The organism is Sphingomonas sp. SRI_018 (genome assembly GCF_057586275.1).
Genome location: NZ_JBYCZO010000001.1, coordinates 2,029,141 through 2,141,794, shown reverse-complemented (window position 1 = coordinate 2,141,794; position 112,654 = coordinate 2,029,141). Strand labels below are relative to the sequence as shown.

The 112,654-nt window shown below is 67.4% G+C and carries 101 protein-coding genes, 2 tRNA genes and 1 pseudogene (2 of these 104 running past the window's edge); 58 read left to right on the top strand and 46 right to left on the bottom strand.

Going from position 1 to position 112,654, the window contains the following annotated elements; translation table 11 throughout:
• From AC2YHA_RS09955 to AC2YHA_RS09940, 4 genes are all read left to right on the top strand, one after another.
• A protein-coding gene (locus AC2YHA_RS09955; RefSeq protein ID WP_487401367.1) for a YkvI family membrane protein crosses the window boundary here: on the top strand, nucleotides 1-315 show its 3' portion. Its footprint begins 819 nt before the window's first position; 315 of the gene's 1,134 nt are visible here — the last part of the coding sequence; the start codon falls outside the window, past its left edge; it ends in the stop codon at nucleotides 313-315.
• Nucleotides 312-1,892 (top strand): serine hydrolase, encoded by a 1,581-nt coding sequence (locus AC2YHA_RS09950; protein ID WP_487401366.1) that lies wholly within the window; start codon nucleotides 312-314, stop codon nucleotides 1,890-1,892. The genes AC2YHA_RS09955 and AC2YHA_RS09950 overlap by 4 nt, the downstream gene beginning before the upstream one ends.
• Nucleotides 1,889-3,067 carry a dipeptidase gene (locus AC2YHA_RS09945; protein WP_487401365.1) on the top strand — a complete coding sequence of 393 codons (1,179 nt, stop codon included), beginning with the start codon at nucleotides 1,889-1,891 and terminating at the stop codon, nucleotides 3,065-3,067. Before AC2YHA_RS09950 ends, AC2YHA_RS09945 begins: the two co-directional genes overlap by 4 nt.
• A gap of 267 nt (nucleotides 3,068-3,334) precedes the next feature.
• Complete coding sequence (locus AC2YHA_RS09940; protein WP_487401364.1) at nucleotides 3,335-3,523, top strand: hypothetical protein; 189 nt, start codon at nucleotides 3,335-3,337, stop codon at nucleotides 3,521-3,523.
• A gap of 158 nt (nucleotides 3,524-3,681) precedes the next feature.
• Here AC2YHA_RS09940 and AC2YHA_RS09935 read toward each other — a convergent pair whose 3' ends face one another.
• The 6 genes from AC2YHA_RS09935 to AC2YHA_RS09910 form a co-directional block, all read right to left on the bottom strand.
• Entirely contained in the window at nucleotides 3,682-4,107 is a 426-nt protein-coding gene (locus AC2YHA_RS09935; RefSeq protein WP_487401363.1) for a cupin domain-containing protein, read from the bottom strand.
• Entirely contained in the window at nucleotides 4,097-5,701 is a 1,605-nt protein-coding gene (locus tag AC2YHA_RS09930; RefSeq protein WP_487401362.1) for a pectate lyase, read from the bottom strand. Before AC2YHA_RS09930 ends, AC2YHA_RS09935 begins: the two co-directional genes overlap by 11 nt.
• Nucleotides 5,702-5,766: 65 nt before the next feature.
• A complete protein-coding gene (locus AC2YHA_RS09925) occupies nucleotides 5,767-8,673 on the bottom strand; it encodes a TonB-dependent receptor (RefSeq protein WP_487401361.1) in 2,907 nt (968 codons plus the stop codon).
• 51 nt (nucleotides 8,674-8,724) lie between these two features.
• Nucleotides 8,725-10,242, bottom strand: coding sequence for a DUF885 family protein (locus tag AC2YHA_RS09920; RefSeq protein WP_487401360.1), 1,518 nt, complete (start codon nucleotides 10,240-10,242; stop codon nucleotides 8,725-8,727).
• Complete coding sequence (locus AC2YHA_RS09915) at nucleotides 10,239-14,045, bottom strand: LamG-like jellyroll fold domain-containing protein (RefSeq protein ID WP_487401359.1); 3,807 nt, start codon at nucleotides 14,043-14,045, stop codon at nucleotides 10,239-10,241. The genes AC2YHA_RS09920 and AC2YHA_RS09915 overlap by 4 nt, the downstream gene beginning before the upstream one ends.
• A gap of 88 nt (nucleotides 14,046-14,133) precedes the next feature.
• Nucleotides 14,134-15,066, bottom strand: a complete 933-nt coding sequence (locus AC2YHA_RS09910) for a LysR substrate-binding domain-containing protein (protein WP_487401358.1) — start codon at nucleotides 15,064-15,066, stop codon at nucleotides 14,134-14,136.
• Nucleotides 15,067-15,159: 93 nt separating this feature from the next.
• Between AC2YHA_RS09910 and AC2YHA_RS09905 the strand changes: the two genes are divergently transcribed.
• On the top strand, nucleotides 15,160-16,251 hold the full coding sequence (locus AC2YHA_RS09905) for a hypothetical protein (RefSeq protein ID WP_487401357.1): 1,092 nt from the start codon (nucleotides 15,160-15,162) through the stop codon (nucleotides 16,249-16,251).
• A gap of 8 nt (nucleotides 16,252-16,259) precedes the next feature.
• Here AC2YHA_RS09905 and AC2YHA_RS09900 read toward each other — a convergent pair whose 3' ends face one another.
• Nucleotides 16,260-16,952, bottom strand: a complete 693-nt coding sequence (locus tag AC2YHA_RS09900) for a helix-turn-helix transcriptional regulator (RefSeq protein ID WP_487401356.1) — start codon at nucleotides 16,950-16,952, stop codon at nucleotides 16,260-16,262.
• 98 nt (nucleotides 16,953-17,050) lie between these two features.
• Here AC2YHA_RS09900 and AC2YHA_RS09895 point away from each other — a divergent pair, with 98 nt between their 5' ends.
• Entirely contained in the window at nucleotides 17,051-17,455 is a 405-nt protein-coding gene (locus AC2YHA_RS09895; RefSeq protein ID WP_487401355.1) for a GFA family protein, read from the top strand.
• 46 nt (nucleotides 17,456-17,501) lie between these two features.
• Here the strand turns inward: AC2YHA_RS09895 and AC2YHA_RS09890 are convergent, their stop codons facing one another.
• Genes AC2YHA_RS09890 through AC2YHA_RS09880 form a run of 3 tightly spaced genes read right to left on the bottom strand, consistent with a single transcriptional unit; the run spans nucleotide 17,502 to nucleotide 18,906 of the window.
• Nucleotides 17,502-18,446, bottom strand: a complete 945-nt coding sequence (locus AC2YHA_RS09890) for an aldo/keto reductase (RefSeq protein WP_487401354.1) — start codon at nucleotides 18,444-18,446, stop codon at nucleotides 17,502-17,504.
• A complete protein-coding gene (locus AC2YHA_RS09885; protein ID WP_487401353.1) occupies nucleotides 18,446-18,616 on the bottom strand; it encodes a hypothetical protein in 171 nt (56 codons plus the stop codon). The genes AC2YHA_RS09890 and AC2YHA_RS09885 overlap by 1 nt, the downstream gene beginning before the upstream one ends.
• Nucleotides 18,617-18,624: 8 nt before the next feature.
• Nucleotides 18,625-18,906, bottom strand: coding sequence for a hypothetical protein (locus tag AC2YHA_RS09880; protein ID WP_487401352.1), 282 nt, complete (start codon nucleotides 18,904-18,906; stop codon nucleotides 18,625-18,627).
• A gap of 127 nt (nucleotides 18,907-19,033) precedes the next feature.
• Between AC2YHA_RS09880 and AC2YHA_RS09875 the strand changes: the two genes are divergently transcribed.
• From AC2YHA_RS09875 to metH, 4 genes are all read left to right on the top strand, one after another.
• A complete protein-coding gene (locus tag AC2YHA_RS09875; RefSeq protein WP_487401351.1) occupies nucleotides 19,034-19,987 on the top strand; it encodes an ArsR/SmtB family transcription factor in 954 nt (317 codons plus the stop codon).
• On the top strand, nucleotides 19,984-20,913 hold the full coding sequence (gene metF, locus AC2YHA_RS09870; RefSeq protein ID WP_487401350.1) for a methylenetetrahydrofolate reductase: 930 nt from the start codon (nucleotides 19,984-19,986) through the stop codon (nucleotides 20,911-20,913). The genes AC2YHA_RS09875 and metF overlap by 4 nt, the downstream gene beginning before the upstream one ends.
• 151 nt (nucleotides 20,914-21,064) lie before the next feature.
• Complete coding sequence (locus AC2YHA_RS09865; RefSeq protein WP_487401349.1) at nucleotides 21,065-22,111, top strand: homocysteine S-methyltransferase family protein; 1,047 nt, start codon at nucleotides 21,065-21,067, stop codon at nucleotides 22,109-22,111.
• 86 nt (nucleotides 22,112-22,197) lie between these two features.
• Entirely contained in the window at nucleotides 22,198-24,852 is a 2,655-nt protein-coding gene (metH, locus tag AC2YHA_RS09860) for a methionine synthase (protein WP_487401348.1), read from the top strand.
• 110 nt (nucleotides 24,853-24,962) lie between these two features.
• On the opposite strand, the gene AC2YHA_RS09855 is transcribed toward metH, so the two are convergent.
• Together AC2YHA_RS09855 and AC2YHA_RS09850 are read right to left on the bottom strand one after the other, a co-directional pair.
• Nucleotides 24,963-25,529, bottom strand: a complete 567-nt coding sequence (locus AC2YHA_RS09855) for a hypothetical protein (protein ID WP_487401347.1) — start codon at nucleotides 25,527-25,529, stop codon at nucleotides 24,963-24,965.
• Nucleotides 25,530-25,886: 357 nt separating this feature from the next.
• Nucleotides 25,887-26,759 (bottom strand): SDR family oxidoreductase, encoded by an 873-nt coding sequence (locus tag AC2YHA_RS09850; RefSeq protein WP_487401346.1) that lies wholly within the window; start codon nucleotides 26,757-26,759, stop codon nucleotides 25,887-25,889.
• A gap of 103 nt (nucleotides 26,760-26,862) precedes the next feature.
• Between AC2YHA_RS09850 and AC2YHA_RS09845 the strand changes: the two genes are divergently transcribed.
• From AC2YHA_RS09845 to alr, 3 genes are all read left to right on the top strand, one after another.
• Nucleotides 26,863-27,255 carry a winged helix-turn-helix transcriptional regulator gene (locus tag AC2YHA_RS09845; protein WP_487401345.1) on the top strand — a complete coding sequence of 131 codons (393 nt, stop codon included), beginning with the start codon at nucleotides 26,863-26,865 and terminating at the stop codon, nucleotides 27,253-27,255.
• A 217-nt stretch (nucleotides 27,256-27,472) separates the two neighbouring features.
• Complete coding sequence (locus AC2YHA_RS09840; RefSeq protein WP_487401344.1) at nucleotides 27,473-29,074, top strand: MFS transporter; 1,602 nt, start codon at nucleotides 27,473-27,475, stop codon at nucleotides 29,072-29,074.
• A 32-nt stretch (nucleotides 29,075-29,106) separates the two neighbouring features.
• Nucleotides 29,107-30,138 carry an alanine racemase gene (gene alr / locus AC2YHA_RS09835; protein WP_487401343.1) on the top strand — a complete coding sequence of 344 codons (1,032 nt, stop codon included), beginning with the start codon at nucleotides 29,107-29,109 and terminating at the stop codon, nucleotides 30,136-30,138.
• A 110-nt stretch (nucleotides 30,139-30,248) separates the two neighbouring features.
• On the opposite strand, the gene AC2YHA_RS09830 is transcribed toward alr, so the two are convergent.
• Nucleotides 30,249-31,907: a thiamine pyrophosphate-binding protein gene (locus tag AC2YHA_RS09830; RefSeq protein WP_487401342.1), complete on the bottom strand. Its 1,659-nt coding sequence runs from the start codon at nucleotides 31,905-31,907 to the stop codon at nucleotides 30,249-30,251.
• A 122-nt stretch (nucleotides 31,908-32,029) separates the two neighbouring features.
• Between AC2YHA_RS09830 and AC2YHA_RS09825 the strand changes: the two genes are divergently transcribed.
• The 20 genes from AC2YHA_RS09825 to nadA all read left to right on the top strand — a co-directional run bounded on the left by AC2YHA_RS09825 (nucleotide 32,030) and on the right by nadA (nucleotide 49,929).
• Complete coding sequence (locus AC2YHA_RS09825) at nucleotides 32,030-32,737, top strand: CoA transferase subunit A (protein WP_233785576.1); 708 nt, start codon at nucleotides 32,030-32,032, stop codon at nucleotides 32,735-32,737.
• A complete protein-coding gene (locus tag AC2YHA_RS09820; protein WP_487401341.1) occupies nucleotides 32,734-33,804 on the top strand; it encodes an HAD family acid phosphatase in 1,071 nt (356 codons plus the stop codon). Before AC2YHA_RS09825 ends, AC2YHA_RS09820 begins: the two co-directional genes overlap by 4 nt.
• Entirely contained in the window at nucleotides 33,804-34,460 is a 657-nt protein-coding gene (locus tag AC2YHA_RS09815) for a CoA transferase subunit B (RefSeq protein ID WP_487401340.1), read from the top strand. Before AC2YHA_RS09820 ends, AC2YHA_RS09815 begins: the two co-directional genes overlap by 1 nt.
• The gene (locus AC2YHA_RS09810) at nucleotides 34,460-36,100 is read left to right on the top strand and encodes a SulP family inorganic anion transporter (protein ID WP_487401339.1); all 1,641 of its coding nucleotides are present in this window, start codon (nucleotides 34,460-34,462) and stop codon (nucleotides 36,098-36,100) included. Before AC2YHA_RS09815 ends, AC2YHA_RS09810 begins: the two co-directional genes overlap by 1 nt.
• A 45-nt stretch (nucleotides 36,101-36,145) precedes the next feature.
• On the top strand, nucleotides 36,146-36,829 hold the full coding sequence (locus AC2YHA_RS09805) for a ferritin-like domain-containing protein (RefSeq protein ID WP_487401338.1): 684 nt from the start codon (nucleotides 36,146-36,148) through the stop codon (nucleotides 36,827-36,829).
• A 7-nt stretch (nucleotides 36,830-36,836) separates the two neighbouring features.
• The gene (locus AC2YHA_RS09800) at nucleotides 36,837-37,799 is read left to right on the top strand and encodes an NAD-dependent epimerase/dehydratase family protein (RefSeq protein WP_487401337.1); all 963 of its coding nucleotides are present in this window, start codon (nucleotides 36,837-36,839) and stop codon (nucleotides 37,797-37,799) included.
• A 49-nt stretch (nucleotides 37,800-37,848) separates the two neighbouring features.
• The gene (locus tag AC2YHA_RS09795) at nucleotides 37,849-38,421 is read left to right on the top strand and encodes a cupin domain-containing protein (protein ID WP_487401336.1); all 573 of its coding nucleotides are present in this window, start codon (nucleotides 37,849-37,851) and stop codon (nucleotides 38,419-38,421) included.
• A gap of 60 nt (nucleotides 38,422-38,481) precedes the next feature.
• A complete protein-coding gene (gene leuC / locus AC2YHA_RS09790; RefSeq protein ID WP_487401335.1) occupies nucleotides 38,482-39,927 on the top strand; it encodes a 3-isopropylmalate dehydratase large subunit in 1,446 nt (481 codons plus the stop codon).
• Nucleotides 39,928-40,029: 102 nt separating this feature from the next.
• Nucleotides 40,030-40,662: a 3-isopropylmalate dehydratase small subunit gene (leuD, locus tag AC2YHA_RS09785; RefSeq protein WP_487401334.1), complete on the top strand. Its 633-nt coding sequence runs from the start codon at nucleotides 40,030-40,032 to the stop codon at nucleotides 40,660-40,662.
• Nucleotides 40,625-41,626 (top strand): NADPH:quinone oxidoreductase family protein, encoded by a 1,002-nt coding sequence (locus AC2YHA_RS09780; RefSeq protein WP_487401333.1) that lies wholly within the window; start codon nucleotides 40,625-40,627, stop codon nucleotides 41,624-41,626. Before leuD ends, AC2YHA_RS09780 begins: the two co-directional genes overlap by 38 nt.
• 70 nt (nucleotides 41,627-41,696) lie before the next feature.
• A complete protein-coding gene (locus tag AC2YHA_RS09775) occupies nucleotides 41,697-42,020 on the top strand; it encodes a DUF1476 domain-containing protein (protein WP_233785586.1) in 324 nt (107 codons plus the stop codon).
• Nucleotide 42,021: 1 nt separating this feature from the next.
• On the top strand, nucleotides 42,022-42,261 hold the full coding sequence (locus AC2YHA_RS09770) for a BolA/IbaG family iron-sulfur metabolism protein (protein ID WP_233785587.1): 240 nt from the start codon (nucleotides 42,022-42,024) through the stop codon (nucleotides 42,259-42,261).
• A gap of 5 nt (nucleotides 42,262-42,266) precedes the next feature.
• A complete protein-coding gene (gene grxD, locus AC2YHA_RS09765; protein WP_233785588.1) occupies nucleotides 42,267-42,596 on the top strand; it encodes a Grx4 family monothiol glutaredoxin in 330 nt (109 codons plus the stop codon).
• A 25-nt stretch (nucleotides 42,597-42,621) separates the two neighbouring features.
• Entirely contained in the window at nucleotides 42,622-43,923 is a 1,302-nt protein-coding gene (locus AC2YHA_RS09760) for a glycosyltransferase (protein ID WP_487401332.1), read from the top strand.
• 399 nt (nucleotides 43,924-44,322) lie between these two features.
• Complete coding sequence (locus AC2YHA_RS09755; protein ID WP_233785590.1) at nucleotides 44,323-44,691, top strand: BlaI/MecI/CopY family transcriptional regulator; 369 nt, start codon at nucleotides 44,323-44,325, stop codon at nucleotides 44,689-44,691.
• Nucleotides 44,688-46,331 carry a M56 family metallopeptidase gene (locus tag AC2YHA_RS09750; RefSeq protein WP_487401331.1) on the top strand — a complete coding sequence of 548 codons (1,644 nt, stop codon included), beginning with the start codon at nucleotides 44,688-44,690 and terminating at the stop codon, nucleotides 46,329-46,331. The genes AC2YHA_RS09755 and AC2YHA_RS09750 overlap by 4 nt, the downstream gene beginning before the upstream one ends.
• 110 nt (nucleotides 46,332-46,441) lie before the next feature.
• A complete protein-coding gene (locus AC2YHA_RS09745; protein WP_487401729.1) occupies nucleotides 46,442-47,302 on the top strand; it encodes an MBL fold metallo-hydrolase in 861 nt (286 codons plus the stop codon).
• Nucleotides 47,284-48,021 carry a DUF4230 domain-containing protein gene (locus AC2YHA_RS09740; RefSeq protein ID WP_487401330.1) on the top strand — a complete coding sequence of 246 codons (738 nt, stop codon included), beginning with the start codon at nucleotides 47,284-47,286 and terminating at the stop codon, nucleotides 48,019-48,021. Before AC2YHA_RS09745 ends, AC2YHA_RS09740 begins: the two co-directional genes overlap by 19 nt.
• A 62-nt stretch (nucleotides 48,022-48,083) precedes the next feature.
• The gene (locus AC2YHA_RS09735) at nucleotides 48,084-48,884 is read left to right on the top strand and encodes a DUF2306 domain-containing protein (RefSeq protein WP_487401329.1); all 801 of its coding nucleotides are present in this window, start codon (nucleotides 48,084-48,086) and stop codon (nucleotides 48,882-48,884) included.
• Nucleotides 48,885-48,918: 34 nt separating this feature from the next.
• The gene (nadA, locus tag AC2YHA_RS09730; protein ID WP_487401328.1) at nucleotides 48,919-49,929 is read left to right on the top strand and encodes a quinolinate synthase NadA; all 1,011 of its coding nucleotides are present in this window, start codon (nucleotides 48,919-48,921) and stop codon (nucleotides 49,927-49,929) included.
• Nucleotides 49,930-49,988: 59 nt separating this feature from the next.
• On the opposite strand, the gene AC2YHA_RS09725 is transcribed toward nadA, so the two are convergent.
• Both AC2YHA_RS09725 and ppk2 read right to left on the bottom strand, forming a co-directional pair.
• A complete protein-coding gene (locus tag AC2YHA_RS09725; RefSeq protein ID WP_487401327.1) occupies nucleotides 49,989-51,203 on the bottom strand; it encodes a DUF2853 family protein in 1,215 nt (404 codons plus the stop codon).
• A gap of 226 nt (nucleotides 51,204-51,429) precedes the next feature.
• Complete coding sequence (gene ppk2 / locus AC2YHA_RS09720; RefSeq protein ID WP_487401326.1) at nucleotides 51,430-52,194, bottom strand: polyphosphate kinase 2; 765 nt, start codon at nucleotides 52,192-52,194, stop codon at nucleotides 51,430-51,432.
• Between the two features lie 83 nt (nucleotides 52,195-52,277).
• On the opposite strand from ppk2, the gene nadC reads away from it, so the two are divergent.
• Genes nadC through AC2YHA_RS09705 form a run of 3 tightly spaced genes read left to right on the top strand, consistent with a single transcriptional unit; the run spans nucleotide 52,278 to nucleotide 54,318 of the window.
• Nucleotides 52,278-53,123, top strand: coding sequence for a carboxylating nicotinate-nucleotide diphosphorylase (gene nadC / locus AC2YHA_RS09715; protein ID WP_487401325.1), 846 nt, complete (start codon nucleotides 52,278-52,280; stop codon nucleotides 53,121-53,123).
• A 38-nt stretch (nucleotides 53,124-53,161) separates the two neighbouring features.
• Nucleotides 53,162-53,608: a hypothetical protein gene (locus AC2YHA_RS09710; RefSeq protein WP_233785597.1), complete on the top strand. Its 447-nt coding sequence runs from the start codon at nucleotides 53,162-53,164 to the stop codon at nucleotides 53,606-53,608.
• The gene (locus AC2YHA_RS09705) at nucleotides 53,605-54,318 is read left to right on the top strand and encodes a ribonuclease T2 family protein (RefSeq protein WP_487401324.1); all 714 of its coding nucleotides are present in this window, start codon (nucleotides 53,605-53,607) and stop codon (nucleotides 54,316-54,318) included. The genes AC2YHA_RS09710 and AC2YHA_RS09705 overlap by 4 nt, the downstream gene beginning before the upstream one ends.
• A 4-nt stretch (nucleotides 54,319-54,322) precedes the next feature.
• On the opposite strand, the gene AC2YHA_RS09700 is transcribed toward AC2YHA_RS09705, so the two are convergent.
• On the bottom strand, nucleotides 54,323-54,712 hold the full coding sequence (locus AC2YHA_RS09700) for a DUF4112 domain-containing protein (protein ID WP_487401323.1): 390 nt from the start codon (nucleotides 54,710-54,712) through the stop codon (nucleotides 54,323-54,325).
• Between the two features lie 23 nt (nucleotides 54,713-54,735).
• Nucleotides 54,736-56,232, bottom strand: a complete 1,497-nt coding sequence (locus tag AC2YHA_RS09695; protein ID WP_487401322.1) for an ABC transporter substrate-binding protein — start codon at nucleotides 56,230-56,232, stop codon at nucleotides 54,736-54,738.
• A gap of 136 nt (nucleotides 56,233-56,368) precedes the next feature.
• Here AC2YHA_RS09695 and AC2YHA_RS09690 point away from each other — a divergent pair, with 136 nt between their 5' ends.
• The gene (locus AC2YHA_RS09690) at nucleotides 56,369-57,745 is read left to right on the top strand and encodes an ATP-grasp domain-containing protein (protein WP_487401321.1); all 1,377 of its coding nucleotides are present in this window, start codon (nucleotides 56,369-56,371) and stop codon (nucleotides 57,743-57,745) included.
• Nucleotides 57,745-58,530 carry a sulfite exporter TauE/SafE family protein gene (locus AC2YHA_RS09685; protein ID WP_233785602.1) on the top strand — a complete coding sequence of 262 codons (786 nt, stop codon included), beginning with the start codon at nucleotides 57,745-57,747 and terminating at the stop codon, nucleotides 58,528-58,530. Before AC2YHA_RS09690 ends, AC2YHA_RS09685 begins: the two co-directional genes overlap by 1 nt.
• A 65-nt stretch (nucleotides 58,531-58,595) precedes the next feature.
• Here the strand turns inward: AC2YHA_RS09685 and AC2YHA_RS09680 are convergent, their stop codons facing one another.
• The 6 genes from AC2YHA_RS09680 to AC2YHA_RS09655 all read right to left on the bottom strand — a co-directional run bounded on the left by AC2YHA_RS09680 (nucleotide 58,596) and on the right by AC2YHA_RS09655 (nucleotide 65,328).
• Entirely contained in the window at nucleotides 58,596-59,648 is a 1,053-nt protein-coding gene (locus AC2YHA_RS09680) for an ABC transporter substrate-binding protein (protein WP_487401320.1), read from the bottom strand.
• A gap of 14 nt (nucleotides 59,649-59,662) precedes the next feature.
• Nucleotides 59,663-61,027, bottom strand: coding sequence for an LLM class flavin-dependent oxidoreductase (locus tag AC2YHA_RS09675; RefSeq protein WP_487401319.1), 1,365 nt, complete (start codon nucleotides 61,025-61,027; stop codon nucleotides 59,663-59,665).
• 5 nt (nucleotides 61,028-61,032) lie between these two features.
• The gene (locus AC2YHA_RS09670) at nucleotides 61,033-61,779 is read right to left on the bottom strand and encodes a class II aldolase/adducin family protein (protein ID WP_487401318.1); all 747 of its coding nucleotides are present in this window, start codon (nucleotides 61,777-61,779) and stop codon (nucleotides 61,033-61,035) included.
• An 11-nt stretch (nucleotides 61,780-61,790) separates the two neighbouring features.
• Nucleotides 61,791-62,888: an ABC transporter substrate-binding protein gene (locus AC2YHA_RS09665; protein ID WP_487401317.1), complete on the bottom strand. Its 1,098-nt coding sequence runs from the start codon at nucleotides 62,886-62,888 to the stop codon at nucleotides 61,791-61,793.
• 163 nt (nucleotides 62,889-63,051) lie between these two features.
• The gene (locus AC2YHA_RS09660; RefSeq protein WP_233785607.1) at nucleotides 63,052-64,182 is read right to left on the bottom strand and encodes a sigma-54 interaction domain-containing protein; all 1,131 of its coding nucleotides are present in this window, start codon (nucleotides 64,180-64,182) and stop codon (nucleotides 63,052-63,054) included.
• A gap of 78 nt (nucleotides 64,183-64,260) precedes the next feature.
• Complete coding sequence (locus AC2YHA_RS09655; protein ID WP_487401316.1) at nucleotides 64,261-65,328, bottom strand: ABC transporter substrate-binding protein; 1,068 nt, start codon at nucleotides 65,326-65,328, stop codon at nucleotides 64,261-64,263.
• A gap of 252 nt (nucleotides 65,329-65,580) precedes the next feature.
• On the opposite strand from AC2YHA_RS09655, the gene AC2YHA_RS09650 reads away from it, so the two are divergent.
• From AC2YHA_RS09650 to AC2YHA_RS09620, 7 genes are read left to right on the top strand one after another with little or no spacing between them, the layout of a single operon-like run.
• Nucleotides 65,581-66,693, top strand: a complete 1,113-nt coding sequence (locus AC2YHA_RS09650) for an ABC transporter substrate-binding protein (RefSeq protein ID WP_487401315.1) — start codon at nucleotides 65,581-65,583, stop codon at nucleotides 66,691-66,693.
• Nucleotides 66,690-67,433, top strand: a complete 744-nt coding sequence (locus tag AC2YHA_RS09645) for an ABC transporter permease (RefSeq protein WP_233785610.1) — start codon at nucleotides 66,690-66,692, stop codon at nucleotides 67,431-67,433. The genes AC2YHA_RS09650 and AC2YHA_RS09645 overlap by 4 nt, the downstream gene beginning before the upstream one ends.
• Nucleotides 67,430-68,209, top strand: a complete 780-nt coding sequence (locus AC2YHA_RS09640; RefSeq protein WP_487401314.1) for an ABC transporter permease — start codon at nucleotides 67,430-67,432, stop codon at nucleotides 68,207-68,209. The genes AC2YHA_RS09645 and AC2YHA_RS09640 overlap by 4 nt, the downstream gene beginning before the upstream one ends.
• 13 nt (nucleotides 68,210-68,222) lie before the next feature.
• Nucleotides 68,223-69,068, top strand: a complete 846-nt coding sequence (locus AC2YHA_RS09635) for an ABC transporter ATP-binding protein (RefSeq protein WP_487401313.1) — start codon at nucleotides 68,223-68,225, stop codon at nucleotides 69,066-69,068.
• Nucleotides 69,068-69,676, top strand: a complete 609-nt coding sequence (locus AC2YHA_RS09630) for a nitroreductase family protein (RefSeq protein WP_233785613.1) — start codon at nucleotides 69,068-69,070, stop codon at nucleotides 69,674-69,676. The genes AC2YHA_RS09635 and AC2YHA_RS09630 overlap by 1 nt, the downstream gene beginning before the upstream one ends.
• Complete coding sequence (locus tag AC2YHA_RS09625; RefSeq protein WP_487401312.1) at nucleotides 69,673-70,635, top strand: LLM class flavin-dependent oxidoreductase; 963 nt, start codon at nucleotides 69,673-69,675, stop codon at nucleotides 70,633-70,635. Before AC2YHA_RS09630 ends, AC2YHA_RS09625 begins: the two co-directional genes overlap by 4 nt.
• Before the next feature lie 8 nt (nucleotides 70,636-70,643).
• Nucleotides 70,644-71,801: an LLM class flavin-dependent oxidoreductase gene (locus AC2YHA_RS09620; RefSeq protein WP_487401311.1), complete on the top strand. Its 1,158-nt coding sequence runs from the start codon at nucleotides 70,644-70,646 to the stop codon at nucleotides 71,799-71,801.
• Between the two features lie 192 nt (nucleotides 71,802-71,993).
• On the opposite strand, the gene AC2YHA_RS09615 is transcribed toward AC2YHA_RS09620, so the two are convergent.
• The 8 genes from AC2YHA_RS09615 to aroA all read right to left on the bottom strand — a co-directional run bounded on the left by AC2YHA_RS09615 (nucleotide 71,994) and on the right by aroA (nucleotide 83,320).
• Nucleotides 71,994-74,384 carry a TonB-dependent receptor gene (locus AC2YHA_RS09615; protein ID WP_487401310.1) on the bottom strand — a complete coding sequence of 797 codons (2,391 nt, stop codon included), beginning with the start codon at nucleotides 74,382-74,384 and terminating at the stop codon, nucleotides 71,994-71,996.
• A gap of 245 nt (nucleotides 74,385-74,629) precedes the next feature.
• On the bottom strand, nucleotides 74,630-75,715 hold the full coding sequence (locus AC2YHA_RS09610) for a pyridoxal phosphate-dependent aminotransferase (RefSeq protein ID WP_487401309.1): 1,086 nt from the start codon (nucleotides 75,713-75,715) through the stop codon (nucleotides 74,630-74,632).
• Nucleotides 75,715-78,384, bottom strand: a complete 2,670-nt coding sequence (locus AC2YHA_RS09605) for a TonB-dependent receptor plug domain-containing protein (protein WP_487401308.1) — start codon at nucleotides 78,382-78,384, stop codon at nucleotides 75,715-75,717. The genes AC2YHA_RS09610 and AC2YHA_RS09605 overlap by 1 nt, the downstream gene beginning before the upstream one ends.
• Before the next feature lie 305 nt (nucleotides 78,385-78,689).
• Nucleotides 78,690-78,776: transfer RNA gene (locus tag AC2YHA_RS09600), tRNA-Leu, on the bottom strand.
• A 246-nt stretch (nucleotides 78,777-79,022) separates the two neighbouring features.
• The gene (locus AC2YHA_RS09595; RefSeq protein WP_487401307.1) at nucleotides 79,023-79,304 is read right to left on the bottom strand and encodes an integration host factor subunit beta; all 282 of its coding nucleotides are present in this window, start codon (nucleotides 79,302-79,304) and stop codon (nucleotides 79,023-79,025) included.
• A gap of 131 nt (nucleotides 79,305-79,435) precedes the next feature.
• Nucleotides 79,436-81,148, bottom strand: coding sequence for a 30S ribosomal protein S1 (gene rpsA, locus AC2YHA_RS09590; RefSeq protein WP_233785620.1), 1,713 nt, complete (start codon nucleotides 81,146-81,148; stop codon nucleotides 79,436-79,438).
• Nucleotides 81,149-81,338: 190 nt separating this feature from the next.
• Entirely contained in the window at nucleotides 81,339-81,989 is a 651-nt protein-coding gene (cmk, locus tag AC2YHA_RS09585) for a (d)CMP kinase (RefSeq protein ID WP_233785621.1), read from the bottom strand.
• On the bottom strand, nucleotides 81,986-83,320 hold the full coding sequence (gene aroA, locus AC2YHA_RS09580) for a 3-phosphoshikimate 1-carboxyvinyltransferase (RefSeq protein WP_487401306.1): 1,335 nt from the start codon (nucleotides 83,318-83,320) through the stop codon (nucleotides 81,986-81,988). Before aroA ends, cmk begins: the two co-directional genes overlap by 4 nt.
• Nucleotides 83,321-83,421: 101 nt before the next feature.
• On the opposite strand from aroA, the gene AC2YHA_RS09575 reads away from it, so the two are divergent.
• From AC2YHA_RS09575 to AC2YHA_RS09560, 4 genes are all read left to right on the top strand, one after another.
• Nucleotides 83,422-83,748 carry a TIGR02300 family protein gene (locus AC2YHA_RS09575; RefSeq protein WP_487401305.1) on the top strand — a complete coding sequence of 109 codons (327 nt, stop codon included), beginning with the start codon at nucleotides 83,422-83,424 and terminating at the stop codon, nucleotides 83,746-83,748.
• A gap of 84 nt (nucleotides 83,749-83,832) precedes the next feature.
• A tRNA-Ala gene (locus tag AC2YHA_RS09570) sits at nucleotides 83,833-83,908 on the top strand.
• A gap of 91 nt (nucleotides 83,909-83,999) precedes the next feature.
• Complete coding sequence (locus AC2YHA_RS09565) at nucleotides 84,000-85,526, top strand: DUF6538 domain-containing protein (RefSeq protein ID WP_487401304.1); 1,527 nt, start codon at nucleotides 84,000-84,002, stop codon at nucleotides 85,524-85,526.
• A 142-nt stretch (nucleotides 85,527-85,668) separates the two neighbouring features.
• Nucleotides 85,669-86,442, top strand: coding sequence for a hypothetical protein (locus AC2YHA_RS09560; protein WP_487401303.1), 774 nt, complete (start codon nucleotides 85,669-85,671; stop codon nucleotides 86,440-86,442).
• A 15-nt stretch (nucleotides 86,443-86,457) separates the two neighbouring features.
• On the opposite strand, the gene AC2YHA_RS09555 is transcribed toward AC2YHA_RS09560, so the two are convergent.
• The 8 genes from AC2YHA_RS09555 to AC2YHA_RS09520 form a co-directional block, all read right to left on the bottom strand.
• The gene (locus AC2YHA_RS09555; protein ID WP_487401302.1) at nucleotides 86,458-86,637 is read right to left on the bottom strand and encodes a helix-turn-helix domain-containing protein; all 180 of its coding nucleotides are present in this window, start codon (nucleotides 86,635-86,637) and stop codon (nucleotides 86,458-86,460) included.
• A gap of 58 nt (nucleotides 86,638-86,695) precedes the next feature.
• Entirely contained in the window at nucleotides 86,696-89,011 is a 2,316-nt protein-coding gene (locus AC2YHA_RS09550; RefSeq protein WP_487401301.1) for a hypothetical protein, read from the bottom strand.
• Nucleotides 89,012-89,074: 63 nt separating this feature from the next.
• Nucleotides 89,075-89,833 (bottom strand): hypothetical protein, encoded by a 759-nt coding sequence (locus tag AC2YHA_RS09545; protein WP_487401300.1) that lies wholly within the window; start codon nucleotides 89,831-89,833, stop codon nucleotides 89,075-89,077.
• A gap of 592 nt (nucleotides 89,834-90,425) precedes the next feature.
• Nucleotides 90,426-90,917, bottom strand: coding sequence for a hypothetical protein (locus AC2YHA_RS09540; protein ID WP_487401299.1), 492 nt, complete (start codon nucleotides 90,915-90,917; stop codon nucleotides 90,426-90,428).
• Between the two features lie 26 nt (nucleotides 90,918-90,943).
• On the bottom strand, nucleotides 90,944-91,285 hold the full coding sequence (locus AC2YHA_RS09535) for a hypothetical protein (RefSeq protein WP_487401298.1): 342 nt from the start codon (nucleotides 91,283-91,285) through the stop codon (nucleotides 90,944-90,946).
• A gap of 86 nt (nucleotides 91,286-91,371) precedes the next feature.
• The gene (locus AC2YHA_RS09530) at nucleotides 91,372-91,695 is read right to left on the bottom strand and encodes a hypothetical protein (RefSeq protein WP_487401297.1); all 324 of its coding nucleotides are present in this window, start codon (nucleotides 91,693-91,695) and stop codon (nucleotides 91,372-91,374) included.
• A gap of 977 nt (nucleotides 91,696-92,672) precedes the next feature.
• The gene (locus tag AC2YHA_RS09525) at nucleotides 92,673-93,293 is read right to left on the bottom strand and encodes a hypothetical protein (RefSeq protein ID WP_487401296.1); all 621 of its coding nucleotides are present in this window, start codon (nucleotides 93,291-93,293) and stop codon (nucleotides 92,673-92,675) included.
• 18 nt (nucleotides 93,294-93,311) lie between these two features.
• A complete protein-coding gene (locus tag AC2YHA_RS09520) occupies nucleotides 93,312-93,986 on the bottom strand; it encodes a recombinase family protein (RefSeq protein ID WP_487401295.1) in 675 nt (224 codons plus the stop codon).
• Between the two features lie 200 nt (nucleotides 93,987-94,186).
• On the opposite strand from AC2YHA_RS09520, the gene AC2YHA_RS09515 reads away from it, so the two are divergent.
• From AC2YHA_RS09515 to AC2YHA_RS09480, 8 genes and pseudogenes are all read left to right on the top strand, one after another.
• Entirely contained in the window at nucleotides 94,187-94,795 is a 609-nt protein-coding gene (locus AC2YHA_RS09515) for a hypothetical protein (RefSeq protein ID WP_487401294.1), read from the top strand.
• A gap of 57 nt (nucleotides 94,796-94,852) precedes the next feature.
• Complete coding sequence (locus tag AC2YHA_RS09510; protein ID WP_487401293.1) at nucleotides 94,853-95,557, top strand: GIY-YIG nuclease family protein; 705 nt, start codon at nucleotides 94,853-94,855, stop codon at nucleotides 95,555-95,557.
• Between the two features lie 360 nt (nucleotides 95,558-95,917).
• Complete coding sequence (locus tag AC2YHA_RS09505) at nucleotides 95,918-96,427, top strand: DUF6650 family protein (protein WP_487401292.1); 510 nt, start codon at nucleotides 95,918-95,920, stop codon at nucleotides 96,425-96,427.
• A gap of 9 nt (nucleotides 96,428-96,436) precedes the next feature.
• Entirely contained in the window at nucleotides 96,437-96,928 is a 492-nt protein-coding gene (locus tag AC2YHA_RS09500; protein ID WP_487401291.1) for a hypothetical protein, read from the top strand.
• Nucleotides 96,929-97,634: 706 nt separating this feature from the next.
• Nucleotides 97,635-97,994 (top strand): annotated as a pseudogene (locus tag AC2YHA_RS09495) (response regulator transcription factor); the annotation flags it as partial.
• A 13-nt stretch (nucleotides 97,995-98,007) separates the two neighbouring features.
• The gene (locus tag AC2YHA_RS09490; protein WP_487401290.1) at nucleotides 98,008-99,159 is read left to right on the top strand and encodes a YaiO family outer membrane beta-barrel protein; all 1,152 of its coding nucleotides are present in this window, start codon (nucleotides 98,008-98,010) and stop codon (nucleotides 99,157-99,159) included.
• Nucleotides 99,159-100,139 carry a HEAT repeat domain-containing protein gene (locus tag AC2YHA_RS09485; RefSeq protein ID WP_487401289.1) on the top strand — a complete coding sequence of 327 codons (981 nt, stop codon included), beginning with the start codon at nucleotides 99,159-99,161 and terminating at the stop codon, nucleotides 100,137-100,139. Before AC2YHA_RS09490 ends, AC2YHA_RS09485 begins: the two co-directional genes overlap by 1 nt.
• On the top strand, nucleotides 100,136-101,575 hold the full coding sequence (locus AC2YHA_RS09480; protein ID WP_487401288.1) for a glycosyltransferase family 2 protein: 1,440 nt from the start codon (nucleotides 100,136-100,138) through the stop codon (nucleotides 101,573-101,575). Before AC2YHA_RS09485 ends, AC2YHA_RS09480 begins: the two co-directional genes overlap by 4 nt.
• Here AC2YHA_RS09480 and AC2YHA_RS09475 read toward each other — a convergent pair.
• Nucleotides 101,562-105,161, bottom strand: a complete 3,600-nt coding sequence (locus tag AC2YHA_RS09475) for a PAS domain S-box protein (RefSeq protein ID WP_487401287.1) — start codon at nucleotides 105,159-105,161, stop codon at nucleotides 101,562-101,564. The two genes, AC2YHA_RS09480 and AC2YHA_RS09475, sit on opposite strands and share 14 nt — an antisense overlap.
• Nucleotides 105,162-105,432: 271 nt before the next feature.
• Between AC2YHA_RS09475 and AC2YHA_RS09470 the strand changes: the two genes are divergently transcribed.
• A complete protein-coding gene (locus tag AC2YHA_RS09470) occupies nucleotides 105,433-105,870 on the top strand; it encodes a hypothetical protein (RefSeq protein WP_487401286.1) in 438 nt (145 codons plus the stop codon).
• A 13-nt stretch (nucleotides 105,871-105,883) separates the two neighbouring features.
• On the opposite strand, the gene AC2YHA_RS09465 is transcribed toward AC2YHA_RS09470, so the two are convergent.
• The 6 genes from AC2YHA_RS09465 to AC2YHA_RS09440 all read right to left on the bottom strand — a co-directional run.
• Complete coding sequence (locus AC2YHA_RS09465) at nucleotides 105,884-106,840, bottom strand: hypothetical protein (protein WP_487401285.1); 957 nt, start codon at nucleotides 106,838-106,840, stop codon at nucleotides 105,884-105,886.
• Entirely contained in the window at nucleotides 106,837-109,287 is a 2,451-nt protein-coding gene (locus tag AC2YHA_RS09460) for a fimbria/pilus outer membrane usher protein (RefSeq protein ID WP_487401284.1), read from the bottom strand. The genes AC2YHA_RS09465 and AC2YHA_RS09460 overlap by 4 nt, the downstream gene beginning before the upstream one ends.
• 3 nt (nucleotides 109,288-109,290) lie before the next feature.
• Nucleotides 109,291-110,067, bottom strand: coding sequence for a fimbrial biogenesis chaperone (locus tag AC2YHA_RS09455; protein WP_487401283.1), 777 nt, complete (start codon nucleotides 110,065-110,067; stop codon nucleotides 109,291-109,293).
• A gap of 95 nt (nucleotides 110,068-110,162) precedes the next feature.
• Entirely contained in the window at nucleotides 110,163-110,774 is a 612-nt protein-coding gene (locus AC2YHA_RS09450) for a hypothetical protein (protein WP_233785633.1), read from the bottom strand.
• Nucleotides 110,775-110,917: 143 nt separating this feature from the next.
• Nucleotides 110,918-111,391, bottom strand: coding sequence for a hypothetical protein (locus AC2YHA_RS09445; protein ID WP_233785634.1), 474 nt, complete (start codon nucleotides 111,389-111,391; stop codon nucleotides 110,918-110,920).
• Between the two features lie 786 nt (nucleotides 111,392-112,177).
• On the bottom strand, nucleotides 112,178-112,654 hold the 3' portion of the coding sequence (locus tag AC2YHA_RS09440) for a YncE family protein (RefSeq protein ID WP_487401282.1). The gene runs 342 nt beyond the window's last position; the window shows 477 of its 819 coding nt (coding positions 343-819); its start codon lies off the right edge, out of view — the gene reads right to left on this strand; its stop codon occupies nucleotides 112,178-112,180.

Below are 112,654 nucleotides of genomic sequence, written 5' to 3'. Positions count from 1 at the left end.
ACGATGATCTTCCTGGCCCTGCTCGAGAGCGGGTCGGGCGCGGTGCACGCGATCAACGAGCGGATCGCGGGGGTGATGCGGGCGCAGCGAGGTCAGGAGCTGGGCGTGCGCGCCCGGGCAGTGATCGGTAGCGTCCTGCTGCTCCTCTGCATCTTCGTCGCCGACCGCATCGGGCTCGTCGCGCTGATCGCAGGGGGATACCGGCTGCTCGCCTATCTGATCCTGGCCGTCTTCGTCCTGCCGCTGATGACGATCGGGCTCGCGCGCCTCCTCGGCCGCGGGCCTGCACAACCCCGGGGAGAAGTCGCCGCATGAATCGCTTTCTCCCCACGCTGCCCGCGCTGCTGCTCGTGCTCGCCGCGCCCGCGCGCGCCGACGTGCCTCCCGGCTTCGACGCATGGGTGGAGGCGCTCCGCCAGAAGACCGGCGCGCCGGGCATCGCGGTGGCGGTCGTCGAGAAGGGCAGGACCACGCTGGCGCGCGGCTGGGGCGTGCGCAGGCTCGGCGATCCGGCCAAGGTCGATGCCGACACGATCTTCCAGACCGGATCGACCGGCAAGGCTTTCACCGCCGCGGCGCTGGCGATCCTGGTCGACCGGGGCGCGATCAAATGGGACGACCGGGTGATCGACCACATGCCCTGGTTCCGCATGTACGATCCCTGGGTCACGCGCGAGATGACGATCCGCGACCTGCTCGTCCACCACAGCGGCCTCGGGCTTGGCGCGGGGGACCTGCTGTTCGTGCCGCGCGGCAGCCTGTCGCGCAAGGAGACGGTGAGGCGGCTGGCCTTCATCAAGCCGGCGACCAGCTTCCGTTCCGGCTATGCCTACGACAATATCCTCTACACCGTCGCCGGCCAGCTGATCGAGGAGGTCACCGGTAAGACCTGGGAAGAGTTCATGACCCAGGAGGTGCTGAAGCGCGGCGGCATGAACACGGCGACCGCCACCTACGAGGCGCGCTGGTCGACGCCCGACCGCGCCTTCCCGCATGCCCGGATCGGCGGCGCAGTGCGCGGCGACGGGCCCAATTCGGTGCTCGACGAGCGCGAGGAGTTGGGCCGTGCCGGGATGCCTGCCGGCGGGCTGGCGCTCAGCGCCAACGATCTCGCGCAATGGCTCAAGATCCAGCTCGGCCATGGCGCCTTGCCCGGCGGCGGGCGGCTGTTCAGCGAGGCGCAGGCGGCCGAGATGTGGAAGGGTGTGACGATCCAGCCGATCGCGCCCTATCCCGGTGCGCTCGCGCCGCTCACGCCCAAGTTCAGCACCTATGCGCTGGGCTGGGAGGTCGAGGACTATCGCGGCGCGCGGATCATCTCGCACGGCGGCGGCGTGTTCGGATCGATCACGCACGTCATCCTGCTGCCCGAGCAGGACGTGGGAATCGCGGCGGTGGTCAATTCCGAGGACGTCGCCCTGCTGCGTGGCGTCGCGCACATGCTGGTCGACCATTATCTCGGCGTGCCCGACCAGGACTGGCCGTCGCGTTTCGCGGCGTTCATGGAACAGCGCGTCGCCGGCGGGAAGGCCGCGCTGGCGGCGGCCAAGGCCGCGCCGGCCAAGGTCGGCCCCTCGCTGCCGCTCGAGCGCTATGCGGGGACCTATCGCGATCCCTGGTACGGCGACGTGGCCGTCACCAGCGGTGCGGATGGCCTCCGCATCGACTTCAGGACCACGCCGCGCATGGCCGGCAGGCTGGTGCACTGGCAGTACGATACCTTCGTCACGCGCTTCGACGACAAGGCGATCGAGCCGGCCTATGTCACCTTCGCGCTCGACGTCGACGGCAAGATCGCGCGGGTATCAATGAAGGCGGAGAGCCCGATCGCCGACTTCAGCTACGACTATCAGGATCTCGACCTGCGTCCGGTGGCGGGGGCGGGCAAGTGAGGCGCGCCACCCTCGCGGCGCTGCTGCTGCTCGGCGCCTGCGCCACCACCCCGCGGCCGGGCACGGACCCGCTGGCGCTCCACAAAAGCTTCCTCGTGCTCGACACCCATCTCGACACGCCGATGCATTTCGCGCGGCCGGGCTGGAGCTTCGGCGAGCGCCACGATCCCGCGACCGATCTCGTGCAGGTCGATCTCAAGCGGATGGAGGACGGCGCGCTCGATGGCGGCTTCTTCGCCATCTATACCGACCAGGGGCCGCTCACCTCCGAAGGCTATGCCGCCGCGCTCGCCTTCGCGCGCGGACGGTCGGACCTGATCGACCGGACCATCGCCAGCTTCCCGGACCGCGTCGGCCCCGCGCTGACGGCCGCCGACGCGAGGCGGCTGAATCGCGAAGGCCGCAAGATCGCCTTCAAGAGCATGGAGAACAGCTACCCGCTGGGCGAGGACCTCTCGCTGCTCGCCGAGTTCCATCGCCGCGGCGTGCGGCTCGCCGGGCCGGTGCACGGCAAGAACAACCAGTTCGCCGATTCCGCCACCGATACCCCGCGATGGGGCGGCCTCAGCCCGCTCGGGCGGCGCTGGGTCGCGGAGATGAACCGGCTCGGCATGGTGATCGATGCGAGCCACGCCTCCGATGCCGCGTTCGACCAGATGCTTGAGCTGTCCAGGGCGCCGATCCTGCTCTCGCATTCCAGCGGCCGCTGGGCGTTCGACCATCCCCGCAACCTCGACGACGGCCGCATCCGCAAGCTGGCGGCCAAGGGCGGCGCGATCTGCGTCAGCACGATTTTCCTTTCCGACCTGAACCTCTCCGGCGAGCGTGGCGCGCTGTTCGCGCGCTACGAACAGATCGCCACGCTCAGTCCGGAGGAGCAGGTCGCGCTCGCCCGCCGCTGGCGCGAGCTCGACCGGACGGCGCCGCTGTGGAACGCTGATTTCGAGCGCTACATGGCGATGGTGCTGCACGTCATCGCGGTTGCCGGCGTCGACCATGTCTGCTTCGGCGCGGACTGGGACGGCGGCGGCGGCCTGCCGGGGATCGAGGACATCTCGGCCCTGCCGCGCGTCACGGAGCGGTTGAAGCGCGCCGGCTATTCGGACGCAGATCTCGCGAAGATGTGGGGCGGGAACGTCCTGCGCATCCTCGAGCAACAGGGCGGTCTGCCTTAGCCGGCGGTGACGCTCCGGATCGTCGCCTTGCCCCGGGCGAGATCGCGACACACCGCGGCCGTCCGCTCGTCGATGGGGAAGCAGCATTCTGAGATTACATCGCTGAGAGCGATGCTAGAGCGTTCCGCAGGGCGTGCCCCTTTAGGGGCTCTCTCACTTCGCAAGCGCCTAACTCGCCTAGAGGCCGAGCTAGGCGAGATTGAAGAGCGCCCTCAGCACGTAGCTAACGTTGCTCTTGTGTTCGATGGGGAGCCGGTAAGAGGTTCCTTGGCGATCGAAGCAGATTTCGCCGGAAAGGCATTGCAAGACTATCAAGAACTGATCGCCAAACATTTGGCCGCCGATAGCGGTCAAATGGCGGATCGTGGTCGGCTACCAGATCAAATTCACAAGCAAGCTCGCATGAATGTGACGGCGCTTGTGCACGGCTCTTTTGGTTCCGTTCTAGTGGTTTAGCCGCTCAGAGATCGGGGGCCAACCGCAACCCGATCAGCGCCACGACCGGGAATGCATCCGGTTTACCCCCCAGCCCCTCGGAAGTCGTGCTCCGCGCTGTTGAGGCCACGCCGGGGGCATAGCCGATCCGGAACTCTCTCCAATGCGAGAGGGATTTCCTACTTCACCCGCCCGACCAAGGGATAGCTGATGATCAGCACCAGCGGTTCGCTGCCCTGCTGGCGGATGCCCATCGTCTCGCCGGTGAAGAAATAGACCGCCTGCCCCGGCCCGACCTGCGCCTTGCGGTCGCCGGAGAAGGCTTCGCCGCGGCCGGAGACGACATAATAGACCTCGTCGTGGCTGAGCTTGTGCGCGCCGATCGCCGCGCCCGGATGCAGCGCGCGCTTGCGGAACTCCATGTTCCGGCCCGGCACCGCATCGCTGATCCGCCAGGCGGTGCTCATCCCGATACGCCCGTGCGGAGTCGGCTCGTCGCGCTTGACCGAGTTCTCGTCGATCACGGTCATTCCGCCGGCCGGTACCTCCTGTGCGGCGGCAGCGGCGGGAAGGAATCCCATCAGGAGAAGCAGGCTACCCCGCATGGCCGAGCTCCGCGATCAGCGTTTCCATGTTCTCGATGTAAGCGCCCGTCGAGATGCCGATCGCCGGGTGCGGATCGATGTACGGCGAGGTGTCGGTATCGTCGCCGACGCGGGTCGCGCCATAGTCGCCCGGCACCGGTGTCGGCGAGCCGTCATGGGTATAGGGATGGCTGGTGGTCTTGAGCTCGGTCGGCCACCAGCCCTCGGCATTGAGCGAGGCGACCAGCGCCTCCGCCGAGGGGCGCTTGCCGCCGAGGTTGCGATCCGAATTCTTGCCGAGGTCGACGAGGAAATAGCGCGGCAACGGTGCCTTGGCGCCGGCGCGGAGCGGCGAATCCTTGGCGACCGCGCTGCCGGGGATCGCCTTCAGCCGCTCATATTCGGCGCGCAGCTTCGGCACGTCGATGCTGCGGAAGGAGCTGTAGTGCTCGAGCGTGTGCTCGGGATTGCCGTCGACATAATATTCGCCGTTGACCACGTCGGAACCGCGGCGATGGACGAACAGCGGCTTGTTCGAGCCGATCTCGACGAAGGTCGGATAGGCCCTGCCGTTCTTGACGAGATTGTCGGGCAGCCGCACGGAATCGAGCCATGCCAGCGCCTCGGGCACACGCGCGAGGAATTTCGGATCGCCCGTCAGGCGGTAGAATTCGAACAGCTGCTCGATGTTCGCCGCGGTGGTGTGGGTGACGAGCGCGGTCGGTTCGTAGGTGCGCGCGCCGGTCGGCTTCATGTCGAGCGTATATTGCAGCCCCCAGCCGGCCTGCGGCGCCGGCTGCTGCGCGGCGACGAACACGTCCATCGCACGCCGGATCGCGTCTGGGATGCGCGGGTCGCCCAGCGTCTGCTGGTACATCAGCAGGAACTTGATGTTCTCCGCCGCGACGTCGTCGTTGAAGGTGATGAAGCCGGTATAGTCGGGCTTGCCGTGGTCGATGTAGGGGCTCTTGGTCGCCGGATAGCGTTGCGGCCAGCCGCCGTTCGGATACTGGCTCTCGAGGACGAAGCTCAGCGCCTTGTCGAGCGCCGGCTTGAGGTGCGGGTCGCGCTTCTCGAGGTAGAGCCTGAGCAGGAACTGCATCGACTCCGACGTTCCGGCGTCGTCGAAGGTGGCGTTGCCCCAGTCGTGCTGGAATTCCTCCAGCCGCCAGGCGTTCCTGCCGATCGTCGCGTACCAGCGCCTGGTCGAGTCCGGACCGCCATAGTCGATGAAATAATGCCAGCCGCCGCTCGGCAGCTGCCCTTCGATCAGCGCGTCCGCCGCCTTCACCGCCGCCTGATAATAATAATCGTCGCCGGTCGCGTGATAAACGTCGAGGAACAAATGCCCCATCGTCGCGGTGCCGGGCGGCTGCACCCACACCATCGTCGGATAGGCCTCCATCTCCCCCCAGCGGCGCGAGAAGTCGGGCAGATAGGCCCAGACATAGCCGCCGTGGACCGATGCCTTGTCGACCATGAAGCGCGTCGCCCGCTTCATCGTGTCGAGCAGCTGCGCGCGGGGCGGAGCGGCGGAGCCGGCGACGGCGGGCACGGCTGCCATTATCGACCAGACGGTGCCGAGGCCGAGGATCAAAGCTGTGGCACGCCGCATGCGATACTCCGAGACGGGAAAGGCCGGCGCAACCCTAGGGGATCGCGCCGGCAGGTGAGGAGACGTCAGTAGTTGAAGCGCACGCCGACCAGGAACTCGCGGCCGGTGTGGTGATAGACCGACAGCAGGTTGCGCGAGTCGACATACTGGTCCTGATACTGGTCGGTGAGGTTGACCCCCTCGAACGTCAGCTTGATCTGCTTGGTGACGTTGATCTGCACCGAGGCGTCGAGGTTGAACGTCTTGTTGGTGCCCTGGCTGTCGACGCCCTGGGTGCCGACCGCGTCGCTCATGTAGCCGCTGCGGTAGGCGCCGGAGACGCGGGCGCTGATCAGCTTGTCCTCGTAATAAAGGGTGGCGTTGGCCGAGTGGCGCGACAGGCCGGTCAGGTCGTCGATCTTCATCACCTGGCCCTGGGCGTTCAGATATTTGATGTTCGAGCTGACGTGCGTGTAGTTCAGCAGCACCCCGAAGTTGCCGAGGAAGCCCGGCAGGAAACGGAACGGCTGCTGGAAATTGATCTCATAGCCGCGCAGACGCCCGCCCGGCGTGTTGCGCGGCACGGAGAAGACCCAGTTGGTGAAGGCGGGATTGCAGGTCGCCGGATAGAGATTGCCGCACGCCGCGATCGCCAGGCTGTCGGGCAGGCCGAACGGGTTCTCGGAGAAGGCGCCCGACGACTGTACCGTCTGCACGAAGCTGTCGATGTCCTTCTGGAACAGCGCGACCGACAGCAGCGCCCCCGGCTGGTAATACCATTCGGCGGAGACGTCGTAGGTGGTGGCGCGGAACGGATCGAGGTTGGGGTTGCCCGCCGACACCGTCCTGTTGGCGCCCGAGACGCCCACCGACGCCGAGGGCGGCAGGCTGCCCAGGTCCGGCCGCGCCATCACCCGCGCCGCGGCGAAGCGGAGCAGGAAGTCGCGGCTCGGCTCGATCACCAGGTTCATCGAGGGCAGCCAGTCCTCATAGGTGCGCGACGAGGTGATCGGCGTCGCCTGGCCGCCGAGGAACGAATAGCCCTGCGCGCGCTGGAAGGTCTGGACATAGCGCACGCCGCCGTTGCCGCGCAGATTGAAGATGCCGAAGTCGTGGTTGAAGTTGAACTGGACGAAGCCGCCCTTGTCATGCTCCTCGACGCGGGTGTTGCCGGCGAGGCCCGGCTCGATGCCGAGGCGGAAGGCGCCGCCCCGCGCAGTCGGATCCTCCAGCCCGAAATAATCGCGCGCCGCGAAATAGTCGGGGGCGAAGAAGCTCTGGCCCTCGATCGACACGACATGGCCGAACTTGTCGAGCGTGTCGCCGGGCAGCGTGCAGCAGGTGAGGTTGGTGTCCTGCGCCGCGGTAGTGCCGTTGCTGCGGCGAAGGTCGATGCTGCGGAACTTATACTCCTTGTAGGAGGCGCCCGCATCGATCGAGAATTCGTCCGAGACCTTCCAGTTGAGGTTGAGCTGGGCGTTGTCGAACCGGTTCTTGACCCCCGCCGCGCGCAGGCGGAGCTGGCTCAGCACCCAGGCCTGCGGATTGTCGAGGTCGGCGGTGCCGAAGTCGAACACCGGATGCTTCCGGTCGGTGTAGTCGTAGCTGTAGCCGTCGACGTTGAACTGGTCGAAGGTGACGGTGTTCTGGACCGGATTGTCGTGGTCCGACTGCGAATGGCCGGCGAGGAGATTGATCGACAGATTTTCGCCGAGCTGCTGGTCGATCTTCACCGTGAGCTGCTTGAACTTGGTGTCGAGCCGGTCGAACCGGTTCTCGACGCGCAGGTCGACGTCGTTGAAGGTGCCGGCGATCAGCGCGCCGTTCTCGACGGTGGCGGCGGTGACGTCGACATCGGCGACGCCGCAATTGGTCGGCCGCGACGTCGCGGTGCAGGCGCCCGCCACCGAGAAGCCGTTCGCCTCGAGATAGCGTTCCTCGCGCGTGCCCTTGAACTGGGCATAGAGGCCGTCGATCGTGATCGTCGTGCTGTCGGTCGGTTTCCACTGCACCGAGGCGGTGGCGCCGATGCGCTCCTGATCGGTGATGAAATAGTCGTAGCGCGGGAAGCGCGGGTGGAAGAGGTTGTTCGCCTCGATGCACTGCGGCGTGGTCGAGGGGCCGCCGGCGGTCGGATAGGCGCAGGTTGTGCCGAGATAGCTCTGGAAGCCCGGCGCGACGCCCGCGGTGTTGGTCGTCCAGCGCACCGTCGAATAGCCGCTCTCGACGATCCGGCGCTTGGTATAGGCGACCGAGGCGAGCACGCCGAAGGTCTCGTCGGCATTGCGCCACGAGATCATGCCCGCGGCGCGCGGCGATACCTTCTCCGACAGGTCGTTGTATCCGGCCTGCGCGCCGCCGGCGATCGTCAGGCCCGCCTTGTAGTCGAACGGATGCGCGGTCTGCAGGTCGACGGTCGCGCCGAGCGAGCCCTCCTCGGTCACCGCATCGGCGGTCTTGCGGACGGTGATGCCGTTGAACAGGTCGGCGGCGAACACGTTGAAGTCGAACGCGCGGCCGCGATTGGTGCCGCCCGAGGCGTCCGAGCTGCCGGCGGTGGCCATCGCCTCCATGCCGTTGATGCGCACGCGCGTGAACTGCGCGCCGAGGCCACGGACAGAGATCTGCCGGCCCTCGCCGCCGTCGCGCGCCAGGGCGACGCCCGGGACGCGCTGGATCGACTCGGACAGGTTGAGGTCCGGGAACTTGCCGATATCCTCGGCGAGGATCGAGTCGATCGCCGCCGCCGACTGGCGCTTCTCGTCGAGCGCGCGGGCGAGGCTGCCGCGGAAACCGGTGACAATGATATCCTGGTTGGAGTCGGCGCTCTGATCCGGTGACGCCTGATCCTGCGGCACGGCGGTTGCTGCCGAAGTGTCGTTCGGTCCTGCCGCCTGGGCATGGGCTGCCGCCGAGAATGTCACCGCAAGCGCCAATGCCGCCACCGACGTGCCGCCGCGCATCCAATGCTTGAATTCAATCCCCTTGCTCATATCCCTCTCCCAGAATTTCGTTTGTTTTGTGTTATTTGGTTATTGCACGTCTCAGCCCGTGCCGAGCATGGACCTCCGTACCCGACCATGCGCCAGCACCGCCTGATGGAAGCGCCTGAGCGCTGTGCCGCCGCGTCCGGCACCGGTCTCGGCTAGGGCGAGCCACGCCGATGCCTCGCCCGCCCGCACGGCCGGCTCCAGGCAGACGCGATCGGCGTCCTGGTCGAACGTGGCGAAGAAAGCGGGTTCGCCTTGCATCATCCCCAGCTTCTGACGAGCTTCCGATGCTGACCATCGCTCACTATGGACACCGGTGTCAATGACCGCTCGCGCAATTCGGAACAACAGCCAGTGAATGTGTCCCAAAAGCATCAGATCATTGCCGGCATGGGCGCCATCCGCGGCCATGAGCTGCTCGGCATAGACCGCCCAGCCCTCGGCGAAGGCAGGGGCGTAGCGTAGCCGCAGCGGATGCGGCGCGGCGCGCGCTTCCATCGGGAGCTGGATCATGTGGCCGGGGATCAGCTCGTGATGGACGACGCTGCCGAGGCTCCAGGCGGGGCGGCGGCGGATGTCGCTCAGGTCGACGAAATAGCCGCCGGGCTTGCCGTCCGGCGTCGGCAGCTCGCGATAGCCGCTGCGGGCGGCGGCCTCGTCGGCCGGCGACATGCGGCGGACGGCGACGTCCAGGCACTCCGGCGGCACCGGGCCGATCAGCGCCGGTACCCGCGCCTTGGCGGAAGCAAGGAGGCGGTTCATGTCGGCGACCGCGCGGGTGCGCCCGGCATCGTCGTTGCCGTAGAGATGCGCGGGATCGCGGAAGGCGGCGACGATGCGCTCGCCGACCGTGCCGTCGCGGCGACCGAGGCGCCGGAGCACCGCGTCGGCGGCGCGGATCAGCTCCTCCGCCTTGGCGAGGAACAGCCGATGCGCCGCCGTGCCGCCGCCCCTGAAGCCGAACTGCCGGTCGAGCAACAGGTCGTAGTATTCGGCCCCGTTCGGCAGCCGCCACATGCCCGGCGCATCGCCTGCCCGAGGTGCCAGCGATGCGAGGAGCGCTGCCTGCTCGCGCAGTGCGGTCGCGGTGCTGCCCTGGGCTTGGCCGGCTGCCTTGGTCACGGCAGCGGCGGTGCGATCGAGCAGCGCGCGCGGGAGGATGATCCCCGCCGTCGCTTCGGCGCGAATCGCGCGGGTGTCGGCAGCGATGCGGTCGGCGGCATCGGCGCGGCCGGGATCGCGCCAGGCGCCGCTCGTCGGCGTGACGGTATAGGGCGAGCGGCCGGGCTGCCCGAACGGCATGACCTCGGCAATGCGCGCGTCGATCGCGAGGCCCTCGCGGATGCACTTCAGGTCGAGCGCCGCCGAAGGCGACAGCCGATCCCCCCGGAACGCCTCCAGTCGCGCCAGCCGCGCGGCAGGCGAGGGGAGGGCGTCGAGTCCGTCGAGCAAGGCCCGCAGCCGCTGGTCGTCGCTCTCCGCCGCCTCGCCGGGAACGGCGGCGGTCGCCAGCGCCGCTCCGGCGCCTGCCAGCAGCGCGCGCCGCGTCACCGGGAGGCCGGCGCCGCTCATTGGAGCGGCACCACATTGTTGAGCCGGGTCACCTCAGGCGCATCGCCGGGCAAGGTAACGCGGACCTTAAGACCCGTCGAGTTCACTCCGCCGGGGATCGTCAGGCGCACGGTCGCGGCCTTCGGCGTCAGGTCGAGCGGCGCGGCCAGCGTCGGCAGCGGCACGCTCGCCACCGGTTTGCCGGCTGCATCCTCCAGCATGGCCGTTCCGCCGGCCGCCTCGACCGCGCCGAGGCTGTGGACGGTGACGGAGACCGTCCGGCCCTGCCGCCGCACGTCGTCGGCGCCGATGCCGAGGTCCGCCCGTTTTTCCGGCGGCGTGCCGGGCGACTTGAGTGCGAACTCCAGCACGGTGGTGGTGCGTGGGGCGAAGGTCACCGCGACCGCGGCGCTGCGCTCCAGCGTCACCTCGGTCGCCGTGGTCGATCCGTCGGCGGTGTCGCCGTTGGCGGCGCTGGTTCCCGCCGTCATCGTCCAGCGGCCGGCGGCGACGTTCCACGCCGTCATCGTCGCCGGCTGGGCGACGTCGCTCATGTTGTAGGCGATCACCTTGAACCGCTCGCGCGTCGCCCCCGGCACCAGGATCGCGACCTGCTCGGCCGCGCCCAGATTGGCGAAGCGCCAACTCACCGCGTTGCCGGGATAGGTCTGGTTGCGCTTCAGCGCGATCCCGCCAAGCCGCTCGCGCTGGAGGAATTCATTGGGCTGGTCGACGCGGTCGGACCACCAATGCCCCTCGGTATACATATATTCGTGCTGCGTCTTGTCCTCGATCGCGTCGGCGTGGAGCGTCTCGAGCAGGCGCTTGTCGCCGGTCGCATCCCAGCCGGCGACGCGCGCGAAGTCGCCCGGCTGGCCCGCGAGCGCCTTGCCCCAGTCGTTCGTCCGTCCGAGCGCGGCGACGACGTTCTCGTTGAGATCGCCGAGCGATGCCGGCCCGCCCTTCGCCACGCGCGAGAGGATCGGCGCCAGATATCTGTCGTCCCCCGTGAAGCGCCACGCCGCCCATACGGACTGATAGGGCGTCGCCACTCCGCCGCCGTCGCCGGCGCGCTCGGCGTCGGTGCGCCAATTGATCTCGTTGGGGTAGCTCCAGGCCCCCTTGGCGTCCTGCTTCCCATGCGCCAGCCAGCCGTCGATCACGCCGGTGACGAGGCCCCGCGCGGTCGGGTTGCCGTTGTAGACGCCCATCAGGATCGGGGCGTGCATCACGACGAAGCTGTAGGGCTTCTGCCACTCCCACGGCCCTTCGCGATAAACCTTGGTGCCGCCGTACCAGTTGGAGGCGAAGTGCATGTGGCCGGCGGGATTGCGCTGGATGATGCCGGTCAGCGCCTTGGTCGTCGCCATCAGCCGCTCGACCGCTCTGGGCTCGCCCCAGTTGAGGTAGAGCCGCTCGGCGTCGCTGTTCATCCCCTCCTCATAGGCGTGAAGCTCGTCGGTGGTGATGGTGCCGAGCCCGCCCGTGTTCATGCCGTTCGCGTAGACGGCATCGGAGAGGGCACGCAGCGACGCGTTGATCTTGTCGGGCTCGACGCCCATCAGCGCCAGGCCCGGCCATTGCTGGGTCAGGTCGGTGTCGTCGGAGATGCCGCCGCCGAAATCGCCGTAGGGCACCTGCCGGTTGTCGATCCACCAGTCGACGAAGCGGCGCGTGAGCTTCAGGTCCTCGAGCTGCCGGAACGCCCACAGCGGCACGCCGGCGGGCGGCACCGGCTGGGTGAAGGGGGGCATTCCCGTCGCGCCGTAGCTGATGTCGGCCCAGTAGCGCCGGCCCTCGAGATTGTCGGGATCGACGCGGAGCAGGTCGGTGATGTCGGCCTTCACCCGGCGGTACATCGCCTCGCGGGCGGAGGCGGTATGCTCCTCCACCAGAAAGCCCCAATTGTCGCGGACCTGGTTGAAACGGTCGGCGACATGTTCGGCCTTGGCGGCGGCGCGGTCCTTGAACACCAGCCGGATCTTCATCCCGTCGATCGAAGCAGGACCGAAATCGGGCGCCGCGCTGGCGATGGCGAGATAGAGGCTGTCCTCGGTCAGGATGCGGTCGCGCAGGTCCAGCCACAAAGTGCGCGCCTCGCCCCGACGGACCGAGACCGAGACGTCGATCATGTCGCGCTCGGGCCAGATCGGGTCCTTGACGCGGATGTTGAGCGGGATGAGGCCGTCGCGGTTCGGCGTCACCTTGAGCGCCGGGATGTCGAGCGCGATGCCATCCAGCCCGTCATGCGCATTCGCCCAGGTATAGTTCCATGCGCGCGCCAGCGGCCGGTCGGGCGCGGCGGCGCTGAAGCCGGACGGGATCAGGATATGGACGAGCGGCGCCGCATCCTCGATGCGCCGCGCCTCGCCAGCTGCGGCCGCACTGCCTGCGCCGACCGCTGCCCCCCCTCGGCTCGCCGGCAGCGCCACCACCGTCGCCCGCTCCGCCGGCGGATAGCGGCCGGCGATGAAGGCATTGAGCCCGGCGAGCGCGGCGAAGCCCGGCGCGGCCTTGCTGTCGACGGTGTAGCTGAGCTTAACCGTACCCTCGGGCTCTGCGCCCGGTTGGACATCATAGGCCCAGATTTCCTGGATCGGCGTTTCCTGCGCGATATTGGTGAAGCGCAGCCGCCCGCCGGTGCGCTCGGAGAAGCTGTGGATCGATTTCTCGATCCCCTGCGGCCGCCGGGCCAGCGGCGCGTAGCGCTTCCCGTCCGCCGCATAGTCGAGGCCGCCATAGGCGGCGCCGCGGATATCGACGCGATTGACCGCCTCGCCGGGCGGGATCGTCAGCTCATAGGCCTTGCCGCCTTCGACATAGGTGTTCCAGTCGGGCAGGGTGAAATAGTCGTTGCGGCCGGGCAGGCGCGAGCGGTTGTAGACGCCGGGCCAGGTCGTCTCCGGGATTCCGTCGACGCCCTTCCACATCCATTGTTTGAGGTCCCTGGCGTCGGCGAACTCGACCTTGCGGATGCGCGTGCTGGCGGCGGTGAGCGCGGGCGGCGATTCCTTGTCGAAGCCATAGCGATGAAGAAAGGCGCGCCGCTCGCCCGCCGCGTCGAGCGGGGCCGCGCCTGACGGAGTGCCGCCGCCGGCGAGCGCGGCGATGTCCGCGGCCGGCAGCATCCGGTCGTAGACGCGGATGTCGTCCAGGTCCGAGCCGCGCATGAAATTGTAGCGGCTCTGCACCTGATGCGGCGCGATCACCCGCCCGGCGAGGCCGAACTGGTCGAGGCCGCTGTCGAGCACCGCCTGCCCGTCCTTTCGAGCCACTTCCTTGCCGTCGACGTAGAGCCGCACCCCGACCGCCTCGTCCCAGACGAAGGCGATGTGGTGCCAGGTGTCGGGTGCGGGCAGCGCATCCATCCGGAACGACACCCGCTCGCGCGCGAGGTTGGTGTCGGTGACGAAGGCGTCGAAGCCGTGGCCGTTCCAGTCGATCCGCAGGAACGCCATGTCCCAGCTCGAATGATCGGCGAAGCCGACGCGGAACAGCACGAACGGCGCTTCGCCGACCGGGTAGCGCGACCGCCAGAAGAAGGCGAGCGTGCCGCGCCGGGCCTGGATGTTGCCCGGCGCGTTCCAGGTGACGTAGCCGTCGTCCTCCCACTGGATCGCGCCTCCCGCCTTGCCGGTGGGGACGATCGCGACCTTGCTTGCGAAATTGGGGACGGCATCGCCACCGGCGCGGTCGGCGGTGAGGCTGATATCCGCCGAGACGTGGAAGATCAGTCCCGGCGCATCGTCGGCGCGTGCCGGACCGGCCGTCAGCAACGCCGCAGCGCCGATCGTGAGCAGCATCGACCCGTGACGGCGCACCATCCACCCCTCCCTTGCTGATCGCTGCGTGGCGATCGATTCTGGTGCCGGGTCATACCGGCTTATGACACCGGTAGCAATCGGCCCCTGACTAAGTAGCCGACGCCACACATTCCAGGAAGGCCGCCGCCTCGGCGCGTGCGCGCTCCGCCTCGGCGCACAGCCAGTCGCGTAACCGGACGATCTTCCGGCTGTGCTGGCGGGAGAGGGGGTAGGCGAGCCAGAAGGACCGCCCCGCCGCGGCGACTTTCGCGTGCGCCGGCACGAGCCGGCCGGAATCGATCTCACGGCTGAACAGGATCGGTGAGGCGATGACGACGCCATGCCCCGCGAGCGCCGCCGCGACGTCGAGATGCTCTGCCGAGAAGCTGGTGCCGAAGCGCGATGCCGGCGGCCCCTCCGCAAAGCCCAGCGACCGGTACCAACTCGCCCACCAGTCGGGCCGGCCGAGCAGCGGAACCTCGAGCGGGGCGCCGGGATCGCCGATGCCGGTGGCGGCATCCTTCAATCCGGGAACGCACAGCGGCATGAAGATGCTGGGAAACAGCTCGATCGTGCGCAGCCCCGGCCAGCGGCCGTCGCCGTTGCGGATCGCCGCATCGAAGCGGCCGGCGGAGAGGTCCTCGGCCGCCTCTGACACGTCGAGCTCTACCGATATGTCGGGATGCTGCGCCCGGAACAGGCCCAGCCGCGGCGTCAGCCAGCTCGTGCCGAAGGTCGGAAGCGTGGTGAGCGACAGCCGCGCCTCGTCCATGTCGGCCGCGCGCGCGAAGCTCGCCCGGAGCGCGGCGAAGGCATTGGTCGCTTCCGCGGCGATCATCGCACCGCCCTCGGTCAGCTCGACGCGATGCGGCCGGCGGCGGAACAGCGTGATCCCGATCTGCGCCTCGAGCTGTCGAACATGATAGCTGACCGAGGCCGAGGATGTGCCAAGCTCGCGTCCGGCCGCGGTGAAGCTCCCCAGCCGTGCCGCCGCCTCGAAGGCGCGGATCGCCGCAAGCGAGGGAAAGGGGCGGTCGAGCATAAGTGTGGCTTAGCCTCTCGGGCCAAGCTTCGCATAGCCAAAAGCGCATTGGCGATGTCATTCCCCCTGGAGAGGTAGTGCGGGAGATGCGCGGTGGGACAGGATATAGGCGGCGGAAAGGGGTTGCGGCGCAGGGACGTGATCGCCGGCGTCGCGTTGGCTGGCGGAATGCTTGGCCTCTTGGTGCCGACCCTTGCCCAAGGCCGCGACCTCGATCTCTCCGCGCGAGCGCACGACTGGGACTGGCTGGTCGGCAATTGGGACGTCTGGCACCGCCGCCTCAAGGAGCGGCTGGCCGGCAGCAACGACTGGCAGGAGTTCGCGGGCAAGAGCGCGCTGTGGCTGACGCTCGGCGGGCTCGGCACGATCGACGACAATATCGTCGACATCCCGAGCGGCACCTATCGCGGCCTCACCGTCCGCGCCTTCGATCCGGTGCAGGGGCAGTGGTCGATCTGGTGGATCGACGGCCGCAATCCGACGGTGATCGATGCGCCGGTCCGCGGGGGCTTCGACGGCGACACCGGCGTCTTCACCGGGCCCGACCTGTTCAAGGGGCGCCCGGTGATCGCGCGCTTCCGCTGGCTCGATATCCACAGCGCACGGCCGCATTGGGAACAGGCGCTCTCGACCGACGGCGGCAAGAGCTGGGAGATCAACTGGGAGAATTTCTTCACCCGCACCGCGCCGGTCGCGACGCCGTTGCCGCTGTTGGCGGAGAGGAGCCGCGACTTCGATTTCCTGCACGGGACCTGGTCGGTGCGACACCGTCGCCTGCGGCAGCGGCTTGCCGGGAGCAGGGACTGGGAGGAGTTCACCGGCACCCTGACCAACTGGCCGGTGCTCGGCGGTCACGGCAATGTCGGCGACAATCTTTTCGCGCGCGCCGACGGGGCTCATCGCGGGATCGGCCTCAGGACATTCGACCCAGCGCGCGGCGAATGGCTGAGCTGGTGGCTGGACGGGCGCAACCCCGCCGGTTTCGCCCCGCCGGTGCGGGGCCGATTCGCCGACGGCTTGGGAACCTTCACCGGCGAGGATCAGCTGAACGGCCGGCCCGTCCTGACGCGGACGCAATGGTCGTGGATCACATCCGGTTCGGCGCGGTGGGAGCAGGCGATGTCCGGCGACGGCGGCGCGACCTGGGAGGTCAACTGGGTCAGCGATTTCGTGCGAAGAGCTTGAGGAGGCGGCTACGCGCCCGGCGGCTGGTCCATCAGCGCGAGCCAGCGGGCGCGCAGCGCCGCAGGCCGGGCGGGATAACGCTCCCCAAGCGTCTCGCAGGCCACCATGCGATCGAGGCGGAAGCTGCGGAAATCCTGCCTCAGCTCGCACCAGGCGACGAGGATGCGCGCGGCGTCGAGATAGCCGATCAGCGCGGGCCAGACGGTGCGCTCGGTCGCCGCGCCCTTCTCGTCGCGATAGTCGAGGCGGACCTTGCGCCCCGCATGGATCGCCGCACGCAATGCGGTCACGTCGATCGTCTCGGGCGTGATCCGCCATCCGGGCGTGGTACGGGCGGCGGGGTCGTCGATCAGCGTGCGCATCTCCGGCGGAACGACCGCCGCGACCTTGGCGAGCAGGTCGCGCGCGGCGCGGGCGAGCGCGGGATCGGCATGACCCGCCACCCATTGCGCGCCGAGCACTGCGGCCTCCGCCTCGTCGGGCGTCAGCATCAGCGGCGGCAGGTCGAAGCCGGCATCGAGCACATAGCCGATCCCCGCCTCGCCGCGGATCGGCACGCGCTGGCCGATCAGCGCGGCGACGTCGCGATAGACCGAGCGCTTAGAGGTCTCGAGTTCTTCAGCAATGGCTTCCGCCGTCACCGGACGGTGCGAGCGGCGAAGGATCTGGACGATCTGGAACAGGCGGTCGGCGCGTCGCATGAGCTCGGTCGTAATGTCACTATGCTGACAGCATGGTGGCAGCAGCATGGCAGTAGGTGACACCAGCAATCAAGCCTCGGCAATCAAGGGAGATGACGATGCTCAAGACCTATCACGGCAGCTGCCACTGCGGCGCCGTCCGCTTCGAGGCGGACATCGACCTGGCGGCGGGGACGGGCAAGTGCAACTGCTCGATCTGCATGAAGCGGCGCAAATGGGGCGTGAACATCAAGCCCGAGCAGTTCCGGCTGCTGGCCGGTGCGGATGCGCTCACCGACTATCAGTTCGGCAACAAGCAGGGGCACCATTATTTCTGCAGCACCTGCGGCGCGGCACCGTTCGGCGACGGCTATGTCGAGGAGATCGGCGGCGATTTCGTCTCGATCAGCATCAACTGCATCGACAATGCGAGCGACGAGGAACTCGCCGCGGTGCCGGTGAATTTCTTCAACGGACGCGACAACGCCTGGTGGAACAGGCCCGAGGTGACGGCGCACCTGTGATGATCGTCAATTCCTCCCCGTGCCGGGGAGGATCTGAGTGTCGGAATCACGTCCCCGCAGCGGTCAGCCGGTCGAGCTGGTCGGTGGTGAGCGTCACGTCCCACGCGCCCACCAGCTCGCGGAGCTGATCGACGCTGGTCGCGCTGGCGATCGGGGCGGTGACGCCGGGCTGCGCCATCAGCCAGGCGAGCGCGATCTGGGCGAGGGTGGCGCCGGTCTCTTCCGCGACCTGATCCATTGCCGCCAGCACGCCGGCCTTTTCCTTGAGAAGCCCGGACATGCGGCCGCCGCGCGGGCTTTTGCCGAGGTCGGCCTCGCTGCGGTACTTGCCGGTGAGGAAGCCTGACGCGAGCCCGTAATAGGGCAGCACGCCGATATTGTGCTCGACGCAATAATCCTGGAGCTCGCCCTCGAAGCGATGGCGGCTGACGAGATTGTATTCGGGCTGGAGCACGCGGTAGCGCGGCAGGTCCTTCGCCGCCGCCGTCTCGTTCGCCGACTTGAGGCGGGCCGCGTGGAAGTTGGACGCGCCGAGCACATGGATCTTGCCGGCGTCGGCGAGCTTGCCGAACGCCTCCAGTACGTCCTCCTGCGGCACGCTCTCGTCGTCCTGGTGCGCATAATAGAGGTCGATGCGCTCGACCCCCAGCCGCTCGAGCGAAGCGTCGCAGGCGGCGGCAATGCGCGCGGGGGCGAGCTTCTCGCCGCCCTCGCCCGGGAGCATCCCGACCTTGGTCGCGATCTGGACCTTGCCGCGCTTGCCCGACGCCTTGAGCCAGGCGCCGATCATGCTTTCGGATTCGCCGCCGCGATGCCCCGGCACCCAGGCCGAGTAGACGTCGGCGGTGTCGATCATCGTGCCGCCCGCGTCGACGAAGGCGTCGAGCACGGCGAAGCTCGCCTTCTCGTCCGCGGTCCAGCCGAACACGTTGCCGCCCAGCACCAGCGGCGCGATGTCGAGGTCGGTGGCTCCCAGGCGGCGCGGCTGCATCAGTTCAGGTCCTCCGGCGCGACGTTGGCGGCGGCCGCCTGATTGGCATCGAGCGCGGCGGCGGCCTCGTTGAGCTCCTGCTCCTGGTCGGCGGTGAGCTGGCCGGGAGCCCTCTGGTCGTCTCCGCTGCCGCAGCCCACAAGCAGCAGCAGCGGAGCGACCGCGATCAATGGCCGGATCAGTGCGCGATCTCGTTGCCGGCGGCGTGGAGCGCGTTGCCGGCCGTATCGGCAGCATGGTCGGCCATGTTGGCGGCATGATCGGTCGCGTTCTCGGCCGCGCCGAACGCCTGGTCGGCGGCGGCATCGACGTCGTTGACGGCCTCGCTCATCGTGGCATTGGCGTCGGCGGCCACCGCATCGGCGGCGTTGCCGACCGCGGTCTGGCTGTTGTCCGAGCAGGCGGCGAGGCCGAGAGCGGTCGCGGCGATGGCGAGCGGCAGGATCAGTCGCTTGGTCATGTCTTTCTCCCCCGTGGATTGGGACGTGAACGCTAACCGAGCCCGATTGGTGCCGCAACCCGCCGCAATTCGATGCCGCAACGGCTGCGTTGACCTCATATAAAGATATCTTTATATCTATATAGCTATGACCATCGTCCTCGACATCTTCCGCGCGCTGGCGGACGGGACGCGGCTGCGCATCCTGGCGCTGCTGCGCACGATGGAACTGTCGGTCGGCGAGCTGGCGCAGGTGCTGGGCCAGAGCCAGCCGCGCGTCAGCCGCCATGTCAAGATCCTGTGTGACGCCGGCCTCGCCGAACGGCGCAAGGAAGGAAGCTGGGTGTTCGTCGCGCTCGGCCGCGCGGATCGGGTCGGGCCGGTGCTGACGGCGCTCGACGAATGGAACAGGGAGGCGCCCGACCATTGGGCGGTGGCGGACAGCGCGCGGCTGGCGGCGGTGCGCGCCGATCGCGCCGCGGCGGCGGCCGAGTGGTTCGAGGCGCATGCCGGTGAATGGGACGCGATCCGGTCGCTCCATGTCGCCGACAGCGAGGTCGAGGCGGCGATGGCCCGCGTGGTCGGGGACGCGCCGCTCGGCCGGCTGATCGACATCGGCACCGGCACCGGGCGGATGCTCGAGCTGTTCGCGCCCCGGGCGGAGACGGCGCTCGGCATCGATCGATCGTCGGAAATGCTGCGGCTGGCGCGCGCCAAGCTCGCCGGCGCCGCCAATACCGAGCTGCGCCAGGCCGACCTCTACGCGCTGCCGATGGTGGACGATGCGGCGGACCTCGCGATCATCCACCACGTTCTCCATTTCGCGCAGCAGCCAGGCGCGGCGATCGGCGAGGCGGCGCGGGTACTCGCGCCGGGCGGCCGGCTGCTGATCGCCGATTTCGCGCCGCACGACCGCGAAGAGCTGCGCAGCCGCGAGGGCCACACCCGGCTCGGCTTTTCGGACGAGCAGATGCTCGGCTGGTTCGAGGGCGCCGGGCTGGCGCCGGTGCAGGTCGAGACGCTGGAGGGCGGCGAGCTGACGGTGAAGCTCTGGCTGGCACGCAAGACAGGTACGGACACGAAGGAGGTGAAGGCGGCATGAGCGGAGACGAAGAGGCGCGCCGCGCGACGGCAGGGCCGCTCTATGCCGACCTTGCCGGCGATATCGGCGTGTCGTTCGAATTCTTCCCGCCCAAGACGGAGAAGATGGAGGAGACGCTGTGGGAGTCGATCAAGACGCTCGAGCCGCTCGGCCCCCGCTTCGTCTCGGTGACCTATGGCGCGGGCGGATCGACCCGCGAGCGCACCCACGCGACGGTGGCGCGGATCGAGCGCGAGACGTCGCTGGCGGCGGCGGCGCACCTCACCTGCGTCGAGGCGACGCGCGAGCAGATCGATGCGGTCGCGGAGGAATATTGGGCGGCGGGCGTGCGGCACATCGTCGCTTTGCGCGGCGATCCGCCGGTGGCCGGGGCCAAGTTCGTCTCGCCGACGGGCGGATACGAGAATGCCGCGGCGCTGGTCGCGGGCCTCAGGAAGCTGCACCCGTTCGAGATCTCGGTCGCGGCCTATCCCGAATGCCATCCGGACTCGCCCGATCCCGCGGCCGACCTCGACAACCTCAAGCGCAAGCTCGACGCCGGCGCAACGCGGGCGATCACGCAATTCTTCTTCGAGGCGGAGACATTCCTGCGCTACCGCGACGCCGTCGCGGCGGCGGGAATCGACGCGGAGATCGTGCCGGGGATCATGCCGGTCACCAACTTCGCCAGCATTCAGCGGATGTCGGGGATGTGCGGGACGGCGGTGCCCTCGTGGCTGGCGCGGCTGTTCGAAGGGCTCGACGACCATCCCGGCGCGCGCCAGCTCGTTGCGGCGACGGTGGCGGCGGAGCTGTGCCGCCGGCTCTATGCGGGCGGGGTACGCAACTTCCATTTCTACACGCTCAACCGCGCGGAGCTCAGCTACGCGATCTGCCACCTGCTGGGGCTCAGGCCGCAGGGCAAGGCGCGGGAGGCGGCGGCGTGAATCGTTCCTCCCCGTTTACGGGGAGGGGGACCAGCCGTAGGCTGGTGGAGGGGGCTCTCCGCCAGCGACATCGCGATTGGAGAGCCCCCTCCACCACCGCCTTCGGCGGCGGTCCCCCTCCCCGTAAACGGGGAGGAATGGGAGAAGGACGATGACCTCACGCGAAAAACTGCTCACCGAGGCGACGAAGCGCATCCTGATCACCGACGGCGCGTTCGGGACCGAGATCCAGGGCTGGAAGCTGGCGGAGGCCGACTATGCAGGCACGCTGGGCCTCAGCCATGATCAGAAGGGCAACAACGACATCCTCGCGCTGACCAAGCCCGAGGTGCCGGAGGCGATCCACCGCGCCTATTTCGAGGCCGGCGCCGACATCGCCGAGACCAACACCTTCTCGGCCAACCGCATCAGCCAGGCCGATTACGGCGCCGAGCACCTCGTGCGCGAGATCAACGTGGAGAGCGCGAAGCTCGCCCGTCGGATCGCCGACGAGTTCGAGGCGAAGGATGGCCGTCCTCGCTTCGTCGCGGGCGCAATCGGACCGACCAACAAGACGCTGTCGCTGTCGCCCGACGTCAACGACCCCGGCTATCGCGAGATCGACTTCGATTACCTGAAGGAGGTCTATCGCGAGCAGATCGACGCCTTGGTCGAGGGCGGGGCGGACTTCATCCTGATCGAGACGGTGTTCGACACATTGAATGCCAAGGCCGGGATCATGGCCGCGATCGAGGCGGGCGAGGCGCTGGGCCGGGACCTGCCGATCATGCTGTCGATGACGCTGACCGACCTCAGTGGGCGCAACCTCTCCGGTCACACGGTCGAGGCGTTCTGGCACGCGGTGCGGCACGCGAAGCCGCTGACGATCGGCCTCAACTGCTCGTTCGGCGCGGAGCAGCTCCGCCCGCATGTGAAGACACTGGCCGGCATCGCCGACACGCTGATCATGGTCTATCCCAACGCAGGCCTGCCCAACGAGCTCGGCGCCTATGACGAGCTGCCCGAGACGACGGCGGCGCTGGTCAAGGAATGGGCGGACCAGGGTCAGGTCAACATCCTCGGCGGCTGTTGCGGCTCGACCCCGGCGCACATCAAGGCGATCGCGGAAGCGGTGAAGGCATTGCCGCCGCGCGCGATCCCGACGCCGGAGGTGCGGACCCGGCTCGCCGGCCTGGAACCATTCACGATGGCGGCGTGATCCGTGCCCCGGCGAAGGCCGGGGCTCAGTCTCCGGCTGCTCGCAACTGGGCCCCGGCCTTCGCCGGGGCACAAGAAGAAAGAATAATGACCACCCCATCCTCCACCAATTTCGTCAACGTCGGCGAGCGGACCAACGTCACCGGCTCCGCCGCGTTCAAGAAGCTGATCATGGCCGGCGACTATGCCAAGGCGGTCGACGTCGCGCGCCAGCAGGTCGAGAACGGCGCGCAGGTGATCGACGTCAACATGGACGAGGGCCTGCTCGACGCCGTCGAGGCGATGACGACCTTCCTCAAGCTGATCGCCGCCGAGCCCGACATCGCGCGCGTGCCGGTGATGATCGACAGCTCGAAATGGGAGGTGATCGAGGCCGGGCTCAAGTGCGTCTCCGGCAAGCCGATCGTCAACTCGATCAGCATGAAGGAGGGGGAGGCGCCGTTCCTCGACCATGCCCGCAAATGCATGGCCTATGGCGCCGCCGTCGTCGTGATGGCGTTCGACGAGGTCGGGCAGGCGGATACCCAGGCCCGCAAGGTCGAGATCTGCGAGCGCGCCTACAAGCTGCTGACCGGCATCGGCTTCCCGCCCGAAGACATCATCTTCGACCCCAACGTCTTCGCCGTCGCGACGGGGATCGAGGAGCACAACAACTACGCCGTCGACTTCATCGAGGCGACGCGCGAGATCAAGAAACGCTGTCCGCACGTCCACATCTCCGGCGGCCTCTCGAACCTCTCGTTCAGCTTCCGCGGCAACGAGCCGGTGCGCCGCGCGATGCACTCGGTGTTCCTCTACCACGCCATCCCCGCCGGCATGGACATGGCGATCGTCAACGCGGGGCAGCTCGACGTCTACGACACGATCGATCCGGAGCTGCGCACCGCCTGCGAGGACGTGATCCTCAACCGCGATCCCGAGGCCGGCGAGCGGCTGGTCGCGCTCGCCGAGAGGTTCCGTGGCACCGATGCCGCGGCCGAGAAGGCTGCCGAGGAATGGCGCGGCTGGGACGTCGCCAAGCGGCTCGAGCACGCGCTGGTCAAAGGCATCGACGCGCACATCGTCGACGACACCGAGGAGGCACGCCTGGCGTTCGCGCGGCCGATCGAGGTGATCGAAGGCCCGCTGATGGACGGCATGAACGTGGTCGGCGACCTGTTCGGCTCCGGCAAGATGTTCCTGCCGCAGGTGGTGAAGTCGGCGCGCGTGATGAAGAAGGCGGTCGCCCACCTGCTCCCCTTCATCGAGGCCGCGAAGGAGGAAGGCGCCAAGGGCAAGGGCAAGGTCGTCATGGCTACCGTCAAGGGCGACGTCCACGACATCGGCAAGAACATCGTCGGCGTGGTGCTCCAGTGCAACGGCTTCGAGGTGGTCGACCTCGGCGTGATGGTGCCCTGGTCGCGGATCCTGGAGGCCGCCAACGAGAACGACGCCGACATGATCGGCCTCAGCGGCCTCATCACTCCCTCGCTCGACGAGATGGTGACGGTCGCCGAGGAAATGCAGCGCGCCGAGATGCACATGCCGTTGCTGATCGGCGGCGCGACCACGTCGAAGGTCCACACCGCGCTCCGCATCGCGCCGGCCTATGAGGGGCCGGTGGTGCATGTGCTCGACGCCAGCCGCGCGGTCGGCGTCGCCACGACGCTGGTCAGCGACACCCAGCGCGACGACTATGTCGCCAAGGTCGCCGCCGACTATGCCGCCGTCCGCGCCGCGCGCGAGGGCAAGGGGCAGAGCGAGCTGCTGCCGATCGAGAAGGCGCGTGGCAACGCCTTCCCCGCCGACATGGCGCTCAAGCCCGGCAAGCCGAAGCAGCCCGGCATCCATGTCTTCCCGGACTGGGACCTCGCCGACCTGCGCGAGTGCATCGACTGGACGCCGTTCTTCCGTGCCTGGGAGCTGGCCGGGGTCTATCCCGCGATCCTCGACGACAAGCTGGTCGGCGAGAGCGCGCGCAGCCTGTTCGCCGACGCGCAGAAGATGCTCGACCGCATCATCGCCGAGAAATGGCTGACCGCGCGCGGCGTGGTCGGGCTATGGCCCTGCGTGCGCCATGACGACGACGTGTTCGTCGATCCCGAGGGCGTGTGGAGCCCCGCCGAACTCGCCTCGCTCGACCTGCTCGGGCTCACCGACAGCGACGACCTCGTCCGCCTGCCGTTCCTGCGCCAGCAGATCGCCAAGCGCGAGGGACGGGCGAACATGTGCCTCGCCGATTTCATCGACCGCGACGGCGACTGGATCGGCGGCTTCGCCGTCTCGATCCACGGCATCGAGCCGCACCTCGCCCGTTTCAAGGCGGCGATCGACGACTATTCGGACATCCTGTTGAAGGCGCTCGCCGATCGCTTCGCCGAGGCGTTTGCCGAGCGGCTGCACCAGCATGTCCGCACCACGCTCTGGGGCTATGCCGAGGGCGAGCAGCTCGACAACGAGGCGCTGATCCGCGAGCAGTACCGCGGCATCCGCCCGGCGCCGGGCTATCCCGCCTGTCCCGAGCACAGCCTCAAGCCGCTGCTGTTCAACATGCTCGACGCGCACCATGCGACCGGTATCAGTCTTACGGAGAGCTTCGCGATGCTGCCGACTGCGGCGGTCAGCGGCTTCTACTTCGGACACCCGCAGGCGGAATATTTCGGCGTTGCGCGGATCGGCCCGGACCAGCTCGAGGATTATGCCGGCCGGCGCGGCGTGAGCGTCGAGCAGGCGACCCGCTGGCTGCGGCCGAATTTGGATTAGAAGCAATGCCGGTGCTCCTGCGAAGGCAGGAGCTCGGGCTGCAGGCGATACCCGGTGATCCTGGGCTCCTGCCTTCGCAGGAGCACGATTCCGCCCGCTCGGGACGTGCGTCAGTCCGGTTGACCGTGTGCCGGCACCGTTTCCAAGGCGGCCAGCCGCGCACGATAGCTCGCCAGCAGCGCAGGATCGGCATCCTCGGCGTGCCGCGCGACGAAGTCGGCGAGCGCGTGCCGCAGGTCTTCGCGAAACCTGGCATTGTCCGGTGCCGCATCCAGTTTCGCCGACGCGGTCTCGACAGGTTCCCTGTCCCGCGCGACCAGGCGCCTGCGGCCATAGGGCGATTGATCGACCATGATCGCGATGTTGCGAGGGAAGCCCGGGACATATTTGACGGCGAAGCGCTCGCCCTCCGGCGGGATCAGGATCTCGTTGCGCCACGGATAGAGCGCCGCCGTCATGGTGTCGAAGCTGGTTTCGACGTCGCGCCCGTCCGCCGTTCGCACGACCGCCTCATAATACCAGATGTTGTTGTCGTTCAGGGTCGAGCTGGTTTCCTCCGAATGGACGATCACCGCCGTGCCCGGCGTTCCGACGGCGTTGAGGAACAGCGCGTTCACCGCCGAGCCGAAGAACGGGCTGAGCACGCCCATGATGAATCCCGGGATTCCCAGGACCATCCATCCCGATCGTCGCGTCACCCGAGCCAGCAACGCCCCGATCGAGAAGGCGGCCAACGGATAAATAGGCAACGCTAGGAAGGGATGATGGCTGAGGAAATAGAAGACCGCCGATATCGCCCCCATGCGCGTCTTCTCCACCCCTGGCGTGATGCCGGGCTATGGCGGGAGGGTTTGCACCGGTCAATCGTGGCGTTTCGGGAAACGCGCGTCCCTTTCAATCCTCCCCGCCAGGGGGAGGTGTCAGCTCAAGGCTGACGGAGGGGGAGGACGGCGAACCGGTATGCTTCCTCCCCCTCCGTCGTGCTTCGCACGCCACCTCCCCCTGGCGGGGGAGGATTTGAGCGTCGCCTGATCCTATCCCTTGAGCGCCTCCGCAATCGTCGCAGCGAACGGCGTCGTCGGCCGGCCGATCAGGCGTGAAAGCGCGCGTCCGTCGTCGAACACCGCGCCGTCGGCGGTGGCGGTGCTCGAGTCCGCGATCAGCGCGGCATAGGGCTCGGGCAGGCCGGCGGTGACGAGCGCCGCGCGATACTCCGCTTCCGGCATGTCGATATAGGGAATCTCGCGCCCGGTCTGGCGCGACAGCTCGGCGGCGTACTCGGCCATTGTGAAGGATTCGTCGCCGGCGAGTTCATGGACGGCCTCGGACGGCGCGTGTTCGTCGAGCAGCGCCGCCGCCGCGGCTTCGGCATAGTCCGCCCGCGTGGCGCCGGAGATGCGGCCGTCCCCGGCACTGCCGATCACCGCGCCGTGCGCGAGCGCTGCGGGGATCGTGGCGGTGTAGTTCTCCGTGTACCAGCCGTTGCGCAGCAGGGTGTAGGGAAGGCCGCTCGCCTTGATCAGCGCTTCGGTCTGGAGGTGCTCCTCGGCGAGGGCGAGCCTCGACGTGTCGGCGCGCAACACGCTGGTATAGGCGATCCGCGCGACGCCAGCGCGCTTCGCCGCATCGATCGCGTTGCGGTGCTGCGGGACGCGCTGGCCGACAGCATTCGACGAGATCAGCAGCAGCCGCTCGGCGCCGGCGAAGGCCGTGTCGAGCGTATCCGGCCGCTCATAGTCGCCCTGGCGGATCGTCACGCCCTCGGGAAAGAGCGAAGCGGCGCGAGCGGGATCGCGGACGATCGCCGCGACGGCGGCAGGTCCTGCGCGCCTGGCGAGCGCGGCGACGACGAGCTGGCCGAGCTGGCCGCTGGCGGCGGTGACGAAGAAACGAGGCTGTACGGTCATTGGGATCTCCGGTCTCGATGATTGACCATGGTCTCAAATAGAGACTATAAATCGATCCGGAAGACGGCACTTTCCCGTCACCTGGTTACGCCGGAGATACCCGATGGACGCGCACGAGACGCTGGGTGTGAAGTTCGAGCAATGGCTGACGATGGGGTTCGACGAGACACGGTGCCCGGTGCGCAGCCTGCTCGACCGGATCGGGGACCGCTGGTCGATGCTGTTGCTCGGCGCGTTGGCAGGCGGGCCGAAGCGGTTCAGCGCGCTCGCCCGCGCCGTGCCCGACATCTCGAAGCGGATGCTGACCCAGACGCTGCGCACGCTCGAGACCGACGGGCTCGTCCACCGCGACGTCCGGCCGACCGTGCCGCCCAGCGTCACCTATTCGCTGACCCCGCTCGGGAAGAGCTTCGCCGCGCCGCTGCTCGGGCTGGTCGAATGGGCGGAAGCCAATTTCGGCGCCGTGCTGGCGGCGCGGGAGCGGATGGCGGCGTAGATGGGACTCAAGCTCCTCCCCGGCACGGGGAGGGGGACCAAGACGCGCAGCGGCTTGGTGGAGGGGGCCCTCAACGCCGGAATCCGTCTAGGCGGGCCCCCTCCACCACTCGCTTCGCGAGCGGTCCCCCTCCCCGTGCCGGGGAGGAGCTCGAAGACAAAGAATTCACTTCCCTAATGGGATCGGCTTTGCTTGGTTCCGCCGAGCAACGGAGGGGATGATGGCGACCACCGCTGAGACTGCGCCGACAAGCGAACCGAGCGCGAAGGACATGCGGCTGGTCATCTCGGCCTCGTCGCTGGGCACCGTGTTCGAATGGTATGATTTCTTCATCTACGGCACGCTCGCCGCGTCCGGGATCATCGGGCGCACCTTCTTCCCCGCCGGCAGCGAGATGGTGCAGACCCTGCTCGCCTGGGCGGGTTTCGCGGTCGGCTTCGGCTTCCGGCCGCTGGGAGCGGTGCTGTTCGGCTACCTTGGCGACAGGCTCGGGCGCAAATACACTTTCCTCATCACCATCACGCTGATGGGCATCGCCACCGCCGGCGTCGGCTTGGTCCCCTCCGCCGCGGCGATCGGCATGGCGGCGCCAGTGATCGTGCTGCTGCTCCGCGTCGCGCAGGGGCTCGCGCTCGGCGGCGAATATGGCGGGGCGGCGATCTATGTCGCCGAGCATTCGCCGCCCCGCCGCCGCGGCTTCTTCACCAGCTTCATCCAGGCGAGCGTCAGCGGCGGCTTCATCTTGAGCCTGATCGTGGTGCTGACCGCCAAGCTGACGATGACCGACGCGGTATGGCAGGCGTGGGGTTGGCGCGTGCCGTTCCTGTTCTCGATCGTGCTGCTGGCGGTGTCGCTCTACATGCGCCTCAAGCTCTCGGAGAGCCCGGTGTTCCAGGCGATCAAGGAAGCGGGCGAGACTGCGCGCAATCCCTTCGTCGAGAGCTTCACCTATCCCGGCAACGGCCGGCGGCTGTTCGTCGCGCTGTTCGGCATCGCGGCGGGGCTGACGGTGATCTGGTACACCGCCCTGTTCACCACGCTGTCCTTCCTCCAGACGACGATGCGGGTCGAGGAGACCACCGCGCAGCTCATCACCGGCGCGGGCGCGGTGATGGGGTTGGTCTGGTTCCTCCTCGCCGGGCGGCTGTCGGACCGGGTCGGGCGGCGGCAGCCGATCGTGATCGGCTATATCGCGACGCTGGTGCTGCTGTTCCCGATCTTCTGGTACATGGGCGCCGCCGCCAATCCCCATCTCGCCCATGCCGCGCGCGAGGCACCGGTGATCGTGGCGGGGCCGCAATGCCATTACGCTCCCTTCGCGGCGAAGCAGAGGGATGAATGCGGCCAGCTGCTCGACTATCTGTCGAAGAAGGGCATCGCCTACACCACCGCCGAGGCGCCGGCGGTGGCGGTGACGATCGGCGGCGTGCCGGTGGGCGGCGACAACAGCCCGGCCGCGATCGACGCCGCGCTCGCGGGAGCGGGCTATCAGCTCGACAAGGTGGTGCCGTCGCCCGGCAACATCGTGCGCATCCTCGTCGCGATCTTCCTGTTGGCGGCCTTGTCCGGGGCGACCTACGGACCGGTCGCGGCGCTGCTGACGGAGCTGTTCCCGCCGCGCATCCGCTACAGCTCGATGTCGATCCCCTATCATATCGGCACCGGCTATTTCGGCGGGTTCCTGCCGCTGATCAGCCAGTATATCGTTGCGCGGACGGGGGATCCTTTCGCGGGGTTGTGGTATACTTGGGGCGTGGTGGCGATGTCGCTCGTGGTGGTGATCGTATTTCTGCGCGAACGCGACCTGATCAAGGAGTAGCGTCCCCGCAACGGGGCGGCTAACCGGTCTGCATGACTCCGTCCGCCCCGCATCGCCTGATCCTCGACGGTTCCGCCCTGGTCCACAACTGGCGGCTGCTCGCCCGGATGAGCGGCAGCGCGGCGTGCGGCGCGGCGGTGAAGGCCGATGCCTATGGCCTGGGCGCGGGCGAGGTCGTCCAACGGCTGGCGGAGGCAGGGTGCCGGGATTTCTTCGTCGCGACCTGGGCGGAGGCGCTGGCGCTCGCGGGGCAGGAGGTATCGATCGCGGTGCTCCACGGCGTGCGCGCGGAGGACATGGAGCTTGCCGGCCTGCCGAACACGCGCCCGGTGCTCAGCACTGCCGAGCAGGTGAAGCGCTGGCGCGAGGGCGGCGGGGGCATGTGCGACGTGATGGTCGACACCGGCATGAACCGGCTCGGCCTATCGGTGGAGGAGGTGACGGGCGGGCTGCTCGATGGCCTCGCCATCGACGTGCTGATGAGCCACCTCGCCTGCGCCGACGAGGACTCGCCGATGAATGCGCGCCAGCAGTCCGCGCTGGCCGGGCTCAAGGGGCGGACCAATGCGCGCCGGCTGAGCCTCGCCAACTCGGCGGGGATCGCGCTTGGCGCCGACTATGCGTTCGACCTGACCCGGCCGGGGCTGGCGCTCTACGGCGGCGTGCCGCGGGCGGAGCTGAGCGGGGTGCGGCAGGTCGTTTTTCCCGAGGCACAGATCCTCCAGCGCCGCCGCGTGCCGGCGGGCGGCACGGTCGGCTACAATGCCACTTGGACCGCGCCGGAGGAGACCGAGGTGGCGGTGATCAATCTTGGCTATGCCGATGGCTATTGGCGCGGCTTCTCCGGTCGCGGCATCGCGCAGGCGGGCGGGAAGCGGCTGCCGGTGCTGGGACGCGTGTCGATGGATTTGGCGGCGCTCGACGTCGACGCAGCGCCGGAGCTCGCCGAGGGGGATTGGGTGACGATCGATTATGCCCTGCCGGCGGCGGCAGAGGCCTCGGGCATGTCGCAGTATGAGCTGCTGACGGGCCTGGGGAAGCGCTTCGAGCGGGTGATGCGCTAGGGTCTGAACTCAATTGAAATTCGGCCGCCGCTGCGCGGTCGCCCATGGGCGACCTCGATCCTCGTTCCAATTGAGTTCAGACCCTAGTGAACCGACCCGCCGTCGCGCGATCAGCGGACCCTGATCGCGGAGATCGTTGTCGCAGGTGTGATCACTTCGACATCGGTCCTGAGATGGAGCAGCCGGACGCCGCGTCGTGCCCTGGCCCGCTCCAGCGCCGGCGCGAATTCCTCCGTCCGCTCCACCGTCTCCGCCCATCCGCCATAGGCGCGCGCCAGCGCGGCGAAGTCCGGATTGCGGAGTCCGGTGCCGCTCACCCTCGCCGGATACTCGCGCTCCTGGTGCATGCGGATCGTGCCATAGGCGCCGTTGTCGACGAGGATGACGATCAGGTCGGCGCCATGCTGGACTGCGGTCGCCAGCTCCTGGCCATTCATCAGGAAGTCGCCGTCGCCTGCCACCGCGACCACCTGCCGCTCCGGGAACCGCAACGCCGCCGCCACCGCTGCCGGCACGCCATAGCCCATCGCGCCGGCCGTCGGGGCAAGCTGGGAGGGCTTGGCGGCATAAGGCCAGTAGCGGTGCCACCAGCTCGAGAAATTGCCCGCGCCGTTGCAGATGATCGTATCGGCCGGCAGCAGCTCTCGCGCCGCTGCCACGCACTGCCCGAGGTCGAGTGCGACGCCATCGCGCGGGTGCGGCGTCGACCAGGCCCGCCATTCCGCATTGGCGTCCGCACCCGTAGGGCGGGGCGGTCCGTCGAGCGCAGCGAGCGCCTCGGCGAACTCGGCCATGCCGGCGCAGATCGCGAGGTCGGCGCGATAGGTGCGGCCGAGCTCGTCCGGGTCGGGATGGACGTGGACCAGCCGCTGGCCCGGATGCTCCGGCGTGATCAGCGTGTAGCCGTCGGTGGTCGCTTCGCCGAGCCGCGCGCCGACGACGAGCAGCAGGTCGGCCGCCTTGATCCGCTCGACCAGCTTCGGATTGGGGCCGTAGCCGAGGTTGCCGGCATAGACCGGGCAGTCGTTGGGGATCGCGTCCTGCCGGCGAAAGGCAGCGGCGACGGGGATGCCGGTGCGGTCGGCCCAGGCGGCGAAATCCTGCCCGGCGACGTTGCTCCAGTCCGCGCCGCCCACGATCGCGATCGGATGCTCGGCGGTGGCGAGCAGGTCGGCGAGCCGGTCGATCGAGTCGGGGTCGCAACCCTGCGCGATCCTCTCCACGCGCGGCCGGTCCACGGCTTCGGCGGTCTCGACCAGCATATCCTCGGGGATCGCCAGCACCACCGGCCCCGGCCGCCCGTTCATCGCGGTCGCATAGGCGCGCGCGACATATTCGGGGATGCGCTTCGGGTCCTCGATCCGGCTCGCCCATTTCGCCAGCGGCGCGAACATCGCGGGCAGGTCGATCTCCTGGAACGCCTCGCGGTCGCGCGTGCCGCGGTCGATGTCGCCGACGAACAGGATCATCGGCACCGAATCTTGGCAAGCGACATGCACGCCGATCGAGGCGTTGGTTGCGCCGGGGCCCCGCGTCACGAAGGCGACGCCGGGCCGCCCCGTCATCGCGCCGTCCGCGCCTGCCATGAAGGTCACGCCGCCCTCCTGACGGCAGGTCACCACGTCGATCTGGGGCGTGTCGTGGAGCGCGTCGAGCACCGCGAGGAAGCTCTCGCCCGGTACGTGGAAGATGCGGTCGCAGCCCTGCGCCACGAGGTTGTCGACCAGGATGCGGCCGCCGGTGCGCTGCGCGATGTGTTGCGTCGTCATGGCGTGGGTGTAACCGCGTCGACGGAAAATGGGAGGGGGTGGAAGTTGAAAGTCGGTTCAGGTTCGCTTGACCAGCCCCGCGGCCGCCGCCTATCGCCGCGGCGAAGGAGAGACTCGGGCCTATGAAGAAGCTCTATCCCGACGCCGCCGCTGCTCTCGAGGGGCTGCTGTTCGACGGCATGACGATCTGCGCGGGCGGCTTCGGCCTGTGCGGCATCCCGGAGCGGCTGATAGACGCGATCCAGGCGTCGGGGGTCAAGGACCTCACCATCGCCTCCAACAATGCCGGCATCGACAACGAGGGGCTCGGCAAGCTGCTCCGCTCGCGCCAGGTGAAGAAGATGATCTCGTCCTATGTCGGCGAGAACAAGGAGTTCGAGCGCCAGTATCTTGCCGGTGAGCTCGAGGTCGAGTTCTGCCCCCAGGGCACGCTCGCCGAGCGCTGCCGCGCGGGCGGGGCGGGCATCCCGGGTTTCTACACCAAGACCGGCGTCGGCACGCAGGTCGCCGAGGGCAAGGAAGTGAAGGTCTTCGACGGCGAGGACTATATCCTGGAGCGCGGCATCCGCGCCGACCTGTCGATCATCAAGGGCTGGAAGGCGGACGAGGCCGGCAACCTGGTCTTCCGCAAGACCGCACGCAACTTCAACCAGCCGATGGCGACGGCGGGAAAGATCTGTGTCGCCGAGGTGGAGGAGGTGGTGCCGGTCGGCGCCCTCGATCCGGACGGCATCCATCTGCCCGGCATCTATGTGAAGCGGCTGATCGTGGGCAGCCCCTATGACAAGAAGATCGAGTTCGTGACCACCCGGGAGCGCGAAGCGGCGTGATCCGCGCGGTCGCGGCCTTGATGCTGTCGCCGCTGGCGGGCGGCTGCGTCGCGGCCGCCGCGATCCCGGCGGTCGCCGGCTCGATGATCGTCAAGTCGCAGATGGACAAGAAGCGCGAGCGGCGCGTCGAGGTTCAGGCGGCCGCGCCGGCACAAAGTGTCGACACGCCTGAAGGACGCGTGACGGTCATCAAGGGTATGACTGCGCTGCCCCCGCCGACCGGTACGCCGCCGACCGGTACGCCGCCGGCCGCGGCTGCCGCCGCAGCGGCGGGTGGAGCGGTGCCCGAGACGATGCAGTATCTCTACGGCTCGGGGGAAAGCGCCGGGCTCAGCATGCAGGCCTATCGTGCGCTGGCCGATTATCTCACCAAGAACGTCGTCTATCGCCGCAGGGAGACGCTGCGTCAGGTCGTGTTGAGCGACGGTTCCTCGCTCAACGCGCCGCTGTTCGAGCCGTGCGGGGCCAAGCCACTCGCCGTCGTCCTCGACATCGACGAGACTGCGGTGCTCAACCTCGGTTATGAGGCCGACGCGGCTCGGCGCGGTGGCGGCTATGACGATGCCCGCTGGGGGCGCTGGGAGGCGAGCGGCGCCGACAAAGTCGTTGCGGTTCCCGGCGCTAAGGCGGCGCTCGACGCCGCTCGCAAGGCCGGCATCACCGTGATCTTCAATTCCAACCGCAGCAACGCCAACGCGACTGCGACCGAAGCGGCGCTCGATCATGCCGGGCTCGGCCCCGCCAAGCACGGTGAGACCTTGTGGCTGAAGGGCGACGACGGCGGTGGTTCGGGCAAGGACGACCGCCGCTGGGCGATCGCCAGCGGCTATTGCGTGGTCGCGATGGTCGGCGACCAGCTCGGCGACTTCAGCGACCTGTTCAATGATCCGCGTATGACTCCCGCCGCCCGCCGCGCCTTCGCCGCCACATCGCCGGTCGCGGAGCTGTGGGGCAACGGCTGGTTCCTGCTGCCCAACCCGGTCTACGGCACCGGCCTCAAGGGCGGCTTCGACGATGTTTTTCCCGCCGACAAGCGCTGGAGCGATCCGGCCGAAGGAGTGAAGTGATGCCCTGGACCCGCGACGAAATGGCCGCCCGTGCCGCGAAGGAGCTTCGCGACGGCTTCTACGTCAATCTCGGCATCGGCATCCCGACGCTGGTCGCGAACCACATCCCCGACGGCGTCGAGGTGACGCTCCAGTCGGAGAACGGGATGCTCGGCATCGGTCCGTTCCCCTATCCGGACGAGGTCGACCCCGATCTCATCAACGCCGGCAAGCAGACGATCAGCGAACTGCCGCAGTCGGTCTATTTCAGCTCGGCGGACAGCTTCGCGATGATCCGCGGCGGGCATATCGACCTGACCGTGCTCGGCGCGATGGAGGTGTCGCAAGGCGGCGATATCGCCAACTGGATGATCCCCGGCAAGATGATCAAGGGCATGGGCGGCGCGATGGACCTGGTCGCGGGCGTCAAGAAGATCATCGTGGTGATGGAGCATGTCTCCAAGAACGGCGACCCCAAGTTCATCCCCGAATGCACGCTGCCGCTGACCGGCAGGAACGTGGTCGACATGATCATCACCGACCTCGCCGTGTTCCAGCGGGCCGATCACCAGTCGCCGTTCCGTCTGATCGAGATGGCGCCGGGCGTGACCGAGGAGGAGGTCGCGGCGAAGACGACCGCACAGTATGAACCTCTGTCGGCGGCCGTGAACGCCTGATGGCGGCGGAGGCCTTCACGCCGAAGGTCTTCACCACCTTCCGCGAAGGCTATGGCCCGGCGCGGCTGCGCGCCGATGTGCTCGCGGGCCTGACCGTCGCGATCGTCGCGTTGCCGCTCGCGATGGCGCTCGGCATCGCCAGCGGCGCATCACCGCGCGAGGGGCTCGTCACCGCGATCGTCGCCGGCTTCCTGATCTCGGCGCTGGGCGGCTCCAGGGTGCAGATCGGCGGGCCGACCGGCGCCTTCGTCGTGATCGTCGCCGGTGTCATCGCCGCGCACGGCCTGTCTGGGCTGGTGCTGGCGACGCTGATCGCCGGCCTCGTCCTGATCGGTGCAGGCTATGCCGGGGTCGGGCGGCTGATGCGCTTCGTGCCGATGCCGGTGATCACCGGCTTCACCGCCGGCATCGCGGTGATCATCGCCTCCAGCCAGGTCGGCGATGTCCTGGGCCTGAGGGCGGGTGCGGTGCCGGCCGAGTTCGTCGAGAAGTGGATCGCCTATATCCGTGCGCTCGACACGGTGAATTGGGCGGCGCTGGGGATCGGTGCGGGTACGCTGGAACTCATTCTCCTTCTCCGGCGCTTCGCACCGCGCGTGCCGGCCTATCTTGCCGCGATCGTCGCGAGCGGCTTCATAGTCTGGGCATTCGGCCTGCCGGTCGAGACGGTGGGCAGTCGGTTCGGTCGGATGCCGGCCGGCCTGCCTTGGCCGCACCTGCCCGAGATGTCGCTCCAGGCGGTGCGCGACGTGCTGCCGAGCGCCTTCACCATCGCCTTCCTCGCCGGCATCGAGGCTCTGCTCTCCGCCGCCGTGGCTGACGGCATGACCGGCTATCGCCACCGTCCGAACCAGGAGCTGGTCGGCATGGGCGTCGCCAACATCGCCTCGAGCCTGTTCGGCGGATTGCCCGCCACCGGCGCGATCGCGCGTACAGCGACCAACATCCGCGCAGGCGCGCTGACGCCAATGGCGGGCATGTTCCACGCGCTGTTCCTGCTCCTCTTCCTGCTGCTGGCGAGCGTGCTGATCGGCTATGTGCCGATGGCGGCGCTGGCGGCGATCCTGCTGATGGTCGCCTGGGGGATGAGCGAATCGGAGCGCTTCGTCGCGCTCCTGCGCAGCGACCCCGGCGAGCGGGCGTTGCTGCTGCTCACCTTCGCCTTGACCGTGCTGGTCGATCTGACCGTCGCGATCGGCGTCGGCGTGACGCTGGCGGCGCTGCTGTTCATGCGCCGGATGAGCGAACATGCCGGGCTGGTATCTGTCGATCCCGACGAGGATCCCGATCAGCGCGCCAATCTTCCCGAAGGCGTCGAGGTGTTCCGCTTCACCGGTCCGATCTTCTTCGGCGTAGCGAGCGAGATGCTGGAGGCGCTGCGCCGGATCGGCCGCAGCCCGCGCGCCGTGATCCTGCGCATGGAGCAGGTCCCCTACATCGACGCGACCGGTGCGGCGGCGTTGGAGACCTTTGTACGTCAGGCCGCCTGGTCGAATGTCGAAGTCTGGCTGTGCGGCCTCCAGCGCAAGCCGCTCGATTTCCTCATGCGCATGGAGCCGCGCTACGCCGGTGCGCACCGCGCACTGACTTATGAAGGCGCACTCAAGCAGCTCGCCCGGGCATCGCACGACGTCGGGTGACCTGCCACGTTGACGCTAGGTCCGCCGAGGCGTAGCGTTCTCCCCATGTTCGGCTGGTTCCGCCGCCGCTATCTCGACCTGCTGGGCTCGATCTACATCTACAACGAGCACCGCGGGTACACGAGCATCGATCGCGTGCTCGAAGCCGTTCGCGCCCGCGCTCCCGACGACCATGTCCTGATCGCCGCGATCGAGAAGCATCGCGCCGACGAGCGCAAACATTATGTGATGTTCAAGCGATGGTTCGAGCTCCAGGGCAGGATGCCGCTGATGGTCGACCGCACCTGCGGCCATATCGACCGCTTCGTCGAGATCATGTTCCGCCGCACGATCGACGAGCTCGACACCCAGGCGATCATCGCCGACGACCATCAGTTCGAGAAGCTCTGCCGGGTGATCTCGCTCACCGAGCAGCGCGGCTTCAAGCAGGTCGAGATCCTGCTCAGGCACCCGATCGTGACGAAGGACCGGGCGCTCGTCCGCATCTTTCGGGTGATTGAAAAGGACGAGCCGAGCCATTGGGCGCCGTACGAAAGCTGGCTCAAAGCGCACGGCAAGCGCGATCCGCGCTGGTGGGAGCGTGCGATCGACAGCTTCATCCATTCCGAGCTGCTGCTCATCAAGCTGCCGGTGCTGTTCCTCAACCCGCGGCTTAAGCGCCGGACGGAATGGGCGGACGCGCGGGAATCCGCCGAGAGGCTTGCTTCGCCGATCCCCGCCATCGCATAGATCGGCCATGCGGATACTTCTGACGGGTTCCTCCGGCTGGCTCGGCCGTTTCCTCGCGCCGCTGCTCCGGAGCCAAGGGCATGACCTGCTCGGCCTCGACGTCGCCGCTGGCGCCGACACCGACATCGTCGGCAGCGTCGCCGACCGCGCGCTGGTCGACCGGCTGTTCGGCGAGCATGGCTTCGACGGTGTGGTCCACGCCGGCGCGCTGCACAAGCCCGACATCGCCCGCTACCCGCGCCAGGCGTTCGTCGACGTCAACGTCACCGGCACGCTCAATCTGCTCGAAGCGGCGGTGGCGCATGGCGCGTCGCGGTTCGTCTTCACCTCGACCACCTCGCTGATGATTACCCAGGCGATCCGCGACGAGACTGCGAACGAGGCGGTATGGCTCGACGAGACGAGCGGGCCGCTCACCCCGCGCAACATCTACGGCGCCACCAAGCGTGCCGCCGAGGAGCTGTGCCGCCTGGTCCACGCCGACCATGGCCTGCCGGTGGTGGTGCTCCGCACTGCGCGCTTCTTCCCCGAGGAGGACGATACTCATCGCGCGCTCTCAGGCGAGAACATGAAGGCCAACGAGTTCCTCAATCGCCGCCTGACGGTCGAGGATTGCGCCCGTGCGCACCTGATCGCGCTGGAGAAGGCGCCGGAGGTCGGGTTCGGCCTGTACGTCGTCTCCGCGCCGACGCCGTTCGACCGCGACGAGGTCGCGGCGCTCAAGACCGACGCGCCGGCGGTGATCGCGCGCCACTTCCCCGACGCCGCCGCGCTCTACGCCCGGCGTGGCTGGTCGCTGCCGGCGAGCATCGGCCGCGTCTACGAAGCCTCGGCGATCGAGCGCGACCTCGGTTTCCGCTGCGAGACCGATTTCGCCGCGGTGCTTGCGGCGCTGCGCGACGGCGCGCCGCTGCCGTTCGCGCACGATCCGGATTATATCTCGCCAAAGGAGCCGGCCGCCGCGTTGTGAGGCCAGGGCGAATCGGGTAGATTAGGGTGACACCGGAAGGGGGATTCCGATGCTGCGCCGCTCGATCCTTCAGCTGCCCTTGCTTGCCTGGTCGACCTCGTTGCTCGCGCAGACCCGCGCACCCGATGCGCCGCCGATCGGCCGCGTCCCGTCGGGCGCCGACCGCGAGGGGCAGAAGCGCGCCGTCGGCATCAGCGCGACGAGCTTCAAGGTGCTGTCGAACGAGACCGGCGGCGACCTGTTCGTGATGGAGCAGAGCAACACCCGCAAGGGCGGCCCTTCACGCCACCTTCACCATAATGAGGACGAGCTCTTCTTCGTGCTGGAGGGCCAGTATCTCGTCGAGGTCGGCGACACCAAGTCATGGCTGGGACCGGGCGACTGCATCCTCGGCCCGCGCGGCATTCCGCATGCCTGGGCGTTCGTCGGCGATACGACCGGCCGGCTGCTGATCTCCTTCGCCCCAGCGAACAAGATGGAAGCCTTCTTCCGTGAGCGCGAGGCGCGGGGGATCAAGCCTGGCCAATATGCGCAGACGCGCGAGGACGCCGCGGTGCTGCGCGATTACGGGATGGAATGGATCGGCCCGCCGATCCCGCCGGAGGACTTCCGTCGTGCGTAGCCCGCGCAATACAATGTCGCGACGGGTTGTGCCCGCGCACGAAAGCGTTAAAGCGCGCAAATGGCTAGCCGACCACTGACCTTGTACGAGAAAATCTGGGCCGATCACGTGATCGAGCGCCGGGACGATGGCACCTGCCTGATCTACATCGACCGCCACCTCGTCCATGAGGTGACCAGCCCGCAGGCCTTCGCCGGCCTTCGCGCGGCGGGGCGGCCGGTGCGCCGGCCCGAACTTACGCTCGCGGTTCCCGATCATAACCTGCCGACCACGCCGCGTGTCGATGCGGAGGGCCACATGCTGCCGATCGCCGACCCGGAGAGCGCCAACCAGCTCGCTGCGCTGGAGGCGAACACGCGCGAGTTCGGTATCGACTATATCGGCGCCACCGACCCCGCGCAGGGCATCGTCCATGTCGTCGGCCCCGAGCAGGGCTTCACCCTGCCCGGCACCACCCTGGTGTGCGGCGACAGCCACACCTCGGCGCATGGCGCGCTGGGGGCGCTGGCGTTCGGCATCGGCACCAGCGAGGTCGAGCACGTCCTCGCGACGCAGACCTTGCTGCTCCAACAGTCGAAGACGATGGAGGTACGCGTCGACGGCACGCTCGGCTTCGGGGTCAGCCCCAAGGACGTGGTGCTGGCGATCATCGGCAGGATCGGCGCCGCGGGCGGCACCGGCCACGTCATCGAATATACCGGCAGCGTGATCCGCGCGATGTCGGTCGAGGGACGCCTGACCGTCTCCAACATGTCGATCGAGGGCGGCGCGCGCGCCGGCCTGATCGCGCCGGACGAGACGACCTTCGCCTATATCAAGGGCCGCCCGATGGCGCCCAGCGGCGAGGATTGGGAGCGCGCGATCGAGGCGTGGCGGCGGCTGCCGACCGATGCCGGCGCGGTCTATGACAAGACGGTAGTGCTCGACGCGACCGACATCGCGCCGTCGCTGACCTGGGGCACCAGCCCCGAGGACGTGGTGCCGATCACCGGCGTCGTCCCCGATCCCGAGAGCTTCGCCGATCCGGCCAAGCGCGCCGCCGCGGCCAAGTCGCTCGACTATATGGGTCTCAAGCCCGGCACGCGGATGCAGGACGTGGCCGTAGAGCACATCTTCATCGGCAGCTGCACCAACAGCCGCATCGAGGACCTGCGCGCCGCCGCCGCGGTGGTGAAGGGCCGCCATGTCGCCGACCGCATCCGCCAGGCGCTGGTCGTCCCCGGCTCGGGGCTGGTCAAGCGCCAGGCCGAGGCGGAGGGGCTCGACCGCATCTTCGTCGAGGCGGGATTCCAGTGGCGCGAGCCGGGCTGCTCGATGTGCCTGGCGATGAACCCGGACAAGGTACCGGCGGGCGAGCGCTGCGCCTCGACGTCCAACCGCAATTTCGTCGGCCGCCAGGGACCGGGCGCGCGCACGCACCTAGTCTCGCCGGCGATGGCGGCGGCGGCGGCGGTGACCGGTCGGCTCGCCGATGTCCGCGAGCTCATGGGGGGAGGAACGGCATGAAGAGGGTGATCGTGCTGCTGGTCGTCGGCACATTGGTGAGCGCCATCGGCGCGGTCTGGGCTTCGGCGCATTCGAAACCGGCGCAGGAGGCGGCGCGTCCGCATGGCTGAGCCGATCACCACGGTCGAAGGCACCGCCTATCCCTGGGGTGCCAAGAACATCGACACCGACATCATCATCCCCGCGCACTGGCTCAAGACCACGACGCGCGAGGGGCTGGGTAAAGGCGCGTTCGAGGCGGTCCGCGCCGAGCCCGGCAACGTGTTCGACGACCCCCGCTATGCCGGGTCGCCGATCCTGATCGCGGGCGAGAACTTCGGCTGCGGCTCCAGCCGCGAGCACGCCGCCTGGGCGCTCGCCGACATGGGCGTGAAGGCGGTGATCGCGCCGAGCTATTCGGACATCTTCTCCGGCAACGCGGTCAAGAACGGCATCGTGCCGGTCGTGCTGCCGCAGGAGGCGGTCGACCGGCTGCTCGATGTGGCGAAGGACCATCCGGTCACCGTCGACCTCGAGACGATGACCGTCACCACCCCCTTCCAGGATCGCTTTTCGTTCGACCTCGATCCCTTCCGCCGCATGTGCCTGATGCAGGGGCTGGACGAGATCGGCTTGACGCTGGCGCAGGATACCGCGATTTCGAAATATGAATCGGGCATGGCGCAAAGCCGCCCGTGGATTGCGAGGAGAGTTGCTGATGCGGGCGTTGCTGTCGGAGGTGCCGGGCGGACCTGAAACCCTGAAGCTGGCCGAACTGCCCGATCCGGCAGCCGGCCCCGGTCAGGTGGTGGTCGCCGTCAAGGCCTGCTCGATCAACTACCCCGACGTCCTGATCATCGAGGACAAATACCAGTTCAAGCCGCCGCGCCCGTTCGCGCCGGGCGGCGAGATCTCCGGCGTGGTCGAGGCGGTGGGGGAGGGCGTCGCCGGCTTCGTCCCCGGCGACCGCGTGCTGGCGATGGTCGGCAACGGCGGGCTGGCCGAGAAGGCGGCGGTCGAGGCGGCCCGGCTCTACCGGCTGCCCGAGGGCCGCAGCTTCGAGGAGGGTGCATCGCTGCTCCTCACCTACGCCACCACCATCCACGCGCTGCTCGACCGGGGGCATCTGAAGCCGGGGCAGACATTGCTGATCCTCGGCGCGGCCGGCGGAGTCGGGCTGGCAGCGATCGAGCTCGGCAAGGCATTCGGCGCGCGCGTGGTCGCCGCCGTCTCGTCCGAGGAGAAGGCCGCGGCGGCGAAGCAGGCCGGGGCCGACATCACGCTCGTCTATCCCCGTGCACCATTCGACAAGGAACAGTCGAAGGCGCTCGCCGACGCCTTCAAGGCGGCGGTCGGGCCCGACGGCGCCGACGTCATCTACGATCCGGTCGGCGGCGACTATGCCGAGCCGGCGCTGCGCGCGATCGGCTGGGAGGGGCGCTATCTCGTCGTCGGCTTTCCCGCCGGCATCCCTCGGCTGCCGCTCAACCTCACCTTGCTCAAGAGCTGCGACGTCTGCGGCGTGTTCTGGGGCGCCTTCGCCATGCGCGATCCCGCGGCCAACCAGGCGCATGTCGACCATCTCTTCCGTCTGTGGTCGGAGGGGAAGATCGCGCCCCGCGTCACCGAGACCTTCGCCTTCGCCGATGGCGGCAAGGCCATCGCCAAGATGGCTGCGCGTGGGGCGATCGGGAAGCTGGTGGTACGGGTGGGGGCTTAAGAGGGCTTAGCCGTTGCGCCCCTCGCGTCGCCCCCCTATCTCAGCCGGCGTAACAGTTCAGGGGCCAGGCATGACCGATTTCGAGGACCGCAAGCGCGCGTTCGAGACCAAATTCGCCCGCGACGAGGAGATGGCATTCCGCATCACCGCCCGTCGCAACCGGCTGGTCGGCCAGTGGGCGGCCGCCAAGATGGGGCTGACCCCGGAAGAGACCGACGCCTATGCCAAGGCGGTGGTCCAGGCCGACTTCGAGGAAGCCGGCGACGAGGACGTGGTCCGCAAGCTCGTCGGCGATCTCACCGCCGCCGGCATCGACACCGACGAGGCGGAGGTCCGCCGCGCGCTCGAGGAGGCGCTGGTCGACGCCCGCCGCCAGCTCCTGGAATCCAAGTAACATGCCGATGGACGCCGCCGAGATCGAGACGCTGATCCGCCAGGGCATCCCCGATGCCGTGGTGCGGATCGACGACCTTGCCGGCGACGGCGATCATTATGCCGCGCATGTGACCAGCGCGAGCTTCCGGGGCATGCCCCGCGTCCGCCAGCACCAGGCGGTCTATGCCGCGCTCGGCGGGCGAATGGGTGGCGTGCTCCATGCGCTCCAGCTCACCACCGCGGCCCCGCCCGAGGAGTAATCGAAATGACCGACATCAACACTCGCATCGACGGGATCGTGAAGGGCAGCGACGTGCTGCTGTTCATGAAGGGCACGCCGATGTTCCCGCAATGCGGCTTCTCCAGCCGCGCGGTGGCGATCCTCCAGCACCTCGGCGTCGAGTTCGACAGCGTCGACGTGCTCCAGGACCAGGACGTCCGCCAGGGCATCAAGGCCTATAGCGACTGGCCGACCATCCCCCAGCTCTACGTCAAGGGCGAGTTCATCGGCGGATCGGACATCATGATGGAGATGTACGAAACCGGCGAGCTCAAGGAACTGCTGGCCGAAAAGGGAGTTGCGCACGCGGCATAACGACCGCGGACGAAGGGGATGAGCGGTGTTGAGGCAGACCGGCTCGTCCAACGTCGCCGATACGGCTGCGCCGCCGCGGTCTCCGCTGCTCGTCTGTGACCTGACCCAGAGCTATACGCCGTCGGGCGGCGGCGGGATCAGCACCTATCTGCGCGAGAAGCGCGACTATGTGCTGACCCACACGCCCCATCACCTGCTGCAGATCGTACCGGGTCCGGAGGACAGGGTGACCGTCAACGGCCGCCATGTCTTCGTCGAGGTCGGCGCGCCCCCGGTGCGCGGCAGCCCCAACTACCGCTTCATCCTGCGCACGTCGAAGGTGCGCGAGGTGCTGGAGGAATATCGGCCCGACATCATCGAGTCGCTCTGCCCCTGGGTGCTGCCCTGGACGGCGATCCGCTACCGGCGCGCCTTTCCCGAGACGGCGCTGGTAGCGGGCTATCGTACCGATTTTCCCAACGCCCATGTCTATCGCGTCGGCCGCGACATGTTCGGCGAGGTCGCGGGCCGTTTCCTGCGTCTGGTGAGCTGGGGCTATGCCGAGGTCACCTATCGCGAGTTCGACCACGTCTACACGCTGAGCGAGGATGCGCGCACCCAGCTCGCGCGCAAGAAGATCACCCGCACCAGCGTGCTGCCGCTCGGCGTCGACACCAACTTGTTCCATCCCGGCAAGCGCGACCCCGGCTACCGCGCCGAACTCGGCCTGCAGCCGAGCGACGGGCCGCTGCTGATTTACGCCGGCCGTATCGATAACGAGAAGCGCGCCGACCGGCTGCTCGCGATGTTCAAGGCGCTGCCTTCCGATCTCGGCGCGGCAATGGTGATGGTCGGTGACGGCAAGCTGCGCAACCGTCTCGCCTCCGAGGCGGCCGGGCTGCCGATCGCCTTCCCCGGCTTCGAGAAGGATCGGGCCGAGCTCGCCCGCGCGCTCGCCTCGTCGGACATCTACGTCTCGGCGATGGCGGACGAGACCTTCGGCATCTCGGTGGTCGAGGCGCAGGCGTCGGGCTTGCCGGTGGTCGGCGTCGCCGGCGGAGCCATGCCCGATCGGGTGCCGCCCGGCACCGGCTATCTGGGGCCGGTCGACGACACTGCGGCGATGGCGCGCAACGTCGTCCGTATCTGGCGCGAAGGCGCGGCGGCGATGGGGATAAGGGCACGCGCGACGGCGGCGTCCATCTATGACTGGCGCCGCACGTTCGAGCTGTTGTTCGATACCATCTACCCAGCCGCCCTGTCGCATACCGCGGTGCGACTCGAGGAGGACGCGGCGCTGCTGTTCCCGCCCAGGCGCGATCCGCGCTCGCGTACTTATCGAGGCTGAGGAGGCCGGGTGCGGGCGGGTCGACCCGGAGACTGAGCGACCCGCCCGGCTAACTGAAGCGGAGAACCGCTCGGCCGCTGCCAGCGTTGCAGCGTGCGTGCCAAACAGTGCCAGTCAGCAATTTCCGCGAGATTCGCTGGTTAATGAAGTTCTACGTTGAACCGAAGTGTAAGCTGGGCCGACACTCCTGACCGTCATGCCGGACTTGTTCCGGCATCCACTCATCAATGAGCCGCGGCGCCGGTGGCTCGGTGGACCCCGGAACAAGTCCGGGGTGACGCAGTGGGTGGGCAGGCATTGGTCGGACATCGGACATGCCATTCATCCTCCATTCACCCACTTGACTACATTCGTAATCACGCCGACAACGAACGGGGCTGATCGAGGGAGCGAGCGAATATGGCCGAGCGGATCAGTGATGCGGAACATGCGGTGATGGAGGTGCTCTGGGACGAGTCGCCGCTCACTGCGCAGGATGTGGCGGAGCGGGTGGCGCCGGTCCGCGGCTGGAGCGCCAATACCGTCAAGACCCTGCTCGGCCGGCTGCTCGCCAAGAAGGTGGTCGGGCATGAGGAGGTCGGCCGGCGCTATCTCTACCGGCCGCTGGTCGAGCGCGGCGATTATGTCTCGGGCGAGTCGCGCCGGCTGATCGACCGGCTGTTCGGCGGCAAGCTCACGCCGCTGGTGGCCCATATGGCCGAGCACGACCAGCTCACCGCCGAGGACATCGCCGAGATCGAGGCGCTGCTCAAGGACCTCAAGCAATGATCGCCTGGGCGATCGAGACCCTGATCGCCACCACGCTGCTGATGCTGCTGGTGCTCGCGATCCGCCAGCCGGTGCGCCGCGCCTTCGGGCCGGATGTCGCCTATGCGTTGTGGGCGCTGCCGGTGCTGCGGCTGCTGCTGCCGCCGCTGCCCGAAAGCTGGCGCGAGAGCACCATGAGCGCGCTCCCGGCGCTGCCTGCGCCGGAGGACATCACCATCTATCTCGGCGAGCCGGTGATGACGCTGCCGGTGGAACCGGCGTCCGGCATCGGCTGGCCCAGCTGGGTGTTGATCGCCTGGGCGGTGGGAGCAGCCGCGTTCCTTGCCTATCATCTCATCACCCACAGCCGCTTCTGCGCGCGGGTTCGCGAGATGGCCGGCAGTGTGCGGGTGGTCGCCGCCGGCAACGTCGAAGTGATCGAGACGGGAGCCGCCACCGGTCCGCTCGCCTTCGGCATCAGGCGCAAGTATGTCGCCTTCCCGCGCGACTTCGCCGAACGCTACGACCCGCTCGAGCGCGACCTCGCGCTGGCGCACGAGCTCGGCCACCACGCCCGCGGCGACCTGATCGCCAATTGGGTGGCGCTGGTGGTGCTCGGCATCCACTGGTTCAATCCGATCGCCTGGCGGGCGTTCCGCGCCTTCCGCGCCGATCAGGAGATGGCGTGCGACGCGCTGGTGCTGTCCGGCCGCGCGCCGGAGCTGCGCCACGCCTATGGCCGCGCGATCGTCAAGTCTGCGCACGGCGGCGCGGTGTCCGCCGCCTGCCATCTCCACACCGTCAACGAGCTGAAGGGGAGGTTACGGATGCTGACCAGGCATGAGAAGGCGTCGCGCGGGCGGCTGGCCGCCGGCACCGGCGCGCTGGCGGCGCTGACGCTGGTCGGGCTCGGCGTCACCGCGTCGGGCACCCAGGCCGCCGAGCGCGTCCGCTCGGGGATCGAGAGCACCACCGGGGTCGACATCGCCAGCCTCGAGCTGCCGCCGCTCCCGCAGGTCGCGCCGCCGGCTGCGCCTGCGCCCGCTCCGGAGCCGCAAGCCGCTCCAACCCCGCCGCTTCCGCCTGCTCCGCCAGAAGCGGCCAAGCACAAGCGCAAGCTGGTCGTGACACGCGACAAGGACGGCAAGGTCACGACGCACGAATTTTCGGACGACGATTTCGACGTCGATCTCGACGAGGACGACAAGGGACGCGGCTTCGCCTTCCGGCGAATGGACGACAAGGATTTCCCCTGGAGCGACAAGGAACGCGCCGAGTTCCGCCGGCAGATGAAGGCTATCCCCGAAGTCAGCTCGCGCAGCTGCGGCAACGGCTCCGGCAGCGCCAACCAGATGGTGATCCACACCAAGGAAGGCGAGAAGCGCAAGATCATCATCTGCACCGATCGCATCAAGCGCCAGGCGGACCTCGCCCGTGCCCAGGCGACGCTCGCTCGTAACCAGGCGGAGCTTGCCCGCACCCAGGCGCTGGCGCAGGTCGACGTCGCCAGCATCGAACGCAACGCCAGGGCCCAGGCGCTCGCCGGCTTGCGTCGTGCCCGCGCCAGCGTCGAGCGCGCCGACATGGGCGACGACGCCCGCGCCCATGCGCTCAAGGGTATCGACCAGGCGATCGCCGACATGGAGTCCGGCAAGGACTGAGTTGAGGAAGGAGGGCAGGGCGTCCGGCGACCCCTCGTGCGCCGGGCCGCGCCGTCTTCCGCACGCGCGCGGCTCTTGTGAGCCGCGCGCGGAGCGGCCATCTGATGGCGATGACCGACGTGCCGCACGACACGCCCGAGACGCTCGAACCCGGCGTCGTCCGCCTGACCGCGAACAATCCCTCGCCGTTCACCAAGGACGGCACCCAGAGCTATGTCGTCGGCACCCGCGACGTGGCGGTGATCGATCCGGGGCCGATCGACGATGCCCATCTCGCCGCGCTGCTCGACGTGATCGGCGGCCGCCCGGTCGCCGCGATCCTCTGCACCCATACGCACCGCGACCACAGCCCGCTCGCAGCGCCGCTCAAGGCCGCGACCGGTGCGCCGGTCGTCGGCTGCGCGCCGCTCGCGCTCGACGATCTCGGCCCGCGTGCCGATGCGTCGTTCGACCCGGACTATACGCCCGACCGCGTGCTCGCCGACGGGGACACCGTCGCCGGCGACGGCTGGACGCTGGAGGCGATCGCGACGCCGGGCCACACGTCGAACCATCTCTGCTTCGCGCTCGTCGAGAGCAAGGCGCTGTTCAGCGGCGATCATGTGATGGGCTGGTCGACCAGCATCGTCTCCCCGCCCGACGGCGACATGGGCGATTACATGCGCAGCCTCGACAAGGTGCTGATCCGCGACGACCGTGTCTATTATCCCGGCCATGGCCCGGCCGTGGACAATCCCCAGCGGCTGGTGCGCGGGATGATGGGCCATCGCAAGCAGCGCGAGGGGCAGATCCTCCGCCTGCTCCAGCGCGGCACGGGCGACGTCGGCGCGATGGTCGAGGCGATGTACGTCGGGCTCGACCGGCGGATGCATCCCGCGGCGGCGCGATCGGTGCTCGCGCATCTCCTGGACCTGCGCCGGCGCGGCCTCGTCGCCGGCGACGAGGGCGAGCCATGGACGCTGGCAGCGTGACCCCGCCATCCCCGCCGGGCAAAGGCGGCTCGCTGACGCGCGGCTGCCTCGTCGCGGTCGGTGCGCTGGCGTTGATGGCGCTCGCGGCGGCCGGCGCCTTCTGGCTGGCGACGCGCTGGGTCGACAAGCAGCTCGATCCCGATCCAGTCACCGTCGCCAGCGCCAGCCTGCAGGGGCTGCGCGAGCAGAACCGCCTGTCCGCCTTCGCCGCGCGCTACGTCGCGGTCGTCACCTCGAGCCAGTCGCGCCTCGGCCTCACCGCGCAGAAGACGCTGATCATGCCCGGCATGGTCCGCTACGAGGTCGATCTCGGTAAGCTGAATCAGGGCGACGTGAAGTGGGACGCCGGCACCCGCACGCTTTCGGTCAAGCTGCCGCCGGTCGAGCTGGTCGGGCCGCAGGTCGATCTCACCGCAATCCGCGAATATGGCGGCGACGGGCTGCTCACCAAGTTCACCGATGCCGAATCACGGCTCGATACCGCCAACCGCCGCGCCGGCCAGGCCGAGCTCGTCCGCCAGGCGCGCGAGCCGGTGCCGATGCGGCTCGCCCGCGACGCTACCCGCCGCGCGATCGAGCGCAGCTTCGCGATGCCGCTGCGCGCCGCCGGGATCGACGCCAGGGTCGATGCCTGGTTCCCCGACGAGCGGCCGGGGATCGGCCTCGAACGCTGGGATACGACCCGCTCGGTCGACGAGGTGCTCGGCAATCGGCGCTGATTGGTCCCATGCCCGAACCGTGCTAGGATCGCCGCAGGGGTGGTTTCGTCGGGGGACGGAACATGGCAACCGTGATTGCAGACGCGCCCGCGATGCGGCGCGACGAGCGTTTTTTCCTGATCACCGCGATCGCGATGGCGCTGACCGTCGTCGCCGGCTTCTCGCTGCAGCTCGCCGCGGGGCGCTCGACCTTCGCCTCGCCGCCGCTGCTCCATGCCCATGCGATCGTGTTCATGGGCTGGGTGGCGCTCTACGTCACGCAGAACGTGCTGGTGTCGCGGGGCGCGATGCCGCTCCATCGCCGGCTGGGCTGGATCGGTGCGGTCTGGGTCGTCGCGATGGTCGTGCTGGGCTTCGCGGTGACGGTCGCGATGGTGCGGCGGGGCGGCGTGCCGTTCTTCTTCCGGCCGCTCCACTTCCTGGTGTTCGATCCTGCGACCGTGGTCACTTTCGCCGGGCTCACGGCAGCGGCGATCGCGCTCCGCCGGCACACCGACTGGCATCGCCGGCTGCACTATTGCGGCATGTCGCTGCTGCTCGGCCCCGCCTTCGGTCGCCTGCTGCCGCTGCCGTTCCTGATCCCCTGGGCTTTCCATGCCGCCTTCGCCGCCGCGATGATCTTCCCCGCGATCGGCGTTGCCGCCGACCTGCGCCGGAGCGGCCGCGTGCATCCCGCCTGGTGGTGGGGGATCGGCACGATGGTCGCCTGCGTGATCGTGATCGAGGCGATCACCTACAGTCCGCTCGGGCTGGCGCTCTACCGCGCGGTAACGGCGGGATCGCCCGGTGCCGCGATCGATCCGCTCGCGTTCCCGCCGCCGCCTCCCGGCCTCTTGATAACGGGGCGCAGCCCGTCCATCTGACCGCCGAAGGGCGAAGAGGATCGGAACCGCATTCATGGACGCACGCAACGGCATCGGCGGCACGCTGACGGGAGTCGACCTCCGCGCCGAGATCGACCGGCTGCGCAAGGAGCGCAACGCCGTCATCCTCGCGCACTACTACCAGAAGCCGGAGCTGCAGGACCTCGCCGATTTCGTCGGCGACAGCCTCGATCTGTCGAAGAAGGCGGCGGAGACCGACGCCGACGTTATCGCCTTCTGCGGCGTGCGCTTCATGGCGGAGGTCGCGAAAATCCTGTCGCCGGACAAGATCGTGGTGCTGCCCGACATGGACGCCGGCTGCAGCCTGGAGGACAGCTGCCCGCCCGAGCAGTTCGCGGCCTTTCGCGCCCAGCACCCGGACCATATCGCGCTCACCTACATCAACAGCTCGATCGAGGTGAAGGCGCTCAGCGACATCATCGTCACCTCGTCCTCGGCCGAGAAGATCCTCGCGCAGATCCCCGCCGACCAGAAGATCATCTTCGGGCCCGACAAGCACCTCGGCGGCTACATGAACCGCAAGACCGGCCGCGACATGCTGCTATGGCCGGGCGTGTGCATCGTGCACGAGGCGTTCAGCGAGACCGAGCTGCTGAAACTCAAGGCGCAACATCCGGACGCGCCGGTCGCCGCGCATCCGGAATGCCCGCCGCATGTGCTCGACCATGCCGATTACGTCGGCTCGACGAGCGGCATCCTCAATTTCGCCAAGACCTTTCCAGGCGACACGCTGATCGTCGCCACCGAGCCGCACATCATCCACCAGATGGAAAAGGCGGTGCCGGAGAAGAGTTTCATCGGCGCGCCCGGTGCGGACGGCAACTGCAACTGCAACATCTGCCCGTACATGGCGCTCAACACGATGGAGAAGCTCTACGTCGCGCTGCGCGACCTCGAGCCGCGCATTGAGATCGAGGAGGGGCTGCGCCTGCGCGCCAAGACCAGCCTCGACCGGATGCTCGCGCTGGCGAGCGGCACGGTGGGGATGGGCGATCTCGGGCCGATGAAGGTGACCGGCGACTGAGGCCGGTCGAAAAGGCGGCTGCGGAGGACGATCGCCCCCGCAGCCGTTGTCGTTGACGCTTACTGCTTGACCGTCACCTCGACCCGGCGGGCAGCGGCGCTGCTGCCGGCGGCGGCGGTCGTCTCGGCCGGCTTCTCGAGCACGACCGCGTCCTCGGGAATGCCCGCTGCCTTGAGCGCCGCGGCGACCGCTTGCGCGCGGTTCTTCGACAGCTCGGCGTTCAGCGCGGCATTGCCGGTGGCGTCGTTGAAGCCGGACACCGCCAGCTTGGCGCCCGGATGCGCGGCGACATAGGCCTTCACGTCCGCCGCCTTCTCCGCAAAGCCGCTCGCGACGTTCGACTTGCCCGTGTCGAAGTAGACGGTGAGCGCCGGCAGGCCGTTCCGTGCCTCCGCCAGCACCGCCGCGCCCGCAGGCTCGGCCGCCGCCGTGGCTGCGCCGGCCGCGTTGCCGCTGACGTTGCCGAGCTCCTCGCCGGCGGTGCCGCTCAGGTTGCCGTCGGTGACGTTGGCAAGGTCGGCATCGGAGACGATCCCGGCGTCGTTGCCGCTCAGGTTCTCGAGCGTCGTGTTCGAGGTCGCAAGACCGGCTTCTCTGTTCTGGCAGGACTTCAGCAGCAGGACGAGTGCGATCAGCGCCAGCGCCAGCAGCAGCCAGGGCCACCATTTGCCGAACCAGGAGCCGCCGCCCCGCCCGTCGGGCAGATCGCCGAGCGGCTGGCTGCCGCCGCCGCCCGATCCGCCGCCCGTGGATGCGCCACCGCCTCCGCTCCCACCGGTCGCCGCCGAAGCGGCACCGCTGCCGAGCGCTGCAAGCCCGGCTGCGCCCGCGGCGGCGGCACCGGTCGCGGTGCGGCCGATCCCCGCCGCGCCGGCGGCCGGAGCGTCGATCTTGTCGTCATTGTCGGCGAGCGCCGCCGCGCCGGCGGCACTCGCCGTACCCGCCGCCGCACCGCCGCCGAACAGGCCGAGCTTCCCGAAATGCTCGGCGAGCAGGTAGTAGACGGTGACGCGGTTCTTGGTCCGATCCTCCTTCATCCGGTCGCCGACGGCGGCGATCGCGCGGTCGAGCTCCTCGTCCGGATCGGTCAGCGCGAGCTTCTTCTTGAGGAAATTCTCGCGCACCCGCCCGGTCTCGGTGGCGTCGCTGAACGACACCAGCGACGAATCGCGATTGCGTAAGGCTATACCGCAGTACCGGATGATGCCGGCAACGGCCGCCTCGTCCAGATTGGCAACATATCGTCTGACGTCTGCAATCCAATCTTCCGCCATTACGACCTCCTCTCACGATGGGAGAAAGTCGATCGTAATACACTTGCCGATTGCCGGCAATCGACCGTTGGAAACGTCTTATGACGGAATTATGTCATTGCTCCAGGTGCCGTGGATCGTTCGTTGTCCGGACCGATCCATTTCGGTGATCAATCCTGCACGGGCGTCGGGAATTCGCAAGATTCCGCATCCGGCGCAGGCATGAAATTATGCCACCTCAGTGACGCTATCGGGCCAGTCGTCCGTCCTCGATCGCCGCCGGCTCGAACGTGAACAGCAGCTTCGGATCGGGCGCCGCCGTCTTCCTGGCGACCTTCGCCGGCGCGGCGGTGCGCAGGATATGGCGGATGATCGCCTTGCGTGCCGCCTTCTTGTCGTCCGCCAGCACGCAGGTCCAGGGCGCGACCGGCGTATGGGTGTGCAGCAGCATCGCGTCGCGCGCCGCCGAGTATTCCGCCCATTTCTTCTGCGCGACCGCATCGAGCGACGAGACCTTGAGCGCCTTCAGCGGATCGCTGCGTCGCTCCTTGAGGCGTTTCGCCTGCTCGTCCTTGCTGATGTCGAGCCAGAACTTGATCAGCCTGATCCCGCTCTCGACCAGCATCCGTTCGAAATCGGGGGCGTCGCGCAGGAATTGTGCCTGCTCCTCCGGCGTGGAGAAACCGTTGACCACCTCGACCCCTGCGCGGTTGTACCAGCTGCGGTTGAAGATCACGAGCTCGCCCGCGGCGGGGAGCTGCGCTGCATAGCGTTGGAAATACCATTGGCTGCGCTCGCGGTCGCTCGGCTTGGGCAGCGCCACCACGCGCGTGTTGCGGATCGAGAGATGCTCGGTGATCCGCTTGATCGATCCGTCCTTGCCCGCGGTGTCGCGCCCTTCCATCACGATCACCACCCGGTCGCCGCTCTCGGCCGCCGCCTGCTGCATCCTCACCAGCCCGAGCTGCAGCGTCTCCAGCTCGTCGAGATCGTCGTCGCGGTGCTTGGCCATCGGCGCAATTCCCCTCTGCCTAACTCCAGTGGATTATGCCACAAGCGCGCCGGCTGACCAGCAACGGCGGGGAAGGACAGGCAATGGGGGACTTCGACGTCGACGCTTTCGTGCACGCGACGCTGGCGGAGGACCTGGGCGAGGCGGGGGACGTCACCTCCGCTGCGGTGATCCCGGAGGACGCGCTGTTCGACGGCGTGATGGACAGCCGCGACGCGATCGTCGTCGCCGGGCTGGAGATCGCCGCCGCCTTCTTCCGCGCGCTGGACCCCGACGTCGTCGTCGAGCCGCTCGTCGCCGACGGCGACAAGGTGGCGGCCGGCACCGATCTCATGCGCCTTTCCGGCAAGGCACGCGCGCTGCTCACCGCCGAGCGATCGGCGCTCAATACCGTCCAGCACCTGTCGGGCATCGCCACGCTGACCCGCAGCTATGTCGATCGCATCGCCGGCACCGGCGCGGTGCTGCTCGATACGCGCAAGACCATTCCGGGCCTACGGTTCCTCGAGAAATATGCGACCCGCATGGGCGGCGCGCAGAACCACCGCATGGGATTGTGGGATGCGGCGATGATCAAGGACAATCACGTCGCCGTTGCCGGCTCGGTGGAGGAGGCGGTGCGCCGCGCGGTTGCCGCCGGCATCGGCGAGATCATCGTCGAGGTCGACCGCATCGACCAGATCGAGCCCGCGCTCGGCGCCGGCGCCACTCACCTCCTGCTCGACAACATGGACCCGCCGACCCTGCGCGGCGCGGTGACGCTGGTGAGAGGGCGGGTGCCGACCGAGGCGTCCGGCGGCGTCCGGCTGGAAACGATCCGCGCGATCGCCGAGACCGGCGTCACCTACATCAGCGTCGGCCGGCTCACCCAGTCGGCGCCCGCCGCCGACATCGGCCTCGACTTCGCACCACGCTTGCCCGGCGCGTGAGCAGCGCTATCGTTCCGCACAGCAGAGGGGGAAGAGAGATGACGCGACCGCTTTCGATCGTGCGCTTCGAGCAATTCTACATCGGCTACTGGCTCGTTGGCCTCGTCAACACCGTGATGTCGTGGGACCGCTCGTTGAGCATCGCGATGCGCAATCCTGCGGTCGCGGCGATGGGGCCGGGGTTCCTCTACGCGACCACGGCGGTCGGGCTCGCGATCCCGCTGCTGCTGTGGTTCTTCATCGCCCGCCGTGGCAGCGCGATCGCCAAGTGGATATTGGTGGTCCTGTTCGGCATCGGCATCCTCGGCCTCGTCTTCACGGTCATGAGCGGGCGTTTCCCGAGCGGCCTGTCCGGCGTGCTGGCGGCGATCGCGCTGGTGCTGCAGGCGATCGCCGTCGCGATGCTGTTCCGCCCCGACACCGGGCCCTGGTTCGGCGAAAGCGAACCCGAGGCCGATGAGCGCGAGCCCGAGGCCGAGGCATGATCCGCCTGGCGCTCGCAGCCGCCGCGCTGCTGACCCCGGTCGCCGCCTCGGCGCAGGCCTATCGCTGCGCCATCCCCGGCGACCTGCCGCGCCCGCGCGCCGACGGGCCGGACACGCGCGAGCCGAAGCGCGTGGTGCCGATCGGCGGCTATACGCTGGCGATCACCTGGGCCGCGCAGCATTGCCACGACAATGCCCGTGAGGCCTCGGCGCGCTTCCAGTGCGCGAGCGGCAACCGCTTCGGCTTCACGCTGCACGGATTGTGGCCCGACGGCACCGGCGCCAAATGGCCGCAATATTGCCGCCCGGCGCCGCTGCTCGGCGAGGACGTGCTGCGCCGCAATCTGTGCGCGACGCCCTCCGTCCAGCTCCTCCAGCACGAATATGCCAAGCACGGCACCTGCATGGGGCTGCCGCCGGCGCAATATTTCGCGCGTTCGACCGGCCTCTATGGGCGGCTGCGCTATCCGGACATGAACGCGCTGTCGCGGCGGCCGAACCTCACCGCCGGCCAGTTCGCGATGGCCTTCGCCCGCGCCAATCCCGGTTTGCGCGCGAACATGATGCGGATCACCGCCAACCGGCAGGGCTGGCTCGAGGAGGTGTGGCTGTGCCTCGACAAGCGCTTCGCCTTCGCCGCCTGCCCGGCGCACCAGGGCGGGCTCAAGCCCTCCGCCCGGCTCAGGATCTGGCGGGGCGGAGGGGCCTGATCGGTCAGCCCTCGATCACCACGCTCGACGGGTAATGCTGGTCGAGGTGCTTGCGGATGATCCGGAGGTTGCGCGTGTTCGAACGGAAGAAGAAGTCGGGAATCGCGCCCACCCACGGGATCATCCCGAGCGCCCAGTCGAAGCCGATGTTCCCCGCCATGCGCGCGATCTGCCCCTTGGACATGCCGAGGTTGCGCGCCTCCCACACCATATAGGCACCCATCGCCGCGGCGATGGTGGTGCCGCCGAACGGCAGCAGGTCCAGGATCACGTCGAGCCCGAACGCAGTCTTGAGTCCCGGAATCCGTATGCTGCGTTCGAGCAGCTTCTCCAGCGCCTCCACGCGCTGGCGCACCGATGCGGGATCGGTGCCGAGCGGGAAGGTCGGTGTCATGCGAGTCGGCTTGGCCATCGCAATCAGTTGGGAACGCCGCGCAGATGGTTCAATGGATGGAAGGCGCGGGCATTGGGCGTCCAGGCGCGCAGCCGCTCCGCGACCAGCGACCAACGCAGCGGCTGGGCGAGCGGAATGAAGGCGACATCGGCGGCAAGCGCCGCATCGGCCTCCGCCAGCCGATCGGCCCGCGCGCGCAGCGTCGGCGCGTCGCGCGCGGCCTCGATCAGCCTCGCCGCGTCCCCGCCGCACGGCTGGCAGGCGGTGCGCAGATACCAGCGCGCGCTGTCGTAGGGCGCGACCGCGTCGACGAGCCGCAGGTCCGCCGCATCGCGCATCCCGACCCGCACGGCGCCGATGCCGATCTGTCCCAGCGACGCCGCCAGCCTCCCGTAGAGCAAAGTGCCGCCCGGCCCGGCCGGAAGCGCGATGCGGAGCATGATCGGCCCGTGCACCTGCTTGTAGAGCGCCACCCGCGCCTGGGCCGTCGCCACCCGGTCCTGAGGCGCCACGCTCGCCCAGCCGGGCACCGTCGGCGGCGCGGCCGAATCGAGCTGGGCCGGCAGCACCGTCTCGGCCGCCGGCCAATTCTCCCGGAACGCGGCCGTCACCGCCGCCCGGTCGATCGCCATCGCCAGCGCGCCCCGACCCAGCGGATCGGCGAGGAAGCCGTTGCGGTTCGCCACCGCCAGCCCGAACAGGCCGTTCGGGGCGTCGACGCGCAGGTTGATCGGCTCGATCGGCGCCTGGGCCAGGATCGGCCAGTCGGCGATGGTGCCGCCTTCGACCAGATCGATCTGCTTGCCGGCGAAACGCGCGATCGCCAGCGCTGCCCGCTCGCCGCGCAGCCGCACGAACTCCTCCGGCTTGGGCTCCTCGGGTTCGTCGTCGGGGCTGCGCACCGGATCGAATGCGGGGCGGAGCAGGATGCCCGGCCCTCGGTCGCGCTCGATGCGGAACGGCCCGCTGCCGCCCCGGCGGGCGAGGATCGCGAGCTCCGGCTGCGCGAAGAGCTTGAGGATGTCCGGCCGCGGCCGCGACAGCTGGACCTCGATCACCTGCGGCGTCATCGCGACGATCTCGTCGATCGCGCTGAGATAGGGGAGGAGGGGATTGCGGCTGCCGCGCGCGATCGCGCGGCGCAGGATCGTCACGACGTCGTCGGCGGTGACGGTCTCCCCGTCGGGCCATTCGGCGTCGCGCAGGCGGAAGATCACGCTCTTGCCGTCGTCGATCACGATCCAGCGCTCGGCGAGCCCCGGCTCGATGCCGCCCGCGGCGTCGAAGCGGACCAGCCCCTGCGCGGTCGCGTCGAGCAGCAGCCGGCTGGCGGGGCTGAGCGACTCCCGGCTGGGATCGCCGAGCGCGGCGGGGCCGCCGATCACGCTCACCTCGACCGGCTGATCGTCGCTTCGCCGCGATCCGCAGGCCGTGAGCGTCAGCGCCAGCGCGATCGCGCCGGCAATGGTGCGGACGGCGGGACTCGAAGACCTTTTGCGCCCATTAGCTGCCGTTGCCACAACTCAATACTCCAAAGCAGATGCCCCGAGACCTTAAAGAGTTCAATGGAATGAGGTCGAGGGAGCATGACCCAGCTTGCCGTCATATATCCCCGGTGGTCTCGCCCATCGAGGATTGCGTTGAGGAGGATCGGGTTTGCGAGGTTGGGTACTCTTCCATCAAAATCTCGATCCGTCGCTGCCCGAGGTGCCGGAGGTCTTTCGCTTTCAGGAGGCGGCCGCACTCGCCGGCGTCGAACTTGAGGTATTCAAGCCGCAGAATTTCGATCTGATCGTCGGTGCCGGTGACGATTGGACCGCGACATATGAGAACAGGGCCGTCGAGCGACCCGACTTCGTCCTGTGCCGGACAGGCGCGGAAACCGACTATGCCACGCTGGCGCTGCTCCGGCACCTTGAACGGCGCGGCATCCGGCTGATCAACGGGCCCGCGACGATCGAGCTGGTCGCGGACAAGCTCCACACGCTGCAGACGCTGGCGCGTGCCGGGCTGCCGGTCCCGCGAACGATCCTGGCCAAATTCCCGCTCGACCCCGATCTCATCGAGCGCGAGCTCGGCTTCCCGGTGATCGTGAAGACGTTGAAGGGCACGCGCGGGGCCGGTGTGCTCAAGTGCGAGGACCGCAGTCAGTTCGAGGACCTTGCCGGCCTGCTCGAAAGCGCGGGTGCGCAGGCCGGGTTCATCCTTCAGCACTATATCCGCGCCAGCCACGGCCGCGACGTCCGCGTCCTGGTGGTCGGCGGGCGGGTCGTCGCCGCGATGGAGCGCCGGTCGCTGACGGGCGGCTTCAAATCGAATGTGTCACTGGGCGGCGTCGGCGTCGGCTACAATCCGCCCCGCGACATGGCCGAGCTGGCCGTCCGGGCGGCCGAGACGCTGGGCCTCGACGTCACGGGCATCGACATTCTGTTCGACGAACATGGTTATCGCATCTGCGAAGCCAATTCCGCACCCGGCTTTCAGGGGCTGGAGCGTGCGACCGGCCTCGATGTGCCGTCGGCGATCCTCGACTGGATCGTCTCGACCCATGCGCCGGCGCCGGCCGTTCCCGTCCATTCGGAAGGTGACGCGGTCGTCGATCTCATATTCGGCGGGCGCACCGGCCTTCGCGAGATCAGCGACCGCAGCACGAGCTATGCGGGCTTCGCCAAGGCAGTCGGCGTGCGTCTGATCGGGGGCGGTATGTCCGTGCTTGCCCATGCGTCGTTGCCTGACGGCGTGGTCGACCGGCAGGGCGCGACCGGCTCCAGCCTCCGTGCGCTCTATGACAATGCCGCGGCGACCCCGCAGATTCGTCTCGACGAAGCCGAACAGGAGCGCACGCTGATCGTCACGCTCGCGGTCTCGATATGGGCGGCCGCCCTGCCTTGGCTTTCGGGCGCGGGGGTCTGGCTGAGCGGCACCCTGTCCATCCTCGCCATACTGTTCCCGGTCGTGTTCCTGCTCACAGCGCCATCGGGGCGCGCCCGCCGCATCGCTGCGGCCAGGCGGCCATCGAGCCGTTCGCGCTGATGGACTGGGCAGCGATTCCGTGGGCGGAGCTGGCGCCCTTCGTGGTCATCGGTTTCTGCGCGCAACTTGTCGACGGCGCGTTCGGCATGGGCTTCGGCCTATTGTCAAACGCGCTTCTTGTCGTGCTGGGGATACCTCCGGCTGCGGCATCGGCGACGGTCCGTACCGCCGAAAGCTTCACCAGCGGCCTTTCCGGCCTGAGTCATGCGCTGCAGCGCAATGTCGACTGGTCGCTGTTCGCCCGGCTGGTCGTTCCCGGAATCCTTGGGGCGTTCTTCGGCGCATGGTTGCTGCTGCGCGTCCACGCCGAGATCGTTGGTCCGGTGGTGCTGGCCTATCTCGCCGCACTCGGCATCTACCTGCTGTGGCGCGGGGCGCGCCGGCCGCAGGCCTATCGCCGCCAGCGGCTGGTGGCGCCGCTGGGGTTTGTCGCCGCCCTGATCGACACGTCCGGCGGCGGTTGGGGCCCGATCGCGACCGGGACATTGATGGCCCAGGGCGCAAACCCCCGGACGGTGATCGGGACGGTGAGCGCGGCCGAGTTCTTCGTGACGGTCACCGTGTTCAGCGCGCTTGTCGGCACGCTGGGGCTCGAGACGATTGCTCCGCTTGCCGTCGGGCTTGCAGTTGGCGGCGCGGTGGCGGCGCCGGTCGCCGCGTTCCTCGTCAAGCGGCTTGCTCCCAAGACGATGATGTCTCTCGTCGGCGCGTTGCTCGTCGTCGGGAGCATCTATGGCTTGCTCAGCGTGATGGTTGAGCAGATCCCGGCGTTTCCCCGGTTCTAATTTCACTGGCAACAGCCAGCCATATGTTTCCGGCTGCTCAAGCTCCCGGTGCCGGGATCACGGCGTCAGGCTGCGATATGAGCGGACCTGAGCGTCTCCAGCGGCCGGGGATCGATCCAGCCGCGGACGTCGAAGCTCTGCGGAATGAAGTTCCAGCGGTGCAGGAAATCCGTGAAATCCTGGATCGCCGCGATCGACTGCTCCGCCAGATCGGTCTTGAGGCGCTTCTGCGCGTCCTCGCCATAGGCGACCGACACCCAATATTCGCTCGAATTGGTCTCGCGCGCGAGATAACGGCGCACCTCGGACGGATGATCCTGCGCCCAGGCCTCGGCGCGCAGTACCTGGTCGAGGATGGTGACCGCCGCGTCGAAGTGATTGTCGAGCAGATGGCCGTCGACCGCGAGCGTGCGCGGCGTGCCGTTGTTCGAGCGGATCAGCGGCTCGGGATGGGCGCCGGTGTCGATTACCGTGGTCAGGCCGAACTGGTTCGCCGCCTGCGCGCCGTGCACGCCCTTGAGGAAAATCGCGTCGACCTCGCCGCGCAGCAGCGCGATCAGCTCCAGGTTGTTCGCCCGTGCCCGGCTGCCCACGCGGCGTGCGAGCGTGCCGCCGACATTCACCGCCTGCTCGTCGCTGTAGTGGCTGTCGATGTCCTGATCGACCAGCTCGACGTCCGAGACCTTCAGCCCTTCGAGGCTCAGTGCGTTCTCCAGCCCGCGGATCGCCTGGGCGCGGGTGAAGTCGATCTCGACTTGCTTCCAGTTGGGCAGGCCGAAGCGGCGGCCTTTCAGGTCCTTCACGCCCCGGATACCCGATTCCGGGCTGGCGAGGATCAGCTGCGTCTCGTCGGCCCAGGAAAGGCCGATCACCCGCGTGTCGCGCCCGCGCGCCTTGGCGCTGATCGCCGGGATGTTGCCGCCGTGCCGTACCGAATTGCGCACCGTGTGGCTGAAATGCGATTCGCGCGTCGCGAAGTCGTTGGATTCGAGCAGCGAGGACAGCTTCGTGCCCCGTGCCCGAAAGGCTTCCTCCAGCCAGCCGTGCTGAATGGCGATACCGAGCCCGGTCGGAACCGGGCAGCGCGTGTACCAGAGCGTGTCGAGCGTGTCGGTCATGGGCAGATCCTCAATCAGGAGACAGCGGCGAGGGCAGGCGGCGCCGGCGCTTCGCTCGGCGCGGCGGAGGCGATCCGCGGACGCGGGAGGTTCAGGTGCTCGCGCAGCGTGGTTCCCTCATATTCGGTGCGGAACAGGCCGCGGCGCTGCAGTTCGGGCACCACCAGGTCGACGAATTCGTCGAGCGAGCTCGGCAGCAGCGGCGGGATGAGGTTGAAGCCGTCGGCGGCGCCGCGCTCGAACCAGTCCTGGATCTGGTCGGCGATGTCGGCCGGCGTGCCGATCACCACGCGATGCCCCCTGACGGCGTTGAAGCGCAGGAAGAGCTGGCGGATCGTGAGATTCTCGCGCCGGGCGAGCTCGGTGAGCTGGCGCCAACGGCCCTTGCCGTTCTCCGGCTCGGGCAGATCGGGCAGCGGGCCGTCGAGCGGATAGCCGCTCACATCCTGACCCATCAGGTTGAGCTCCCCGGAGAAATCGACGGCGGCCTCGAGCGCGGCGAACTTGTCCTGCGCTTCCTGCCGGCTGCCGCCGATCGCGAAGGACAGGCCCGGCATCACCTTGAGTGTGTCGGGATCGCGGCCGTGCCTGGCCATGCGACCCTTCACATCGGCATAGAAGCGCTGCGCCTCCTCGATGAACTGCGCAGCGGCGTAGATCATCTCGGCATATTTGGCGGCGAACTCGCGGCCCACCTCCGAATTGCCGGCTTGGGCGAAGACGGGGTGACCCTGGATCGGACGCGCGGCGTCGAGCACGGTGCTGAGCTGGAAATATCTGCCCTGATGGCGCACCGGATGGACGTCGTTCGGATCGAGATAGAGGCCGCTGTCGCGGTCGGCGTGGTCGAACGCGTCGTCCTCCCAGCTGTCCCAGAGTGCGCGGGCGACGTCGACGAACTCGGACGCGCGCTCGTAGCGTTCGGCATGGCTCAGCGGCTGTTCGACGCCGAAGCTCTGCGCGGCGCCGTCGGCCAGCGACGAGACGATGTTCCAGCCGACCCGCCCGCCGCTGATATGGTCGATCGCGGCGAAACGCCGGGCGAGTGCATAGGGATGATCGAAATTGGTGTTCACCGTCGCCACCAGCCCGATCCGGCTGGTGACGGCGGCGAGCGCGGCGGTGAGCGTCAGCGGCTCGAAATCGAGGAAGGCGTGGCGCCGCTCGATCCCCTTGGTGCTGTCGCCGGCGATCCCGACGAAATCGGCGAAGAAGGCAGTGTCGAACTTGCCGCGCTCGGCGGTCTTCGCCAGTCCGGCCCAGTAACGGAAATCGGGCCGCCCGCTCTCCGCCGAGCCGGGCTGGCGCCATGCGCCGGGGTGATGCCCATGGCGGGTGAGGAACACGCCGAGGGCGAGCTGCCGCTTGCTGGCCGTCATCGGCGTTACTCCGCCGCTTCCGCCGCCGCGTCGGCGTAGTGGATCGTGCCGTCGTCGTCGACATGAGCGTCCTGGGGTACCAGCTTGCCCATCTTCCACTGCTGCTCGAGCACGCCCGGGCCGAAGGGCTTGGAGCCGCCCAGCGCCGCGCCCAGGATCTGGAACTGCGCGCCTTCCTCAAGCAGCACGATGGTGTTGACGAGGTCGCGCAGCCCCTTCCAGCTCCAGATGGTGGCGCCGCCGTTCGCCTCGACGATGCCGGGCACCTCATGGTCCTGCTCGATCGAGTCGAGAATGAAGTCGACTTCGGCCTGGCGCCGGTTGATGTAGACCGGCAGCTCGGCGGTGAAGCGGAAGCGGCGGTTGGGGACATAGAGCAGCGGCAGCGCCTGATGCGCCTGCGAATAGGCGCCGAGATGCGGCGTGTGGACGTGGCTGATCGCCTGGACGTCGGCGTGCGTCTTGAACAGCTTGAGGTAGCGCGCGGCGCCGCCGGGCTTGTTGCTCCACAGGCTGTTGCCGTCGAAATCGATCACCGCCGTCTGCGGCTGATCGGGATCGTCCTCCCACAGGCCGAGGTAGTTGAGCGTGACGATCTTGTTCTCGCCGGGAATGCGGACGGCGAAGAACAGGGTGCCGCTCGCCGAGACGGTGCGCGTCTCGCGCAGCAGGCGGAAGGCGCGGCGGGCCTCCTGCTCGGTCTTGGTGACGAAGGCGATGGCTTCGGGCGACAGGCTGGACTGTACGGACATGACGATCCTCCTCAGGCAGGTTGGTGGGCGCGGATGGCGGCGCGGTCGTTGAGCGCGCGGGCGGCTTCGAGCGGGCGCGGGTCGATCCAGTCGGACAGGCTGAAATCCGCGTCGAGGAAGCCGTGGGTGAACAGGAATTTCTTCTGCTGGTCGAACAGCGCGACCCGTTCGGGATCGAGCGTCGGGTGCAGCCCTTCGTGCAGGCGGCCATAGGCCTGGACGACCGCGGCGGCGCTGCCCTCGGTCTCGAACTCCAGGATCGTGCGCAGCCTGTCCGGCTGATCGGCGACCCAGTCGGCGGCGCGCAGCGTCACCGCGAGGAAGCGCGCCAGCAGGTCGAAATGATCGTCGAGCAGCGACTGGTGGACGGTGATCGGCCGCGGCGTGCCGTTGTTCACGCGGAAGCGCCGATCGGGCAGCGCGTCGAGGTCGATCGCAACGACCAGTCCCGCCTCGCGCGCCTGGTCGAGCGCCGCTGCGCCCTTGACGTAGATCGCATCGACATGGCCGTCGACCAGTGCCTGGATCGGCCACAGCCGCCCCACGCCGGACCGGCGCGGCGCGAGGTCGCGCCCGCTGCCGCCGATGTTGCGGAGATGGTCCTCGACCTCCACCAGCACGACGTCGTCGAGGGTCAGGCCGGCCGAGGCGAGCGCGCCCTTGTAGCCGGCGAGCGACATGCCGCGTGCGATGCTGGTGCCGCGGACGTGGCTGGGGATGTCGTTCCTCGTCCAGCCGGGAAGGGCGAGGCGGCGGCCGGTGAGGTCCGCGGCGCTGCGGATGCCTGTGCCCGGGCGCGTGAGGATGAGCTGGCTCTCCTCGATCCAGGTGAGGCCGACCAGCTTGGTCGGTTCGCCCTGCGCGCGGGCGGCGATCGCCAGCATGTTGCCGCCTTCGCGGATCAGCGTCGGCAGGCGGTGGTCATAATGGTGCCGGGCAAGCTCGGAGCCCGATTCCTGCAGCGTGCGGATCGCGATGCCGTCGGCGGCGAAGTCCTCGGCGAGCCAGCCGAGCTTGTAGGCGATGCCGGTCGCGGTGGGCACCGGGCAGCGCGTGAACCAGAGCTCCGCAGGCGTGCTGTCCACTGCCTGTTCCAACACCGTTGCCATCGCCAGTCTCCTTCGGCGGTTCCTGCCGGAAGAAGGAGCAAGGGACGTGCCAAGCGCGATCCGCCCGGAATTGCGTCGGTCCGGACGCAGGGGCGGCGGGACGGTGCGCGATATTCAGCAGCGAGCGTGGTGAGTTTTCACCGAAGCGCCCTCGCGTCGCCCGTCAGATCAGCCCGAAGTTCTTGAGATAGGTCCGCACCACGTTGCGCGTCACGCCCAGCGCGGCGGCGGTCTTGATCTGGTTGGAGCCGTGCTGCTCGAACGTCTGGGTCACCACCGCGCTGATCAGCCGGTCCAGCAGCGCGTCATGGCCGCCGTCGAGCAGCTTCGCGATCATCGGCCGCACGATCTCCTCGAGGTTCGCCGGTGCGGCGCTATCGCCCGGCTCTTCATATCCGATGAGCGCGAGCGTATCGCCCGCGGGCAGCAACCCGAGGTCCTCGACCTGGATCAGGCCGTCCTGGCATACCAGCGCGGCGCGATGGATGGCGTTCTCCAGCTCCCGGATGTTGCCCGGCCAGTCGTAGCGGTAGAGCGCCTCTTCCGCGCTGGGGCTGAGGTCGAGTCGGTTCGGCTGGATCCTGTCGCCGTAGATCTGGAGGAAATGCCGGGCGAGCGGCAGGATGTCCGCACGCCGCCGGCGGAGCGGCAGCAGCGGCACCGTCACCACCTGGAGGCGGTAGAAGAGATCGGCGCGGAAGGCCCCGGCCGCCACCGACTGGTGGAGGTCGACATTGGTCGCGGCGATCACCCGCACGTCGAGCGGGATCGGCGTGCGCGATCCGAGCCGGACGACCTCGCGCTCCTGGAGGACGCGCAGCAGCTTGACCTGGAGCGACAGCGGCAGGTCGCCGATCTCGTCGAGGAACAGGGTGCCGCCGTTCGCCGCCTCGAACCAGCCCGGCCGCGCGATATGGGCGCCGGTGTAGGCGCCCTTCTCATAGCCGAACAGCTCGCCCTCGATCAGCGTCTCGGAGAAGGCGCCGCAGTTGACCGCGATGAACGGACCCTGCGCACGATCGCTCAGCGCATGGACGTAGCGCGCGACCAGTTCCTTGCCGGTCCCGGTTTCGCCGATCACCAGGATGTTCGCTTCGCTCGGCGCGGTCTTCTCGATCAGCGGAACCAGCGCGCGCGACTGCGGATCGGAGAAGACGAACGCACGGGCGCGCACGCCCACCGAATGATGCTTGCCCGAATCGAAGGACAGGACCGGGTGTCCGCCAAGGCGCGGTGAGGCACCGGCACCGACATTGGTTCGCTCTGCGAGATCGGCCTGTGGAATTGCGACCATGGGTTCCTCCCGATCTGCCCGGAAGGATAGCAGTATAATCCCTAGTGAATAAGTAGGAAATAAAGGGCGGGACCTAGCTCAGCTTTCAACCATCGTCGGCGAGTCCGTGCCGAAGGCGGCGCGCCGGCGCATCGCGGCCTGCAGCGGACGCGGATCGACCCAGCGGGCGATGTCCACCGGCTCCTCCAGAAAACCGTGCAACCACAGGAAGTTGGCTTGCGTGCCGAGCATCCCGATCCGGTCGGCCGAAAGATCGGGATGGAGCGAGCGATGGAAGTCATTGCGATAGGCGGCGTCGACGCCGACGCTGCCGGCGAGCGTCTCCTGCGCCAGGATGTGCTTCAGCCGGGCCAGGTTGGTCGAGGCCCAGTCGGCGGCGCGGAGGGTCTGCTCGAGGAAGCGGACGACGAGGTCGAAGTGATGCTCGATCATATGTTCGTGCACGGTGATCGGGCGCGGCGTGCCGTTGTTCACGCGCGCGAGCCGGCTCGGATAGGCGTCGAGGTCGATGCCGATCGACAGACCGAGCCGGGCGGCGTTCTCCGCCGCGGCGGCGCCCTTCACATAGACCGCGTCGACTCGGCCGGCGGCAAGCCACTCTAGGCCGAGCCACAGGCGCCGCATGCCCTGTGCGCTCGGCTGTTCCACCGGCGGGGCCGGGACGTCGACCAGTTCCACATCCTCGAGATCGAGCCCGCCCAGCGCCAGCGCGCTGCGGATGCCGTGGAGCGACATACCCCGCGCGATGCTCTCTCCGCGCGTGCGCGCGAAGCCTGGGAGGGCGAAGCGTAGCCCCTTGAGGTCCGCCGGCGCCATGATCCGCGTGTCCGGGCGGATCATGATCGCCTGGCGCTCGTCGATCCAGGTGAGGCCGATCACGCGCGTCGGCGCGCCCAGCGCCCGCGCGGCGAGCGCCTGGATGTTGCCGCCTTCGCGGAAGAGATAGCGGGCCTGGCGCTCCGGATCGGGCGCGACGAGGTTGAGCCCGCCCTCGCGGACGCGCTTGACCGCGATGCCGTCGCGCCCGAACTCCTCGGTCATCCAGCCGAGCGACCAGGCGACGCCCGATGCCGCTGGGACGGGACATCGCGTGATCCAGATGCAGTCGGGCGTGTCCTCATCCAGTGCGGCGGCGCATCCGGACATCCGATCCGTCTCCCTTTCATTGGCGAGGCTAGGCGCCAGCAAAGGATTGAGCAAAGGACGTGCCAAGTCGTCGGAGGCTGATCGGCTCATACCCCTGTCGCCCGGACCGCTGCATTTCGCGCAGTTCCATGCGGCGCGCTGCTTCGAATTGCGCAGTGAAACGGCCCCCCAACGCCTGGTTCCGGCTTCCCGCTCTGGGGCCCGCGCTTGGCACGTGAAGTGCATCGTGCCGGCGGAAAGGAGCCTCACGACGTGGCAAATCCGAAATCGCGCAGCCTGTGGATCGGTGCGGTCGTCCTCGCCCTGGTCGCCGCTGCGGTCGCGTTTCAGTTCCTTGGCCGGGACCGGGCCAGCGATCCGCCCAAGACCGTGACCATCGCCGGTATCGCCTATCCCTACGAAGGACGGCAGGTCTACAACGGACTGACCGGCGTGGTCATCGAGCAGGGCTGGCTCAAGTCGGAGCTGGCGAAGCGCGGCGTCGAGCTCGCCTTCACGCCGGTGCCGACCGCGGTCGGCGGGCCGCTGATCAACGAGGGTTTCTCCGGCAAGCGGATCGATTTCGCGGGATACGGAGACTTCCCGGCGATCATCGCGGTGTCGGGGGGCGTACCGCTCAAGCTGGTCGCGCCGATCGGGAGCGGACAGAACTCCTACCTGGTCGTCCGCAACGGCCTCGCGGCGAAGAGCATCGCCGACCTCAAGGGCAAGCGCATCGCGCTCCACCGCGGGCGGCCGTGGGAGCTGCCCTTCTCCAAGCTGCTCGACGCCAACGGGCTGAAGCTCAGCGATTTCACCATCGTCAACATCAACCCCGCCGCCACGCCTGCGGCGCTCGCCTCCGGCAACGTCGACGCGGCCTTCCTGCTGTTCGACGGGCTGCTGCTCGAGCAGAAGGGGATCGGCCATGTGATCTGGTCGACCAAGCAGGCGCCGGCCGACTGGAAGATGCGTGCCGAGCTGTTCGGGCGCGGCGATTTCGTCGACGACAATCCGCAGCTCACGCAGCTGGTGGTCGATGCCTATGTCCGCGCCGCCGCCTGGTCCGCGCGCGAGGAGAACCGCGCCGAGGTGATCCGCGATGCCGCACGCGGATCGGTGCCCGAGGAGGTCATCGCCAGGGACTATGCGGAGTCCGGCATCCCCTGGCGGGATCGCTTCTCCCCGCTGTTCCGGCCCGAGGTCGCGGAGCATTACCGTGCTGCCGCAGCCTATGCCTATGACCGCGGGCTGGTGCGCAGCAAGATCGACGCCGACCGGCTGCTCGACGACCGGTTCGTCACCCGATCGCTGCACAATCTGAAGCTCGAAGGCTTCTGGAACGCGCCGGCCGCGTCGGCGGTGGCGGCAAGGACGGACTCGTGACGGCGCGCTCCGCGTTGATCGCGCCGCTGGTCCTGCTCGCGCTGTGGCAGCTTGCCTGCCTCAGCGGCGTGTTTCCGGCGCAGGTGCTGGTGCCGCCGAGCGAGGTGGCGCGCGCGCTCGCCTCGCTCGCCGAAACCGGCGAGTTGCAGCGCCACATCGGTGAGAGCATGTTCCGGCTGGCGCTGGGCTTCGCGATCGGCGCGTCCGCCGGCCTCGCCTTCGGGGCGGGCATCGCCTTGTCGCCGCTGGCCGAGGCCGCGCTGGCGCCGCTGTTCCTGGCGCTGTGGCAGGTGCCGGTGATCGCCTTCGTGCCGATGCTGGTGATCTTCCTCGGCATCGACGAGCCCTTCAAGGTGGCGGTGGTCGCGCTCGCCGCGTTCTTCCCGGTGGCGCTCGCGACCTTCGACGGCGTGCGCGGCGTGCCCCGGGCCTGGTTCGAGGTTGCGCGGGTCTATCGCCTTCAGCTGCCCGACCTCATCCGCCGCATCCTGATCCCTGCGACCGTGCCCGCCGTGCTGACCGGGCTGCGCGTGGCGCTGACCCGCGCCTGGGTGGTGCTCGTCGCCGCCGAGCTGCTCGCGGCCGACAGCGGGATCGGGCAGATGATGGAGATGGGCCGCCAGCTCTTCCGCATCGACGTGGTGCTGGCGGGCGTGGTGGTGAGCGGGCTGATCGGCTTCGCGCTCGATCGCGGCGCCAAGGCGATCGAGCGCCGCGCGACGCGGTGGAGGACGGCATGAGCGCCCTGCTGTCCCGCCGCTGGGCGCGGGTCGCGATCGGGCTGGCGGCGCCGGCGCTGATCCTCGCCTGGTGGCAATGGCAGGCGACCTCCGGCGACGCCCGCGCGCTCGCCTTCGCGCCGCTGGGCTCGATCGGATCCGCCTTCGTCGAGCTCGCCGGAAACGGCTTGCTGTTCCTCGACATGTTCGCGACATTGTCGCGCAGCCTGACCGGGCTGGCGATCGGGGGCACGCTCGGCATCGCCACCGGTGTCGCGATGGCGGTCTGGCGTCCGCTCGACCGCGTGCTCGGCCCGCTGCTGCACGCGATCCGGCAGGTGCCGCTGATCGGCTGGCTGCCGCTGCTCGGCCTGTGGTTCGGCACGGGGCGGGGGACCGAGCTGATCGTGGTCAGCATGTCGGCCTTCTTCCCGTCGATGCTGAACAGCTATGAGGGCGTCGCCAATGTCGAGCGGCGCTATCTCGACGTCGGGCAGGTCTATGGCTTCACGTCCGTGCAGCGTTTCCGGCTGATCCTGCTGCCTGCGGCGATGCCGCTGATCCTGACCGGACTCACCCAGGCGCTCGCCTTCTCCTGGATCGCTTCGATCGCGAGCGAGCTGCTGCTCGGCACCGGCGGCGGACTGGGGGTGACGATGCAGCTCGCGCAGATGCAGCAGCGGCTCGACATCATCCTGGTCGCGATCATCGCCACCGCGCTGCTGGGCTTCGTCATCAACCACCTCTTCCGCCGCCTCCGCGCGCATCTGCTGCGCTGGCAGGCGGCGCCCCTCTGACCGGGAGACCATGATGTTTCAGGAAGCCCTGCCGAAACCGGCCGCCGAGGCGCCACCTGTACCGCGCGGCGCGCTGTCGATCACCGATCTCCATAAGAGCTTCACCATCGGCGGCACGCCGCGGCCGGTGCTCGAGGGCATCAACCTGACAGTCAAGCCCGGGGAGTTCGTCAGCATCGTCGGCGCCTCCGGATGCGGCAAGTCGACGCTGCTCCGGCTGATCGTCGGGCTCGATCACGACTATGGCGGCGAGATCCGCCTCGACGGCGAGCGGATCGCCACCACCAGCCTCGATCGCGGCATCGTCTTCCAGGACCATCGCCTGTTTCCCTGGATGACGCTCGAGCAGAACATCGAGCTGGCGCTGCTCAACACCGGCACGCCCAAGGCGCGCCGGGCGCAGATCGTCGCCGACCATATCGCGCTGGTGAACCTCAAGGGGTTCGAGCAGGCCTATCCGCACCAGCTCTCGGGCGGCATGGCGCAGCGCGCGGCGATCGCCCGCGCGCTGGTGACCGCGCCCAAGCTGCTGCTGCTCGACGAGCCGCTCGGCGCGCTCGACGCGCTGACGCGGGTGCATGTCCAGAACGAGCTGCAGCGCATCTGGATGGCGCAGCGCTCGGCCATGCTGATGGTGACGCACGACGTCGAGGAGGCGCTCTACCTCGGCGACCGCGTGGTGGTGATGGCGCCGAGCCCCGGCCGCATCCGCCGGATCGTCGAGGTGAACCTGCCGCACCCGCGCGAGCGCGGCGCGCCGCTGCTCCACAAGCTCAAGGACGAGATCCTCGCAGAGCTGACCGCGACGCCAAGCGATCCCGCCAATCTCGTGCGCCTGCCGGCGCGGGAGGAGCGCTGATGGCGCGTCGGCCGGATCATCCCGTCGAGCCGCTGTTCGTCGACCGCTGGTCGCCGCGCAGCTTCACCGCGGAGCCGGTGCCTGATGCGGTGCTGCTGAGCGCGTTCGAGGCGGCGCGCTGGGCGCCGTCGGCATCGAATGCGCAGCCGTGGCGCTTCCTGATCGCGCGCCACGGCGACGCGCATTGGGAGGATTTCGTCGGCCTGCTGGCGCCGCGCAACGCGCTCTGGGCGAGCCGGGCGTCGGCGCTGATCGTGGTGCTCTCGGTGCTGCAGGTCGAACGGCGCGGTGAGATCGTGGCGAACGTCTCGCACAGCTTCGATACCGGCGCGGCCTGGACGAACTTCGCGCATCAGGCGCTGCTGCTCGGCTGGCATACCCATGGCATCGGCGGCTTCGACCGCGCGGCCGCACGCGAGCGGCTCGCGGTGCCAGAAGACCATGCGGTCGAGATGATCGTCGCGCTCGGGCGGCTGGGGAGCCTCGATACGCTCCATCCCGAATTCCACGCGGGCGAGAGCCCCAGTGGCCGCCGGCCGCTCGACGAGACGGTGTTCGCGGGCCGACTGGGGCTGCCCGCCTTCGCAAGCGAGAGGAACGCGGCATGACCATCCACAGCTATTGGCAGATCGACGTCGCCGAGGAGCCGGCGCGGTCGGAACCGAGCGCGCGGCCGCGCGGGCCGACGCTGTTCCGCGACGTGCGGACACCGACGCTGAACCGCTACGACTATTACGCCCAGATCGCGCAGGCGGCGGCGCAGACGGCGTTCGATGGCGTGTTCCTGCCGCATCGGCCGCAATCGGACGACAGCCGTATCGTCGCGGCCGCGATCGCGCGCGAGGTGCGGCGGATCACGCTGATCGCGGAATTTCCAGCCTGGTCCGGCTCGGCGGTCTATGCCGCCAAGCAGGCGGTCAGCTTCCAGCGGGCGGCGCACGGCCGGCTCGGCTGGGCGATCGCGCCGTCGGCCGATCCCGTCGTCCGCGCCCGCGACGGCGATCACGTGCCGGAGGACGAGCTCGTCGAACGGATCGAGGAACTGCTCGAGGTCGCGCGCGGCGTCCATGGCGAGCGGCCCTATTCCTTCGCCGGCAGGCATTTCGAGGTGCAGGATGGCGGCTTCGACGCGCCGCTCAACCGCGTGGCGTTTCCCCGCGTATTCCTCCAGGGTGAGAGCGAGGAGGCGCTGGCGCTGTCGGCGCGCGCCGCCGACGTGCACCTCTTCGCTGCGGCACCGCTGGCGAAGCTCCGGGCGCTGGTCGAGACGCTGGACACGCTGGCGCTGAGGGAGGGTCGGTCGGTCGCCTTCGGGCTGATCCAGCCGGTGCTCGCCCGCGAGGATCAGGACGAGGCCCGGGCGGACGCGAACCGCATCGCCATCGGCGGCGACGCGATCGTCGGCACCTATGACGAGGTGGCGGCGCGGCTGGCCGAGCTGGCGACGCTCGGCATCACCCATTTCGTGCTGACCGCGCCGTCCTCGCTCGAGGAAGCGTATCGCATCGGCCAGCATGTCCTTCCCCGCTTCCATGCGCTGACCGAGCGCGTTCCCGCTGCTGCCTGAGGTGTCCCATGACGATCGATTTCTACTGGCGACTGCCCACCCACGGCTGCCACGGCAGCATCCGCCACGGCGCCTATGATCGCGGCGACTGGTCGCCGCTCGGCCCGCACAACATCGCTCCGGGGCTCGACCGTGACGGCGAGGACGACGGCTTCCGCTACATCGACCATCTCGCCGAGATCGCCAAGGCGGCCGAGAGCGCGGGTTTCATCGGCGGGCTGATCCCGTCCTTTCCCAACACCGACGATCCCTGGGTGATCTCGCCGCTGCTCGCGCGCGAGACCCGGAGCTTCCGCTTCATGATCGCCTTCCAGCCCGGCTTCCTCAATCCGGTGCACGCCGCGCGCATGTCGGCAAGCCTGCAGCGGGCGACGGGCGGGCGCACCGTCTTCAACATCATCACCGGCGGCGGCGGCCCGGCCCAGCTCTGGTGGGGCGACAGCTTCAGCCACGACGACCGCTATGGCCGCACCACCGAGTTCCTCGATGTGTTCAAGGGTGTGTGGAAGGGGCAGGGCTTCTCCTACCGGGGCCGCTTCTACCAGGTCGAGGATGGCGGGCTCTCGCCGCTACTGGCGCTGGAGGAATTGCCGGAAATCTGGTTCTCGGGCTCGTCGGAGGCGGCGCTGCAGTCGGCGGCGAAGCACGCGGATTACTATCTCTCCTGGCTCGAGCCGTTCGACCAGCTGGCCGACAAGTTCGCGCGGGTGAAGGAGCGGACCGCGGCGCTCGGCGGCGAGCAGAAATGCGCGGTCCGCGTCGATCTCGTCGCCCGGCCGACCGAGGAGGAGGCCTGGCGCGACATCCGCATCGGCTTCGAGAACGTCGGCGACGAGCGCCGTCGGGCCAGCCGCGGCGGCCCCACGGATTCGGTAGGGGCCGCGCGTCAGCAGGCGCTCAGGCCGAGCGAGGCGCAACGCTATGAGGATTTGATCGTGGCGCCGAACCTGTGGGGCGGGTTCAACCTGCTGCGCGGCGGCCCGGCGCTCGGCATCGTCGGCAGCTACGAGCAGTGCGCGGCGAAGCTCGACGAGCTGATCGCCCGCGGCACCGACGCCTTCATCCTCGCCGGAACGCCGCATCTGGAGGAGGCCTACCGCGTCGGCGAGGAAGTGCTTCCCCTGCTCGGCGGCCAGGCGGAGGCGCTGCTGCAGGCGGCGGAGTGATCCGCGGCGCTTGAACCGTCGTCCGGCTTTTACCGGAACGACGGTTAATTTGAGCTGGATCGCGCCCTAGAGTTTGATCCATCTGACTTGAAGCAGCTGTTCCCCGGCGAAGGCCGGGGCCCAGTTGCGAGCGGTTCGAGACTGGGCCCCGGCCTTCGCCGGGGAACAGATTCAGATTGGCCGAATCCGACCCTAGAACCGCACGATCACCGACGCGCCATAGGTGCGCGGATCGCCCCAGTAGACGGCGTCGCCGGTGATCCCTTGCACGGGATTGGCCTGTGGCAGCGCGTGGTTGCGATAGTCGGTGTCGAGCAGGTTGTTGACATAGGCCGAGACGGTGTAGCGCTCGTCCGGCGACGTATAGGTGATCCGCGCGTTGGCGATCGTGTAGCCGGGCTGGGTCAGCAGGTAGCGGTTCGCCGTATCCTGCGGCGTGATGTAGTAATATTGCAGCGAGGTATAGCGCGCGTCGGCGGCGAACTCGAGATCGCCGCTCCCGCCCAGCGGCACCGTGTAGCTGGCGCTGCCGTTGAGCGTGAGCTTGGGCGCGCGCACGAACCGGGCGCCCGACAGGTCGGCGCCGCCGTTCACCACCTGCAGCTCGTCATATTTGGTGTCGAGGATACCGACCGCGCCGCTCAGCTTCAGCCGGTCGACCGGCGTCGCCTCCAGCTCGATTTCGGCGCCGTTGACGTGCGCCTTCTTCGCGTTCTGCAGATAGGAGACGGTCGCGCCGCCCACCGCGCCGGGGTTCGGGCCGACCACGTTGATCTGCACGTCGTCATAGTCATAGTGGAACAGCGTCGCGTTGAAGGTGAGGCGCTTGCCGAACCACTGCGACTTGTAGCCGAGCTCGAACGAATTGAGCTTCTCCGGTTCGACCGCGAGCAGCGCGGCCGGCAAGGTCGCCGCGGTGTTGAACCCGCCCGATTTCACGCCGTGCGCGAACTTGAAGTAGAGCAGATTGTCGTCGTCGACCTTCCACGCCGGCGTCACGTCGTAGGTGAAGGCGTCCCAGGTCTTCCTGAGATCGCCGGAGAAGGTGCCGGCACCGCCGAAGCCGCCGGTATAGCTGTCCCACCAGCGCGCATAGTTGCTCCAGCCGGTCGCTGCCGCGCTGGGCGAGGCGAGGCGGTCGAGGTCGAGCGTCTTGGTCTCCCGCGTCCAGCGCGCGCCGAGCGTCAGCTTGAGCGCGTCGGTGAAGGCGAAGGTCGTGCTGCCGAACGCGGCGCCGCTTTCCGCGCGATGGTCATAGGCGGTCCAGCTGTAGGCGGCCGGCGCCGTGCTGCCCGGCTGGGCCGGCACCGATCCGGCGGGCAACGTCGCCGAATAGGCGTCGGAGACGATCTTCTCGTTGAAATAATAGGCGCCGAGAATCCAGCTCAGCCGGTCCGACTGGGGCGAGGCGAGGCGCAGCTCCTGGGTCCACTGGCTGCTGCGCGCGCGGGTATAGGAACGGGAAATCTCGAGCGGCGTATAGTCGTTGTCGCCCGGCCCGCGGGTCTTGAACCGCTCATAGCCGGTGATCGCGGTGAGTGTCAGGCCGTCGCCGATCGTCCAGTCGAGATGCAGCCAGCCGCCGAGCTGGTTGCTGCGGCTGTATTCGCCCGCGTTGGTGCTGATCTCGTCCTTGTCCGTGGACGGGGCATAGCCGTTCCGCACCACGCCGCTGGTAAGGTAGCTGGCCGTGGTCCAATAGGTGCCGTCGGTGCGATAGTCGCGGTAATGGACGCTCAGCAGCGCCTCGAAGTCCTTGGCCGGCGCGAACAGCAGCTGCCCGCGGAAGACATTGTCGACGACGTGGTTCGACTTCTCGCCAGTGAAGAGATTGGTGAAGCGGCCATCGCGGTCGTCGAGGTGGAAGGAGAGGCGCGTCGCGAGCACGTCGGGCACGAGCGCGACGCCGACGCCGCCCTCGGCAATCTTGTTGTCGTAGCTGCCGTAGTCGAGCTTGACGTAGTTGTCGTCGCTGCCGCCGGTGAGGGACGGGCGTTTCGAGATCACGTTGATCGCGCCGCCGGTGGTGTTCTTGCCCCACAGCGTGCCCTGCGGGCCGCGCAGCACCTCGACCCGCTCGATGTCGAACAGCGGCAGGCCGGTGGCGCTCGCATTGCTGATGTAGACGTCGTCGAGGTAGAAGCCGACCGGGTTGGCGAGGTCGAGCTGCTGCTGCCCGGCGCCGACGCCGCGGATCCACCAGCGCGGGCGCCCGTGCTGTTGCGTGCCGGCGGAGGCGTTGGGCACGAGGTTCAGCACCTCGCTCGCCGAGCGGCCGATCCCGCCGACGCTGAACGTGTCGCTGCCGAGCGCGGTCACGGCGGTCGGCACGTCCTGCAGCCGCTGCTCGCGCCGTTGTGCGGTCACCACGATGTCGCCGCTGGCGGCCGCGCGGGCCTCCTCGCCTTCGCTGCCTTCCGCCGGCCTTGTTTTCAGCGGATCATCGTTGGCGGTGTGCGCGGGAGAAGGGCGGTCGGCCGGAAGCGACACGGCAAAGGCCGGAGTCGCCATCGCGAGCACGAACGCGAGAGCACTCGTCTGGGCCAGGGCGACGGACGCGGTTCGGGTCGGTAGCTGTGACAAGTCGGAAATCCCCCGATCGACTGGCGGCGAGATGCGCGCCGTGTTCGTCGACGGGATCGCAAGTGACGTGCCAGACGGCCGGCGATGCCGATTTACGGCCGCTCCGCCCCGAAACCGGGCGGGCGATGACGGCCACGCACACCGATGCTGATGCGATCGCAGCATCTGCGGTCACCGGCTTGCTGCTTCTGCAACAGTGTTCGCCTCGGGAAAGCGCGTCGCCGGATACGGGCCACAGAGGGATGCTAGGCCGGCATCTGGCGAAGCACCGCCGCGACGCGATCATTCTCGCTCCGCTGGCCGATGGTGATCCGGATCCAGCCGTCGAGCGGCGGAAAAGCGCGCGCGATCTCGATGCCCGCGGCGGTGAAGGCGGTACGATAGCGCTGCGGATCGGGCGGAGCGAAGAAGACGAAATTGGCGCGGCTGTCGCTGTGACGCAGGCCTCGCTCGTCGAGGATCGCGGTCAGGCGCTGCCGCTCGGAGACGACCGCCGCCCGGACCGAGGCGACATGCCGTTGATCGGCCAGCGCGGCGGCGGCCGCTGCCAGGGCAGGGCGGCTCAGCGAATGCGGCGCGCCGATGCCGGTCTTGCGCAGCCCGTCGGCCAGCGACGCCGGTGCCAGCGCATAGCCGATCGGCAGACCGGCGAGCCCGTAGATCTTGGCCAGCGTGCGGAACACCAGCACGTTGCGTCCCTCGCGCACATGGCGGACGGCGCTACGTGCGGCGAAGTCGTCATATTCGAGGTAGGCCTCGTCGACGACCACCAGCGTCCGTGCCGCCGCATCGGCGATGAACCGGTGGAGCGTGGCGGCATCTCCGACGGTGCCGGAGGGATTATGCGGATTGACCAGCGACACCGCCAATGTCCGGGCATCGATCGCCCGCGCCAGCGCTGGCAGGTCGTTCTCGAGCCTGTCGTCGAGCGGCACCGGCACGGCGACACCGCCCAGCGGCGCGGCGAAATCGACGAGCTCGGTATAGCCCGGCGCGGAATAGGCGATCCCGCCGCCCTGATGTTGACGCGCCAGATAGGCGCCGAGCGGCGCCAGCACTTCGCCGACCACCACCTGCTCGGGGGCGACACCCTCCAGCGTTGCGATTTGTCGGGCGAGCGTATCGACCTCAGCCTGGTCGACGTAGCGCTCGATCCCGGTCGTGGCGCGGGCGATCGCCGGTGCGACCTGAGGCGAAGGTCCGTATGCGTTTTCGTTGAGCGACAGGCGTATCCGCTCGCCACCGGCTGGCCGTGCCGCCGCCGGGGCAGCGGCGAGGACGGCGGCGCTCATCGCCAGCCATTCGCGGCGGTTGAGAAGGGGCATGTCCATCAGAAGCGCACTCCGGCTCGGACATAATAGAAGGCGCCGCTGAAGCCGAACGGCGAGAACTCGCTGTAGGGGAAAGCACCGAACGTGTCGGCGCCGGTCAGCGCCGGGGTCGAGCGGATGTTCTCGGTCGGATAGACGTTGAACAGGTTGTTGGCGCCGACGGTGACCGCGAGGTGCGGGTTCACCTGTCCGGTGAAGCTGAAGTCCGTCACCCATTTCGCCTTGAGCCGCTGGATCACGTCGACGTTGCCGGCCGCGCCGGATTCGGTGGGCACGGTGCGGTAGGGTGTCGAGCCCGCGGCGATCAGCGCGAGGTTCGCCACCGACTGGTTGGTGAGCGCAACCTGCTCGACTTCGCCGTAGCGAGTCGCGCGCACGTCGAAGGTGATCGCGCCGAGCCGGAGATTGGCGCCGAGCGCGACCTTGTCCTGCGGCTGGCCGTACTCGACGCGCGTACGTTCGTTGATGTCGAACAGCGGCGTGGTGATGCCGAGGGCGGTGATCTCAAGCGGCGTCGCGGCGATCCGGCGGATGCGCGTCTCGTTGTGATTGTAGGCGGCGCTGAGCCTGAGGTCGGCCGAATCCCCCAGACGCGCCCGATAGGCGACGGTGACGTCGACGCCCTGGGTGCGCGTATCGACGGCATTGGTGAAATAGCGCACGCTGGTGACGCCCGGGATGCCGATGCTGGCGAGATAGTCGCGCAGCCGCCGGCTGCCGGGCGCATCGACATAGTTGGACGAGAGCACGATGCGGTCGTCGATGTCGATGTGGTAATAGTCGACCGATGCGGTGAGCCCGCCGCCGGCATAGGTGAGGCCGCCGCCCCAGTTGGTCGACTTCTCCGGCCGCAGCGGCTCGGCGCCGAGTGCCTGCGCCAATGCCGAACCGACCGGGGCGGTGCGGACCAGCACGAATTCCGGGAAGCCGGTCGAATTGTTGACGATGGTGCGGCTGCTGGTCGAGCTGAAATACTGCTGCGCCAGTGCCGGTGCGTGGAAGCCGGTGCCGACCGACCCGCGCAGCGCGAACCCGGCGGGCAACGCGATCCGTGTCGAGGCCTGGCCGTTCCAGGTGTCGCCGAAGTCGCTGTAATCCTCATAGCGGCCCGACAGGTCGATCTCCCACCCGCGCACCAGCTCGGTGCCGAGCTCGGCGAACAGACCGATCGCGTGGCGGTGAACGTCGACGACGTCGCCCGGCTGGATGCCGGCGAAGCCCTGCGATCCGATGGTGGGCACCGCGCCGGCATTGGGGCCGTCGAGTATGCGCTCCGGTCCATAGGCATAGCTCGCCGGCTCGCCCGCGCCGATCTTGTAGCCGTCGCGGCGATACTCGGCGCCGACGGCGAAGCTGAGCGGTGCCGCGAGCCCGACCTCGAACGCCCTGGAGAGCGTGAGGTCGCTCGTCCATTGCGAGTTCTCGTACTTGCCGTTGTAGAAGCGCGTCGGGCTGGCGGTGCCGAGCGTCGCGTTGAGCGTGTTCTCGGTACGGTATTCGATGCTGTTGCCGCCGTAGACCGTCGACAGGTCCCATTTCCACCCGGCGACCTCGCCGCGCAGGCCAAGCGCTGCCGAATAGTCGGTGCTGCGCGTGTTGACGAACGGCAGGAAGCCGTCGGGATAGATGGCGCGGACGTTCTCGTCCTGGCCGGGCCGGCGGAACGAGGCGTTGGAATGCGCCTTGCTCACGCGATAGCCGCCGAAGCCATAAAGCTCGACGGCGCCGAGCGGCTTCTCGAGATTGACGATCACCGAGGCGTCCTTGAGGTCGCCCTCGTCGGCGAAGCGCCAGACGTTGCGGTCGACGCTCGCCTCGCGCGGGTCGAGCCGGGTGCCGGCGACGCCGCCGGGCGGATTGAGGCCGATGCCAGCGCCATAGCGCGCGGAAAGCGGCTGAGGCGTACCTGTCGGCGAGGTGCCGAGATAGAATTGGCGCGTGTCCGGCCGCGCCCGGTTCGCCGCCTCGTGGTCGCGGTAATAGCCGGTCACGTTGACGAATCCATCGTCGCCGAGCTTGAGCCCTCCGCCCAGCGAGAATTCATAAGTGTCGCCCCCGCCATCATAGGTCGACCCGGCGCTCGCCGTCGCATGCAGCGCGGTATCCTCGCGCAGCAGGATGTTGATGACGCCGGCGATTGCGTCGGAGCCATATTGCGAGGAGGCGCCGTCGCGCAGAATCTCGATCCGGCCGATCCCGGCGGCGGGAATCTGGTTGAGATCGGTCGGCACCGCGCCCTTGCCGATGGTGCCGCCGGTGTTGACCCAGGCCGCGGTATGCAGCCGCTTGCCGTTGACCAGCACCAACGTCTCGTCGGGCGAGAGGCCGCGCAATGACGCGGAATGGATGTGGGTGTTGCCGTCGGGCGTGGTCGGCGTCGCAAAGGCGAAGGACGGCGCGAGCTGGCGCAGCACTTCCGTCGTCTCCTGATAGCCGGAGGCGCGCAGATCGTCGCCGCGCAGTAGGTCGATCGGCACCGGCGACGTCGTCACGGTGCGCTCGCCGAGCCGGGTTCCGGTGACGACGATCTCTCCGTCACGGCTATCGTCCGGCGCCGTTTCCGCCGATTGCTGCGATCGATCGGCCGGTGAGCCCGGCGCCGACTGCTGCGCCAGCGCCGGCGCGGGGCCGAGCAGGGTGCCGGCCAGGAGCAGGAATTTCATCGCCATGTCTGTTCCCCTTCAGATCAACGGGACAGACGCGCCGGTTTGCTTTCGTGGACGCGCGGTTCCGACCCGGTTCGAACTTTCGACGAGGCTCGACACCGGGTGTCCGCCCGCCCACCGATCTCCTGCCGTGGGCAGCAGGCCGGTAGGGCAGCAATATTCCTAGTTTTTAAGTATGAATTAGAAGAAATGCTTCGGCGGTAGCAAGCTGGGCTGAAGGGATATCGGAATCGCGCTTACGTCGGCGCGGACGTGGGTTGGGCTGTCACGCGTTCAGCGAACCAAATAAAAGTCGACTATCATAACTATGGTGCGGACGGCGGGACTCGAACCCGCACTCCGTGACCGGAAAGGGATTTTAAGTCCCGTGCGTCTACCAATTTCGCCACGTCCGCGCATAGCTTCGACCGGAGCGCGTGGCGGCGCCCGCGTCAACCCGCCGATCACTATTTGATATTCCGACCCCGCCTTCCCGATCGTCATGCCGGACTTGTTCCGGCATCCACTTCTCCACGAAAACTGACGGTGAGGTTCCAGCCCGAACCTTGAAGTCGCCTTGCTGCGCGGTGGACCCCGGAACAAGTCCGGGGTGACGAATGGCGGGTCAGGTTCTCTGCAATCCGCCCTAGCTCGAATCCGCCTCACTCCATATTGAGGCGCGCGCGCATTTCCTTGCCCGGCTTGAAATAGGGCACCCGCTTGGCCTCGACGCTCACCGTCTCGCCGGTGCGGGGGTTGCGGCCGGTGCGGGCGTCGCGCGCACGGGTCGAGAAGGCGCCGAAGCCGCGCAGCTCGACGCGGCCGTCGGCGACGAGGCGGTCGACGATCTGATCGAAGAAAACGTCGACGATCTTCTCGATGTCGCGCACCGACAGGTCGGCGTGATCGCGGGCGAGGAGCTGGACGAGTTCGGATCGGATCATTCTACCCCCCGGGGCAGCGGCGACACGCGCCGCATTTAGCCTATCCTACGCGAAACGCACGGCTTTTATCAACCGTTGCGACACGTATGTCGGGCCGGGGCGACACGGATGCGCCGCCCCGGCCAGACCCCTTACTTGGTTTCGCTGTTGCGAGCCTTCAATGCCTCGCCGAGGATGTCGCCGAGCGACGCACCCGAATCCGACGAACCATACTGGGCCACCGCCTGCTTCTCCTCGGCGATCTGCATCGCCTTGACCGAGAAGGTCGGCTTCTTCGAACGATCGAAGCCGGTGACCATCGCGTCGAACTTCTGCCCGACCTGGAACCGCTCCGGGCGCTGCTCGTCGCGGTCGCGGCCGAGGTCGGTGCGCTTGATGAAGCCGGTCGCGCCGTCGTCGCCGACCTGGACCTCGAGGCCCGCGTCACGCACCTCGAGCACCGTCACGGTGACGATCTCGTTCTTGTTGACGCGCGCACCGCCGGCGGCCGCCGGGCTCGGCACGCCGCCGCGCTCGAGCTGCTTCATGCCGAGGCTGATGCGCTCCTTGTCCGGCTCGACCGCGAGCACGACCGCCTGCACGGTCTCGCCCTTACGGTGCAGGTTGAGCGCGTCCTCGCCCGAGATGCCCCAGGCGATGTCGGACATGTGGACCATGCCGTCGACGTCGCCGTCCAGGCCGATGAACAGGCCGAACTCGGTCGCGTTCTTGACCTCGCCCTCGACGGTCGAGCCGACCGGGTGCGCGGCGGCGAACGCCTCCCACGGGTTCTGCTGCGCCTGCTTGAGGCCCAGGCTGATGCGGCGCTTCTCCTCGTCGACCTCGAGCACGACCACTTCCACCTCCTGCGAGGTCGAGACGATCTTGCCCGGATGGACGTTCTTCTTGGTCCAGCTCATCTCGGAGACGTGGACCAGGCCCTCGATGCCGGGCTCGAGCTCGACGAACGCGCCGTACTCGGTGATGTTGGTCACGCGGCCCGACAGCTTGGCGCCGACCGGATATTTCTGCGCCGCGCCGTCCCACGGATCGCTCTCGAGCTGCTTCATGCCGAGGCTGATGCGCTGCGTGTCGCGATTGATGCGGATGATCTGGACGCGGACGGTGTCACCGATGTTGAGCACTTCGCTCGGGTGGTTGACGCGCTTGTAGCTGAGGTCGGTGACGTGGAGCAGGCCGTCGATGCCGCCCAGGTCCACGAACGCGCCGTAATCGGTGATGTTCTTGACGACGCCGTCGATCACCTGGCCCTCGTGGAGCGACTGGATCAGGCCCGAACGCTGCTCGGCGCGGGTCTCTTCCAGCACCGCGCGGCGCGACACGACGATGTTGCCGCGCTTGCGGTCCATCTTGAGGATCTGGAACGGCTGCGGGATGTCCATCAGCGGGGTGACGTCGCGCACAGGGCGGATGTCGACCTGGCTGCCGGGGAGGAAGGCCACCGCGCCGTTGAGGTCGACGGTGAAGCCGCCCTTGACGCGGCCGAAGATCACGCCGTCGACGCGGTTGCCCTGGGCGAACTCCGCCTCCAGCTTGTCCCACGCGGCCTCGCGGCGGGCGCGGTCGCGGCTCAGCATCGCCTCGCCATTGGCGTTCTCGACGCGGTCGACGAACACCTCGACCTCGTCGCCGACCTTGAGCTCGGCCTTCTGGCCGGGGGCGGCGAACTCGCGGAGCGGCACGCGGCCCTCCGACTTCAGGCCGACGTCGATGATGGCCATGTCGTTCTCGATACCGGTCACGGTACCGATGACCACGCGGCCCTCGAAGCCGTCGGCCTGGCCGAGCGTCTGGTCGAGCAGCGCGGCGAAATCGTCGCGGGTGGGATTGGCGGCAGTTGCCATAAGAAACAGGGTCCTATTCGTTCACGTTTCCGGCCAGCCGGTTGTCTCCGGCGGTCTTTGGGCCGATTCGCCGCGGCGGCCGGATGCCGGTCGCGGCGTCCACCGGGGCGGTTCACACCCGAGCGAGGAAGTCAGGACAAATGCGCAAATGGCGCGGCCAGCGCGACCGGATGCCCGGTCCGCTCCGCGCCTATGCGGGGGATCGGGGCGTCGCCGCCCGTTGCCCCGTCCGTGCCTCCACGAGCGCGATCGCCCGCTGGACGGCGGCGTCTATAGAGAGAAAGCTGGTGTCGAGCAAGACGGCGTCGTCGGCGGGCTTGAGCGGCGCCTGGCTGCGCGTGCTGTCGCGCTCGTCGCGGGCGCGGATGTCGGCGAGCACCTTGTCGAGGCTGACGAAGCTGCCGCGCGCGAGCAGCTCGGCGTGGCGGCGGCGGGCGCGGATCATCGGCGTCGCCTTGACGAACAGCTTCACCTCCGCCTCCGGCGCGATCACCGTGCCGATGTCGCGCCCGTCGAGCACCGCGCCGCCAGGCTGCTGGGCGAAACGCCGTTGCCGCTGCAGCAGCGCGGCGCGCACCAGCGGATGGACCGAGACGATCGAGGCGACCTTGCCGATCCGGTCGTCCTTCAGCCGCTCCTCGGCGAGCAGCGCCTCGTCGAAATCGGTCGAGGCGACGGCATCGGCCTCCTTCTCGGGATCGAGCTCGTTGTCGAGCACGGTCGCCGCCACCGCGCGATAGAGCAGGCCGGTGTCGAGGTGCGGCAAGCGGAAATGACGTGCGAGCGCGCGCGCGATCGTCCCCTTGCCCGAGGCCGCAGGCCCGTCGACGGCGATGATCATTGGTCGAGCCACCGCGGATCGGCGCCGAGCTTCGTGGCGGTGGCGACGAAATCGGGATAGCTGGTGGCGATCGGGCTCGCGTCGTCGATCTCGATCGGCCGCGCCGACGCCATGCCCGCCACGCTCATGCTCATCGCGATGCGGTGATCGAGCTGCGAGGCGATGCGGGCGCCGCCGGGGATCGGCTCGCCGCCGGTGCCCTCGATCGTCATGCCGTCGGGAAGCTCGGCGACGCGGGCGCCGTTGGCGGCGAGCGCTTCCGCCATCGCCGTGACGCGATCCGATTCCTTGACGCGCAGCTCTTCGGCGCCGCGTGCGACCGTCGTCCCCTCGGCGAAGGCGGCCGCCACGAACAGCACCGGATATTCGTCGATCATGCTCGGCGCGAGCTCGGGCGGCACCTCGATGCCCTTGAGCCCGACATGGCGCACGCGCAGGTCCGCGACGGGCTCGCCGCCGACGACGCGCGCATCCTGCTCGGCGATGTCGGCGCCCATCAGCCTGAGCGCGGTCAGCAATCCCGCCCGGGTCGGATTGAGCCCGACGTTGCGGATGACGATGTCGCTCCCCGGCACGATCGACGCCGCGACCATCCAGAAGGCGGCAGAGGAGGGGTCGCCCGGCACCACGATGTCCTGGGGCCTCAGCTCCGCCTCGCCGGTGATGGAGATCACGCCGTCCTCGACGGTCAGTTCCGCCCCGAATCCCTTGAGCATCCGCTCGCTGTGGTCGCGCGTCGGCACGCGCTCGATCACCCGCGTGATCCCCGGCGCGTTGAGCCCGGCGAGCAGCACCGCCGACTTCACCTGCGCGGAGGCGACCGGCAGCTCGTATTCGATCGGCACCGCCGGGCAGATCCCGTGCACCATCAGCGGCAGGCGGTCGCCCGGGCTCGCGGTGAAGTCCGCCCCCATCTGGGAGAGCGGCGCGATCACGCGCCCCATCGGGCGTTTCGACAGCGACGCGTCGCCGATGAAGGTGGTGGTGATCGGATGGCTCGCGACCAGCCCCATCAGCAGTCGCGTCGACGTGCCCGAATTGCCCATGTCGAGCGCGCTCGCCGGCTGCAGCAGCCCGCCGACCCCGACGCCGTGGACGCGCCACACGCCGTCGTCGCCGCGCTCGATCGTCGCGCCCATCGCCTGCATCGCGGCGGCGGTGGCGAGCACGTCCTCGCCCTCCAGCAGCCCTTCGATTCGCGTCTCGCCGACCGCGAGGCTGCCCAGCATCAGCGAGCGGTGGCTGATCGACTTGTCGCCGGGAACGGTCACCGTTCCACTGAGCGGACCAGAGGCGGAAATCGAAAGCGGACGGGGAAGGGAGCCGTGCATCGGCCGCGGCTTTTGACAGCGCGCTTGCGCTCTGGCAAGGCGCGCCCCAACTTCGTGGGTGATACCCCGAAATCCCCTTTTTTGTGAGTGAGGCGAAAGCGATGGTGAAGCCCGAGTGGGGCACGAAGAGGACGTGCCCGAAGTGCGGCACGCGGTTCTATGATCTCGGCAATGACGAGCCCGTCACCTGCATCAACTGCGGCGTGGCGTGGGAGCCGGAGCCGATTCTCAAGTCCAAGCAGCCGCTGCCGTTCGAGGCGGTGAAGACCGACAAGGCCGAGGGCGAGACCGCGGATGCCGATCTCGGCGCCGAGGATCTGGACCTGGAGGTCGACGAGGAGGGCGAGGCGAGCCCGGACGACGACGTCGATCTCGGCGGCGACGACGACCTCGGCGTTCCGACCGGCGATGAGGACGAGGAAAGCTGATTTTCGGCAGCGGTCGCGACCCTGTTCGCGACCGCTTGCCAAACCCGCGCGGCCCGCGTAGAGGGCAGCGCCTTCCCGGGGTGTGGGGCCGTAGCTCAGCTGGGAGAGCGTCGCAATGGCATTGCGAAGGTCAGGGGTTCGATCCCCCTCGGCTCCACCATTTCCCGTAAGCAGTTGAAAAGCTGCTAAAACCACGGAAAACCTAGGCTTTTTACAGGCGACTGTTACATTTGTAATAGGACGCAGAAGCCATGTGTACGTACCTCGCCAAGCGCGGATCGACCTACTATTTCCGCCGTGTCATCCCTGTAGAATTGCGCTCGGCCCTAGGTGGCAAAGCGGAGTTCATGCTGTCGCTCCGAACCAAGGATCGGGAGCAGGCAAAGCGGCTGATCCCTGACAAGACCAAGGAAACCGACCGGCTTCTGGATGAGGCTCGGCGGCGATCCGGTTCCTCCGTGCTTGCTAATCTCCTGTCAGCTTCGCAGTCCGCTCGGGGGCTCGATCCGTTCGCAGGGATGTCGCAGGAGGCAATTGATCGGCAGCTAAATCACGAAGCCGAGGAAGCGCGGCTGGCCATCGCTGAGGACGATGAGTGGGAGAAGGCGGCCGAATGGGAAGCGGCCTTGCCGCCCGATCATCCCGCCGCGCGGCTCCTGCGTGGGGCTCGGCAGGATGTGAGCGAGCTTCAAGGCAGATACGATCGCAGGAAGGCTCGCGACCTTCGAAAGGGGATGCCCGCAAAATCGCCCGGAGAGGCCGCACAGGGCGCGTCCGCAAAGCTGGCCGAGGAAATCCCCGGCGTCATGCTGGACCCCACCATTGTCGATCTGTGGGCGGCTGAGCGAAAGGTCGTGCAGAAGGGGATCGATACCCACCGCAGCGTCGTGCAGTGGTTCTATGAGCGGGTGGGCAGGAAGGCGGTTGACCAGATTACCCGCAAGGACGTGCTGGCTTTCAAAGACAGCCTGATTGCCGACAACACCCCCGCGAACACCAACATGAAGCTGTCCCGGCTTCAGACCCTTCTCCAATGGGCCGAGGACAATGACTATCGCGAGGGCAACCCCGCCAAGGGCGTTCGCGTGCTAAATGCGGATGCCGCGAAAAATAAGCGCAAGCCCTTCGACATCGGATCGCTCAACGCGATCTTTTCCAGCCCGGTCTATTCCGAGGGCCTGCGGCCGACGCAGGGCCGGGGCGAGGCGGCATATTGGCTGCCGCTGTTGGCTTTGTTCACCGGAGCGCGCCTTGAGGAGCTAGGCCAGCTTCGCCCTGTGGACGTGCAGCAAGAGCGTTATCCCGACGATACCGGCGAGGAACGCTCGGCGTGGTTCATCCATATCCGCGAGGACGATGAGGATAATCTAAAGCTCAAAAACGCGGCCAGCGAGCGGGTGGTGCCCATTCATCCCGAGCTAGAACGGCTTGGCTTCGTAGGGTTCGTTGAAGCCGCGAAGAAGGCGGGGCAGGCGCGGTTATTCCCGCTGCTCAAGCCGAACATCTATGGACGGCTGACAGCGAAGTGGGGCGAATGGTTTGGCCCGTATCTCCGCAAGACGGTCGGCATTACCGATAAGCGACTGGTGTTCCACTCGTTCCGCCACACCTTCAAGGACTATGCGCGCCATGCTGGCGTCGTTGAGGGTGTCCAGCGGCAGATAATGGGCCATAGCCCCGGTGACGTGGCGGACGAATACGGCAGCGGGTATAGCTTGCATCAACTCGTGGAGGGAATGAAGCTCTACAAAGTGCCGGGCCTCAAGTTGCCCGCGTGATTGGTGGCGGCGAGTTTCGCTCCGCAAAGCATGGATTTCGCTATTACAGTTGCTCTGTCGGAGTAGTATCCAACAGCCTAAATGTGCGGTCGAGCCACGATGCCTCTGTGCCGCTTGTCGCATTTTAGGGGGGGATGGATTGATGGGGCTGCTGGACGCTATCGGCTGGGTAATCGGACGGCGCACCGTGCTCCGGGAAATGAAGGCTACGCCATTTCGGGAGGCTTGCGCGCTCGCAATTAATCAGAAGTTGAATGATACCAAGTTGCGAGAGCATTGGGCGCAGGAGACGATAGAGCGGATTGCGGATTGGCTTTGGCAGGAGTGCCTTGGTATTGAGGCGCATGAAAATCCCCGAGGTCGCTGCCGCTATTTGCTGATCGATCAGACGCTTGCACGGGCGAAGTTTGAGGTGCTGATTATGGATCCGGCACCCGGCAATAACCTGACCGGTCTAGTGGGTACTCAGGGCGTCACGGGCAAGTTGCACGGCCACATTGATGAGGTGTTTCGGGCGGACGAAGAACTGCGCGACATGACGGGCCTGCCATTGGATGAAGTAGATTGGCAGAGCGCCAACGACGTTGCGGTCCTCATGATGTGGAAGACCTACTGGATTTCATCCGTATTCAACGTTGCGCGCATCGCGCTGCATGACAATGCGGTAGATGATGACCGGGACTGGTATAAACCGTTTTTCCATGCGGCTTGCGTGGCATCGGAGTATTTCACGCGGCAGAATATCGGTCTGCCTAATGCAATCGAGAATGACCCGGATGGGATGGTGGCTCTCGCCTACAACACTTTCATGGAGTTTGCGCTAGGCGACGAGCCATACCCGCTAAAGGCTTGGCGCAATCACTATCGAGAATGGATCAACGATGGGCGGCTCAAGCCTCCATTTGGAACTGATTGATAGAGAGACGCGCATCTACAATGGCGGTTCTGCCCGGCTCTCGTACTCCTCCACCGCCTCGGCGCTAACGCGCCACAGTTTGCCTCCGAGCTTGAAGGCGCGAAGTTCCCCCGCGTTGATCCGATCATAGATGAACGTGTCGCTGCACTGCCAATAGGCGGCGAGTTGGGCGACGGTGTAGGGCCTTTCCTGCATGGTTCTCCCTCAGCAAAAAGGCAGGTCCGCTCCGTTGGGAACGAACCTGCCAAGATTGTTATTTGAGATATTCCGGGTGCGTCACCGGGAGCGAGCGCCAATCCTCTCGGATCGGGCGGCGCGATTGATTGAAGTTGCGGTTCACCGCGTAAGGCTTGCCGCCAATCATCTTGAGGGTTTCGCTCGGCAGGATCACACCGCGAGCGGTAGCCTGATGGTCATTGCCGATCGGATAGCCAGCGCCCAAGGGGTTGCCCTTGCCAGCCATCTTCGGGTGAGCCCGCGCCCACTGCGAGTTAAACTCGTCCTTGAATGCCTGCATCGGGACAAGGATGTTCGCGGAATTGCCCTCTGTGTCTCGCCCGATGATGTGGAGAGCCTTGGTCCCATTGGGGGCGTCCACGTAGTTGATGTCGAGGTTCGAACCGATGCCAGCCTTGAGGCCCGCGCGCTTGAGGCGGAAGTCAACCTGTGCACGGAATACCTTGTCGGCTTCGTCCTGCTGGAGGCCAAGCTGGACCCGGAACGGCTTGGTGCCCGGCGCTGCGCGCCACGCCTCGCCGCCTGCGATCTGGAGCGAGCCGTCCGCAGTTGCCGCGTTCAACGCCTCGGGGGCGAGGGCGGTAGCCGGGGTGTCGCTGTTCTGTAGCCCGAGGGCCACCCGCTCGCGCACCAAGTTCTGCATGACCCGGATGGCCTGCGTGGAGTACCGGGTGCCTAGCGGGTTGTACCATCCCGACTGCTTGGAGTTGACCGCAGAGGCCACAGCCTCGTCGGCGTCCTTGCGAAGGGCCGGGGGAACCTGTGCCGAGCTATAGCGAGCCGGGTCGCCAAACGCCTGCCGGTAAGCCGCCTCGGGTCCGATGGACTTGGCCAGCGTACCGAACGCGCGCATCTTCTCGTGATACTCGCCGAAGTATTCCGCCGTCATGCCGGGGTTGACCTTCATCATCCCCTGCCACGTTTGGTACGCCCGTCCGAAGTTCTTGCCGTACTGCTCCTCCAGAGAGCCCTTCAACGGGCCTAGAATGTCATTTTTGACGGCGGTTGAAGTGTAGTGCCCCACGGTAAAGGCGCGGGCGAGGCCGGTGAAGTCCCCATTGCGGAAGTCGCGCAGGGCGATGCGGTTGAAGTGCTTGGCCTCTACGCCGCCAGCGATAGCCGCTTCCACATCACCGCTGGCCCACGCGCCACCTGCTGCTACCGATGCTTCGCGATCATCGCGCTCGGCAATCTCGATCTGCGTCTGCCGATTAAACTCGCGGTCCTCAAGCTGCCATACTCGATCCTGCGCTCGTCGCCAGTTGGCCACCAGCATATCGGAGATGGACCGTACCTCGCCCTTGATGTCGGCGAAGTCGAACATCTCCTCATCAAGGCCGGTGTGACGTTTGAGCTTGGCGTTCATGGCCATTAGACGATTGGTGGCCTCGGTAGCCGTGAGGAAACCTTTGGCGCGCAGCGTCTCGTAGTCCGCCATATCGTCGCCAAGCAGCGAGATTGCGGCATCCTCCATGGCGCGCTGACCGTAGCGGTGCTTGGCGTCCTCCAGCTTGGTGCGCTGGTCATCGTCAAAGATGCTGTCGATGCCCGAGCGCTCCATGAGGGACACGGCGTAGAAGTTGCCGTTGGCCATCGCGTTGCGCATGAAGTCGTACATGCCCTTGCGGTAGGTCTCGTCGTCCATTCCCTCTGGCTTGACCATGCCGCCCAGGAACGCCTTGCCCGAAGCGATAAGCCCCGCGCTCGGTTCGTCGGTCGGGTCTGACATGCTGGCCTGCGCCTGCGCAGACTTCTGCAACGTGGTCGCGCTGTCGTTGGCTGCCAGCGTCCAAGCGTTGTTGGCCGTCTGTTGCTGATACTCGCGACGCTTCTTGGCCACGGCGTTCATAAGAGGGCCGCTCGCCTCGATAAGGCCAGACTGGATCATCTGGTTGGCGAACGGGTCGTTGGTCATAAGGGCGCGGGAAGCATCGGCTAAGCGTTTGGCCGCGTCCCGAGGGTCGAGCTTCTTAAGCTCGTCCATGTCGTCGTATTGCTGCTGCGTCCACTTATCGAGCGCGGCTTTCGCCGTGAAGAACTCCGCACCCTGCTCGAAAGCGGTGGGGCCGAAGATGCTATTAATGCCGCTGCTAGATTTGGTAAGCTCGTCAAGGGCCACGCCCTCCTGCGCTTTCTGGAAGCCTTCGAAGAAACGCTCCTGCTGCTTACGCTGGAGGTGGGGCTGCATTAGCTCCTCAAAGAAGGTGCCAAGCTGGCCCGCCGTGTTGCCGGGATCAGTCTGCGGGGTAGCATGGACCACCCCGCCTTGGTTCTCCCCGCCGATCACCTGCGCACGTGCACTGGCCCCGGATGCAGAGGGGCGGGCCTGCACAGGTGCAGCGCCCTGAAACGAAGCTCTGCCGCGTCACTTGCCGACTGTCATATCCAGTGGCCATCAATTAGCCGCCTGCGGCTGAGAAAGGACCGGCTTGCCGAAGGTGCCTGCCCCTTGGCCACCATTCACGGCAGCGCGGGCAGCCTCCTTGGCCGATGCGAAATCGGCGGGCATCGGCGGCATAGCTTTGCTGGCCGAGAGCGGGCCGACATACGGTATATTTGCCCACGCCTGCTGCGCCTTCGGAGCCACCATGCCCGTCACGCCGCCTCCGGTGGAAATCTGGCTGGTGGTGCGCACGATGGGGCTGCCGTCATTGGCGCGCCCCACGATCTGCCGCCCGGCGAGGGTGCTGGGGGCGGGTTCATCCGTGAAGGCAAACGTGCTCGTCCGGTGCTCCACGGCTTGCGCTAGCGGGGCTGCGTTGGCCGCCTCCTGAAAGTCTTGGCTGAACTCCGGAGGCTGTTCGCCATTCCGACTGGCGAGGGCGGTCATGTCCTGCGCGATCATCGGGGCGAGTGAGCGCACCGCGTTATCGTCGCCGGTCTGAATATAGCTGGACAGGGCCGCATCGTATTTGGCCACTGTGTCATCGTCGCTGGCTTCAACCAATCCGACCACCTTGGACAGCGCCGGAAGTAGGTCGGGGTTGGTGTCGGCAAACGTGTTCAGTGCGCGCTCGTAGGCACTGCGGGGATCTACCCCGCCAGCCATGATGCTGCGCGCCATCGAGGTGATGGCGTTGGCGTTATGGCCATTGTCGTGGATGAGGCAGAGAGCAGCGTTGATCTTGGCCCGCTGCTTAACGGTAAGGGTCATTCTTATTCCTGTTCGCGCGCATCGTTGGGATGGCGGGTGAGCCAAGCGGGTGAGCTAGTCACAAGCTGGTATTGAAGTTTGAATTGCTTCTGGCCTAGGTGCGGCTTTCCTGCTCGCTCCCAATCCTTAGCCGTCGCGCTAGCGACCCGCTCAGCCTCCTTTTGGCTCCCCGGACTAAGCCTGTCGTAGATCGGAGCGGGCCATTCCTCTCCGCCATGGTGTGGGAAACCGAGGCGCACGCGATCGCGCTCTCGAATAAGCGATAGAGAGACGCGAACGACTTCCAGAGGATTGCTCAGGTCGAACTCATCGGCGTCCCAAAGCCAGCTTCCGATGCACGACCACTGGCATTCTGTAACCGCAGCGTCCCCGTATTCGCGGCAGCGCTCTCGCAGTTCCTCAACGGTTTTCGGCCATGGAGTGTACGCGGCTCGCTCTTCAACATAGGCCGGTCGAAGTGCACGCGCGTCTCTGTCTCTTCGCGGCTGCTGCGCCCGAAGTTGCTCCAAGGTCATGCCCTTCGCTGCGGCGATCTTCCGCTGCTGCTGGAGCCATTCGCGCTTGGCACCGGCTCGGCCCGTATTCATGCTGGTCACGCTGCGATGAAGCCCCGGCTGAGGCCCCGGAAATAACGGTCGAACGCCTCGGCGGGATCGCTCGGGGCCAAGCTCATGATCTTGTTCGGGACGCGCTCGGGGTGCCGCTCGATTAGGAATGCGAATACGTTGTCCGGCAAGCCGCCGAAGCCGCCGACGCTGGCTCGGGTCGGTACGCTCTGCTGCGCATCCATGTCGTAAGCAGTGCGCGTGTAGTGGATCGTGAAGCTAGAGCGTAGCACGCCCTCCTCCGGCGTGTTGTCGATAACGCTGATGTCGCTCAGCCCGTCGAAGCGAGCATCCGCAACAGCTTTCACCTTAGCGGCTGCGGCTTTCTCGTGGGCCGTCCTGGCCTTTGCCAAATCGGAGGTCAGGTTCTTGACCCTTTCCTCCGCGTTCTTGAGCCGCGCTAGCAGGGCAACATCCTGCTCAGCTTCACGCAGATCGGCCTCAATGCGGAGGAGGTTGGCGTAAGTGGTAATGTTCATTCGGTCCTTGTGGTGGTTGTGCCGCGTCAGCGGCTGGAGAAAACTTGGTTGAAGAGAAAGCTCGGCGGCGTCCGCAGACGATCTGCCCGAGCCGTTTGGGCTGCGCTTACCGTATCAGCCGAGGCGGCTGTCTTGCGGGGGCGAAGCGTCATCGAGCGGGGCGCGGGATTATCAGCGTCGAAGGCTGCGGCCACCGCTCGCGCGGGGGTGGGGCCGGGCTTTCTGCGTCGGGCATATTCGGGGACGGGCAATCGCAGGATTTCCAGCGTTGCTCGGAGGCCAATCATCACGCGCCGGTCTGCGCGAGTGAAATAGGCTTCCGCCTCCTTGCTATTCAGGATGTCGTCGGTGACTGAAAATGTTGCCATAGGTCCTTCTTGGTGGTGGGGATCGGCAGCCGGGATGGCAGGCACGATCAGTCCCGTGAAATCATAGAGATGGCTCTCGCCCGTGCTCAGGCAGGCGCAGGCTCGGGGCTGAGGATGGCCAACGTGCGCTCAGCCAGATGGGGAGGGCAGGCATACAGGGTGCAGCGCCCGGCCTTGCTAAGCTCAACCCTGCCGATGTTCGCCAGCTTGCGCAGATAGCGCAGCGCGGTGTCCTCGCTCACTCCCGCCATGGTGCCGATGTCGGCAGCCGAGCGCGGGGAGCGATCTTGGTGGTATGCGGAGAGCAATGCCAAGCCGATGCAGGCACGACCCCATAGCTTCTCAAGCTGATTGAGGGTCTTTTGCGCCGATGTAGCCAGAGCTAGCGAATGGTCATTTGAAATTGTCACAATCCCTCCCGGTAACTGTGGGAGGCATCGGCGCAGATCACTGAGGAGCGCAATAGTTGGATGCAGCCTGCCTAATGATTTTATGGATATGTGTCTAATTAGCACCCGCTAATCTGGATATGCTACTTACAAGATGCTCGCAGCAATTGACCTTACGACAAGGTGTATGGTTTCAATCACTGCGAGCATTAGGTAGTTAAGCATCAAGCCAGTAGGAGTAAGCCACTGGTGGGGTAAGAGGAGAGTGCCAGTCTGCCGTGGTCCGGGGTCGGATGCGCTAGTGACCTGTGGGTGGCAGATTGTGGCTAAGCCGGGATGCTGGTCACGGCTATTGCTCTCCCCTTGGAATGATCCAGCATCGGCCTAAGCCTGCGACGCCGTTTCGCAGGCCCGAGGATGCACAATGAACGAATGCTAGGTCTAGCTGGATCAATCGAAAGGGAGATTGGAATGGAACCGGGGCGCTGGCTCCATGGTGATTATTTAATCTAGTATCACCATAGATTTGATAAGAAGGTTAGCCATGCCCTCCCCGGCCATATAGATCAGAGCTTGCGTGCAAGGTCTTAATCTAGCTGCCGTTGGAAGCAGGCTACGCATCACCATGAGTTTGATTAAGCGTTGAGCCGATGCCCTGCTAACCGTTAGTGTCCACTGGCTCACGCCATTGTACCTAACCCCGGAATGGCTAGCTGCTTGTTTAACGTCGAGCCGCGACGGCAACAGATTTCTTGTGCATGATGGTACCAATTCAGTCCACCGACGCGGAAAGCGTCTTCTGTGCGTGATGGTACCAATTCAACGGACACGTCCTGAAACGGTCGCGCATCGTGATTTCGGAAAGAGGTCGTGGAGTGCGCGAGCCATACGATCGAAGAGGCCCTGTGGGGCTCGCTACAGCCGCTTTCCGAGCTTGCCGCGAGGAAGGTCGCGAATAAGCGCCTCGGCGCTGTACGCCCTTTAAATCGCCCAATGGCTCAGGCCGCTGACGGCTCCTCCGCCTGCGCGGCGGTCGCATCGGATTTGCGCGCAGCATCCCGCTCCGCATCGAGTAGCAGCCGGGCGAGTGCGGGTTCGATTGGGCCACGCGCGGTAGTGCCTTCAGCCGTACCGGCCCACACCCATGTCCGCGTCCGCCTGATCCCTAGCACTGGCCACGCTCGGGAGAACATCGGCTCTCTGTCGCGCTCTCGTATCCGTTCTAGGTAATGGTCGAGGTCCAGATATATGGACACCTCTTGGCCGGGCTCAATGGTAAATGGTGGGTTGTGTCCAAGCCCGGTGTCCCCCGGCATCTGGACCGCGTATTTCCTGCGGAGGAATTTCGGCCATTGCCACGGCCAAGTACCCGTCCTCCAGCCGATGGTTCTGACATGGGCCACCCTCTGACCGACGTTGGTAACTGAGATCATCAGCAGGCGTTGCTCGGGCTGCCCACCTCCAATGGTCAGGCGTTCGCCCGCTTTGACCTTGAGCGTAGGGCGGCGCTCGGAGAGGGCTATCCAGAGGGAGACTACAACCGCAGCGAATGTTGCCGCCGCCCCAAGCAGTTGCCCAATTGCCGATAGCTTCGTCCAGAAAAGCTCTTGGTCGGTCATCCATGCCCCCAACTGACCCTAAGCGCGCTCAGCCGCTTTCAATACGTCGCTAACAGATTGCGGAGCCCACTTGCCACCTCGGGCAGTCATAATCCCCCGAGCGTTCAACTCGCTGGCGATGGCCCGGAGGCTAACGTGCCCCTCCGACCGAATGGTCTGGATGATCGGCGCTACGTCATCGGCAAACGCCTTGGCCTTGGCCCTGATCGCTTCGACCGCAGGGCCGTTACCCTGATACGCGCCGAACGCCTTCGCGCCCATTGGATTGCCGAGCTTCTGGCCTCGGGCCTTCGCGGCCGCCAGCGCGTCCTTGGTGCGCTTGCTGATAGCTTTACGTTCCGCCTGGGCGATTACCGCCATGATCTGAACCGTGGTTTCATTGGCTTCGGGCATATCCGCTGCAAGGAACTTGGTGCCTGCGTCCTGCAGCTTGGCAAGGAACGCCAGATTGCGACTGAGGCGGTCGAGCTTGGCGATTACCAGCGTTGCCCCTGTGACCTTTGCATGATGGAGCGCCTTGGCTAGCTCGGGCCGATCATCGCGCTTGCCGCTCTCAATCTCGACATACTCCCCGAGAGGTTCGCACCCGCGAGTGGCGCAGAACGCTTCGATGGCTGCCCGCTGGGCATCTAGGCCCAATCCGCTGCGTCCCTGCTTGGCGGTCGAGACGCGGTAGTAGTTGATCGTTCGCATGGTGGCTCCCGGTGCTTCTCGGGGCCATCTACGAGGGTTGTCAAGAATTGTCAAACGAACATTAGACTATTCTGGACGGGGTCATGTTTCGACATTTGGTGGGCAGGGTGGGGCACCCCAAGGGGGAATTTGCGCGCTTGTTAGATCGGAGTTGCCCTCTCGCGTAAGTGCCGCAAAAATGGGTCGTAGGGGGAACGCAATTGAAGCGCTACAGGGGCTCGGCTCAGTTTGGGCGATTGCAGGCGGTCTTGGCGCGCCGGAAAGCTATCGCTGCCAAGCCCGAACCTGCGCCGGATTGGATTGCTAGAATTGCGGGTCTCGGCGGTTTAACTGTTGCTGTCGCCGCGTTCGCGCTCCAATTCGCTGAGCGATCAACACCGTTCAACGTAGAGTTGTATGTCGCGCAACTGGCGTCATATCGGGAAGTAACGAGCGCGAGCAGAGAACTCACCCACGATCTTCCCGATTACGTGTTCTGGCCAGATCGCCAAAGTAAAGAGGCTCGTCAAAAGCTGAGGCATTTCCGTGATACGATGGAAGCCAACTCAATGATGTGGGATGAGCCGATAGCGCTCAGATTGGAAGAACTTGCACATTCGATAGACCTAGTTTTACTTGGTCTTGATGGAGGCACCGAGACTAATCCAACGGAGGGGCTATATATTCTCCACCAGCAGAAGCCGAAGGCGGGCGCATCACCCGAGCGCGTGCGGCTACTGACCCAAATCGCGGAGGCATCAGTAGATAGCGCTAGGTGGATGAAGCAAGAATTGGAGCGTCAGCGCCGCAGAGCTGAGCAGTCCCGCTGACCGGAGAGCGGGTTTGCAGCGCCACGTGTACTGAGGGGTTAAAAAGGGGGGGGCGCCATGCGTGAAATCATTCTCGCAGAAATAAGGAAGATCGCCCAGGCGAACGGAGGAAAAGCACCCGGAGTTGGGCTTTTCCGTACTGAAACCGGCATAAGCGAAAGCAAGTGGCGGGGCATCTATTGGGCGCGGTGGGGTGACGCGATTGCTGAGGCCGGGTTTTCTGCCAACGAATGGCAAGGGAAATTGGACAGCGCCGAGATGCTGCGAAGGTTGGCCGAGCTTGCGCGCGCGATGGGCCGCGTGCCTACCTATGCCGAACTGAACCTAGCCCGCCGCAGTGATCCGAGGGTCCCAAGCCCCAAGACCCTTTCGGGGCATTTCGCAGGTAGGGCGGAACTGATCAAAGCATTGCGCACCTACTGCGCAGCGCGAGCAAATCTGAGTGATGTCCTGCCATTGCTACCGAATGTGGTTGTTCCGCCTAGGGCTAAGCAGGGCCAAATATCCGAGGGATGGGTTTACCTCCTCAAGTCGGGATCACACTACAAGATTGGCCGTAGCGATCAGCTAGAGACGCGGGTCAAGAAGATCAGCATTGCCTTGCCAGAGGCAACCACGCTCGTTCACGCAATCCGGACCGATGACCCACCCGGCATCGAAGCCTACTGGCACCGCAGGTTCGATGATCGCCGAGCGAACGGGGAATGGTTCAAGTTGAGCGCGGCGGATGTTGCAGCGTTCACTCGGCGCAAGTTTCAATGATGGCCAGAGGGTCCGAGAGGCGACCAGCGCGATATTGGTTGGTCGAAGGACGAGACTTGTCAGGTACCATCATTCACAAGAGGGCCTATCCCCTAAGCCGCTATTCAGAATTGCAGATGAGCGCGTTGCTTCAAGCGATGACAGCGAAGTCGGCCTTAAGTTTTGACGAGATTGCCGGTGCTCTTTGCCGTCGCGGTAGTAGAACGGCGCTTCTTGAGGTCCAACACCTGCATGGGGAGCATTTCACACTGGCGTGTGGGCCGTCGTTAGACTGGACAGCGCGCGTTCTTCCTGCGGATGACGGGAGGTTGGAAGAATTAGCGCCTCACTAGGATAAAGTGGGACATTTGGGAGGGGGCAATGACAGGACAGATACGACAATGGCTCGGTCGGCTAACCGGCTTCTCAACGCCTATATTCGGCGCATCGTGGACGGCACCGCCAGCGGAACGTGACGTAGCCGCTGAGTTGCTGGCCCACCTTGAAGATCGGCGTGTCCTATACAACCCGAGCGATGCTGAGGTGGCACACCATTGTGTTCAGTCGGTCATGGAAATTCGGCATCTGCTGTCAGTGTTGCTAGCCAAGCTCGGGGGAGGCGGGGTTCTCGCTGACCACATCCGCGCGTTGGGTGCGGCCTCCAGACGGTTCCTAGATCGCGTAGGTCATTGGCATGATCCCGATTATGGCCACGTAGCTTCGCATGGCCATTGGCGTTCATGGGAATTCCTAGATGCCCTGGGGCAGATGCGCGGCATATTTGGGGTTCATATTGCGATTATCGCTGCACGCTACGGCCTTGAGGTCAAAGGGGACCTTGAGAGCATTCTTCCCGTCGAAGCACGGGCGCAAGAGTTCAAGAACGGATAAGGGTGAGCAATGAAGGCCATCGCGCTAATGCTAGCGGCACAGGCGCTCAGCGCCTCAAGCTTAACTCCGACTGCCTTTTACGTTGCTGGAGTGCAACAGGGCATGACATTAGCGGAGTATAACGCCCTGATTGCTAATGGCGATTTTAAATCGCAACCAGTCCAACCTAACACATATATTGCTACTATCAATCAACAGAATGTAGTTGTCACCTTCTGCCAAGACCATGTTGTAGGTGCAGTTGCCGAATATAGTTCATGGGAATGGATGCAGTCAATAAAGACACTTGAGGACGCCGGCTTCACATGGTCGCGTCCAGTTGTCACGCTGGACGCGAATGAGAGCGAGCTTCGGACTGGTTCGACGGTATTCGGTACGTTCGTTCCCAAGGGCTACACCTATGGCGTTATCCCGATGCTAAAGGCGGCGACCCTGAGGGGCCATGACATGCCGACTTTTCAGCTATCGTTCCAAGCCATCGAAAATCCCTGTCGCCAATAGGCGCCTTGCCCCGCGCGCAAAAACTGTTACATCCGCGTGTGCCAACGGTAACAGGTGCTCATAAAAAGTTCTTTGTTTTCCAATGGTTAAGCCGAAATCGTTCGATCCCCCTCGGCTCCACCATTTCCTTGATTTTGCTAGAAGGCAAAATCGTAGCAACCTAACTTCTCGCAGCGTTTGGTGATCCTCTTGCATCGATTCACGTCGATTCGGGTCAGCTTGACTGCGGGTGTTGCTGAACCTCAAGCAGAACGAGATCATCTACGTTAGGCGAGAGGCAAGATTTCGCTGCAAAGCGAGCCGCGAGCGCGGTCGAACTCCGCTGAGTAAGTCGGTCGCGCCCAATGGGCATCATGGCGCGCTCCACATGTCCGCGCGGTTGCGGGAACAAAGAGGATCCTGGTTGGCGCTCAATGCATAGGTCGGACCCCGCCCAAGGACGGGGGGCGATTGGTTCGCAATTGGCGACCTGCTAGGTGCAATCCCATCGTGGGGAGATGTCGTCGGAGCAATCGCATTCCGGCCTTGATCATTAGTCAATTTGGGCCGAGCTTCCTCGTTCATTCCGTCGCAAAAGTGCCGGGCTTTACGTGATTTTACGACATATTAACTATAATCTCCTCTAAGATATGTAGAGGGACTGCTAGCCTGCGGCACCATTTGGATCCGGTGAGCTGGCCTGTCCGACAGAACCGGGGCGTTGCGTGTGGCTTACATATTGGTTGCCGACGATGACGACTTGCTCGGCGAACTGCTCCGCTTCAAGCTGGAGGATGCGGGGCACGACGTCACTATCGTCGAGGAGGGCGGGGCAGCGCTGGTGCAAGCGTTGAGCGGGGCATTCGACCTGCTCGTGCTTGATGCGATGATGCCGGTACTTTCGGGGCTCGAGGTGCTAAAGTCGCTGCGCGCTGATGAGCGCGGCCGCGCGCTGCCCGTCGTCATGCTGACCTCGCGCAAGGCGCGCGAAGACGTGGTGACCGCGCTGGAGGCGGGGGCCAACGACTATCTCACCAAGCCGTTCATTCCCGACGAGCTCGTCGTGCGCGTGAATGCGATACTGCGATCGGAGGACGCGCGTGCGAAGCGGTCGAGCGGCGCTTAGCGCATTCGCCGCGGCGCTGTCGCTCGCCGTCCAACCCGCGGTTGCGCAGGCCGGACAGCGCGATACCTTGATCCGCGAAGCCGCCGCCGCGCGCGAGGCGCGGGATTTCGCCCGGGCGATCCGGCTGCTCGAAAGCGCCCGCGCCGATCACCCCGACGATCCCGAGATCCTGCGGCTGCTCGGCACCAACTATGCCTTCGCCAAGCGATATGACGAGGCGATCGCCACGCTGTCCCATGCGCGCGACGTCGCGCCCGGCGACCTCGACATCCGCCTGGCATTGACGCGCGCCTATTTCTGGGCCGGACGGTCCGGTGAGGCGGAATCCGAGCTCCGCGGGATCGAGGCACATGACCCGGGCAACGCCGAAGCGCCGGCGCTGCGCCGTCAGATCGATGCGACTGCGACAGGCGCTGTCCCGTCGTCGGGATTGCGCCGCGGCGGCATCGCGCTGTGGAGCTCGATCTCCGACGTATCGCTGGCGTCCGGCGACGACCGCACCTGGTGGACGGCGGGCGCGTCGATCTACGGCACCGTTGCGCCGCGCACGACGCTTACTGCGCAGGTAGAGCGCGAGGCGCGGGGAGGGGGGCTGATCGATACCTATCTGCTTGCGCGGGTCGATCACGGATTCTCGCCGTCGCTCCGCGTCTATCTGGCGGTCGCGGGGACGCCCAACGCCGACTTCCGCGAGCACTGGAGCCTGCGGGGCGGCATCGAGGGGGATGTCGGCGGGCCGGTCACGTTGCTGCTCGACGCGCGTCATGCCGATTACGGACATACCAACGTGACGGCGCTGGAGCCGGGCGCGCGCCTCGCGATCGGACCGATCCGCGGCAGCGCGACGATCCGGATGATCAATCTGTGGGACGAGACCAATCACTATCGGAGCGGCTGGTCCGGGCGGCTCGACAGCGAGCTCGGCAACGGCATGTTATTGTTCGGCGGCGCCGCCACCTACCCGGATACCCAGGCCGGCGTCACCCGCCGCCTCCATGCCGCCTTCGCCGGCGTCCAGTTCCCGATCGGTGATCGCTGGAGCCTGCGGCTGACCGGCGACTATGAGAAGCGCCGCCAAAGCTATGAGCGGAAGGGCGCGACGGTCGGCCTCCAGATGCGGTTCTGATGATCCATCTGCCGGCCATTGCCGATGCGCTGGCGCGGATCGCGATCCTGGTGTCGGTTTACGGCGCGCTGGTGATGGCGGCCTTCCTGTTGTTTCTGGTGATGCGCCGCGATCGCAAGGAGCGGCGCCTCGCCCAGTCGCAGACCAATGCCCGCGCGCTGTTGCGCGAGGTCATGACCGCCGTCACGCGCGGCGGCGAGACCGGTCCTGCTTATGCCAAGGCGATCGATGAAGAGCGGCTGGCCGCGGTCACTCATCTGAGCCAGCTCGTGCGCGGCGAGGATCGCGAGCGGCTGACCGAGTTCGTCGAGCGGAGCCGGCTGCTCGAGGCGATCGCCGACCGCGCGCGCCGCGGCAGCCGGGCGAAGCGCGTGGACGCGATCCGGCTGCTGGGGAACATCGGCGGGGCGCAGGCCGTGTCCACGCTGACCGGCATCATCCGCGATGATCGCGATCCGGCGCTTCAGCTGGAGGCGGCGGCGATGCTGGCCAAGCTGTCCGCGCTGCCGGCGCCCGACGTGCTGATCACCGCGCTCGATCTCGAACGGGCATCGGTCTCGCGTGTCCACCGCGCGTTGTTCCGTGCACTGGCGCCGGCCCATGCTGCGGAGCTGAGGCGTCTCGCCGGTCGTCGGCTGCCGTCGGGCCTGCGTGCGGTGATCATCGACGCGCTCGGCTGGACGGGCGATTACTCGGGGCTTCCCGCGCTCGCCGAAGCGGCGAAGGATCCCGATCCCGAAATCCGCCTCTCCGCGCTGCGCGCCGCGCGCAGGATCGATCATCCGGCAAGCGCGGGCTGGGTCCTCGCGCTGCTCGACGATCCCGACGAGACGGTGCGAGCGCAGGCGGCGCTTGGCTGCGCGGCCCTGGGCTTGCGCCGGGCTGTCCCGCAGCTCGACGCGATGCGGACGGACAAATCTGCTTGGGTCCGGTTGCGTGCGGGCGAGGCGCTTCAGGCCCTGCGGAGGGCGCCGGCATGACCTGGGATACGCTCGGCAACTGGGGCGAGGCGATCGGCCTCGGGCTGCTGGTCGCGGCGAGCGTGCTGAGCTTTGCCGTCGTCAGCCTGCGCAACCTGATCTCGACGGTGCAGCTGCTGATCGCCGCCTGGGTGTTCCGCACTCGTATCCGGCCGGCGCGCCGCTCCTACGATCTGTGGACGCGCTATTCGGACCTCGCCCTGCCGGTGTCGGTCATCGCCCCCTGCTACAATGAGGCGCTGTCGATCGCCGACAGCGTGCGCGCGCTGCTCGCGCTCGAATATCCGCAGCACGAGGTGATCGTCGTCAACGACGGCTCCAAGGACGCGACGCTGGCCACGCTGATCGAAGAGTTCGCACTACATCCGGTCGAGCGCGAGCAACTCGCGGAGCTGCAGCAGACCCGCATCCTCGGCGTCTATGCCTCGGCGAACCATGCCAACCTGCTCGTCATCGACAAGGAGAACGGGCGCAAGGCCGATGCGGTCAACGCCGGCATCGGCTTCGCCACCGCGCCCTTGGTTTGCGTGATCGACGCCGATTCGATCATCGAGCCCGACGGGCTGCTGCGCGCGACCGAGCCGTTCATGACCGACGACGGCAGCCTGGTCGCGGTCGGCGGCGCGATCCGTATCGTCAACGGGTCGATCGTGCAGGGCGGGCACGTCCGCAAGATCCAGCTGCCGAAGGGGTGGCTGCCGCGCTACCAGATCCTCGAATATCTGCGCGCCTTCCTGACCGCGCGCATCGCCAATGCGCAGCTCAACATGCTGACACTGATCTCCGGCGCGTTCGGCATCTTCCGCCGATCGGTGCTGGTCGAGGTCGGCGGCTATCGCCACGACACCGTCGGCGAGGACCTGGAGGTCGTCACCCGCATCCATCGCCATATGCGCGAGCAGAAGCGCCGTTACCGCATCGGCTTCGTGCCGGAGGTGGTGTGCTGGACCGAGGCGCCGTTCGAGATGACCGGGCTTCGCAACCAGCGCTCGCGCTGGGAGCAGGGCGCGCTGGAGACGTTGGTGCGGCATCGGCGCATGATCCTCAACCCGCGTTACGGCCGGATCGGCCTGGTCGCGATGCCGATGATCGTGCTCGAGGACGTGCTCGGCCCGCCGTGCGAACTGATCGGCTATGTTTCGCTGCCGATCCTCTATGCGCTCGGCCTGTCGAGTGGCGTGGTGGTGCTCGCCTTCTTCTCGCTGACCGTGTTGTTCGGCACAGCGCTCAGCCTCGGCACGCTGGTGCTGGAGGAGCTCCAGCTGCGGCGCACGCCCAGCGCGCGCGACCTGCTGATGATCGGCGTCGCGGCGGTCGTCGAAAATCTGGGATACCGTCAGATCAATCTCGTCTTCCGTCTGCGCGGCATCTGGCGTTTCCTGCGCAAGGATTCGACCTGGGCGGCGGTGCCGCGCGCCGGCTTCACCCGGAGCTGATCGCAGGGTCGCTCTGCTCGTCCCCATTCGCGAGCAGGATCAGACAGAGGTTCACTTCCGCGCGCAGGGCGTCGTCGCCGGCCTCCCCGGCGACCGCGTCCTCGATGCGCCGCACCGCCTCGCCGAGATCGGCATCGCCGAACATCGCCGCCGTGCCCGCCAGCTTGTGTGCGAGCGTGCGCAGCTCGTTGCGCTCGGCGGGCGCGATCGGCCCTTCCGAGGCGGCGGCCGCGGAAAAGGCGGCAGCGGCCTTCGTACGGAAATCGGCGTAGCGAGCGCGCAGCCGCTCGATCGCCGGATCGTTCGGTTGCGGGGGTGGCGGTGCGCTTTCTTCGGTGCCGCTTTCGACGAGGCGATCGAGGGCCGACTGCAGCTCGCGCAGCTGGATCGGCTTGGCGACGTGACCCTGCATTCCCGCCGCGAAGCAGGCCGCGATGTCGTCCTCATAGGCATTGGCCGTCAGCGCGACGATCGGCAGCGTCGCGGCGTCATATCCCTTGGCACGCAGCCGGCGTGTCGCCTCGAGCCCGTCGAGCTCGGGCATCTGTACGTCCATCAGCACGATGTCATAGGGCTCGCCTCGCGCTGCGGCTTCGTCCACGCGCGCGATTGCCTCCGCACCGTTGGCGGCGACATCGACCCGGCAGCCGAGCCGCTCCAGCAGGGCGGTGGCGAGGATTTGGTTGATGTCGTGATCCTCGGCGAGCAGTACCCGGCGTGTAGCGGGCGAGGGCTTGATCGCAGGCGTCGGTGCCGATCGTGGCGTGGAAGGGACAGGCTCGCTCGCCTCGACGAGCGGCAAAGTCAGGATCATCGTGGTGCCTTCGCCCGGTATGCTGCGCAGCGACAATGTCCCGCCCATCAGCTCGGCCAGCTTGCGGCTGATCGCGAGCCCGAGGCCGGTGCCGCCGAAGCGCCGGGTGGTGGTCTCGCTTTCCTGCACGAACTCGTCGAAGATCGCCGCCTGCCGTTCCGGCGCGATGCCGACGCCGGTATCGGTCACCTCGATGATCCCGCGCCTTTCCTCGTCCCCGTCGACGCGGGCGCTCAGCGTCACGCCGCCTTCTTCGGTGAACTTGATCGCGTTGCCGATCAGGTTGGCGAGGATCTGGCGAAGGCGCAGGCTGTCACCGACGATATGCTTCGGGAAATCGTCCGCCAGGTCGAGCGTCAGCGCGAGCCCCTTGCGCTCGGCGGCGACCGACATCAGCCTGAGCGCGCTCTTGAGCGCATGGTGGACGTCGAACGGCTCGTTGACGATCGTCATCCGCCCGGCATCGATCTTCGACAGATCGAGGATGTCGTTGAGCAGGCGCATCATCGTACGACCGGATTCGGCGATCAGCTGAGCGTGGCGCCGCTGTTCGTCGTCGAGCTCGCTTTCGAGCAGCAGCTCGGTGAAGCCGATCACGCCGTTCATCGGCGTGCGGATCTCGTGGCTCATGTTCGCGAGAAAATGGGATTTCGCCTCCGCCGCCGCTTCCGCGCGCTGCCGCGCCTCGTCGCGCTGCATCTCGAGCTGCTTCCTGCGTGTCACGTCGCGGATTGAGGCGATGACCTCCGTCGGGGCGTTGGTCGCGGAATCGCGGACCAGCTTGCTGTTCGCCTCGAGCCAGACCCAGTCGTCGGCGCCGCCGGAACGATGCGACCGGTAGATTACCGTGGTCGCCTCGATCTCGCCTAGCGCCAGAGCCAGATAGGCGTCGAGGACCATGTCGCGATCGTCCGGATGGAAGCGCGTCAGCATGTTCCGGCCGACGAGTTGCTCGGGCGTGACGCCGAGCACGTCTCTGACGGACGGCGTGGCGAAGATGCAATGGCCGTCGAGCGTCATGCGGACTACCGCATCGGTGACGTTCTCGGCGAACAGCTTGAGCTGTTCCTCGCGTGCCGCGAGCTCGATCTCGGCATGCTTGCGGTCGGTTATGTCGGCGACCACGCCGATGAAGCCCGTGCGCTCGCCGGCGGAGTCGAATTCGGCGGCGCTGACGACGCGGATCCATGTCTCGCGGCCACCTTTCGTGCGGAAATTGAGCTCACGCGAGGAGGTGTCGCCCGGCCGATCGAGGCCGCTGCCGGAGGGCTTCCGTTCGAATTCGGCCAGGTTGATCAGCGCATTGCGCCAGCCGTGACCGAGTGATTCGCTTTCGCTCAACCCGGTGATGCGGCTCCACGCGGCGTTCACATAGGTGAGGCCGCCGTCGCGACCCGCGCGATAGATTCCGACCGGCGCCGCATCCGCGAGCGTCCGGAAACGTGCCTCGCTTGCCTCGAGCGCCGCCACGCTGGCGCGTTGTTCGGTGATGTCGCGGATATTGCCGGAGGTTCCGACGAATCTTCCATCTGCATCGCGCATGGCGCGCACGCTGACCTCGACGTCGCGAATGTCGCCGTCCGCGCGGGTGAAGCGCTGCCGGAGCACGCATTCGTCGAGCTCGCCCGACACGATCCGCGGATAGATGCTCTTGGCTTCCTCATAGTCCTCGGGCCGGAGCAGCCTGGTCGTCGGCCAGCCGAGGCTTTCCGCCACGGTGTAGCCGGTGATCTGCGTCCAGGCGGGATTGAGGAACGTCCAACGCCCATCGGCATCGGTGCGGAACACGATCTCGCGCATGTTCTCGAGGATCGAGCGGGCGAAGTCACGGCTCTCGCGAAGCTCCTGTTGAACCTCTCGCAATCTCTGTACCGCCGCCGCCACCGGCAAGGCCGAGCCGAAGGTGAAGAGCAGGAAGGTCTGCAGCACGAGTATCTTGGTGGCGAGGGCTCCCTGAACCAGATGCACGGGACCGTAGCCCATGGTCGTCGCGACCGAGGCGATCAGCGCGATGATCGAGGTCGTGATCGCGGCACCGAACGTTCCGAGGCGGAACGCAGCCACCATCACAAAGGGGGTAGCGATGAACAGGAGCGGGAATCGGTTCTGGAAGAACACCGCGATCGTGATCGCCGTGCCGACCAGCAGGATCGCTGCCCATTCGATCGCAGTGCGGCGGTCGAGGTGCGGGGCGTGCTTGAAGCCGTGAAAGAGAATTGCCAGGATGGGCGTGACGACGAGCAGGCCGAGGCCGTCGGCGAGTACCCAGCTGATCCATACGTCGGGAGCGACGATGTCGCCTGGCGCCGCCAGTACAAACATGGCTATCACGCCTGAGGTGGCCGGGGCCACGATACCCCCGAGCAATGCGAGCCAGGCCATCGGCTGGAGCTTGCCGAGGTCCGGCCGGCACCCCGCGGCCCAATGCAGGCCGAGCACGACGATGGTGATCTCGACACTGTTGCAGAACGCCAGGCCCAGGGCGTGGCGCGCATCGTCGCCGACCGTGAAGTTTGCGGCGGCGTTTGCGATGAAGCTGGGAACGATGAACCAGCCGAAACCCGCTCGTTCATAGCGAAGCATTATCGCGACGAGGAAAGCGTTCGGTAGCCACAGTGCTGCGATGCGTCCGGTATCGCGGGTCAGGACAATACTGCCCCACGCGAGAAACGCGAACGCGGCGGCGGCAAGCAACGGCACGAGCAGGCCTGGCGCCTCGGCAGGATCGGCTTCGATCTCGTTCACCGCGATAGAATGGATCGTGATTTGCACCCAGGCAACACTCTCGCATCTTCTCGGTCCAATGATGCCGACCTCGTCCCAGCATCATTCCTGCAGATTTGCATCAACGGCCGCTTTCGGGCTTCCAGACGGACGCCGATCGGCTGCTTCTGGCCATTAGCTGGCGCCGTATAGAGCGGGGCAGTTTTGCGCCCGGGAGGATTGCGCGAGTTCGAGAATTATTGACGAAAAATTAACCATTTCGGCTTACGAGAGTTTTCGGTCTCTTACCGTAGGTGCATCCCCGAGAAAGGATGAACCAATGATCGTTCGTCGCATGGCCCTGTCAGTTTTGGCGCTCGTCGGAGCCGCATTGCCGGCGGCCGGCGCGGGCGCGGAAGAGATGTCGATCGGCATCGTCGGCCGCGTTCGCACCATCTGCGACGTGTCGCTGGCCGGCGGCGCGGCGGAGGCGCTGCATCGGGGCGACAATCGCCTGGGGCGGATGAGCGAGCTCTGCAACAGCGTCGAGGGCTATCGCCTGGTGATGGAGCACCCGCGGGGGCTCGCCAACGCCTTCGTCGTGATCGGCGGCGGTCAGCGGATCCCGCTCTCCGAAGCGGGCACCTCGACGGTGATCGTCGACAGCGATCATCCGACCTATGCCGAGCGGGATCTCACGCTCGTCCTCGCCGAGACCCCTGCCGGCCGGGCGACATCGATCACCCTCTACGCCGAGCCGAAAGGCGTCACCTTCTGACCCGTCCGGCGGCTCAGCCGCCGATCGCGCAGCCCGCACCGCCCGCGAGCCCGAGCCGCGGCAGGAACGTCAGCGTCACCGTGTCGCTATAGGATCCCGCCGGAACGCTCGCCACGTCGCGCTGGCTGAGCGCGACCTCGACCGGATGGACCCGGCCGGTCGGCGCCTGGGTGAGGTCGCAGGCCATGCGCGACCCGTCGTCGACCTCCACCCCGGACAGGCGCATCCGATAGGGGATGCCGTAGCTGTCCTCGTCGCTCCGCCGGAGCGCGCGGCGCTCCTTGTGGATGTCGATCGTGTAGGGGACGGTCGCCTGCACGGTGACGGCGAGGCTGCGCGGCGCCACGCCGCCGCCCGCGCCGAGCTCACCGAAATCGATCGCGCCGCGGCGCTGGCCGATCGAGCCGATATAGCTCGAGATGCGCTGCGGCACCTCGACCTGGACCGCGACCTGCGAGCCGGTCTGGAAATCCGGCGGCGTGCTGTCGCCGGCCGTCGTGCAGAAGAAGCGCAGCTCCATCGGCTGGAGATAGGTGCCTGCCGCCGCCTGCTGTCCAGGCGGAAGCTGCAGGCGGAACACGTCGGTGACGACGTTGCCGGCCGGGGCCGCCGCGAACTGAACATAGGCGCCGTTGGTCGGATTGGGTTGCTCGGCCCCCAGCACGAACACGCGGCGGCCCTGGTCGCGGTTCCACAGGATGGTGAAATCCTCGGGCCCATATCGTCCGACCCGCGAGCGGCCGCCGCTCGCATCGGGGTTGGCGAAAACGAACCGCACCCCCGTCGCCGCCGGGTCGAGCCGACGGACGCGCAAGGTGAACACGCGGTCGACCGTCGCGCGGCCGAACGGATCGTACTGGACGGTGAGTTCCGCCGGCGAAGCCTCGAAGCTCGCGCAGGCGGCCGATGCCGCGGCCGGGGCGACTACCGCCGCACATGCGCCGATCGCGGCGAGCAACCTTGTCTTCATTGCGCCCCCTCCGGCCTTATTTCTCCGCCGTCGACCAGCCCCTTGGCGTCGGCCGGAACCTCTATCACGAACCGCTCGTCCTGGTTCGGAAATTCGATGCGCCATTTGCCGGGCCGCAGCCCCTCCGCCACGAAGCGGCCGGCGCGGTTGGTGAACATGCCGACCGGCGCCCGCTGGGGCCGCGCCAGCTCGATCGCCTTGCCGGCGAGCAGGCTGACCGGCGCGCCGTCGCGGCGGCGCAGGATGCCGGTATAGGTCACCGAATAGTCGGAGCCGACCTCGACGAAATAGCCGGAGCGATAGGGCGGCACGAGCGTGACGGTGCCGGTCCCGAGGTCGTAGCCCGTCGGCGCCTTTGGTACGTCGTAGGTCAGGACGCGCGGGAAATAGGGGCTGAGGTCGGGTGCCACCGCACCCCCGAACAGCCCCGATCGCGCGAGATCGCGATCCTCGCGCGGATCGACGTAGACGGTGGCGCCGTCGAGCGACTTGTGCGGAGCGACGATCGCGAAGCTGTCGTAGATCGGCCGCGACAGCGCGACGTGACCGCCGGCGAAGGCCAGCGAGGTCCCGAAGCGGAACGACGTGCGCTGGTCGATGATGTTGCCGTTGTCGGTCGAGAAAGCGGTGAGATGGGCGGCGCCGATCTCCGCGCGGTTGCCGATGTAGGTCGCGGTGCCGTTCAGCCCGACCGCATCGTCGTTGCGGTCGACGTTGGCCGAGACGTTGTAGGCGCCGACCCCGCGCCCTTCCGCGCGCTGATAGGTGAGGCGCTGGCGGTCGCGCAGCGTATCCACCTCGGCCTGCGCGCTCGATTCGCGATCGAACCGGTAGGTCAGCGCGATACGGAGGCCAAAGCCGTGCTGCGACGGCCGCCGCTCATAGGCCGCCTCGGCGGTCAGCAGGATGCGGCGGTTCGAGCGCCAGCCATAGGTGGCGCGCGTGGTCACCTGGTTGGGCGTCGAGCCGCGGCCGATCGAATAATAGCCGTCGAGGCTGACATAATGGTCGCGCGCGATGCCCTGCGAATAGCTCGCGCCGATCTCATAGGCGAAGGGATTGGACGCGATCGCGTTCGAGGGCGTCGCGAAGTCGCGGCTCGTGGTCTGGAAGGTCGCCGTCAGCGACTTGACGTTCGAGCCCGATCCGAAGATCCGCTCGTACCCGACGTTCAGCGCATAGCCGTTGCCGATCCGGTCGATGTTCGACGCGGCCAGGTTGATGCCGATCGTCCCGACCGGCGCCGCCCAGATCACCTCGACCCCGCCGACCCCGCCGTTGGTCGAGAGCTGGAAATTGCCGCCGGCGGTCAGCTCGTCGGTGAAGCCGCGGCGGTAGAAGCCGGAGGCGATCGGCGTGTCGGTATAGGTGCGGCTGCTGATCCGGAACGGCGCCCTGACGCCGGCGTAGAGGCCGAACTCGGACAGACCCTTCGCCAGCAGGCTGCGATCGAAGTTGATCGAGAAGGAAATGACGTTCTCGGCGCCGGTATCGTCGCGGATGACCAGCCGGACGTCGTTCGATCCCTGCGCAAACGGGAAGTCGCTGATGTTGTAGGTGCCGGGGTTGAGGCGAGTCTGCTGGACCGACTGGCCGTTGACGAAGGTCTCGACCGTCGAGGGACGGACCAGGGTGAAGCTGCGCTGCCCGCGCGGCTGGATGTTCCGCTGCGGCTCGAGGTCGGAATAGACGCGCACGATCGACGCGCCCGCCATCGGCGACACGCCGGAAAAGCCGCGGCTGATCGGCTCGAGGTCGCCGGCGGAGTAGCGGGCGGTGCGGGCGAGGTCGTCATAGACGAGCCGGGTCGCCTGCCGGCTGAACCGGTCCTGCACCGACGCCTCGTTCTCCAGCACGAAGCCGCGGTAGCGGATCGCGCTGTCGAGCTGGATGTTGGGCGTGGCGAGGCCGCGGTCGAAGCCGCGATGGACATAGTCGATGTTGCCGTAGGCGGTGACATAGGCCGAGAAGGGCGACGGTTCGGCGAGCGCACCGATCGTCGGGCCGTAGCCGCCCGTCACGCTGATCGTCCGCCGCGGCCGCAGCTCGGGCGCGAGCGACAGCTTCAGCCCGAACGTCGCCTGGTCATAGGCGACGGTGAAGCCGAGCGCGGCGAGCTCCTCGCCGCTGATCTCCTGGCGCGGACCGACGGCGATGGCGAGCCGGCTCCAGACGTCGGGCGCCAGCGACGGCTTGAGCAGCGCGAGGAAGGCGGGCGCGTCGACGATCAGCCGATCGTCTTTGGTGAGCGTGTAGGAAATGTCGCCGAGGATGAAGCCATCGTCGGTGAGCGGCCCGCCGAGGGGAATGTCCCGGCCGGTGGTGTTGTAGCGCTTGGACGGGGCGGCCGCCTGGCCCGCGGGCGCAGCGGCGACGGCCTCAGCGCGCGCGTTCTGGCACGCGATGAGCGCGCCGATGCTGACGAGGGTGAGAAGCTCGCCCCGCATCGCTCAGCTGGACGTGGCTGCGCCGAGCTCGACCGAAAGCGTCCCGTCGGCCTGCGGCAGCGGCAGGTTGACCGGAAGCACGCGCGTCTGGCCCGACGGCACCAGGCCGAGGCCCATCTGGCGCTGGATGAGGTCGGGCGAGAAGGATCGGCGGAACACTTCGCGCCCGTCCGGCGCGCGCTGGACGATCGTCAGCTCGCGCTGGCCGAGATAGCCATAGGTGTTGCCGTCGTTCGACACCGTGATGACCGGCCGCGGCTTGCCGTTCTCGTCGGGCTGGATCTCGGCCTTGTCGATCCGAAGCTCGGCCTTGGCGTCGGGTGCGCCGACGCTGACCAGCACCTTGAAGCGATGCAGCACCTGGATCGCATTCTGGTTGCCCGGCAGGGTGACCGGCAGCTGTGAGACGGTGACGTAGAAGTGCTCGCTCGCCTTCGGCGCGGGCTCGCCCACCCATTGCACGCGAAACGCCTGGGTCTGGCCGCCTTCGACGGTGGCCTGGGCGGGAAACACGAGCAGGTCCTTGGCCTCTTCCTCCTCGCTCTCGACCAGCTCGCCGTTCACCACGCGCACCGGATGCGCGCTGACCTCGACCGGGACGGCTTCGGCGAAGGTGTTCTGCAGGCTGATGACGGCGGACGTGCGCCGGCCGGTCGACGACAGGTCGACGATCACCGGCGTGATGTTGAGCGCGAGCAGCGGCGTCGCGATTCCGGCGAGCGCGGTAAGTGCGACGAGGACGGCACCCACGCGGCGGAGGGAGCGGAGCGAGAGTTTCACGATAGTTTCCTGGAAGAAGGCGGGTGCCGCACGCGCGTCATGCGTGCGGCACCCGAATTCAGGCCGGCCGAGCTAGAAGACCCGGCCGAGCAGGCTCAGGCACCCGGAGTGAGCGTGATCGAAACCGATCCGGTGTAGGTGCCGGCAGCCAGCCGACGGTCGGTGAGCGACGACCAATTGTTGGCGATCGGCGTCGAGCCGTTCGACGACGCGACGGCCGCGCCGGCCGAGGCCGACTGCGCGAACAGGAGGTGGGTCGCGGCCGAGCTGGCGCTGTCATGGCCGCCGAAACGCGACGCGACCGTCGACTCGCTGTCGGTCGTGGTCGAATCGAGGAACAGGCCGTTGATCGACAGGTCCAGGCCGTAGCGGATGTGGTGCGCGAAACCGTCGCCGGTGACGCCGGTGCCGGTGGCGCCGACGCGCGACAGGACCGCACGGTCGACCTTCACCTTGCTGTTCACTTCGTTGCAGAAGGCGATGACGTTGGTGTTGTTGAGCGCGGTCGCGATCTCGGCGGTGACACTCGGACGGACCTTGGCATTCGAGTCGGTCAGGTCGCTGGACAGCGTGACGCTCGACGCGCTGCCGGTGATGCCGCACTTGCTGTTGACGGTGCCGTTGATGTCGATGGTCTTGACCTGCGCCGAGGCCGAACCCGCCGCGAAAATCGCGACCGACGCGGCCGCGAGAAGAATAGCCTTCATTTCATGCTCCTAGCTGGATTGTGGTTTCGATCAGCATCACTCGTCGGGACAGGCGGCGGGGCCGCTCCCGGGGTTTCGGCGCTCCTCGCGGAACGGACCGAAGGCGGACGGCGCCAGGCGCCGGAATTGCGTGAGAGGCATCGTCATGCCCGTGCGCCCACCACCAGGATGAGCGTGTCCTTGTAGCGGCCGGCGGCGAGCCGGCTCGGCAACGCCGATTGCGGCGGCCAGTCGATGGTCAGGGTCGCGCGGCGACCGATCGAGATGCCGGGCCCGGAGCTGAAACCCTCGCCCGGCCGCGACGCGGCAAAGGCGCAGCTGCCGCCCTCGATGAGGTCGGCCGACGAGCAGGGCTGGCTGCGGACGACGCCCTGGTCGGTGTCGAGCGCCACCGCGACGCGATAGGTCTTGGCGAAGGCGAAGCCCGACTCGTCGTCCCTGGCATCGATGTTGACGAGCGCGCCGTGGGCGGCGGTGATGCCGAAGGCATAGGGCGTGTTGCAGTCGAGCTCGACATTGGCGAGCAGCTGTCCCGGCTCCTCGAGATCGGCGGACGCGGTCAGCGACGGCAGATCGCCCGCCGCGAAGCCGCAGCGCGACGAAATCCGCGCGATCACATCAATTGAGACTGATTCCGACTGCGCAACCGCGGGCGTTGCCGCGAAGAATCCAAGAAAAACTGCGATACATGCCCACAGCGCGCAAGATCCTGCGCGCGCCCCCCGCGCAACTATCATGCCAGTAACCCACCCCCCTACGCTTCGCCCGGATAATTGCTGGCCAGATTCGTCCCCCGACGATTCAGGCGCTATTTTTTTGATATAAGGATACGCGAAGACATAACATCCCGTCCTCTCTCGTTCTTCTGGCCAAGATGCTGGAGATTTGACGGAGTGTTTACGAGTCAGGCCATATCCCCGTTATGGGACAGAGGCAACGGTTTTCGCGATAGTCGGAAATCGTCTGTTTCATTCTGAGGCGGTAACCTCACGCCTTAGGACGGGTTTCGAACGTTGAATGAGGAGGGGATTGCCACCGAAGTCCGATCGCGTATCGGGACTGCTGATGAAGGGGGACAGCCGCCTACCTCCCTGGCGTTACCGGCGTTAAGCCGAGGACCGTCCATCGTTGATGCTCACACCCATGGATGGCAGGGTGTCGCATGGCAGCTTTGCGCCCACTCCGGACACGCTGTCCGGCACTAGCCATTTCCCAATGGCCGCCGATCGTTCATGCATCCGCTCAGGCCGCGACATTGCGGACAGGCACTGGAACTACTGATCCTGCAAAGAGCTGCCGCGACAGCGTCGCACCGTAGTTTTGCATGTTGGTGACGCTCGTCCGAAGGTCGCTGGCCGTAATCGAGAGCGCGCGCCCGGACGGCGCTGAAACAGGTCCTCGGCCTAGCGCACCACGGGAATGGCGCTGACGACAATGTCTTTGGTGCGGCGCTCGATCGACCAGAGGCTGCGCGGCACCGAACGGTCCCAGGCGAAAGCCTGGCCGTCGGTAGGCAGCGGGACGGTCGCGACATGCTCGAGCACCGTGCCCGCTTCCGGCAGGCGCACCGCGTAAAGCTCCGGTCGGTCGTGGCCGGTCACATAAAGCAGCCCGTCATCACCCCACGAGCCGCCCGAGCAGCTCATCGGCGCGAAGCGGGCGAGGATCGCATCGGGAAAATGCCAGGATTGCAGCGGGCGGAACTGCTCGTCCAGGCGCATGAGCAGCGTCCAGCGATTGTCGCGTCCAGGCTCCCCGCCGCGGCTTTCCGGATAGTTGGCGAACATCGCGAACCAGTCCCGCCCGCGCCGCTCGATCCAGGTCAGCGAGCCGGGATAGGGCGGCAACGCGATGCTGCGCTCGTGACGGAGCGTCGCGGT

What these genes read in the sequence shown, in the direction of transcription:
- AC2YHA_RS09950 (WP_487401366.1), top strand. Translation starts at nt 312, where the DNA reads ATGAATCGCTTTCTCCCCACGCTGCCCGCGCTGCTGCTCGTGCTCGCC.
- AC2YHA_RS09935 (WP_487401363.1), bottom strand. Translation starts at nt 4,107, where the DNA reads ATGCGGGGTAGCCTGCTTCTCCTGATGGGATTCCTTCCCGCCGCTGCC.
- AC2YHA_RS09930 (WP_487401362.1), bottom strand. Translation starts at nt 5,701, where the DNA reads ATGCGGCGTGCCACAGCTTTGATCCTCGGCCTCGGCACCGTCTGGTCG.
- AC2YHA_RS09925 (WP_487401361.1), bottom strand. Translation starts at nt 8,673, where the DNA reads ATGAGCAAGGGGATTGAATTCAAGCATTGGATGCGCGGCGGCACGTCG.
- AC2YHA_RS09920 (WP_487401360.1), bottom strand. Translation starts at nt 10,242, where the DNA reads ATGAGCGGCGCCGGCCTCCCGGTGACGCGGCGCGCGCTGCTGGCAGGC.
- AC2YHA_RS09915 (WP_487401359.1), bottom strand. Translation starts at nt 14,045, where the DNA reads ATGGTGCGCCGTCACGGGTCGATGCTGCTCACGATCGGCGCTGCGGCG.
- AC2YHA_RS09910 (WP_487401358.1), bottom strand. Translation starts at nt 15,066, where the DNA reads ATGCTCGACCGCCCCTTTCCCTCGCTTGCGGCGATCCGCGCCTTCGAG.
- AC2YHA_RS09900 (WP_487401356.1), bottom strand. Translation starts at nt 16,952, where the DNA reads ATGCGACGCGCCGACCGCCTGTTCCAGATCGTCCAGATCCTTCGCCGC.
- AC2YHA_RS09895 (WP_487401355.1), top strand. Translation starts at nt 17,051, where the DNA reads ATGCTCAAGACCTATCACGGCAGCTGCCACTGCGGCGCCGTCCGCTTC.
- AC2YHA_RS09890 (WP_487401354.1), bottom strand. Translation starts at nt 18,446, where the DNA reads ATGCAGCCGCGCCGCCTGGGAGCCACCGACCTCGACATCGCGCCGCTG.
- AC2YHA_RS09880 (WP_487401352.1), bottom strand. Translation starts at nt 18,906, where the DNA reads ATGACCAAGCGACTGATCCTGCCGCTCGCCATCGCCGCGACCGCTCTC.
- AC2YHA_RS09875 (WP_487401351.1), top strand. Translation starts at nt 19,034, where the DNA reads ATGACCATCGTCCTCGACATCTTCCGCGCGCTGGCGGACGGGACGCGG.
- metF (WP_487401350.1), top strand. Translation starts at nt 19,984, where the DNA reads ATGAGCGGAGACGAAGAGGCGCGCCGCGCGACGGCAGGGCCGCTCTAT.
- AC2YHA_RS09865 (WP_487401349.1), top strand. Translation starts at nt 21,065, where the DNA reads ATGACCTCACGCGAAAAACTGCTCACCGAGGCGACGAAGCGCATCCTG.
- metH (WP_487401348.1), top strand. Translation starts at nt 22,198, where the DNA reads ATGACCACCCCATCCTCCACCAATTTCGTCAACGTCGGCGAGCGGACC.
- AC2YHA_RS09855 (WP_487401347.1), bottom strand. Translation starts at nt 25,529, where the DNA reads ATGGTCCTGGGAATCCCGGGATTCATCATGGGCGTGCTCAGCCCGTTC.
- AC2YHA_RS09850 (WP_487401346.1), bottom strand. Translation starts at nt 26,759, where the DNA reads ATGACCGTACAGCCTCGTTTCTTCGTCACCGCCGCCAGCGGCCAGCTC.
- AC2YHA_RS09845 (WP_487401345.1), top strand. Translation starts at nt 26,863, where the DNA reads ATGGACGCGCACGAGACGCTGGGTGTGAAGTTCGAGCAATGGCTGACG.
- AC2YHA_RS09840 (WP_487401344.1), top strand. Translation starts at nt 27,473, where the DNA reads ATGATGGCGACCACCGCTGAGACTGCGCCGACAAGCGAACCGAGCGCG.
- alr (WP_487401343.1), top strand. Translation starts at nt 29,107, where the DNA reads ATGACTCCGTCCGCCCCGCATCGCCTGATCCTCGACGGTTCCGCCCTG.
- AC2YHA_RS09830 (WP_487401342.1), bottom strand. Translation starts at nt 31,907, where the DNA reads ATGACGACGCAACACATCGCGCAGCGCACCGGCGGCCGCATCCTGGTC.
- AC2YHA_RS09825 (WP_233785576.1), top strand. Translation starts at nt 32,030, where the DNA reads ATGAAGAAGCTCTATCCCGACGCCGCCGCTGCTCTCGAGGGGCTGCTG.
- AC2YHA_RS09815 (WP_487401340.1), top strand. Translation starts at nt 33,804, where the DNA reads ATGCCCTGGACCCGCGACGAAATGGCCGCCCGTGCCGCGAAGGAGCTT.
- AC2YHA_RS09810 (WP_487401339.1), top strand. Translation starts at nt 34,460, where the DNA reads ATGGCGGCGGAGGCCTTCACGCCGAAGGTCTTCACCACCTTCCGCGAA.
- AC2YHA_RS09805 (WP_487401338.1), top strand. Translation starts at nt 36,146, where the DNA reads ATGTTCGGCTGGTTCCGCCGCCGCTATCTCGACCTGCTGGGCTCGATC.
- AC2YHA_RS09800 (WP_487401337.1), top strand. Translation starts at nt 36,837, where the DNA reads ATGCGGATACTTCTGACGGGTTCCTCCGGCTGGCTCGGCCGTTTCCTC.
- AC2YHA_RS09795 (WP_487401336.1), top strand. Translation starts at nt 37,849, where the DNA reads ATGCTGCGCCGCTCGATCCTTCAGCTGCCCTTGCTTGCCTGGTCGACC.
- leuC (WP_487401335.1), top strand. Translation starts at nt 38,482, where the DNA reads ATGGCTAGCCGACCACTGACCTTGTACGAGAAAATCTGGGCCGATCAC.
- leuD (WP_487401334.1), top strand. Translation starts at nt 40,030, where the DNA reads ATGGCTGAGCCGATCACCACGGTCGAAGGCACCGCCTATCCCTGGGGT.
- AC2YHA_RS09780 (WP_487401333.1), top strand. Translation starts at nt 40,625, where the DNA reads ATGCGGGCGTTGCTGTCGGAGGTGCCGGGCGGACCTGAAACCCTGAAG.
- AC2YHA_RS09775 (WP_233785586.1), top strand. Translation starts at nt 41,697, where the DNA reads ATGACCGATTTCGAGGACCGCAAGCGCGCGTTCGAGACCAAATTCGCC.
- AC2YHA_RS09770 (WP_233785587.1), top strand. Translation starts at nt 42,022, where the DNA reads ATGCCGATGGACGCCGCCGAGATCGAGACGCTGATCCGCCAGGGCATC.
- grxD (WP_233785588.1), top strand. Translation starts at nt 42,267, where the DNA reads ATGACCGACATCAACACTCGCATCGACGGGATCGTGAAGGGCAGCGAC.
- AC2YHA_RS09755 (WP_233785590.1), top strand. Translation starts at nt 44,323, where the DNA reads ATGGCCGAGCGGATCAGTGATGCGGAACATGCGGTGATGGAGGTGCTC.
- AC2YHA_RS09750 (WP_487401331.1), top strand. Translation starts at nt 44,688, where the DNA reads ATGATCGCCTGGGCGATCGAGACCCTGATCGCCACCACGCTGCTGATG.
- AC2YHA_RS09745 (WP_487401729.1), top strand. Translation starts at nt 46,442, where the DNA reads ATGACCGACGTGCCGCACGACACGCCCGAGACGCTCGAACCCGGCGTC.
- AC2YHA_RS09740 (WP_487401330.1), top strand. Translation starts at nt 47,284, where the DNA reads ATGGACGCTGGCAGCGTGACCCCGCCATCCCCGCCGGGCAAAGGCGGC.
- AC2YHA_RS09735 (WP_487401329.1), top strand. Translation starts at nt 48,084, where the DNA reads ATGGCAACCGTGATTGCAGACGCGCCCGCGATGCGGCGCGACGAGCGT.
- nadA (WP_487401328.1), top strand. Translation starts at nt 48,919, where the DNA reads ATGGACGCACGCAACGGCATCGGCGGCACGCTGACGGGAGTCGACCTC.
- AC2YHA_RS09725 (WP_487401327.1), bottom strand. Translation starts at nt 51,203, where the DNA reads ATGGCGGAAGATTGGATTGCAGACGTCAGACGATATGTTGCCAATCTG.
- ppk2 (WP_487401326.1), bottom strand. Translation starts at nt 52,194, where the DNA reads ATGGCCAAGCACCGCGACGACGATCTCGACGAGCTGGAGACGCTGCAG.
- nadC (WP_487401325.1), top strand. Translation starts at nt 52,278, where the DNA reads ATGGGGGACTTCGACGTCGACGCTTTCGTGCACGCGACGCTGGCGGAG.
- AC2YHA_RS09710 (WP_233785597.1), top strand. Translation starts at nt 53,162, where the DNA reads ATGACGCGACCGCTTTCGATCGTGCGCTTCGAGCAATTCTACATCGGC.
- AC2YHA_RS09705 (WP_487401324.1), top strand. Translation starts at nt 53,605, where the DNA reads ATGATCCGCCTGGCGCTCGCAGCCGCCGCGCTGCTGACCCCGGTCGCC.
- AC2YHA_RS09700 (WP_487401323.1), bottom strand. Translation starts at nt 54,712, where the DNA reads ATGACACCGACCTTCCCGCTCGGCACCGATCCCGCATCGGTGCGCCAG.
- AC2YHA_RS09685 (WP_233785602.1), top strand. Translation starts at nt 57,745, where the DNA reads ATGGACTGGGCAGCGATTCCGTGGGCGGAGCTGGCGCCCTTCGTGGTC.
- AC2YHA_RS09680 (WP_487401320.1), bottom strand. Translation starts at nt 59,648, where the DNA reads ATGACCGACACGCTCGACACGCTCTGGTACACGCGCTGCCCGGTTCCG.
- AC2YHA_RS09675 (WP_487401319.1), bottom strand. Translation starts at nt 61,027, where the DNA reads ATGACGGCCAGCAAGCGGCAGCTCGCCCTCGGCGTGTTCCTCACCCGC.
- AC2YHA_RS09670 (WP_487401318.1), bottom strand. Translation starts at nt 61,779, where the DNA reads ATGTCCGTACAGTCCAGCCTGTCGCCCGAAGCCATCGCCTTCGTCACC.
- AC2YHA_RS09665 (WP_487401317.1), bottom strand. Translation starts at nt 62,888, where the DNA reads ATGGCAACGGTGTTGGAACAGGCAGTGGACAGCACGCCTGCGGAGCTC.
- AC2YHA_RS09660 (WP_233785607.1), bottom strand. Translation starts at nt 64,182, where the DNA reads ATGGTCGCAATTCCACAGGCCGATCTCGCAGAGCGAACCAATGTCGGT.
- AC2YHA_RS09655 (WP_487401316.1), bottom strand. Translation starts at nt 65,328, where the DNA reads ATGTCCGGATGCGCCGCCGCACTGGATGAGGACACGCCCGACTGCATC.
- AC2YHA_RS09640 (WP_487401314.1), top strand. Translation starts at nt 67,430, where the DNA reads ATGAGCGCCCTGCTGTCCCGCCGCTGGGCGCGGGTCGCGATCGGGCTG.
- AC2YHA_RS09635 (WP_487401313.1), top strand. Translation starts at nt 68,223, where the DNA reads ATGTTTCAGGAAGCCCTGCCGAAACCGGCCGCCGAGGCGCCACCTGTA.
- AC2YHA_RS09630 (WP_233785613.1), top strand. Translation starts at nt 69,068, where the DNA reads ATGGCGCGTCGGCCGGATCATCCCGTCGAGCCGCTGTTCGTCGACCGC.
- AC2YHA_RS09625 (WP_487401312.1), top strand. Translation starts at nt 69,673, where the DNA reads ATGACCATCCACAGCTATTGGCAGATCGACGTCGCCGAGGAGCCGGCG.
- AC2YHA_RS09620 (WP_487401311.1), top strand. Translation starts at nt 70,644, where the DNA reads ATGACGATCGATTTCTACTGGCGACTGCCCACCCACGGCTGCCACGGC.
- AC2YHA_RS09610 (WP_487401309.1), bottom strand. Translation starts at nt 75,715, where the DNA reads ATGGACATGCCCCTTCTCAACCGCCGCGAATGGCTGGCGATGAGCGCC.
- AC2YHA_RS09605 (WP_487401308.1), bottom strand. Translation starts at nt 78,384, where the DNA reads ATGGCGATGAAATTCCTGCTCCTGGCCGGCACCCTGCTCGGCCCCGCG.
- AC2YHA_RS09595 (WP_487401307.1), bottom strand. Translation starts at nt 79,304, where the DNA reads ATGATCCGATCCGAACTCGTCCAGCTCCTCGCCCGCGATCACGCCGAC.
- rpsA (WP_233785620.1), bottom strand. Translation starts at nt 81,148, where the DNA reads ATGGCAACTGCCGCCAATCCCACCCGCGACGATTTCGCCGCGCTGCTC.
- cmk (WP_233785621.1), bottom strand. Translation starts at nt 81,989, where the DNA reads ATGATCATCGCCGTCGACGGGCCTGCGGCCTCGGGCAAGGGGACGATC.
- aroA (WP_487401306.1), bottom strand. Translation starts at nt 83,320, where the DNA reads ATGCACGGCTCCCTTCCCCGTCCGCTTTCGATTTCCGCCTCTGGTCCG.
- AC2YHA_RS09575 (WP_487401305.1), top strand. Translation starts at nt 83,422, where the DNA reads ATGGTGAAGCCCGAGTGGGGCACGAAGAGGACGTGCCCGAAGTGCGGC.
- AC2YHA_RS09565 (WP_487401304.1), top strand. Translation starts at nt 84,000, where the DNA reads ATGTGTACGTACCTCGCCAAGCGCGGATCGACCTACTATTTCCGCCGT.
- AC2YHA_RS09560 (WP_487401303.1), top strand. Translation starts at nt 85,669, where the DNA reads ATGGGGCTGCTGGACGCTATCGGCTGGGTAATCGGACGGCGCACCGTG.
- AC2YHA_RS09555 (WP_487401302.1), bottom strand. Translation starts at nt 86,637, where the DNA reads ATGCAGGAAAGGCCCTACACCGTCGCCCAACTCGCCGCCTATTGGCAG.
- AC2YHA_RS09545 (WP_487401300.1), bottom strand. Translation starts at nt 89,833, where the DNA reads ATGACCCTTACCGTTAAGCAGCGGGCCAAGATCAACGCTGCTCTCTGC.
- AC2YHA_RS09540 (WP_487401299.1), bottom strand. Translation starts at nt 90,917, where the DNA reads ATGAACATTACCACTTACGCCAACCTCCTCCGCATTGAGGCCGATCTG.
- AC2YHA_RS09535 (WP_487401298.1), bottom strand. Translation starts at nt 91,285, where the DNA reads ATGGCAACATTTTCAGTCACCGACGACATCCTGAATAGCAAGGAGGCG.
- AC2YHA_RS09525 (WP_487401296.1), bottom strand. Translation starts at nt 93,293, where the DNA reads ATGACCGACCAAGAGCTTTTCTGGACGAAGCTATCGGCAATTGGGCAA.
- AC2YHA_RS09520 (WP_487401295.1), bottom strand. Translation starts at nt 93,986, where the DNA reads ATGCGAACGATCAACTACTACCGCGTCTCGACCGCCAAGCAGGGACGC.
- AC2YHA_RS09510 (WP_487401293.1), top strand. Translation starts at nt 94,853, where the DNA reads ATGCGTGAAATCATTCTCGCAGAAATAAGGAAGATCGCCCAGGCGAAC.
- AC2YHA_RS09505 (WP_487401292.1), top strand. Translation starts at nt 95,918, where the DNA reads ATGACAGGACAGATACGACAATGGCTCGGTCGGCTAACCGGCTTCTCA.
- AC2YHA_RS09500 (WP_487401291.1), top strand. Translation starts at nt 96,437, where the DNA reads ATGAAGGCCATCGCGCTAATGCTAGCGGCACAGGCGCTCAGCGCCTCA.
- AC2YHA_RS09485 (WP_487401289.1), top strand. Translation starts at nt 99,159, where the DNA reads ATGATCCATCTGCCGGCCATTGCCGATGCGCTGGCGCGGATCGCGATC.
- AC2YHA_RS09480 (WP_487401288.1), top strand. Translation starts at nt 100,136, where the DNA reads ATGACCTGGGATACGCTCGGCAACTGGGGCGAGGCGATCGGCCTCGGG.
- AC2YHA_RS09470 (WP_487401286.1), top strand. Translation starts at nt 105,433, where the DNA reads ATGATCGTTCGTCGCATGGCCCTGTCAGTTTTGGCGCTCGTCGGAGCC.
- AC2YHA_RS09465 (WP_487401285.1), bottom strand. Translation starts at nt 106,840, where the DNA reads ATGAAGACAAGGTTGCTCGCCGCGATCGGCGCATGTGCGGCGGTAGTC.
- AC2YHA_RS09460 (WP_487401284.1), bottom strand. Translation starts at nt 109,287, where the DNA reads ATGCGGGGCGAGCTTCTCACCCTCGTCAGCATCGGCGCGCTCATCGCG.
- AC2YHA_RS09450 (WP_233785633.1), bottom strand. Translation starts at nt 110,774, where the DNA reads ATGAAGGCTATTCTTCTCGCGGCCGCGTCGGTCGCGATTTTCGCGGCG.